A 102,879-nucleotide genomic window follows, 5' to 3' on the forward strand; every position below is an offset into this window, starting at 1 on the left:
TGGACCTCGGCAGCACCGATGCCAAGCTCGGCACCGTCGTCATCCAGGGCAGCGCGCAGCGCCAGGGTGTCATCGACTCCCAGGTCGGCACGACGGTTTCCAACAAGATGATCGAGGCCATCCCGCAGGCCACGCGCAACTTCCTGTCGGCCGCCGACTTCGCGCCGGGCGTGCGCTTCGACACCGATCCGAGCGGCAACACGCGTCTGCGCGGCGGGTCGCAAAACATTGACGCTGTAAACGTTTTCATCGACGGCGTCGGCCACAAGAACAACATCCTGCGTGGCGGCGTCAACGGCCAGGACACCAGCCAGGGCAACCCCTTCCCGCAGACGGCCATTGCCGAGTACCGGGTGCTGACGCAGAACTACAAGGCCGAGTTCGACCAGGTCTCCAGCGTCGCCATCACGGCCGTCACCAAGTCGGGTGGCAACGAGACCCATGGCAATGTCTACGTCAACCGCACCGGCAGCAACTGGACCTCGCTGAGCCCCATCCAGGAGCGCGACGAGGCGAACGGCATCCCGGCGCCGTCCAACCGCCAGATCGAGGGCGGCTTCAGCATCGGTGGCGCCATCAAGCCCGATGCCCTGCATTACTTCGTCGCCTATGACGGCAAGTCCATCGACAAGCCGCGCCAGCTGACGGCGATGAACCTGGACAAATACCCCACCAGCCCCGGCGTCGTGCCGTCCATCGTGGACCAGCAGGGCTCGTTCAAGGGCCAGTTCAAGGAGCACCTGCTGTTCGGCAAGCTGTCGGCCGAGATCGATGACCGCCAGCGCCTGGACCTGTCGACGACGCTGCGCAAGGAGACCAGCTACTCCGTCGACGGTGACCGTTATGCGCCCAGCACGGCCATCAACAACAACAACAACGAGTACCGCGTCGACCTGAGCCACGAGTACACCGGCGACCGCTGGCTCAACGAGGCCCGCATCGGCTGGGAAAGCGCCAAGTGGAACCCGCAATCCGACTCCACCGACCCGCAGATCCGCTACAAGTACTCGCCCACCAACAAGATCGACAACGTCCAGGACATCTTCTTCGTCGGCGGCTCGCCCAACGCCCAGGACCGGCGCCAGAAGGGCTTCTACCTGAAGGACGACCTCAGCTACACCGGCCTGGCCGGCCACGTCATCAAGGGTGGCGTGCAGTTCAAGGCCATGAAGTACGAGCTCAGCGGCACGGCCTTCCGCGTGCCCACCATCGACACGGTGCTGAACACCGCGACGGGCCAGGGCTATTACAACGGCCTGGCCTGCACGGGCACCAATGTCAGCAGCAGCGGCCTGTCCAGCGACCAGTGCAATATCCGCCTGGCCATCCCGTCCGTGTCGGTGAACTTCAAGAACAACCAGTACGGCCTCTATCTGCAGGACGACTGGAAGCTCAACAAGCAGGTGGAACTCAACCTGGGCATGCGCTGGGACTATGAGGACAACATGCTGAACAACAGCTATGTGACGCCGGCCGACCGCATCGCCGCGCTGAACGCGCTGGACGGCCGCACCGTCGACGGCATCACGGCGCCTCCCGGCCAGACCTACGCCCAGACCCTGGCCAAGGGCGGCATCAACATCGCCGACTACATCTCCACCGGCAGCTCGCGCAAACCCTTCAAGAGCGCCTTCGCACCGCGCCTGGGCGCGTCCTACGACGTCTTCAGCAACAAGGAAACGGTCATCTACGGCGGCTGGGGCCGCAGCTATGACCGCCGCATGGCCAACAACGCGCTGGACGAGCTGCAGAAGAACGCTGCGCCCAACGGCGAGATCTGGCTGATCCGCAACAAGTTCAAGATGCCTTTCGCCGACCAGATGAGCCTGGGCCTGCGCCAGGCGCTGGGCAGCTGGAACATGGATGTCGCGGTGTCCAACATCCACGCCAAGAACCAGTTCTTCTGGTCCAACGGCAACCGCGACCCCAACGGCGGTTTCGGCAATTCCAACAACGTCGACCCGCTGTGGGGCGGTGCGCCGCGCAACTACGGCACCATCGTGCTGGGCGACTTCAGCGGCGAGAACAAGGCCACCAGCATCTTCCTGTCGCTGGAGAAGCCCTACACCCCCGCCAGTGGCTGGAGCATGACGGTGGCCTACACCCACACCGACGCCAAGACCACCAACAACGAGTGGTCGGACGACATCTTCGACTGGACCTATGGCAAGGCCAACCACGGCTTCCATCCCAGCAAGGACGCCGAGAAGAACCGCCTCGTGGTGGGCGGCTTCTTCGACAAGCTGCCCTGGGGCATGCAGCTGTCCGGCAAGTTGACGCTGGGCGATGGCCAGCCGCGTCGCGTCGTGGACTGCCACAACGGCTTCACCGGCACGACGGGTTGCACGGCGGTGGCACGTGGCTCCGACAATTTCAGGCAGCTCGACATGGCCCTGGCCAAGAGCTTCAAGGTCTATGGTGGCGACCTGCAGATCCGCGCCGATGTGCTCAATCTCTTCAACACCGCCAACTGGGGCTATTACGACGACTGGGTCGGCGGTCCTTCCACCCCGCCCAAGAACGCCCTGGGCGGCGACAACGACCACTTCGACACCAAGACCGGCGTGCGCGGCACCATGCGCCAGTTCAAGCTGGGCGTGAGTTACACCTTCTGATCCCGTTGAAGTCCGGGGGTCGGCTGGGCTGAACGCAGGCTGGCTCCCACAATCACCCCCACCATGAGTTTGCTGACCCGACGCGCCGTCCTTGCACACGGCGCCGGCCTCGCGCTGGCCGCCAACCTGCCCAGCTGGGCCGAGGCGCCGGCGCCCGCTGCCGACCTCTTTCTCGCCGATCTCGAGCGCCGCACCTTCGACTTCTTCTGGGAGACGACCGACGCGAAGACGGGCCTGGCGCCCGACCGCTGGCCCACGCCATCCTTCGCCAGCATCGCCGCCGTCGGCTTCGCGCTCAGCGCCTATCCGGTGGGCGTGGCGCGCGGCTACATCACGCGGGCCCAGGCGCGCGAACGCACGCTGACCACGCTGCGCTTCTTCGCCGGCTTGCCGCAAGGGCCGGGCAAGACCGGCGTGGCCGGCCACAAGGGCTTTTTCTATCACTTCCTCGACATGAAGGAGGGCCTGCGCTTTGCCCAGTGCGAGCTGTCCACCGTCGACACCAGCCTGCTGCTGATGGGCGCCCTGCATGCCCAGAGCTTCTTTGACGGCGAGCAGGCCGACGAGGCCGCGATCCGCAAGCTGGTGGACGAGCTCTACGGCCGCGTCGACTGGGCCTGGGCCCAGGTGAGACCGCCGTCGATCAGCCACGGCTGGACGCCCGAGAAGGGCTTCATCCCCAGCGACTGGAAGGGCTACAACGAGGCCATGATGGTCTATCTGCTGGCACTCGGCTCGCCGACCAAGCCGGTCAATCCCGAGGCCTACGACGCCTGGCTCAGCACCTACGATGAGCACAGCTGGGGCGAGAGCCAGGGCCAGACGCTGCTGCGCTTTCCGCCGCTGTTCGGCCACCAGTTCACGCACTGCTGGGTCGACTTCCGCGGCATCCGCGACTCCTACATGCGCGCCAAGGGCCTGGACTATTTCGAGAACTCGCGCCGCGCCACCTATGTGCAGCGCGACTACGCCTCCGCCAATCCGCTGGGCTGGCAGGGCTACAGCGCCGAGATCTGGGGCATCAGCGCCAGCGACGGCCCGGCCGACATCAAGCTGGCCTACACGACGACCGCCGGCAAGACCGAGAAGCGCCGCTTCATCAGCTATGCCGGCCGCGGCATGGGCCTGTACGACGACGGCACGCTGGCGCCCTACGCGGCCGGCGGCTCCATCGCCTTCGCGCCCGAGATCGTCATCCCGGCGCTGGTGGCCATCAAGGAACGCTATCCGCACACCTTCGGCCGCTACGGCTTCTGGGATGCCTTCAACCCCAGCTTCAACTACCCCGACGTGCGCCTGACGCATGGCCGCATCGAGCCCGGCAAGGGCTGGGTGGACACCGACATGCTGGGCATCGACCAGGGCCCCCTGCTGGCGATGATGGGCAATCATCGCGGCGAGCTGATCTGGAGCGTCATGCGCAAGAACCCGCACTTGGTTCGAGGGCTGAAGAAAGCCGGCTTCACCGGAGGCTGGCTCGGTTGACCATGCGCCGCCGCAGTCTGCTCACCGCTGCCGGAGCCGTCGCGCTCGCGGGCTGCGCACGTGACGATGGCCCAACGACGCTGCGCTTCTGGGCCATGGGCCGCGAGAGCGAGGTCGTGGCCGAGCTGATGCCGGCCTTCGAGCGCGAGCACCCCGGCGTGCGCGTCAAGGTCGAGCAACTGCCGTGGACGGCCGCGCACGAGAAGCTGCTGACCGCCTTTGCGGGTGACGCCACGCCCGACCTGGCCCAGGTCGGCAACACCTGGCTGCCCGAGATGCAGGCCCTGGGCGCGCTGGAGCCGTTGGAGCCCTGGCTCGCGCGCACGCCCATGCTCGCGGCCGGCGACTACTTCGAAGGCATCTGGGCCACCAATGCGCCGAGCGGCCAGCGCGTCGGCCTGCCCTGGTATGTGGACACGCGTCTGATGTTCGTGCGCCAGGACCTGCTCGCGAAAGCCGGCATCCCGTCCATGCCGGTCAGCTGGGACGACTGGCGCGCCACGCTGGCCCGGCTGCGCGAACGCGGCATGGACAAACCCATGCTGCTGCCCACCAACGAATCCGCGCCGCTGCTGGCCCTGGCCCTGCAGCAGCCCGGAGAGGTGCTGCGCGACGGCGGCCGCTACGGCAACTTCTCGGGCGCGGGCTTTCGCAAGGCCCTGGCCTTCTACCTGGAGCGCTTCCAGCGCGGCGAGGCGCCCGGCGTCAGCGAGGTGCAGATCGGCAACCTCTGGCAGGAGTTTGGCCGCGGCAACTTCGCCTTCTACATGTCCGGCCCCTGGGACATCGGCGAGTTCAAGCGCCGCCTGCCGCCCGAACTCGCCAACGCCTGGATCACGGCCGAGCTGCCCGGGCCGGACGGCCCCGGGGCTTCCATCGCCGGCGGCGCCAGCCTGGTGATTTTCAAGCGCGCCCGCCACAAGCCCGAGGTCTGGGCCCTGATCAGCTATCTGAGCCGCCCTGACGTGCAGCTGGAGTTCTACCGCCTGACGGGCGACCTGCCGGCACGGCGCAGCGCCTGGGCCTTGCCGCTGAACGGCGCGACGCTGGCCGAGGACCGCCACGCCGCCGCCTTCCACCGCCAGTTGCAGCGCGTGCGCGCGGCGCCGGCCGTGCCGGAGTGGGAGCGCATCGAGAAGGAGATGCAGTTCGCCGCCACGCGCGCCGTGCACGGCGTGACCGACCTGGACACGACGGTGAAGAAGCTCGATGCCCTCGTCGACGGCATCCTGGAAAAGCGCCGCTGGATGCTGGACAAGGCCAGGGCATGAGGCACAGCGGTCGCGAATCCCTCGCCGCCTGGGCGTTTGCCGCCCCGGCGCTGGTCGTCATCGCGCTCTTCTTCGGCGTGCCCGTCTTCGCCGGCCTGGCCCTGAGCCTGACCGACTTCGACATCTATGCCCTGGCCGACTTGCGCAATCTGCGCTGGCAGGGCTGGGACAACTACGTCCATGTGCTGAGCCTGCCGCTGTTCTGGAAGGCCCTGGGCAACACCGTCTATTTCGTCGTGCTGGGCGTGCCGCTGTCCATCGGTGTGTCCCTCGCTGCCGCCGTGCTGCTGCAGAGCAAGCTGGTGCGCTTCAAGCCGCTGCTGCGCACCGCCTTGTTCGCGCCCGTGGTGACGACGCTGGTGGCCGTGGCCGTCATCTGGCGCTATCTCTTCCACGTCAAGTACGGCCTGGTCAACTACACGCTGCAATCCCTGGGCCTGGACCCGGTCGACTGGCTGGGCGACCCGCACTGGTCCATGCCCACCATCATCCTGTTCGCGGCCTGGAAGAATTTCGGCGGCAACATGATCATCTTCATCGCCGCCCTGCAGGCCGTGCCTCACGACCTGTACGAAGCCGCGCGGCTGGACGGCGCGCGCAGCTGGGCCCAGTTCCGCTACATCACGCTGGCCAGCATCGCGCCGACGCTGCTGATGGTCACCATCCTGACGACGGCCGGCTACTTCCAGCTCTTCGCCGAGCCCTATGTGATGACCCAGGGCGGGCCGCTGCAGAGCACGGTCAGCGTGCTCTACCTGATGTACGACGAGGGCTTCAAGTGGTGGAACCTGGGCCTGGCCTCGGCCGTGGCCTTCGTGCTCTTCGTCGTCATCGTCGCATTCAGCAAGGGGCTGATCGCCGTGCAGCGTCGGTTGACGGGGGAGGGCGCATGAAGGCCAAGCCCCTGCTCGTCAACGGCCTGCTGTGGGCCTTTGCTGCCCTGGCCGCCTTTCCGCTGGTGTGGATGGTCTGCGTGTCGCTGATGCCCGCCGGCACGGCCCAGAGCCTGCCGCCGCCGGTGATCCCGGCGCACCCCACCTTGGATCACTACCGCCAGCTGCTGGGCGACGGCGGCCTCAAGCGCGCCTTCGTCAACAGCCTGGGCCTGGCTATCGCCAGCACGCTGATCTCGGTTAGCTTCAACACGCTGGCGGGCTATTCCTTCGCCAAGCTGCGCTTCCGCCATCGCGAGCGGGTCTTCGGCCTGCTGATTGCGGCCCTGGTGATCCCTGGACAGGTCGCGATGTTGCCCCTGTTCCTGATGCTCAAGGGCATGGGCCTGGTGAACACCTGGATGGGCGTGCTCATCCCCAGCATGGCCGGCATCTTCGGCATCTTCCTCGTGCGCCAGTACGCGCGCGGCGTGCCTGACGAGCTGCTGGAGGCGGCGCGGCTGGACGGCGCCGGCGAGTGGCAGATCTTCTGGCGCATCGTGCTGCCGACCTTGAAGCCCGTGCTCGTCACGCTGGCCGTGTTCGCCTTCCTGGGCAGCTGGAACGACTTCATGTGGCCGCTCATCGTGCTGACCGACGGCGAGATGCACACCCTGCCGGTGGCGCTGGCGGCCTTGTCCCGTGAGCATGTGCAGGACAGTGAGCTGATGATGGCCGGGGCCGTCATCACGGTGCTGCCGGTGCTGGCCTTGTTCGTCGCCCTGCAGCGCTACTACATGCAGGGCTTGTTGATGGGAAGCGTGAAGTGAAGCAGCTGTTGGCCTGCATCGTCCTGCTGGTGGCTCAATGCGCCGGCGCCGTAATGCTGGATGACATGAAGGACGAGACGCGCTGGAAGGCCAGCGCCTCCGACCAAGTCAAGGCCAGCCTGCGCCGCGATGCCCGAGATGACAGCCTCTGCCTGGACTATGACTTTGCCGGTGTGTCGGGCTACGCCGTCATGCGCCGCGAACTGCCGCTGGACTGGCCGGCCGATTTCGCGCTGACCATCCAGCTCAAGGGCAAGGGCGGCCGCAACGATGTGCAGATCAAGTTCGTCGACGCCAGCGGCGACAACGTCTGGTGGATCAACCGCCCGGCCCTGGACCTGCCCGACACGGTGACCGAGATGCGCTTCAAGCGCCGCCATGTCACCTTCGCCTGGGGGCCGACCGAGGACCGCGTGCTGAAGAAGAGCCGGTTCGTCGAGTTCGTTGTCGTCGCCGGCCAGCGGGATGGCGGCGGGCCGGGCACGCTGTGCGTCGCCAGCCTGCGCCTGGACGCGCGCGCGCCGGCACCCAAGACCTGGCCCGAGCCGCGTCGCAAGCAGGGCGCCGGCGAGGTGACGCTGGATTACGGCAGCCTGCGTGAGTTCAACGGCCTGTGGTTCTCCAGCGGTGCGGCCTTGCGCGTCGAGGCGTCCGAGGACAACCGGCGCTGGAAGCCGCTGTCCACCCAGCCCGGTCGTGCCCTTTTTCTCGGCGAACAGGAATGGCGCTGGATTCGCCTGCGCTATGAAGGCAAGAAGCCGCCCGAGGTCGAGCTGCGTGACGCCGCCCAATGGCCGGATCGCAATGCCGCCGTCGCTGAATGGGCCAAGGCCCTGCCGCGGGGCGACCTGCCGCGTGCCTTCGTCGGCGAGCAGAACTACTGGACCGTCGTCGGTGTCGACGGCGGCGCCGAGCGCTCAGGCTTGGTCAGCGAAGACGGCGCCATCGAGCTGACCCGCGGCGGACCGAGCATCGAGCCGGTCGTGCGCCTCGCCGATGGCCGTCTCGTCACCTGGGCCCAGGTGAGAGCCGAGCACAGCCTGATCGAGAACGCTTTGCCTGTCGTGCAGTGGCGGCATGCGGACGTGGAGCTGCGTGTCGAGGCCGCGGCCGACGGTCCGGCCAAGGACCCCAAGCTGCTGGCCCGGTACACCTTGCGCAACCCGACCGCCAAGCCCCAACAGCTGTCACTGCTGCTGGCCCTGCGCCCCTGGCAGGTCAACCCGCCGCAGCAGTTCCTGTCGACGCAAGGTGGCATCAGTCCGCTGCCTTCTGTCCACTGGGCCGACGGCGCGCTGACCGCTCCGGGCCTGCGCGTCACGCCCCGCGAGACGCCCACCGAAGTCCGCGCCGCGACCTTCGGTGCCGGCCCCAGCCTGGCCACGTTGCTGCAGGCGCCGCCGCTCACGCATCTCGTCGATACCGAGAGCAGCCTGCCATCCGCCCTGATGCGCTTCGACGTCGAGCTGGCCGCTGGCGAGTCGCGCAGCTTCGGCTGGGTGACGGGCAGCGATGCCGCCACCCTCGACACCCGCATGGCCGTCGCCGCCGCGCAGTGGCGCGACCGCCTCGGCGTGCTGGAGCTCAATCTGCCGCCCCAGGCCCAGCCGGTCGCCGACACCATGCGCAGCGCACTCGCCCAGATGCTGATGTCGCGCGACGGCCCGGCCCTGCGGCCCGGTACGCGCTCTTATGCCCGCTCCTGGGTGCGCGATGGCGCCATGATGGTGGCCGGCCTGGTGCGCATGGGCGAGACCCAGGCCGCGCGCGAATTCGTCGACTGGTATGCCGGCCATGTTTTCGACTCCGGCAAGGTGCCGTGCTGCGTGGACCAGCGCGGCGCCGACCCCGTCGTCGAGAACGACAGCCAGGGCCAGTACCTGTTCGCCGTCGCCGAGCTGTGGCGGCATACCCAGGACCGCGCGCTGTTGCAGCGCCACTGGCCCCAGGTGCAGCGCGTCGTCGCGTGGATGGAGGCCCTGCGCCTGAGCGAGCGCAAGCCCGGCGCCGACCCGCGCTTCAAGGGTCTGATGCCGCCGTCCATCAGCCACGAGGGCTATAGCGACAAGCCGGCCTATGCCTATTGGGACGACTTCTGGGCCCTGCGCGGCTACAAGGATGCGGTGCAGATGGCCCAGGCCCTGGGGCAGACCGCCGACGCGGTGCGCTGGGCCGTGTCGCGCGACGAGTTCGAGGCCGACCTCAGCGCCTCGATCAGCGCCACGGCTCAGCACTACCAGCTCAAGCACATTGCCGGCGCCGCCGACCGCGGCGACTTCGATGCCACGTCGACGACCATGGCTCTCAACCCGGCCCAGGCCGAAGACAAGCTGCCGCCCGGTTTGCTGCGCGCCACCTTCGACCGCTATGTGACTGAGGCCTTGGCCCGCATCGACGGCAGCAAGCCCTGGCTGGACTACACGCCCTATGAGTGGCGCAATGTCAGCGCCCTGGTGAGGCTGGGTCGCGTTGACGATGCGCATCGGCTGCTGGCCTGGTTCATGGGCCACCAGGCCCCCATGGGCTGGAACCAGTGGGCCGAGGTGGTGCTGCCCGATGCGCGCAAGGTCCAGTTCCGTGGCGACATGCCGCATGCCTGGATCTCGTCCGACTTCCTGCGCTCGGCTCTCGACCTGTTGGCCTACGAACGCGAGACCACCGGCAGCCTGGTGCTGGCGGCCGGCATCCCGCAAGCCTGGCGCGCGGCCGGCGATATCGGCGTGACCGGCCTGTCCACGGCCTGGGGCCGGCTGGACTACCGGCTGCTGAGGCGCGCCGACGGCGGCTGGACCCTGCACATCGACCGCCGACCCGAGCGCCTGCCTGGCGAGCTGCGTCTGGCCTGGCCGGGTACGGCGCAGTTACCGCGCGCTAACGTCGAGACTCAAGCGCTGGAATGGCAGGGCCGTGAGTTGCCACTGCCGGCCAACGCCACCACCATCCAACTGGAGCCCACGCCATGACGATCTCCCGCCGCCAGCTGCTGTTGACGACGCCTGCGCTGCTGTCCGCCTGCGCCGCCATGCCACCCACGCCGCCCGCCGGCCTGGCTGCGGGCGAGCAACGCGCCTGGGAACTCGAAGGCCAGCGCTTCTGGATCTGGCTGCCGCGCGAGTACAGCCAGCGCACCGAGGCATGGCCGCTGGTGGTCTTCCTGCATGGCTCCGGCGAGCGCGGCACCGACCTGGAGAAGGTCAAGGTCCACGGTCCGCCCAAGCTGGTTGCCGCTGGCGCCGCCTGGCCGGCCATCCTCGTCAGCCCGCAGCTCGAAGACGGCTTGCGCTGGGACCCCGAGCGCCTGCACCGGCTGCTCGGCGCCCTGAAGGCCAGGCTCAATATCGACGCCCAACGCTGCACCGGCACTGGCCTGTCCCTGGGCGGCTTTGGCGTGTGGCACTGGGCGACGGCCTATCCGCGCGACCTCGCGGCCATCGCCCCGGTCTGCGGCTTTGGCGATCCGGCCAAGGTGGCGGCGATGCGCAGCGTGCCGGTGCGGGCCTATCACGGCGACCAGGACCAGGCCGTGCCGTTGGCGCCCCATGTCGCCTGCGTGGAAGCGCTGCGGGCGGCCGGCGGCAAGGCAAGCCTGACCATCTATCCCGGCGTCGGCCACGACTCGTGGACGCCGGCCTACAACGACCCCGAATTGCTGCCCTGGCTGCTGTCCCAACGCCAGACCTGAAGATGACTGCGCACCTGATCCGCAACGCCGCCGGCCTCGAAGCCGAGCTGCTGTCCCATGGCGCCCTGCGCCGGCTGCTGCTCGCGCCCGGGCTGATGCTCAACCTCTTCCCCGGCAACGAGCTGGAAGGCGGGCCGGCCAATGTCTGGCTGCGAAGGCGCGAATCGGCTGGCGCCTGGCGCATCACGCCGCTGCTCGGCCCGCTGTCTCCGCTCAGCGTGTTCGCGGACGAAGACGGCTTCGAGATGCGCGGGGAGTGGGAAGGCCTGGCCCTGCGGCTGTCGCTGCGCCTGGCCGCGGACGAGCCGGTGCTGTTCTGGCATCTGCAGGCCGCCAACCTCGGCGAGGCGCCTTGCGAGATTTCGCCCGTGCTGGTGCAGGACGTCGGCCTGGCCGACTACGGTGCGGTGCGCACCAACGAGTTCTACGTCAGCCACTACATCGATCTGCAGCCCTTGCAACACGCCAGCCACGGCACGCTGCTGGCTGTGCGCCAGAACCAGTCCCAGGGCGGCAAGCATCCCTGGCTGCTGGCCGGCTCGCTGCACCGTGCCGAGAGCTTTGCGACCGATGCCGGCCAGGTCTGGGGCCTTGCCGCCCGCGAAGGTGCGCTGCCGCCGGGGCTGTTGAACGACCTGCCGGGGCGACGCCTGCAGCATGAGCATGCGGTGGTTGCGTTGCAGGACGAGCCCCGCACGCTGGCGCCCGGCGAGCGGGTGGCGGCAGGCTTCTTCCTGGCGCTGCAAGCCCACCATCCCGAGGCCAGCAGTGCGGCCGATCTCGATCGCCTGGCGGCCCTGTTGGCCTTGGCTGAAGCCCAGCCCGCCAAGATGGTCGACGCGCCTGGCCTGGCACCGGCCGCCAGCCTGTTTGCCAGCGCGCCCATGCTGGCCAGCCGCGACCTCGGCGATGAAGACCTCGACGCCTGGCTGCCGGGCGAGCGCCGCCACGAGGAATGGCAGGGCGATCAGCGCCTGAGCTTCTTCAGCGGTGAGGCCAGCCATATCGTGTTGCGGGCCAAGGAGCTGATCGTGCAGCGGCCGCACGGCCACATCCTGCGCAGCGGAGAGCACCTGGTGCCCGACGAGGGCGCGCTGACCTCCACCTGCTGGATGGGCGGCGTCTTCCATTCCATGCTGACCCAGGGCCACGTCAGCATCAACCGCCTGCTGTCCACCCAGCGCAGCCTGCTCGGCCTGTTCGGCACGGCCGGCCTGCGCCTGTTCGTGCAGCCCCAGCTCAGCGACTGGCAACTGCTTGGCCTGCCCTCGGCCTTCGAGATGCAGCCGCAGCGTTGCCGCTGGATCTATGCCTTCGACGCCGGCGTCATCGAGGTCGTCGCGTCGGCCGGCGCAGCGCCGGAGGCGATGGAGCTCAGCCTGCGCCTGCTCAAGGGCCGCGCGCTGCGGCTGCGGGCCAGCCTCAACCTGGCCGTCGGCGGCGATGACGGTGCCGCGACGCTCAAGCCGGTGTGGGAGCACAGCGGCGAGCGGCTGCGCATCACGCCCCCGGAAGGCAGCGAGCTGGCGGAGCGCTTCCCTGGTGGCGGCCTGGTCATCGAAGCGCCGGGCGTTGCCATCGTCGGCGATGACGGCCGGCTGTACAACGACGGTGTCAGCCGTGGTGATCCCATCGTCTGCCTCGACTTCGCGGCCGCCACGGCTTTCACGATGACGCTGCGCGGTGAGCTGCTGGAGGCCGCACCGCCCTCGGCCGAGCCGCTGACGCTGCCGCAATGGCAGCACCCAGCACTGGCCCAGCTCCGCGACATCCTGCCCTGGTATGCCCACAACGCGCTGGTGCACTATCTGTCGCCGCGCGGCCTGGAGCAGTACTCGGGCGGCGGTTGGGGCACGCGCGACGTCTGCCAGGGGCCGTTGGAGATGCTGCTGGCCCTGGGCCGCACAGAACCCGTGCGCGACCTGCTGCTGCGCGTCTTCGCCAACCAGAATCCCGACGGCGACTGGCCGCAGTGGTTCATGTTCTTCGAGCGCGAGGCCAAGATCCGTGCTGGCGATTCGCATGGCGACATCGTCTTCTGGCCGCTGCTCGGCCTGGCCCAGTACCTGATCGCCAGCGGCGATGCCGGCCTGCTGGACGAAGTGGTGCCTTTCCATGGCGGCGAGCCGGCTACGCTGGCCGCGCATGTGGAGCAAGCCCTGGCCCTGATCCGCCAGCGCGTCGTGCCCGGCACCGGCCTGGCTGCCTACTGGCATGGCGACTGGAACGATTCGCTCCAGCCCGCCGACCCGGCGCTGCGCGAGCGCCTGTGCAGCGCCTGGACCGTGACTCTGCATCACCAGATGCTGCACACCCTGGCCACGGCCTTCAGCCAGCTTGGGCGCTCCGACCAGGCGACGGCGCTGGCGGCCGAGGCCATGGGCGTGCGCGCCGAATTTCAGCGCCTGCTGGTGCAGGACAACGTCGTGGCCGGCTATGCGCTTTTCCCCGAGCAGGGCGAACGCGAGCTTTGGATCCACCCGCAGGACACCCGCACCGGCCTGCGCTACAGCCTGCTGCCGATGATGCATGCCGTCATCGACGAGCTGTTCACGCCCGAGCAGGCGGCGACCCAGGCCGCGTTGATCGAGCAGCATCTGAAGGGCCCCGATGGCGCTCGGCTGTTCGACGCGCCCCTGCCTTACCTTGGCGGGCCGTCGACGCTGTTCCAGCGTGCCGAGACCAGCAGCTTCTTCGGTCGCGAGATCGGCATCATGTATATGCATGCCCATCTGCGCTACGCCCAGATGCTGGCCCATCTCGGCCACGCCGAGGCCTTCCTGAAGGCGCTGATGCTGGCCCACCCGATCGCGCTGACCGACCGCGTGCCCAGCGCCAGCAGGCGCCAGGCCAATTGCTATTACTCCAGCTCCGACGCCGCTTTCCCCGATCGCTATGTCGCCCAGGCCGAATATGGCCGCGCGCTGGCCGGCGAGGTGGCCCTGGACGGCGGCTGGCGCATCTATTCCAGCGGTCCGGGCATTGCGCTGGGTCTGGTCATCCACTCACTGCTGGGCCTGAGGCTGGAGCAGGGCGCCCTGGTCGTCGACCCCGTCATGCCGGCGGTGCTGGATGGGCTGACCGTGCAGCTGGTGCTGGCCGATCTGCGCTTCGAGCTGAGCTACCGCGTCGGCCCGCGTGGCCATGGCGTCGAGCGCGTGCGGGACGAGTCGGGTCAGGAGTTGGCCGCCACACGCCGGCCGCATGCCTATCGGCTGGGGGCTCTGGCGCTGACGCGGCCGGCGCCTGGCGGAGTGCATCGCTGGACTATCGAGCTGGGCTGAATGAAGGATTGCTTGTCGCAGTGGCGGCGTCTCTGGGGGGCGGCCGGTCAGCCTTTTACGCACCAAGGTCAGCCATCAGCCCCTTCTTGACGCTGGCGCCATGAGGCTGCGGTGGCGCCATTGACGTCGATCTTCTTTTGCCCCGGCCTTCGAGGCTGTCGAGTCGCGGGCCTCAACGTGCCAGGAAGTTGAGAGCCCTGGGCACGAAGTCGGCATGATTTTGGAATACGCCGCCGTGGCCTGCATCGGGGTAGATGACCAGGGTGCTGTTCGGCAGCCGCCTCGCCAGGTCGTGCGAGTTGGGGGTTGGCACCATTCTGTCGGTGTCGCCGTTGATGATCAGCACCGGCTGCTGGATGACGGAGAGGTCGGCCGGCTGCTTCTGCCCCCACGCGCTGAGTGCCTGAAGCTGCGCGACGTAGGCGCCCACGGCGATCTCCTTGTCGCGGTTTTGTGACCGTTCCGACAGGCGTGCCAGGAATGCCTTGCCAGCCTGGATACCGTTCGGGCTGCGGGTGAAGAAGAGGTACTGCTTGGGGTCCTGGCCGGTGAACAAACCGCGCAGCAGGTCGTAGTTCGCAACGCCCGCCACGTCGCTGATGCCTTCTCCACCGGCCGGGCCCGTGCCGGCCAGGATCATCCGGCGCACCATCAACGGTTCTTTCAGCACGATCTCCTGCGCGATCATGCCGCCCATCGAGAAGCCGAAGAGGTCGACCTGGTTGAAGCCTGCCGCCTTGATGAAGGCGATGGCGTCGGCCGCCATCTGTTCCATTGAATTCGAGGGCCGTCCCGTGGACGCACCGACGCCGCGGTTGTCGAACAGGATCACGTGATGCCTTGCCGCGATGCCATCGACGACCCGGGGGTCCCAGTTGTCCAGCACGGCGGCCAGGTGATTCAGAAAGACAACTGGTATGCCGCCATGCTGCTTGCCAAGTTCCCGGTAGGCGAAATCAACGCCGCCCGCCGACAGGGTTTGTGTCGGCACATCGGCCCAATCGACACCTGTTGCGGCGGTCGCCGGGGCGACCGGCGTTTTGGCAGACACCTGCGCTGATGCAAGAGTGGACAACGAGGCTGTGGTCAAGGCCAAGACGATGCGACGGACAAGTTTGTGCATGTTGTTTCCGTGTAGCGGGCGTCTATCGCATCTGCACGACGACCTTGCCCTTGGCACGTCCGAGGGCGAGATAGTCCAGCGCTTCCTTCGCTTGCCCGAAAGGAAACACCCTGTCGATGACCGGGCGGATGCGCTGCGTCTCCAGGAGAGAGCCGATCTGGGCGAGTTGATCGCCGTCGGGGCGGGCGAATAGGAAGGCGTAGTCGACATCCTGCTTCTTGGCCATTCGCATGATCTTTCGGCTCATCAACGCGAACACGGCCGTCAGCACGAAATTGAGCCGGCGTGCGCGTGCGAAGGCGACGTCCAGCGGCCCGACCAGCGAGACGAGCTTGCCGCGCGGCTTCAAGATGCCGACGGCCTTCTCGATCGCGTCGCCCCTGACGGTGCCCAGCACCATGTCGTAGCCGCGCAGCACGGTCTCGAACTCGTGCTTCCTGTAGTCAACCACCTCATCGGCGCCCAGGCTGCGCACCAAGTCCACATTGCCGGTGCTGGTGGTCGTGCCGACCTTGGCGCCCAGCCACTTGGCCAACTGGATGGCGAACGTGCCGATGCCGCCCGAGCCGGCCGGGATGAAGACCTTCTGCCCCGCACGCAGATTGCCCCTCTCCCTCAGTGCCTGCCAGGAGGTCAGCCCGACCATCGGAATCGACGCAGCCTGCACGAAGTCCAGGTTGGCCGGTTTCGGTGCGGCGGCGCTCTCGGGCACAACCGCGAACTCGGCGATCGAGCCCGTGCCCTGGTCGAAGATGTTGGCGAAGACCGCATCGCCCGGCTTGAAGCGTGTCACCTGGCTGCCGACCTCGGCGACCACACCGGCCAGATCGCTGCCCAGCGTGGCCGGCAGCTGGAATTTCACGACGGCCTTGAAGAGGCCGGTTGGAATCATGTTGTCGATCGGGTTCACGCTGGCTGCGTGCACTTCGACCAGCAGTTCATCGGGCTTGAGCGTCGGACGCGGGACCTCGGCGAACCCGATTTCGGGAGACTTGCCATAGCGTTTGAAGGTCAGTGCTTTCATTGGGGTTCGCTGGGTTTCGGGGTGGGGCTCGCCGCAAGCCGGCAAGTTGGATCACCTTAATAATGATGCTCATCATCTTTAAAGTCAAGATATTGATGATGATTGACATCAATGTATAGTCAGCACCCTTCAGACTGCGTAAAACCACACACCGGGCCGAGATGAAAGTCACCAAGGCACAGGCAGAGGCCAATCGAGCCCTCATCGTCGAGACGGCCTCCCAGCTGTTCAGGGAGCGCGGCTTCGATGGGATCGGGGTGGCCGATCTGATGGCGGCGGCGGGCTTCACCCATGGCGGCTTCTACAAGCACTTCGGCTCCAAGGTCGATCTGATGGCGGAGTCGACGGCTTGCGGCATGGCGCAGACCACCGTGTTGTCCGAAGGCCTGGACGCGCCGACGTTTGTGCGCCACTACCTTTCTCGCGAGCATCGGGACGAGCGCGCCACCGGCTGCACGATGGCCGCGCTCGGCGGCGACGCAGCGCGCCAGCCGGAGTCGGTGCGCGCTGCGTTTGCGGAGGGTGTCGAGCGCCTGTTGGTGGCGCTGAGCCCGCCGCACGGCGACCCGGACGCCGCTGCCGCCAAGCAGGATCGAGCCAGGCTGCTCGATGGGCTGGCGCATGCGGTAGGCGCTCTGGTCATGTCGCGGGCCTGCCCGGACGATTCAACCTTGGCCGATGAATTCCTGGGGGTGGCCCGGGATGCGATCCTCGAATCGCTGCAGTCCCGGCAAGCGGCTGCAACCAAGACGCGCCGGCAAGGTGCTGGCTGATCAGGCAGTGCCTTGCACGCCATGTGAGCACGCCGGCCGCGATAAGTTGTCGCAGGCATTGCTTCCCCACCGGGGCACCTACTCGGCGTCCCCCTCAGCTCATGCGGCCAAGTCGACCAGCACGAAGTGCTTGCGTACCGGCTCCAGCACTTCGAATTCACCCTCGAAGCCCGGCGGGATGACGCCGCCCTGGCCGGGGCCGATGTCCACCGCCCCGTCGGGCCCGTGCAGGCGCACGCGGCCTTCGAGAACATGGAAATACTCCTGGCGTCCGGCCGGGAAGGCGATGCGCCAGCGCCCGACCTCGCAGGCCCAGATGCCGGCGCTCATGGGGCCATCCTCGTGCAGGGTCCAGGTTTGGCGCCGCGGCGCGCCGCTGACACGGCGGTCCTCGCGCGGCTGATCGTGCGCGGGGTCCAGGCCGTCGGTCGAGTCGACCAGCACGATCTTCTTCATCCGTTCATCCGCATGGGAATGGTGACCGGCCCGTCGTTGATCAGATGGACCTGCATGTCGGCGCCGAACTCGCCGTTCGCCACGACGGGATGCTGCTGGCGCGCAAACGCCAGCGTGTGCTCGTAGAGCTTGCGGCCGAGTTCTGAAGGCGCAGCGCCGGTGAAGCTGGGGCGGTTGCCGCCGTTGGTGTCGGCCGCCAGCGTGAACTGGCTGACGATCAGCAGGCCCCCGCCCACGTCCTGCAGGCTGCGGTTCATCTTGCCGGCCTCGTCGCTGAAGACGCGCAGCTTCAGCACCTTGGCGACCAGCTTCTCGGCGATGGCTTCGCTGTCCGTCGGTTCGGCGCAGACCAGCATCAGGAAGCCTTGGCCAATCTGGCCGACAACGGCGCCGCCGACCTCCACGCGCGCTTCGCGCACCCGTTGCAATACTGCGATCAAACCAGGCCCTCCTCGTCCATGTTGTGGGCCTCGACATCCATGGGCAGCAGCTGGATGCTGCAACGCAGGCCCGGCACGGCACTCATCAGCGCCTGTTCGAGGTCAACGCGCAGCGCGGCGGCCCGACCCAGCGTCCAGCTGGCCGGCATGTGCATGTGGAGGTCGACGAAGCGGCGCTGGCCGGCCACGCGGCTGGCGATGTGGTCGAAGCGGATGGCGTGGGGATGCCTGAAGTCCTCCAGCACGGCCTGCACCTTGGCCAGGGACTCGGCATCCAGGGCCTCGTCCATCAGGCCGCCGGTGGACTCGCGCATCAGGTGCACGCCTTCGCGCAGGATGTTGAGCGCGACGATGACGGCCAGCAGCGGGTCCAGCCATTGCAGGCCGGTGGCCATGACGCCGAGCAGGCCGACGACGACGCCGGCCGAGGTCCAGACGTCGGTGATGAGGTGGCGGGCATCGCCTTCCAGGGCCACCGAGCGCACCTCGCGGGCCTTGCGCAGCATGGCCCAGGCCATCCAGCCGTTGAGGGCCGAGCTGACGACCGCCAGGGCCACGCCGACGCCGATGGACTCCAGCGGCTGCGGGTGGCGCCAGCGGTCCGCCGCGCCCCACAGGATGCCCAGGCCCGCCGCGATGATGAGGATGCCCTCGAAGCCGCTGGAAAAGTATTCGGCCTTGTGGTGGCCGTAGGGATGGTTGTCGTCGGCCGGCTGGGCGGCCAGCGTCACCATGGCCAGGGCGAAGACGGCACCGGCGAGGTTGACGAGGGACTCCAGCGCGTCGGCGGCCAGGCTGACCGAGCCCGTCCACCACCAGGCGGCCGTCTTCAGCGCGATAGTCACGATGGCCGTCGCGACCGACAGCTTGAGATAGGCACTGGCTTGCATGACGGCATTGTCGGCGGGCCCGTGGCGGCCCCGCAGAATGCGCGCCATGATGAACAAAGCTTTCATGAGCCGCCTGCTTGCCTGGCTGGTGCTGGCCTGGCCCTTGGCCGCATCGGCCGTGGACCTGAAGCCCGACACGCAAGGGCGCATCGACTTCGACAGCTTCACGCCCAAGACCATGTTCGATCTGGCGCGCGAGCGTCGCCAGAACTGGGCGGCACAGCGTGTCTGGGGCGAGCTGAGCCTGCCCAAGGCGGCGGCTGGCGACAAGCTGCCGGCAGTCGTGCTGATGCATGGCAGCGGCGGTGTGGAGGCCAGCATGTCGCAATGGGTCGAGGCCCTGAACGACATCGGCGTGGCCAGCTTCGTCGTCCATGTCTTCGAGCCGCGCGGCGTCAAGCGCACGGCCGAGAACCAGACGCTGGTGCCGTATTCGGCTGACCTGATGGACGCCTTCCAGGCGCTGATGCTGCTGGCCAGCCACCCGCGCATCGATGCTTCCCGAATCGGCATCATGGGCTTCTCCCGCGGCGGAAGCGTGGCCTTCCAGACCGCCATCGAGCCCCTGCGCCGCGCCGTCGTGAAGAGCGATCTCGGCTTCGCCCTGCACATTCCGGTCTATGCAGGTTGCAACCAGGTCTACTGGTCGCCACAGCTGAGGAAGGCACCGCTGCTGAATCTGGTCGGCGCCGAAGATGACTACGCCACGGCGCGGCCCTGCGAGCAACTGGCCGAGCGCTATGCCGAGGCAGGCATGCCGGTGCGCAGCATCCGGTACGCCGGCGCGAACCACTCCTGGGACGCCATGTACCAGCCCTTCCTGCTGGAGGGGGCCACTTCGGCGGCGCCCTGCGGCGTGCTGCGCTGGGATATCGAGCCGTGGACGATCACGGCCGAGCGCAGCGGCGCAACGGTCGACCCGGCTCGGCTCGGCGAGTTCTTCGGCAGCTGCGTCACGCGGGGCGTGCATGTCGGGCGCAACGAGTTCGCCTTCCGGCAATCGCGGGCGGATGTGAAGGCCTTTGTGCGGCAGGTGTTCTACGGCGACAAATGAGGCTTTGATGGGGGAGAGGGTCTTGGCGGCTTCCCTAGAATCCGCCCGCTGCTTTCCGGAGTCCGCCGCATGACCACCACCCACACCACCGACGTCTCGCACATCGCCCCGCGCGAGAAGGCCGAGATCCTGTCCCAGGCCCTGCCCTACATCCGCAAGTTCCACGGCAAGACCATCGTCATCAAATACGGCGGCAATGCCATGACCGACCCCGAGCTGCAGCAGGACTTCGCCGAGGACGTGGTGCTGCTCAAGCTCGTCGGCCTGAACCCGGTGGTGGTGCATGGCGGCGGCCCGCAGATCGAGGACGCGCTGAACAAGCTGGGCAAGAAGGGCCACTTCATCCAGGGCATGCGCGTGACCGACGCCGAGACCATGGGCGTCGTCGAGTGGGTGCTGGCCGGTGAGGTGCAGCAGGACATCGTCGGGCTCATCAATGCCGCCGGCGGCAAGGCCGTGGGCCTGACGGGCCGTGACGGCGGCATGATCCGCGCCAAGCAGTTGAAGATCCTGGACAAGGACGATCCCAGCAAGGAACACGACATCGGCCAGGTCGGCGACATCGTCTCCATCGACCCCAGCGTCGTGAAGGCCCTGCAGGACGACCAGTTCATCCCCGTCGTCAGCCCCATCGGCTTTGGCGAGAGCAACGAGAGCTACAACATCAACGCCGACGTCGTCGCCGCCAAGCTGGCCACCGTGCTGCAGGCCGAGAAGCTGTTGATGCTGACCAATATCCGCGGCGTGCTGGACAAGCAGGGCGAGCTGTTGACCGAGCTGACACCGCGCCGCATCGACGAGCTGGTCGAGGACGGCACCATCAGCGGCGGCATGATCCCCAAGATCGCCGGCGCCATCGACGCGGCCAAGAGCGGCGTCAATGCCGTCCACATCATCGACGGGCGCGTGCCGCATGCGATGTTGCTGGAAGTGCTGACAGACCAAGCCTACGGGACGATGATCAGCTCACGATGAGTCGACGTCCCAAGATCTGGCTGTTCGACCTCGACGACACGCTGCACAACGCTTCGCACCGCGCCTTCGCCGAGCTGAACACCTCCATGTCGGCCTACATGGTCACCTACCTCGGCCTGACCGAGGAGGAGGCGGCTGTGCTGCGCACCCTGTACTGGCAGCGGTATGGCGCGACGCTGACCGGGCTGCAGCGCCACCACGGCGTCAAACCGGCTCATTTCCTGGCCGAGACGCACAGGCTGCCCGGGCTGGAGGCGCATCTGCACGGCCATGGCCATGACCTGTCGGCGCTGCGCCGCCTGCCGGGGCGCAAGCTGCTGATGACCAATGCACCGCGCAGTTATGCCGAACGCGTGCTGGCGGTGCTGGGCCTGAGCGACGTCTTCGAGCGGCTGATATGCGTCGAGGACATGATCCTCTTCGGCCACGCCCGTCCCAAGCCCGATGCGCGCATGTTCCGTGTCGTGCTGGCGCGGCTCAAGCTCAGGCCCGAGCAGTGCATCCTCGTCGAGGACACCCTGATCCACCAGAAATCGGCCCGCAGCTTGGGGCTGCGCACGGTCTGGATGCAGCGCTGGCTGCGCAAGGCCGCCGATGGCCGGCGCCTGCAGCACCGTCCCGCCTATGTCGACCGACGGGTGCGTTCCCTGGCTGCCCTTTTGCGCCACCCCCTGTAATGAAGGAAGACGCGCATGGCTGAGGTGGAATCTTCGTCGGACAATGCGGTTTCCGCGCCTTGAAGAGTCCCACAGAGCCCATGACCCCGTTTTCGGTCCTGATCGTCGAAGACCAAGCCCGCTTCCGCGAGGCTTTCACGCATGCCCTCGGCAGCGTGCCCGACATCGAGCTGCTGGGCATCGCGCCCGATCTGCCCCAGGGCCGGCGCATGTTCGACCAGCTGCAGCCCGACGTGCTGCTCGTCGATCTGGACCTGCCCGGTGGTAGCGGTATCGAGCTCATCCGCCATGCCGCCCAGACCCGGCCGCAGTGCGAGGTCATGGTGATTTCCGTGTTCGGTGACGAGCAGCATGTCGTCGCCAGCATCGAGGCCGGCGCCACCGGCTATCTGCTCAAGGACAGCCTGGCCCTGGACCTGCCCGGCCAGCTGCGCAGCCTGCGTGCCGGCGGCAGCCCCATCAGCCCCGTCATCGCTCGCCGCCTGCTCGTGCGCCTGGCGCCCGGCAGCCAGGGATCGTCGGGCCCGTCGCCCGAGGCCATGGCCGCGACCATGGCCGACGAGGAAGTCGTCGCCCTGTCGGAACAGGAGTCCCGCGTGCTGCACCTGGCGGCCAAGGGCTTCACGTTTGATGAGATCGCCCAGTTCATGCAGGTGTCGCCGCATACGGTGATGACCTATGTCAAGCGGGTCTACCGCAAGCTGCACGTCCGTTCGAAGGTGGAAGCCATCTACGAAGCGCGCCGCCTGGGCTGGCTCCGCGATTAGCATCGCCGGCATGGACGCCGACCAGCCCGCCGCCGACAACCCCAGTTCCACTCCCAGGAAGCGCCCCAAGCCCGGCGAGCGCCGCACCCAGATCCTGCAGGTGCTGGCCGGCATGCTGGAGCAGCCGGGGGCCGACCGCATCACCACCGCCGCGCTGGCGGCCAAGCTGGACGTCAGCGAGGCGGCCCTGTACCGGCACTTCGCCAGCAAGGCGCAGATGTTCGAGGCGCTGATCGAGTTCATCGAGACCAGCGTCTTCGGCCTGGTCAACCAGATCGCCGACAACCCCAACCCGCTGCCCCCGCCCAGCAAGGCGGCCCGCATCGCCAGCGTCATCCTGCAGTTTGGCGAGAAGAACCCCGGCATGACGCGGGTGATGGTGGGCGATGCCCTGGTCTACGAGAACGAGCGGCTGGTGGCGCGCATGAACCAGTTCTTCGACCGCATCGAGTCTTCGCTGCGCCAGGTGCTGCGCGCCGCGGCCGAGGCCCAGGGCTCGATGACGCCGACCGTGCAGGCCAATGCCCAGGCTTCGGTCTGGGCCAGCTTCATCATCGGGCGGCTGCAGCGCTATGCCCGTTCGGGCTTCAAGCGCATGCCGACGGAGCAGCTGGAAGCCTCGCTCAAGAGCATCGGCTAACTACACTGGCGGCATGTCCGCCGCCTTGGAATCCCTTCTCGCCCGCGCCGAGGGTCTGCTGACCCGGCTCGAGGCCGTTCTTCCCCATGCTGCCACGCCGCCCGACTGGGCTGCGTCCACCGCCTTCCGCGCGCGCCGGCGGCACGGCGCGCTGTGCCTGGAGCCGGTGCGCTCGGTCAGCCGTATCTCCCTGTCAGACCTGAAGGAAGTCGAGCCGCAGAAGGAAAGATTGCTGCGCAATACCGCCCAGTTCGTCGCCGGCAAGCCGGCCAACAACGTGCTGCTGACGGGCGCCAAGGGCACCGGCAAGAGCTCGCTGATCAAGGCGGTGCTGAACCAGTTCTCGGCCCAGGGCCTGCGCCTCATCGAGATCGACAAGGCCGACCTGGTCGACCTGCCGGATGTCGTCGAACAGGTCGCGGCCCGCGCTGAGCGCTTCGTGGTTTTCTGCGACGACTTGAGCTTCGACGAAGGCGAGGCCAGCTACAAGGCGCTGAAGAGCGTGCTTGACGGCTCGGTCGCTGCGGCCAGCGACAACGTGCTGATCTACGCCACCAGCAACCGCCGCCACCTGCTGCCCGAGAAGATGGTGGACAACCTCTCCGGCACCCATGGCGAGCATGGCGAGATCCACCCCGGTGAGGCGGTGGAGGAAAAGATCTCCCTGTCCGAGCGCTTCGGCCTGTGGATCAGTTTTTATCCCTTCAGCCAGAACGAATACCTGGCCATCGTGGCCCAGTGGCTGCGGCATTTCGGGCTGGACGAGGCCGCCATCGAGGGCGCGCGTCAGCAGGCTTTGATCTGGGCGCTGGAGCGCGGTTCGCGTTCGGGCCGCGTGGCCTTCCAGTTCGCACGCGACATGGCGGGAAGGGCCGAATGACGGAAAGAAAGATCACCGAGGTCGCCGTCGGCGTCCTCGTCGCGCCCGATGGCCAGTTCCTGCTGACCTCGCGCCCCGAGGGCAAGGTCTACGCCGGTTACTGGGAGTTCCCGGGCGGCAAGGTCGAGGCCGGCGAAACCGTCGAGCAGGCCCTGGCACGCGAGCTGAAGGAAGAGATCGGCATCGAGATCGGTGCCGCCCACCCGTGGAAGACGGAGATCTTCGACTATCCCCATGCGCTGGTGCGGTTGAACTTCTGCAAGGTGTTCGAGTGGACGGGCGAGTTCCAGATGCTGGAGAACCAGCAGATGGCCTGGGCCAGCCTGCCGGTGCAGGTCAAGCCGGTGCTGCCCGGCACCATCCCCGTGCTGAACTGGTTTGCCGAGGAGCGCAAGCATGTCGGCCCCACTCACCTAGACTGAAACCATGAGCAGCTGGTTGGACGAAGTGAAATGGGATGACAAGGGCCTGGTACCCGTCATCGCCCAGGAACAGGGCACGGGCGACGTGCTGATGTTCGCGTGGATGAACCGCGAAGCCCTGGCCCTGACGGCCGAGCGGGGCCAGGCGGTCTATTTCAGCCGATCGCGCCACAAGCTCTGGCACAAGGGCGAGGAGAGCGGCCATTTCCAGCAGGTGCATGCCATCCGCATGGACTGCGACAACGACGTCGTGCTGCTGACCATCACCCAGCTCGGCCATGAGCCCGGCATCGCCTGCCACACCGGGCGCCACAGCTGCTTCTTCCAGAAGCTGGAGAACGGAGTCTGGAGCGCCACCGAGCCGGTGCTGAAAGACCCGAGCAAGATCTATGAGTGACGACATCCTCCGCCGCATCGGCGAAGTCATCGAATCCCGAAAGCCTGGAAATGGCGCCGACCCGACCACCAGCTATGTCGCCAAGCTCTTCGACAAGGGCCTGGACAGCATCCTGAAGAAGGTCGGCGAGGAAGCCACCGAGACGGTGATGGCGGCCAAGGACGGTGACGCCCAGAAAGTGGTCTACGAGGTCGCCGACCTGTGGTTCCACAGCATGGTGGCCCTGGCCCATTTCGGGCTCCGACCCGAGGACGTGCTCAGGGAACTCGCGCGTCGCGAGGGCCTCTCGGGCCTGGAAGAATTCGCTTCCCGCACTCCGAAAGCCAACCCATGAGCGACAGCCCCACGATGCTGGAGACGGACATCCCGGCCGAGAAGCTGGCCAGCCTCAAGCAACTGACCCTGGCGATCTACATCCTTTATGCCCTGGGCCCCTTCACGGGCCTGTCGGGCATTGCGGCCCTCATCATCAACTACATCAAGCGCGAGGACACCGAGGGCACGATCTACGCGAGCCATTTCAGCTGGCAGATCCGCACTTTCTGGTGGAGCTTGGTCTGGGCCATTGTGGGCTTCCTGACCGCGATGGTGTTTGTGGGCTTCCTGATCCTCGCCATCGACGGCATCTGGGTCATGTACCGCCTCATCAAGGGCTTTCTGAACTGGAACGACAACAAGCCCATGCGGGTTTGAAGGAGCCTCCCATGAATCAAGACCCGAACTGCCTGTTCTGCAAGATCGTCGCCGGCCAGATCCCGAGCAAGAAGGCCTACGAGGACGAAGACGTCCTGGCCTTCCATGACATCCACCCCTGGGCGCCCGTCCACGTCCTCATCATCCCCAAGCGCCACATCGCCTCCATGGCCGACGTGACCGAGGCCGAGGCCGCGCTGCTGGGCAAGATGACGGCCCTGGGGCCGAAACTGATGAAGGAACTGGGCGTCAGCAACGGTTTCCGGCATGTCATCAACACCGGTCATGATGGCGGCCAGGAGGTGTATCACCTGCATCTGCATGTGATGGGCGGACCTCGGCCGTGGTTGAAAGGCTAGGTTGTGACCAAACCTAAGGTCTGAGCACCATCGCACCGGAAGGCGCTCGGCCTCGAAATGACCCCTGAACCTAGGGGCATCCCTCACCTAGAATTTGAGCCAGTCCTCAAGGAGTCAACATCATGGGTTCATTCAGTATTTGGCACTGGCTGATCGTCCTCGTCGTCGTCATCGCCATCTTCGGCACCAAGAAGCTGCGCAATGTCGGGGGCGACCTCGGCGCCGCGGTCAAGGGTTTCAAGGACGGCATGAAGGACGGCACGGCCGGCGACGAGCCGGGCAAGCCCCAGCAGCAGGTCACCGCGGCCAAGGTCAACGATCCCAACACGGTCGACGTCGACGCCAAGACCAAGTCCTAAGTGCTTGACTTCGGTTTTGACAAGATCGCGCTGATCGGCGCGGTGGCGTTGATCGTCATCGGCCCCGAGAAGCTGCCGCGCGTCGCGCGCACGGTCGGCACCTTGCTGGGCAAGGCGCAGCGCTATGTCGCGGACGTGAAGGCCGAGGTCAACCGTTCCATCGAGCTGGAAGAGCTTCAGAAGATGAAGAACCAGTTCCAGACCGCGGTGCAGGACGTCGAGCAGAGCGTGCGCCAGGAGGTCGACTCGGCGACCCAGGCCCTGAACCAGACCTGGAGCGACGTGACCAGCGACTCGTCGTCCTACGAGGCGGCGTCGGGCGTTGCGCTGCCGCCGCCCGAGTACCGCCATCCGAAGAAGAACTGGCGGCTCAAGCGCGGGGCCACGCCGATGTGGTTCAAGCAGAAGGCCGGCGTGCGCCGCCACACCCAGTCCGGTGCGGCCCGCGTGGCGCGCTTTCGCCCCCCCGGTATCCGCTGATGAGCTCCTTCCAGAACCCCAACCACGACGAGCTGGCCGGCACCGAGCAGCCCTTCGTTGCCCACCTGATGGAGCTGCGCGACCGGCTGCTGCGCGCCATCATCGCCATCGCCGTCTGCTTTGGCGTGCTGTGCCTCTACCCTGGTCCGGGCCAGCTCTACGACTGGCTGGCCGCGCCGCTGGTCGCGCATCTGCCCGAGGGCACCAAGATGATCGCGACCAATGTCATCGCGCCTTTCTTCGTGCCCATCAAGATCACCATGCTGGCCGGCTTCCTGCTGGCCCTGCCGGTGGTGCTCTACCAGGCCTGGGCCTTCGTCGCGCCGGGCCTGTATTCGCATGAGAAGCGCCTGGTGGTGCCGCTGGTGGTCAGCAGCACGCTGCTGTTCTTCGCTGGCATGGCCTTCTGCTATTTCTTCGTCTTCGGCCAGGTCTTCAAGTTCATCCAGAGCTTTGCGCCCAAGAGCATCACGGCGGCGCCTGACATCGAGGCCTATCTCGGCTTCGTGATGAACATGTTCATCGCCTTCGGCGCGGCTTTCGAGGTGCCGGTCATCGTCGTCGTGCTGGCGCGCATCGGCATCGTGTCGGTCGAGAAGCTGCGCGAATGGCGCGGCTACTTCATCGTCGTCGCCTTCGTCGTCGCGGCCGTCATCACGCCGCCCGACATCGTCTCCCAGCTGGCTCTGGCCATCCCGATGTGCCTGCTCTACGAGGTGGGCCTGTTCGCGGCAAGCTATGTCGCGCGCTCGGCCAAGGCCGCCGAGCCCGCTGAGCCGCCAGCCGATCAGTCGTCCTGATCCTTGGGCGGCCGTGGCCGCTGCGCCACCGCGAGCTGGAAGCTCATCGCCTTGCCGGCACGCTGCACGGCGACCTCAACCTGGCTTTGCGGTTTCAGGGCCGCCACGCTAGCCAGCAGCTCGGCCGGCGTCGCCACCGCATGGGCGCCGACCCGGGTCAGCACATCGCCCGGCCTGATGCCGGCCTTGGCCGCCGGCGCATCGTTGACGACGCCGCCGATCAGCACGCCGCGGATGGGCGTCTTGGCATCTCCCAGCTTCAGCGCCTCGGCCAGTTCGGGCGTCAGCTCGCGCGTTTGCACACCGATCCAGCCGCGCGCGACGACGCCGTCCTGCAGCAGCGCGGACGCCACCTGGCGAGCCACATCGACGGGAATGGCAAAGCCGATGCCGAGCGACCCGCCGCTGCGCGAGAAGATGGCCGTGTTGATGCCCACCAGCCGGCCATCACCGTCCACCAGGGCGCCGCCGGAATTGCCGGGGTTGATGGCCGCATCGGTCTGGATGAAGTTCTCGAAGGTGTTGATGCCGAGCTGGCTGCGGCCCAGCGCCGACACGATGCCCGAGGTGACGGTCTGGCCGACATTGAAGGGGTTGCCGATGGCCAGCACCGCGTCGCCGACCTGCAGGTTGGCGGCCTCGCCCAGGGGAATGACGGGCAGGCCGTCCAGTTCGATCTTCAGCACGGCGAGGTCGGTCTCGGGGTCGGTGCCGATCAGCCTGGCCTGGGCCTGGCGGCCGTCGCTGAGCATGACCTCGATGTCCGACGCGCCCTCGACGACATGGTTGTTGGTCAGCAGCACGCCGTCGGCCGAGATGATGACGCCCGAGCCCAGGCCCAGCTGAGGGTTGCCGCGCGGCTGGCGCGGCGCGAAGGGAAAGCCGAACAGCTGCTCGTGGGCGCGGCTGGCGCGGGATGGCGCCTTGCTGGCGGTGATGCTGACGACGGCCGGCGCCGCAACGCGGGCGGCCTGGGCGAAGCCGGCGCGTACCACGGACGCGGGCGGCGCGGCGGGCAGGGCGATCTGACGCGCGGTGGCGGCGATGGGGGCGTCATGCAGGCGGGCCGTCTGCAGCCATTGCGGCTTCAGCGTCGCGACGACGAAGACGGCGGCCAGGGCCACCGTGACCGCCTGCGCGAAAATCAGCCAGAGCCGCTTCAACACCCCAACATCCTTCTCAAGCCATGACCGATCGCACCGCGCTGGAACGTCGACTGAACGAACTGCTCGAGCCCGCGCGCTTCAAGGATTATGGGCCGAACGGTCTGCAGGTCGAGGGCAAGGAGACCGTGGGTCATCTCGTCTGCGGGGTCACTGCCAGCCTAGCGCTGATCGATGCCGCCATCGCCGCCAAGGCCGATGCCATCCTCGTCCACCACGGCCTGTTCTGGCGCGGCCAGGACGGCCGCATCACCGGCTGGATGAAGCAGCGCCTGGCGCGCCTGATCCAGCACGACATCAACCTCTTCGCCTACCACCTGCCGCTGGATGCGCACCCGCTTCTCGGCAACAACGCCCAGCTCGGTGCGCAGTTCGGCTGGGCGGCGGACAAGCGTTTTGGCGAGCAGGACCTGGGCTTCAGCGCCGCTGTCGAAACCACCGACCTGGCATCACTGGCTGAAAAACTGCGCGAGACGCTGGGCCGCGAAGTGGCGGTGGTGCCTGGCGACGGCCGCTCGCTGCGCCGCGTGGCCTGGTGCACCGGCGGTGCCCAGGGCTATTTCGAATCGGCCATCGCGGCCGGCGCCGATGTCTTCATCACCGGCGAGATCTCCGAGCCCCAGGCCCATTACGCGCGCGAGACGGGCGTCGCCTTCATCGCGGCCGGCCACCATGCGACCGAGCGCTATGGCGTGCAGGGCGTGGGTGCCCAGGTCGCCCAGGACCTGGGCCTGAGCTGGCAATTCATCGACGTCGACAACCCAGCCTAGGCCGCCTGGCCCAAGGCGTAGTCGATGGCGGCGCGCACGGCGGCCACCTGGGCCGCATTGCATTGTTCGGGCGTGGCACGCGGGCTGTCGGGATAGACCTCGGTCGTCGTCGTGAAGCGCGCCCCGGTGATGGCAGCGCACAGGTGGCGGCTGCGCACGCCGAAGCTGATGACGCCGGGCGACTGCAGGGGGCAGCCGATGATCTGGCCCTGGGCGTCGGGCTCGGCGATGTGCGTCACCCGGGCCACCGCGTCGATGACGGCGCGCTGGAAGGCCGGCTGGGGCGCTTCGGCGTCATCGACCAGGTAGAAGCCGTCGGGGATCTCGCCCGGCTCGAACACCTCACCATCGCGGGCCGCCAGGGCCGGGCGGAATTCCGATTCGTCGGTGTCGGTCGTCTCGTGCAGGTCGATGTGCATCAGCACGCGGCCTTGCAAGCCAGCCAGCAGCGCGACCAGGGCGGTCGATTCGCCGACCGGGCTGCCCTCGCGGAAGTTGCGGTTGGGGTCCAGCGCATTGAAGTTCCAGCGCTGCCCGCGCTCGTAGGCCCAGGGGCTGACGCAGGGCACCACCAGCAGGTTGGCGCGGCCGGCGGCCTCGTGCCCATGGTCGCGGAGGAACTGCAGGGCACCCTGAACACCGCTGGTCTCGTAGCCATGCACGCCGCCGGTGACGACGAAGACCGGCAGGTCGTCGCGCCAGCCGCGGCTGCGAATGGCCAGCAGCGGGAAGCGTTCGCCCTCGTAGGTCACTGCGCCGTACTCGCTGACGTCGAAGTCCCGCTTCAGCGCGTCGATGGTCGTCAGCACGTCGTCGGCGTAGCTGCGCTGCCTGACGACCTGGGCGCGCCATGCCGCAGTCTCGGCCGGGCCCCAGGCCTGTCCCGGTGTACCTATGGCGTAGCTCATGGGCGGGCCTTTTCGGAAGTGATCCACGCATTGATGCGCTGCTCCAACAGCGGCAGCGGCATGGCGCCCTGGTCGATGACGGCCATGTGGAAGCGGCGCTGGTCGAATTTGGACCCGAGGGCCTGCTCGGAGCGGGCGCGCAGCTCCTTGATCTTCAGCTCACCCATCATGTAGCTCAGGGCCTGGCCGGGCTGGGACAGGTAGCGGTCGACCTCGGCCGTCATGAAGGTGCTGTCGTGGCCGGTCTGCTCGATCATGTAGGCGATGGCCTTGTCGCGGCTCCAGCCCAGGGCGTGCAGGCCGGTGTCGGTGACGAGGCGGGCGGCGCGGAACATCTGCGCCTGCAGGTGGCCGAAGCGCGTGTAGGGATCGCGGTAGAGGCCGATCTGCGGGCCCAGGGTCTCGGCATACAGGGCCCAGCCTTCGCTGAAGACCGAGTACTGCGACTGACGGCGGAAGTTGGGCAGCTCGCCCAGCTCGACCTGGCGGGAGATCTGCAGGTGGTGGCCGGGCACGGTCTCGTGGGCCACCAGGGTCTCCATGGCCCATTTGGGGCGGCGCTTGAAGGAGATGGCGTTGGCGTTGAACCAGCCCGGCGTCGTGCCGTCCAGGGACGGGCCGTTGTAGTTGTCGGCCGCGCCTTCGCCGGTATAGGGCGGCATGCCGCGGATGCCATAGGGCGAGCGCGGCAGCTGGGCGAAGAGCTTGGGCAGCTCGGGGTCGATGCGCTTGGCGATGGCGCGGTAGCCGTCCAGCAGTTCCTCGGCGCTCTGGTTGAAGAACTTGGGGTCGCTGTAGAGGAATTTCTTGAAGGCGGCGAGATCGCCGTCGAAGCCGGCCTCGGCCTTGACCTTTTCCATCTCGGCGCGGATGCGGGCAGCCTCGCGCAGACCCGTCGTGTGGATGTCGCCCGCGGCCAGTTGCAGCGTCACATGGCGCAGGATCAGGGCCTCGTAGACCTTGTCACCGCCTGGGTAGCTGGACAGCGAGCCGCTGTCCGGCGCTTTCGGCATCAGCTCGTCCTTCATGACGGCCAGCAGCTTGCGCTGGGCCGGGTAGAAGACGTCGCGCAGGGCTGCCTGGCCCTGGGCCTGGTAATGGGCCTTGACGCTGGCATCCACCGTCATGCGGGCAAAGGGCTCGTAGACCGGGCTCTTGGTGACGTCCTCGGGCAACTGGCCCTCGACCTGGGCGATGGCGCGGGCCAGCACCGGCTTGGACGTGACCCAGCCCAGGGCCAGGCCCTGGCGCAGGATGGCGATCTCCTGGTCGACCCGGGCCGGGTAGGCGGCCAGGCGGGTCAGCCACTGCTTGACCTGGGTCTCGTTGTTGACCGGCACATTGCGTGCAAAGCCGGCCAGGGCCGACTGGGCACCGTACAGCGTGCCCAGCGTCAGCGTGCGCCAGCCGGCGAAGCCCTGCATGGCCACTTCCTGCTGGTAGCGGTTGAAGAAGAGGGCCAGGGACACGTGGTCGGTGTCGTTGAGCAGGCCGGCGTCCACCGTGCGGGCGCGGGCCAGCATGTCGCGGGCGAAGGCATCGCGGGCGGCCAGGCCGGCGGCGGAGCGGTCGCTGAGCTTGTCGTTGAAGCGCAGGTCGCCGCGCAGCGTGGCCCATTCCGGCGCGGCCTGGGCCTCGGCCTCCCAGGCTTCGTCGAACAGGGCCATCAGGGCCCGGTGGGACTTGGCGGCGCCATCGACCATGGTGGTGGCGGCGGGCTTGGCGGGAGCCGACTGGGCGGCGGCGGGGGCGGTCAGGTGCAGGCCGGCGATCAGGGCTGCAACGAGGGTAGGTCGCAAGGGAATCTCCACATCGTGTATGGGCAGCGGGCAGTCTGCCAGCGTGGCCCCGGGCGTGATGAAAGAATGACGCATGACTCCGGATAACTCCCTAGGCGCCCCCCTCGTCATCAGCATGGGAGATGCCTGCGGCATCGGCCCCGAGATCATCGCGAAGCTGTGGCGGCAGGACACGCCGCGCGACGCCCTCATCGTGGGCGATGTGGCGGTGCTGAGGCGAGCCGTCGCGGCCATCGGTGGTGGTCTGGCTGTCGCCGAGCTGCGCACACCTGACGAGTTAGGGCGAGTGCCACCGCAATGCCTGCCGGTCTGGCAACCCGAGGGCCTGCCTGCAGGCCTGGTGGATGCGCCGGTCGGCCAGGTCGATGCCCGCGCGGGCGCGGCGGCGGCCCTGTGCATCGAAGCCGCCGTGGGCCTGATCAAGGCGGGCCGGGCGGGCGGCCTGGTCACGGCGCCCATCCACAAGGAAGCCCTGCATGCGGCAGGCTCGCCTTTTCCAGGCCACACCGAGATGCTGCAGGCCCTCGCGGGCGGCGCACCGGTGCGCATGATGCTGGCCAACGAAGAGCTGCGCACGGTACTGGTCACCATCCATTGCTCGCTGCGGGAGGCCATAGCCCGCGTGACCCGGGACAGCGTGCTGGAGACGCTGCGCATCACCGGCGCGGCCTTGCGGCGCATGGGTTTTGCCGCGCCGCGCATCGCCGTGGCCGGACTCAACCCGCATGCCGGCGAGGGCGGCCTGTTCGGCGACGAGGAGATCCACCACATCGCGCCGGCCATCGCCGATGCCCGCGCCGAGGGCTGGGACGCCAGCGGCCCCTATGCACCCGACACCATCTTCATGCGAGCCCGCCGCGGCGAGTTCGACGTCGTCGTCGCCATGGTGCACGACCATGGCCTGATTCCGGTCAAGTACCTGGGCGTGGAGGAGGGCGTCAACGTGACCCTGGGCCTGCCCTTTGTGCGCACCAGCCCCGACCACGGCACGGCCTTCGACATTGCGGGCCGGGGCGTGGCCGATCCCGCCAGCCTCGCGGCCGCCTTGACGATGGCCCGACGGCTAGTAGCATCCGCTCAATCGTGAAGGCAGGCCTGGGAGGCCCCATGAAGAGACGCTGCAAGCAGGGGCTGGGCGTGGCCCTGGTTCTGGGTGCGACGGCCTGCCTGGCGCAGAGCCAGTTCGCAGGCCCCAACCCCGGTCAGCCCCAGTCTCGCGGTGAGCTCAAGCAAGGCGCCCGCCAGGAAGTCCGCGCCGCCTTCGATGCACGCTTCGACGCCGAAGGCCGCGCCGTCGAACTGCGCCGTCATGACGAGGCCGAGTACCCGGCGTCATTCTGGGCGGCGCTGGAATCCCGCCTGGCTGGCCTGAAGGTCCCACCGGCCCGGGATGCGAACGGCCGCCCGGCGGCCCTGCGCACCGGCCTGACCGTGACGGTGGCCGTGACCCGCGGCGCGCAGGACCTGCAGTTGCGCATTACCAACCTGGACGTCAGTCCGCTGGTGCTCAAGCGGGGTTATGCCGGCTTTCCCACCGACATCGGCCTGAGCACGGGGTGGACCGGAGAAGTCGACGCGGAGTGCGTGGTGGGCCTGGACGGCCACTGCGGCTCGGTGCACGTCAAGAGCCTGCCCGGCGTGCCCGCCTCGGTGCTGCGCTGGGCCAGCGCGACGCTGGCGCAGTGGGAGTTTCAGCCGCCCGAACTCAACGGCCAGGCCTTTGAGGCGCCGGCGCGCCAGCACTTCCAGCTGGGCAGCGCGGACGACATGCCCATGGACTTTCGTCAGCGCGGCAGCGGCAACATGAAGTTCCGCTGGGACGTCAAGACTTTCTAGCGACCGCCACCCAGGGCCGCGAGCTGGGCGCGGGCGCGGGCCGTCGCGCGTTCCAGCAGCAGGGCAGGTTCGTAGGCCCGCATGCGGTCGGCCTCGCAGAGCTTTCTGAGCATGCGGGCCGTCATCGTCACCGTCTCCTGGTGGCGGTTGCCATGCGTGAAGATGAAGAAGCTGCGGCCGGCGCTGACGTGGGCCAGGCGCACCTTCTGCCATTGCTCGCCGGTGTGCATCTGGTAGGCGAAGCCCAGTTGCAGGTTGTCCATCAGCACGGCGCCGCCGCTGGGCTCGGGAGCGCTTTCGGCGGCCGGCAGCCCGTCGATCGAGATGTCCACGGCCTGCAGCGGCTCTGCCGCGGCGACGGCGTCGTTGCCTGACAGGTCCAGGTCCAGCTCGCCGTTCCAGTCGACGCTGGCTTCCTCGACGAGGCCCAGGCTCTTGGCCTCCGCCGGCGTCAGGCGCTGGCTGGCATCGAGATCACCGGGCAGGCTTTCGCCGGCCATGGGCTTGGCAAGGTCGGCCTCGGCCGGAGGCGCGACGCCGAAGATCTGGTCCAGCTGCTTGACGAGCAGGTTGGTGTCCAGGGCGCTGGGCGCCTGACCCTTCAGCGATTCGGCATGGGCGGGCAGCAGCACGCCGAAGAAATCCTTGCGCGGGCCGTCGGGCCAGCGGATCAGATCCATGCCCTCGTTGAGGGTGCGCATCAGATTGGGCAGCTCGCGCAGGAAGTCGGCGCGGGCCGCCGTGCCACCCTTGGGCTGCACGCTCATGACCAGGGTGCGGCCGAGGGTACGCAGGCGCAGGGCCCGCTCCGGCGCACCTTCGCGCGAGGCCAGCACGATGGCCTGGCTCCACACCTGCGCCAGGAAGGTGCGCAGGAAGTCGTGCATCGGCACCCGCGCCAGCTGCTGCTGCAGCTGGAGGGAGTAGCGCTGCTGCAGGCGCAGGTCGGTTTCGCGGCGCTCGACGACGGCGGCAGCGTCGCCGGCGGCCTTCAGCGTGTTGCGCGTCTGCTCGGCGATGAAGGCTTCGAGGTCGTCCAGCTTGGCCGTGTAGACGTCCATGCGGTCGAAGTCGCCCTGGGCCACGTCCTGCACGAGATCGCGCACATGGGACAGGAAGGAGCGGCCCGGGTCGTCGCTGAAGTCGTCGAAGGCGCAGGCGAGCGACGCCATGCGATTGACGAAGGCGCGCACCGGGTGGCGTCGCGAGGAGAAGAAGGTCTCGTCGCCCAGGGCCACGCGCAGCACCGGCAGCTGCAGGCGGGCGAGCAGGCGCGCCATCTGCGGCGGCACCTTGGGGTCGGACAGGATCTGGTCGAACAGGCTGCTGACGACGTCGATGACCATGTGGTCCAGCCGGCCCGTGGCGAGCTGGCGCAGCTCGTCGCGGTGCTGGTGGATCAGATTCGTCGGCAACGGCATCTGGCCCCAGACGCTGCTGCTTTCGCCGCTGAGGGTGTCCAGGCCCATGCGGCCGGACTGCCCCTGGCTGTCGTAGGCGGGCTCGTAGGGGGCGGGCGCCTGGGCCAGCCGGCGCAGCAGATCCATCATCTGCGGGTCCACGCGACCGAGGCCACCGCCACCGCCGCGCCCGCCGAAACCGCCGCCCAGCCCACCGAAGCCCGTGTTGCCGAAGCCCGTGTTGCGGCCGCTGCTGGAGCTCAGGCCACCGTGGCCCGAGCCGCCGTAGCCGCTGCGGGTGGACATGGCGCCGTGACCGGAGTCGAGGTCTCCCGGCTGGGTGGCGCCGCCCAGGCCGCCGAGGCGAGAGGCTGCGCCGTCGGGGGTCGCCCTGACGCGCAGATCCTGGGGGCGCAGGCCGCGCGAGCGCAGCAGCTCGGCAATGTCCGCGTAGCAGGCACGCATCTCCTGGGCCAGCGCGCGGGTCAGCTCGTCGGTCAGGGTCTGGCGGGTGAGGGGGTCGTCGGTGATGGCCTGGATGGCGTCCAGCAGGCCCTGGCCGATGAGTTCGGGGCGCAGGGGGTTGCGCTCCCCGACTTGGATGCTGGCGACGTAGGACTCGACCTCGCGCAGCTCCCATTCGCAGTGATGGCCGATGGCCAGGCCGATGCGATCCGCGGCGACCAGGTTGTTGACCTGGTCGTCATCCATCAGGGAAAGCTCGTCCCATGCTTTCTTCTTGGCTTCGGGGGCCGCCTGGGGCGAGGCGGTGTCGGACTGCTCGGCCGCGACCTGCTTGCGCAAACTCTGCACAAACTTCTGCGAGAAGGTGCCTTGTTGCTGGCGGAAGACGAACTGAGCCGCCAGCAGGGCGTCGCGACGCTTGATCTGCCCGGCAGACAGCGCCGACAGTCCCAGACCTTCCGCGCAGCGCTCGGCCGCCTGCTCACCCGCCAGACGGATGCGGGTCAGCGAGGCTTCCAGGTGCGGATTCAGGCGTATCTCAGGCGCGTTCATCGACAAATTGACACGAGCGGCTTCCAAAGTATCGCGCCTGCAACAAGCGCAGGTTTTCAGCCGGTCGCGAAATCCGTGGCAAAAAAAAGCCCGGTAACCATTGCTTACCGGGCGGCGGAGCGGAGTGAGAGCTTAGCGCTTCAGCGAATCCCGGATCTCGCGCAGCAATTGAATATCTTCGGGGGTGGGCGGCGGCGTGGCCGGTGCGGGTGCCGCTTCGGGTTCACGCTTGAGGCGGTTGATCTGCTGGATCATCAGGAAAATGATCAGGGCCAGGATGATGAAGTTCAGCGACACCGTCAGGAAGCTGCCGTAGGCGAGCACGGCGCCGGTTTTCTTGGCTTCAGCCAGCGTCGTGGCCGTCTGGCCGGCCAGCGGGATGAAGTAGTTGCTGAAATCCAGGCCGCCGAAGATCTTGCTGACGACCGGCATGATGACGTCACCGACCAGGGAGTCGACGATCTTGCCGAAGGCGCCGCCGATGATCACGCCGACCGCGAGGTCGACGACATTGCCTTTGACGGCGAATTCCTTGAATTCGGAAAAGAAACTCATGCGTGGGCTCCTTGGGCGATGGCATGGGGGGGATGGGCTGGGGCCGATGTTGGCGGCAAGTCAATGGACCCAGAAGCCGGGTAAACCTCGGGTCGCCAGTCCCGTGCAAGCCCGGGAGCGGCAGTGAGCGTCCGCTAGAATCCTGAGTTGCCCCTGATCAGAAGTCTCTTTAGAGGACCCTCATGAGTGACCAGCAAGTGGACCAAGGCAAGCGGACCTGGTTGATTGCAACCGGTTGCGCCGGCGCCGCCGGTGGCATCGCGACTGCCGTGCCCTTCGTCAGCACTTTCGCGCCCAGCGAGCGCGCCAAGGCCGCCGGCGCCCCCGTCGAGGCTGACATCTCCGGTATCAAGCCCGGCGAGAAGCTCACTGTCGAATGGCGCGGCAAGCCGGTCTGGATCGTGCGCCGCACGCCGGAGCAGCTCGCGGGCCTGAAGAAGAACGACGCCCAGCTGGCCGACCCGAATTCCGAACGCAAGGCTTTCCCGCTGCCGGAAGGCGTCAACAAGGAAACCCGTGCGATCAAGGACGAATTCCTGGTCGTCGTGGGTATCTGCTCGCACCTGGGCTGCTCGCCGAGCGACAAGTTCGTCTCCGGCCCCCAGCCGTCGCTGCCCGACGACTGGAACGGCGGCTTCCTGTGCCCCTGCCACGGTTCGACCTTCGACATGGCTGGCCGCGTCTTCAAAAATAAGCCCGCGCCGGACAACCTCGAGGTGCCGCCGTACATGTTCCTGTCCGACAGCCGTGTGCTGATCGGCGAGAGCAAGAAGGCCTAAACAGGAAACACGGGACGAGACATGGCTGAATTCAAAGAAGCTCCCGCAGGCGCCTCGGTTGGCGTGAAGACCATGACCTGGCTGGAGAACCGGTTCCCGACCGCGTTCGACGCCTACAAGGTCCACATGTCGGAGTACTACGCGCCGAAGAACTTCAACTGGTGGTACATCTTCGGTTCGCTGGCCCTGCTGGTGCTGGTGATCCAGATCGTCACCGGCATCTTCCTGGTGATGCACTACAAGCCGGACGCAGGTCTGGCCTTCGCGTCGGTCGAGTACATCATGCGTGATGTGCCCTGGGGCTGGCTGATCCGCTACATGCACAGCACCGGCGCCTCGGCCTTCTTCGTGGTTGTCTACCTGCACATGTTCCGTGGCCTGATCTACGGCAGCTACCGCAAGCCGCGCGAGCTGGTCTGGATCTTCGGCTGCGCGATCTTCCTGTGCCTGATGGCAGAAGCCTTCATGGGCTATCTGCTGCCTTGGGGCCAGATGTCCTACTGGGGCGCCCAGGTCATCGTGAACCTGTTCGCTGCCGTGCCCTTCGTCGGCCCGGACCTGGCCCTGATGATCCGCGGCGACTATGTCGTCGGCGACGCCACCCTGAACCGCTTCTTCAGCTTCCACGTCATCGCCGTGCCGCTGGTGCTGCTGGGCCTGGTGGTGGCCCACCTGCTGGCCCTGCACGATGTCGGTTCCAACAACCCCGACGGCGTCGAGATCAAGAAGGGCCCCAAGGACGCGCAAGGCCGCCCGCTGGACGGCGTGCCCTTCCACCCGTTCTACACGGTGCACGACCTCTACGGCGTCTGCCTGTTCCTGATGGTCTTCACCGCCATCATCTTCTTCGCGCCTGAAATGGGTGGCTACTTCCTGGAGTACAACAACTTCATCCCGGCCGACCCGCTGAAGACGCCGCCGCACATCGCACCGGTCTGGTACTTCACGCCGTTCTACTCGATGCTGCGCGCCACGACCGACACCATGGTCAACGTGCTGGTGGGCGTCATCGGCGTCGCCGCCATCGTGAGCTTCCTGAAGGGCAAGTTCGGCGGCGCGGCCAAGGTGGCGCTGCTGGTGGCTGCCGCGGTGCTGATCTTCCTGCTCAAGGTCTTCGACGCCAAGTTCTGGGGCGTGGTCGTCATGGGTGGCGCGGTCATCATCCTGTTCTTCCTGCCCTGGCTGGACCACAGCCCGGTCAAGTCGATCCGCTACCGCCCCGACTGGCACAAGTACATGTACGCCGTGTTTGTCGTGTTCTTCCTGGTCCTGGGCTATCTGGGCATCCAGCCGCCGAGCGACATGGGCACCCTGGTGGCTCAGGCCGGCACGCTGTTCTACTTCGGCTTCTTCCTGCTGATGCCGTGGTGGAGCCGCCTGGGAAGCCCGAAGCCGGTGCCCGACCGTGTGACCTTCCACGCCCATTGAGCCGCGGAGCAAGAACACCAATGAAAAAGCTGATCGCCCTCCTGCTGGCCTCCCTGGGCCTGGTCGGTGCCGCCCAGGCCAACACCGGTGGCATCGAATGGGACAAGTTCCCCAAGGAAAAGATGTCGGACATGGCGGCGCTGCAAAGCGGCGCCAAGCTGTTCGTCAACTACTGCCTGAACTGCCACTCGGCCGCCTACATGCGCTACAACCGCATGCGCGACATCGGCCTGTCCGAAGCCGACATCAAGAGCAACCTGCTGTTCGCGGCCGACAAGGTCGGTGAGACCATGAAGGCCAGCATCGACCCCAAGGATGCCAAGGCCTGGTTCGGCGCCAACCCGCCCGACCTGTCGGTCATCGCCCGCTCGCGCGCCGACGGCGCCAAGGGTTCAGGTGCCGACTATCTCTACACCTATATGCGGAACTTCTACCGCGACGACACCAAGGCCACGGGTTGGAACAACCTGGCCTTCCCCAGCGTCGCGATGCCGCATGTGATGTGGGAGCTGCAAGGCCAGCGCGCCGCCAAGTTCGAGGAAGTCGCCGACCCGCACGACCACGAGAAGAAGGTGCACGTCTTCGCCGGCTACCAGCAACTGACGCCCGGCACGCTGACCGAGCGCCAGTACGACGAAGCCGTGGCCGACCTGGTCGCCTACCTGCAGTGGATGGGCGAGCCGGCACAGGGCCAGCGCTTCCAGCTCGGCGTCATCGTGCTGATCTTCCTGCTCTTCCTGACCGTGTTCGCCTGGCGCCTGAATGCCTCGTACTGGAAGGATGTGAAGTAACTGCCAAGTCCTGGCACCGCCTCAAAGCGGTGCCAAACACGCAGTGGGGAGGTCTTCTGGCCACCCACTGCGTTTGCTTTTTGCGCGGCGGACCGCCGCGTGTGTTTTGATTGACTGACCCCTCGGGAGCCCAAGCCATGATGGTCCTCTACTCCGGTACCACCGATCCCTACTCGCACCGCTGCCGCTTTGTGCTGTTCGAGAAAGGCATGGACTTCGAAATCCGTGACGTTGACCTGTTCGCGAAGCCTGAAGACATCGCCCTGATGAATCCGTACAACGAGGTGCCCATCCTCGTCGAGCGCGACCTCATCCTGTACGAATCGCACATCATCAACGAGTACATCGACGAGCGCTTCCCGCACCCGCAGCTGATGCCCGGTGACCCGGTGGCCCGTGCCCGCGTGCGCCTGTTCCTGCTGAACTTCGAAAAGGAGCTGTTCGCCCACGTGAACATCCTCGAAGGCCGCGGCACGACGACCAAGGCGACGGACAAGCAGCTGGAAAAGGCCCGTTCGCAGATCCGCGACCGCCTGACCCAGCTCGCCCCGATCTTCCTGAAGAACAAGTACATGCTGGGCGACGACTTCTCGATGCTCGACGTGGCCATCGCCCCGCTGCTGTGGCGCCTGGACTACTACGGCATCGACATGTCCAAGAACGCGCTGCCGCTGCTGAAGTACGCCGAGCGCATCTTCAGCCGCCCGGCCTACATCGAGGCGCTGACGCCCTCGGAAAAGGTGATGCGCCGCTGATGGACCAGACCCCCGCTTCCGGCGGCGCAGGTGGGGGGACTTCCACCCGCCCGTATCTGATCCGCGCCCTGCATGACTGGTGCACGGACAACGGCTTCACGCCCTATATCGCGGTCCATGTCGACCGTTCGGTGCAGGTGCCGATGGAGTACGTGTCCAACAACGAGATCGTGCTGAACATCGGTTTCGATGCGACCAGCGGGCTGGATCTGGGCAACGACCACATCCAGTTCAAGGCCCGCTTCGGCGGTGTCGCGCGCGAGATCATCGTGCCGGTGGACCATGTCGTCGCCATCTACGCCCGCGAGAACGGCCAGGGCATGGCCTTTCCGGCGCCCGAGCCTCTGGCCGAAGGTGCGCCGGTGCCGGCCGTGCCTGCGGCCGCCGAGCCGCGTCGCACGGGCCTGCGTCTGGCCAGCGAAACCAGCGACGACGAGGGCGACGACACGCCGCCCCCGCCCGATGCGCCGAGCGGCGGGCCACGGCCTTCGCTGAAGCGCGTCAAGTGACGGCTTAGAATCTTGGTCTTTCGCCGGCTTAGCTCAGTTGGTAGAGCAACCGCCTTGTAAGCGGTAGGTCATCAGTTCGAATCCGATAGCCGGCACCAAATGCAAACCCACTGTCTCGCGACAGTGGGTTTTGTCATTTCTGGATCAGCTTGACGCGGATCTGCCCCGGCAGGCCGGCCTGGGCCAGCAGGGCCTCCAGGCGCGGCAGCAGATGGCGCAGCTTGGCGGCGACGGCGGCGTTGGCCGCCAGCAGGCTCCAGCCCTCTTCGTCCAGCGGCCCGGGCTGCAGGCTGGCCAGCAGCGTGCCCGGCAGGGCGGGCGCGATGATGCGCAGCCGACGCCGCGACGCCTCCAGCCGCGCATTGAGCTGAGCCAGGCCCTCGTGGGCGCGCAGCGCCTCGGCCACCGGTGTCGGGGACGGGATGCTGGCGCGCACGCGCTTGGGAGCAAGGTAGCGGGGCGGGGTGGCCATGGCCGCAGTGTAGTCAGGCAGCGGGCTTGACCATGAGCCACTGCTAAACTGCGACGTTTTGCGCGGCCGGGCAAGTCCGTCTTGCAATGCCTCGCCGTGCCCCCAGATTCGCGCCTTTCACCGGTCGGCCAGCCCGTCCGGTGCCGCGCAGCTCCACATCCTCTGCAGCATGTTGCCCAAGCTTCTCACCTCGATTTTCGGTAGCCGCAACGAGCGTCTGCTGAAAGACTACCGCCGCACCGTGGCGAAGATCAACGCGCTGGAGCCGAAGTACGAGGCGCTGAGCGATGACGAACTGCGCGCCCAGACGGCGTCGTTCAAGCAGCGTATCGCCGCGGGTGAGACCGTGCACGACATCCTGCCCGAAGCCTTTGCCGTCTGCCGCGAAGGCAGCAAGCGGGCGCTGAAGATGCGCCACTTCGACGTGCAGCTGATCGGCGGCATGGTGCTCAACGACGGCAAGATCGCCGAAATGCGCACCGGCGAAGGCAAGACGCTGATGGCCACGCTGCCGGTCTACCTGAACGCGCTGACGGGCAAGGGCGTCCACGTCGTCACGGTGAACGACTACCTCGCGCGCCGCGACGCCGAATGGATGGGCAAGCTCTACAACTTCCTGGGCCTGTCGGTCGGCATCAACCTGCCGCAGGCGCCGCGCGAGGAGAAGCAGACGGCCTATGCCGCTGACGTCACCTACGGCACCAACAACGAGTACGGCTTCGACTACCTGCGCGACAACATGGTCTACGAGACGGCCGACCGCGTGCAGCGCGGCCTGGCCTACGCCATCGTCGACGAGGTGGACTCCATCCTCATCGACGAGGCGCGCACGCCGCTGATCATCTCGGGCCAGGCCGACGACCACACCGACGTCTATCTGCGCATCAATGCCGTCGTGCCCAAGCTGAAGAAGCAGATCGGCGAGCTGGACCCCCGCACCGGTGAGGGCGTCATCGAAGCCGGCGACTTCACGGTGGACGAGAAGTCGCACCAGATCCACCTGACCGAGGATGGCCATGAAGTGGCCGAGGCCCTGCTGGCCGAGGCCGGCCTGATCCCCGAGGGCGGCAGCCTCTATGACGCGGCCAACATCACGCTGCTGCATCACCTGAACGCAGCGCTGCGGGCCCACCACGTCTATCACAAGGACCAGAGCTACGTCGTGCAGAACGGCGAGGTCGTCATCGTCGACGAGTTCACCGGCCGGCTGATGAGCGGCCGCCGCTGGAGCGATGGCCTGCACCAGGCCGTCGAAGCCAAGGAAGGCGTGCAGATCCAGGCCGAGAACCAGACTCTGGCCTCCATCACCTTCCAGAACTACTTCCGCATGTACGGCAAGCTGTCCGGCATGACGGGCACGGCCGACACCGAGGCCTATGAGTTCCAGGAGATCTACGGCCTCGAGACCGTCGTCATCCCGCCGAACCGCCCGACCATCCGCAAGGACGAGCTGGACCTGGTCTACAAGACCGACAAGGAAAAGTACACGGCCGTCATCGAGGACATCCGCAGCTGCCACACGCGCGGCCAGCCGGTGCTGGTGGGCACGACGTCCATCGAGAACTCGGAACTGATCTCCAAGCTGCTCGACCAGGCCAAGCTGCCGCACAACGTGCTGAACGCCAAGCAGCACGAGAAGGAAGCGCAGATCGTCGCCCAGGCCGGCCGCCCGGGCGTCATCACCATCGCCACCAACATGGCCGGCCGCGGCACCGACATCGTGCTGGGCGGCAACGTCGAGAACCAGGTCAAGTTCCTGGAGGCCGACGAAGCCATTCCCGCCGACGAGAAGGCGCGCCGCATCCAGCAGCTCAAGGACGAGTGGCAGGGTCTGCACGACAAGGTGCGCGCCGAGGGCGGCCTGCGCATCATTGCGACCGAGCGCCACGAGAGCCGCCGCATCGACAACCAGCTGCGCGGCCGTGCCGGCCGCCAGGGCGACCCGGGCAGCTCGCGCTTCTACCTGTCGCTGGACGACCAGCTGATGCGCATCTTCGCCGGCGAGCGCGTGCGCGCCATCATGGACCGGCTCAAGATGCCCGAGGGCGAGGCCATCGAGGCGGGCATCGTCACGCGTTCCATCGAAGGCGCCCAGCGCAAGGTCGAGGCCCGCAACTTCGACATCCGCAAGCAGCTGCTCGAGTACGACGACGTCTCGAACGACCAGCGCAAGGTCATCTACCAGCAGCGCAACGACATCCTCGAGGCCGAGAGCCTGATCGCCCAGATCGCCTCCCTGCGTGAGTCCACGCTGACCGACGTGGTGCGCACCTACGTGCCCGCCGAAAGCGTCGAGGAGCAGTGGGACCTGGCCGGCCTGGAGCCGGTGTTGAAGGGCGAATGGCAGATCGAGCTGTCGCTGACCGAGCTGGTCAAGAAGAGCGACTCCATCACCGACGACGACATCGTCGAAGCCGTCACCAAGGCTGGCGACGAGCTCTTCCAGAGCAAGCTGGACCGCGTCGGCATCGAGCAGTTCAACCCCTTCATGCGCATGGTGCTGCTGCAAAGCATTGACCAGCGCTGGCGCGAGCATCTGGCTGCGCTGGACTATCTGCGCCAGGGCATCCACCTGCGTGGCTACGCCCAGAAGAACCCCAAGCAGGAATACAAGCGCGAGGCCTTCGAGCTGTTCTCGCAGCTGCTGGATCTGGTGAAGATGGAAGTCACCCGCACGCTGATGAACGTGCGCATCCAGAGCCAGGAAGAAGCCGACCAGGCCGCCGAGGCCATCGAGCGCCGCGCCGAGGCCGTGTCCAACGTGACCTACCAGCACCCCAACGAGGACGGCTCCATCAGCCAGGACGTCGACCCCGCCACCCTGCTGGCCGAGTACGGCCACATCGGCCGCAACGACCCCTGCCCCTGCGGGAGCGGCAAGAAATTCAAGCTCTGCCACGGCAAGCTGGCCTGATCGCCTGGCGCGACATCCGTCACGGGCCGGCTCTGCCGGCCCGTTTGCATTGGTTTGCAAGAAGCTGTCCGCGCCGTTTCGGCCCACCCAAGTGGGGGGAAAACCGTGCGTTTGAGCACAGAGAAGACCCCACGCCACCGGCATGGGGGGTGCTCGTCTGAGGCCAGCCCCCCTAGAGTGCAGTCCCAGATAGCCCTGAAACCGGGGTTAACCCGATAGAAAAGTCAGAAAGCCCGCAATGAAAGCCTTGTTCGCCGCCGCTGCAATCGTTCTCGCCACCTCCGCGTCGGCCGGCACGGTCATGGTCAGCAACACCACGCACAAGGACCCGACCGGCTTCGGCACCGCCTTCACCGACAACCACGTCTTCACCTTCACGCTGGACCAGAACACCTGGTTCAGCGGCCTGCTGAACACCAAGGGCGTGCTGACTACCACGCCCGCCGTGGACATCCGCTCCGTGACGCTGTCCAACCTGACCACCGGCGAAGTGCTGGACTGGTCGGAACTGATTGCCGTCTCCTGGACCACGACGCGCACCGGCCGCGAGCAGTGGGCCCTGTCCCCGCGCCAGCTGTCGGCCGGCACCTGGGACATGAGCGTCAGCGGCGTCAGCTACTCGAACAAGCAGGGCAACGGTTTCACCGCCAACCTGGAACTGCCTGAGCCGGGCAGCGTGGCGCTTGCCGCCGTTGCCATCCTCGGCGCCCTCGTTTCCTCCCGCCGCCGCAAGTCGGCCTGATTTCCGCGGCAAGCCACCAGGAAGACCATGAAGTACTCCTTCTCCACCATCGTCGCGGCTCTGCCCCTGATCGCCGGTGCGCAGGCCGCCATGGCCAGCGACGTGTCCATCGCCTGGCAGGGCAATGCCGCCCTGGCCGGCACGCAACTGCAGGCCTATGACAGCCGCCTCAGCGCCACCGAGGCCGTGTTCGACGACTACGCCATCCGCCTGAACTACAGCAACCTGACGAGCAATTCGAGCTTCGCTGCCTTCTGCATCGAGCCGCTCGAGGGCAATTCGACGCTGGCCGCCAACTACTCGGTGTCGTCGTTCAGCGGCGCCCAGGCGACCCATCTGTCGGCTCTCTACCAGGTCGCCTACGGCGCCTCGATGAACGCCACCCAGCAGGCCGCCTTCCAGCTGGCCGTCTGGGAGTTCACCCAGGAAACCACGACCTTCGGCACGCAGACGGGCTTCTTCCGCGCCACCGCGCCGGCCGCGGTGCTGAACCTGGCCGACAGCTATCTGAACAACGCGCTGAACTTCCATGGCCAGAGCAGCTACACGGTCTACAAGCTGAGCAGCGCTGACTATCAGGATCTGGTCATGGCCACGGCCGCCGTGCCGGAACCCGAGACCTATGCCCTCTTCCTGGGCGGCCTCGGCATCGTCGGCCTGCTGGCCCGCCGCCGCCTGCCGCGCTGATCTGCGCGCGCTTCGCTGAAAAGGCTCCTTCGGGAGCCTTTTTGTTTGGGTCGCCGTGATGGAACCGTCGCGTGGGTATCTGCTGGCGCCTGGCTACTTCAGCAGCGGGCGCAGCGCGCCGTCGAGGTTGTAGGTGTCGCGGCCGGCCACGTACTCGCGGGGATCGGAGGTTTTCTTCCACGCCGGGTACAGGTTGGAGCGGTTCTCGTGCACGTGCAGTTCCCAGGCCGCGCGCACGAAGCCACCGATGTAGCCGTACTTGTAGGCGTGCCCCGAGCCGGTGGCCGTGGAGTGGACGGTGCGCTGCTTGTTCTGCTCGATCACCTTGGCGGTCAGGCCGGTGGCGATGCGGCCCTCCTCGGTGTTGCCGGGGCGGGTGCCCGCCACCAGGCCGTAGTAATCCTCGGCGACGCGGCGGGCGGTGGTCTCGTCCTCGGTCTTCAGGAAGGCCACCACCGACGACAACAGCAGGGGCCTCGTCTTGGCCCAGCCTTTCAGGCGGGTCCACACCGTCGCATCGAAGCCGTGCCTGGCCATCAACTCGTCCAGCTTGGCCGAGTAGGCGCCGGGCACGGACACGCCGGCCAGGTCGGCCCGGGCCGCGTGGTATTTCGCCAGCGTCTCCACCGGCGTGCCGTTGAGGGCCAGGCGCACCAGCCACTGGTTGGTGGCGGCGTCGGCGCTGTTGATGGCGGCCAGCGCGCGCAGCACGGCGGCGGCCTTGTCCTGTCGCCCGTCGAAGTCGTTGGCGCGTTCCCGCACGTAGGCGCCGTGGCTGGCCCACGCGCCGGGCTCGGCGAGCTGCAGGTAGGCGGCCAGCGCGACCGAGGGCTTTTGCCTGGAGGCCTTGGCCTGGGCGGTCTCGTTGTCGCCCGCGCCTTCGAGCGCCTGCAGATACTCGAAAGCGTTGCTCCACTTGCCCTCGGGCTCGATCGACAACTCGGCGACGAACGTCTTGGCCAACTTTGCCGTGACCTTGGGTCTCTTCTGGTTGAAGCGGTTGGTGAGCTTCATTTCATCGGTGTCGGTCAGCCGCACCTCCTGCACCTGACGCAGCGCCTCGGTGGCGGCCGCCAGCTCCTTCAGCCGTCGCTCCAGCGCGGCCTGCGGGGCCTTGCGGTCCTGGGCCGCGTTCTCTTCGGCGGCGTCAATCATGTCGGCGCTCACCTCGCTGGCATCCTCCTCCTGCGTCTTGCACAGCCCCTCCAACTGGACGCGCCAGCCATTGGCCGCCTCCAGGGCCGCGTCTGCCAGGTCCTGCACGGCCTTCACGTCCACCGCGTCGGGCTCCACGTCGTCGAGCTTGAGCCGCACTGCCGAATCGGCCAGCGCCTTGTCCACGTCACGCCTGATCGCTGCGATCTCTTTGCCCACCTGCTCGGTCAGCGCCTTCAGCCGCTGGGCCAGCGCCTTGTGCTGCTTGGCCCGCACTTCAGGGTCATCCTCGGTTTTCTTGACGCTCGGCTCTCTCACCAGCGGGGCGTCGATGTCCTTGACGGTCTTGGCCTGTGTCTGCGACAGCTCCGGTTTTATCGCGGAGCTGCTGGTGGACTCCTTGCCGCCCCGCACCTTGCCCTTGGCCTGGCTCTCGTTGCTGTCGGCTTTGCCGCAGCAACTGTTCCAGGTGGTCACGATGATCCCGATGGCAATGGCGCCTGCCGTGGTGGCGGCAGCGACGCCCAATGTCGACATTTCCATGGTGAATCTCCTTCGGTGAACCGCTTCAGGCCAGCGAGCCCGCGGCAAGACGCGGATGGGTGCGAGCGGCGATGGCCTCGAGGGTCTCGCTTCGGCTTGGTGAGGGCGTCGATGCGGGCCTTCTGCCCGATCGGTCGGAGGGGGCCTGACAGCGAAGCGTCATCAAGTGCGCGAAACAGAGCTTCGAGCCCACCGACGTCACCCGTTCACCGCAAGGCTCCCACCCCAGGCCTGCGTAGAAATGGCCCTGATCGGCTGTCAAAAGGAACAAGCGTTCGACACCCATGCCGAAGGCCCGAGCCGCCGCCGCGTTGCACAACTGGCGCCCTATGCCCCGATGCCGCGAGGTGGACTCGACGAACACGCTCGACAGATAGAGCGCCTCCCCGGGCTCCAACGGATGCGCTGCCAAGACAAGGCTGGCCGTGCCGACGGGCGCGTTGCCGCTCGTAGCGACCAGAGCGAGGGGGGCGCGGTCCCGATGAAGCCGCTGTTCCAGCGCCTCGATAGCCGCCGTCGCCGGATGACCCGCCGGTGTGAACCACTCCTGCTGAAGCCAACCCGCCACCGTGCCGAGCAAGCCAGGGCAGTCGGCGAGCAGCCGGATCGGCAGCCGCTGGTGGCATCGGTCAGCGGCTGCCATTTCAGTGCGCGTAGGTGGGGTCACCGATGTGGACGATGGTCGCCTGCACCTCGGTGGCCGTCACGGCCACGTTGAATTCCAGCCTGCGCCGCCGCGACAGACGGACCGTGTGGTGATTGACGTATTCGTATTTGCCGAAATGGTCGTTCATCAGGTCGCGCAGCCGTGCCCTGAGCTCGGTGCCGTCGAGGCCGGCGAAGGCCTCGACCTTGTCCTGTTCTGCGTCTGTCAGCTCGTCGTCGGCGTCACGGTCCGGGTTCACGACGCGGAACGTGAGGCCGGTGTATTCATCGGTGCGCGCCCGAGGCAGCTTGGGCGGCTCAGGGTCTTCCTCCTCCGCTTCCACCTTGGCGGACTTGCCCTTCTTCACGTGCTCCTTGTCTTCGAGCCGCATGCGTTTGTCCATGCGCGCGAGCATGTCGATGGCCCATCGCATCTCGTCGAAGGCTTCCGTGCGGAAGTAGGCCTCCGCCGTCCTCGAGTTTTCGAGCAGCTTGTTGAACGCGTCATCCAGATCCGTGGACAACCTGTCGAACTTGGCCTCGTCCTCGCCGGCGTCCTCGTCGCTGCCGTACAGCTTGTTGAAATCCTTCCGGACCGGCGGCTCCGGGATATCCGCCGCGCGCCTTTGCAGCTTGGCGTAGTCGGTTTGCAGCGTTGCAAGCCCTTTTTCGTAGTGCTCGCGCGCGATCTTTGCTTGTGCCAGCAGGTCGGAAATCTTGTGCTTGAAGAACACCTTGTTGCTGACGTACCCGAGCAGCTTCTCATGCCGGCCGGTGATCATGTCCAGCGCCGAGGCCTTGTCCCGCATGTCCTTGAAGGCGGGTTCTAGCTCGTTCGCGAACTCGATGCGCTCGTCCAGGTCCTCATACTTGATCAGGTGGCGCTTGACGTCGCGAAGGCCTTGGCAGGCGGCTGCCAGTTTTTTCGCCGCGTCGGCGCCGAGGTGGCGCGCGTTGAGAATCTTCTTGGCCTGTGCGTGCGTCATCCCCTGCTGTGTCGCGGAGCCGCTGGCGGAACCCTTGCCGCCCTGCGCCTTGCCCTTGGCCAGACCCTCGTCGCGGTCGGCCTTGCCGCAGCACTTGTTCCAGGTGGTCACGATGATCCCGATGGCAATGACGCTCGCCGTGCCCGCGGCGACGCCCACTCCCAATGCCGACATTTCCATGGCGAGTCTCCTGGCGTGAACCGCTTCAGGCCAGCGCGGATTCGCGCAGCACGCTTTCGAGCGCCGTGAGCCCGCGGCCGATGTCCGTGCGGATGGCCAGAGACACGCCGAACGCGGCAGGTGACTGCTCGTCGAGCACCTTGATCATGGGGTCGGTGTCGATGTGGGAGCGGAACGCCTGGATGGCATCGATCGCCTTGCGGGCCGAGCGTTCGCGCTTCTCGCCGCTGCTGTCGGCCACTTCGATGACCGCCACGCTGACCGGCGTCTTGTGGTTGTCGGTGAGCGCGGGCATGCCGCGGTCGGCGATGTCCAGCAGGTCGGGGTTGCCGGACGACAGCATCTGGGCGCGCACCTTCGCAATGCGGGCGTCGACCGCCTCGACGGCCTCGCGCCAACTCGCCCGCGCGTCGGCCCAGCGCCGCTCGAAGCCGGCCGCGCCGCTGCCTGGCCCCTTGCCTGCCGACCGCGCCGGCGCCAGCAATGCCGACAACTCCGCCATCTTGCGCAGAGCCCCGGCCGCATCGCCGGTGCGCAGCAACTCCTGCACCGCCGCGGCACGGTCAAGCAGGTCGTCCTTGCGCGACGGGTCGGCAGCCACGACCTGCTTGATCTCCGGAATCAGCCGGCCCAGTGCGTCCTGCGCCTCGGCAAGACGCGGGCCGGATTGAGTGGCGATGGCCTCGAGGACCTCGCGGACGGCGGTGGGGTTGCCGGGCATGGTGGGGCTTCCTTCGTCAAACGGGGCGCGAGTCCTCGGGGCTCGCAGGGGGCGTGCGTTTTAGTGGGCACAGGGGCGCCCTGGTTCCCGGCACGGCTGGCGCGGCAGGCCGCCAGGTGTCATCAAGTTTGGGGACGGGTAGACGCGAATGGGTGCGGGTCGTGATTGCGCCTGGCTGTGTTGTTAGCAAGACTGCCCGCCTCACCCCAGGGAGACACCATGGCCACCTTGCTGAAAGCCAGCGTCACCACCACGCCGCCGCTCGCCGTGTCGCAGTTCTACACACCCGCCGGCGCCACGCCCGGCAACGTGGGGCTGTGCCTGTCGGGCGGAGGTACGCGCGCCGCCTGCGCGGGCATGGGGCAGCTGCGCGCCCTCAGCTACCTGCAGGCCAACGGGGCCAGCCTGCTGTCGCAGGTGAAGGCGCTGTCCACCGTATCCGGCGGCTCGTGGCTGGGCGTGCCCTACATCTACATGCCGGCCGGCGGCGCCAGCGACGCCACCTACCTGGGCCCCTACAACGCCAACCAGGGTGCGCTCACGGTCGCCCAGCTGGCCCAGCTGCCCGCCGGCAACGCGGGCAACCCGTTCACGTCGGACACCTTCTCCCTCGTGGCCATCGCCGGCACGGCGCTGCTGCTCTACAAGGTGATGCGCAAGGTGGACCCCACCAACCCCTTGCCCGCCCACATGCTGTGGCAGACGGTGATGGGGCTGAACATCCTGCTGCCCTATGGGCTGTACGCGCCGCGGGACAACCTGGAGCCCAGCGACCTGTTCTCGGCCACGGCGACCAGCTTCGCCGCCATCACCACCGCCAACCCCAGCCTCAAGACCACCATTGCGCACACATTTGCCAGCGGCAGCGGCTTTGCGCAGCGGCCTTTTCACCTCTGCAACATGGGCATGATGGTGAGCGTGAAGGGGCTGGCGCTGCCGCCCCTCGTGCCTGTGCAGGCCACGGGCTACCGCAGCGGCGTGGTGGGAGCGCCCAGCTACAACGGCGCCCCTGCGCTGGACGCCAACGGCCTGCCCGTGGGCGGCGGCGCGGTGGACTCCTTCGCGCTGCCCTCCAGCTTCGTCGTCGAAAGCGGCGGCACCGCAACCGTGCAGCAGGCCCGCCCCTGGGCGCTCACCGACATCATGGGCACCAGCAGCGCGGCATTTGCCGACGAGATCTGGACCACCATCGGCTACTGGGAGAAGCATCCGCTCGCCTTCATGGAATGGCTGGTGAAGGAGGGCGATGCGATCCTGAAGTGGATAGAGCACCTGCTCCCCGCGGACGCGCGCGGCGTCGCGCGCGCCATGCTCAGCCATGCCTCGGGTGCCGTGGCCGCAGCGGCTGCAGCAGCCGTCGAGGCCGAGAGCGCCTTCCCCATGGACCTCATCCCGCAATACCCCTCCTGGCCCGTTGGCGGTGCCGAAGCCAACTCAGGCAGCAACCTCAACAGCTATGCCGACGGCGGCAGCCTGGACAACAGCGGCCTGTGCAGCCTGCTGTCGTACAGCGACATCGACAGCGCCATCGTCTGCGTCAACTCCATGGTGCCGCTGGTGGCCGCGGCCTGCGGGGTGCCCACCGCCCCGGGCAGCGCCACGCCGTGGCTACCCGGCAGCCAGGTGCAGGTGGACGACGCCCTGCCGCCCCTGTTCGGCTACCAGCCCTACGACGACAAGCGCGGCTACCAGCCCTATGCCGGCACCGACCCCAACAAGGTCCTGCAGGGCAACCGCCCCTACGCGCAAAACCAGATCTTTGCCGCCAGCGACTTCGCCCCCTTCCTCGCCGCGCTCTGGGTGGCTGCCGGCAGCGCCTCCCCGGCATCAGCCCCGGCCGTGCTGTCGCAAAGCCTCACCGTGCTGGCCAACCCCTGGTTCGGCGTGCCCGCCCGCAGCGCCCCCACCACCATCGTGTGGGTTTACCTCAACTACGCCACCGACTGGGCGGCCCAGTTCGACAGCAACGCCGCCGTGCAACAGCTCATCGCCAGCGAACTCGCCAACAGCCGCTTCCCGAACTACAGCACCCTGGACACGCAGATCACCGCCACCCAGGTCAACCTGATGGCCCACCTGACGTCGTGGTCCGTCGTGACGGCGGAGCATGACGGGCAGGTGTTTTCCAGCCTCTTCAAGACCGGGGCTTGATGAAGGCATGACGAGGGAGTGCGCCGGGTGTTCAGTCCCGGCGTCAGATGGATCGTGCGACCGTGCAACTCTTGGACGGCGCTTGGGGTTTGCTTCATAGAATCTCCGCGCTTTCCCTTATCCCTTCGAGCGCGCCATGCCCGTCAATCTCACTGCCCCCGACCCCGCCTCCCTGTTGCCCGTGCCGGGCGTGCGCCTCGGCGTGACCATGGCCGGCGTGCGCAAGGCCAACCGGCGTGACCTCAGCGTCATCGCGCTGGACGAGGGCGCGGCCGTGGCCGGCGTCTTCACGACCAACCGCTTCTGCGCCGCGCCGGTGCAGCTCTGCCGCGAGCATCTGGCTGGCGGCTCGGCCATCCGCGCTCTCTTGATCAACACCGGCAATGCCAATGCCGGCACCGGCGCCGACGGCCTGGCCCGGGCGCGCCAGACCTGCCAGGCCCTGGCCGGTCTGATGGGCTGTGCGCCCGAGCAGATCCTGCCCTTCTCGACCGGCGTCATCATGGAGACCCTGCCGGTGGACCGCATCACCGCCGGCCTGCCGGCCGCCCTGGCCGCGCTGAAGGCCGACAACTGGGCCGAGGCCGCCGCCGGCATCATGACGACGGACACCCTGCCCAAGGCCGCCTCGCGCCGCATCACCCTCGGCGGCGTGCCGGTCACGCTGTCGGGCATCTCCAAGGGCGCCGGCATGATCCGTCCCAACATGGCCACCATGCTGGGCTTCGTCGCCACCGACGCCAACATCTCGCCGGCCCTGCTGCAGCCCCTGGTCAAGGAAGCCGCCGACGCCTCCTTCAACCGCATCACCATCGACGGTGACACCTCGACCAACGACTGCTTCATGCTGATCGCCAGCCGCCAGGCCAAGCATGCCGAGATCACGTCGCTGGACGGCGCCGACGCCAAGACCCTGCGTGAGGCCCTGATCGCCCTGGCCCAGGAACTGGCCCAGGCCATCGTGCGCGACGGCGAGGGCGCGACCAAGTTCATCGCCATCACCATCGAAGGCGGTCGTGACGAGGCCGAGTGCAAGCTGGCGGCCTATGCCATCGCCCACTCGCCCCTGGTCAAGACGGCCTTCTTCGCCAGCGACCCCAACCTGGGCCGCATCCTGGCCGCCGTCGGCTATGCCGGCATTGGCGACCTGGACCAGGGCCTGATCGACCTCGACCTGGACGATGTCGCCGTGGTGCGCCAGGGCGGCCGGCTGACGACCTACCGCGAGGAAGACGGCCAGCGCGTCATGAAGCAGTCCGAGATCACCATCCGCGTCGGCCTGAACCGCGGCTCGGCCAGCGCCACGGTGTGGACCTGCGACTTGAGCCACGACTACGTCAGCATCAACGCCGACTACCGGAGCTGAGTCCGGACCGAGGACAGGCCCTGCGGCCTGTCCGACGCCTGACGAAGGACCACCGGCCTGCCAGCCGGTGGGCATGATCCTTCGGGTTATTGCTGTCAGGGCTTCATCGCATGACGATCGGCGCCGCCCCGGGCGGCGCCGACAATCCGCGGCTTCACGGAACACCTCCCGGAACCCGCTCGATGAAGCTCACCTTGTCTGCCATCACCCTCGCAGCCGTCCTCGCCACCAGCGCCCAGGCCCAGGGTCTCAGCTACCCCAACACGCGCAAGGTCGACCAGGTCGACGCCTATCACGACACCGCCGTCGCCGACCCCTACCGCTGGCTGGAAGACGACAACGCCGCCGACACCAAGGCCTGGGTGGTCCAGCAGAACGAGGTCACGGACAAGTTCCTGGCCGCCATGCCGCAGCGCCTGCCGGCGCGCCGCATCTACACCGAGCTCTACAACTTCGAGCGTTTCGGCATCCCCTTCCACGAGGGCGACCGCTACTTCTGGACCCGCAATGACGGCCTGCAGCAGCAGAACGTCATCTACACGGCCAAGTCGCTGAGCGACACGCCCGCCGTCGCGCTGGACCCCAATGCCATGAGCAAGGACGGCACCGTGGCCCTCAGCGGCCTGGCGCCCTCGCGTGACGGCAAGCTGCTGGCCTATGGCATTGCCGGCGCCGGCTCCGACTGGCAGACCTGGAAGGTGCGCGACCTCGCCACCGGCCAGGACCTGGCCGACACCATCGAATGGGTCAAGTTCAGCAGCGCCTCCTGGACGGCCGACGGCAAGGGCTTCTTCTACGCCCGCTACGACGCGCCCAAGGAAGGCGAGAAGCTCAAGGGCGCCAACTACTTCCAGAAGCTCTACTACCACCGCCTGGGCACGCCGCAGAGCGAGGACGTCCTCGTCGCCGAGAACCGCGAAGACAAGGAATGGGGCTTCGGCACCGAGGTGTCGGACGACGGCCAGCTGCTGCTGATCAGCGTCTGGAAGAGCGCCGGCAGCAAGAACGGCCTGATGGTCCTGCCCCTGCCCAAGGGCGCCTTCGGCGGCGGCAAGCCCCAGCCCATCACGCTGGACTTCGACGCCCAGTACAGCCCCGTCGCGGCCGTGGGCGGCAAGCTCATCGTCAAGACCGACAAGGGCGCGCCGCGCGGCAAGCTCGTCGCCATCGACCTGAAGAACCCGGCCGCCGCCAACTGGAAGACCCTGGTGGCCGAAGGCCCGGATGCGATGACCGGCGCCTCCGCCGTTGGTGGCCGCTTCCTGCTCAGTTATCTGCATGACGCCGCCACCTTGGTGCGCGTGCACGGCGCCGACGGCAAGCAGCTCAGCGAGGTCAAGCTGCCCGGCGTCGGCACGGCCAGCGGCTTCGGCGGCCGCTGGAGCGACAAGGAAACCTTCTTCAGCTACACCAGCCTGACGACGCCGGCCGAGATCCACCGCTACGACGTCAAGAGCGGCAAGGTCAGCCTGTTCAAGAAGCCCAAGACGGCCTTCAACGCCGACGAGTTCGAGACCCGCCGCGAGTTCGTCACCAGCAAGGACGGCACCCGCTTCCCCATCTTCATCGCCGCCAAGAAGGGCCTGAAGCTGGACGGTACGAACCCGACCCTGCTCTACGGCTACGGCGGCTTCGACATCTCCATCACGCCCGGCTATGGCGTCACGGCTGCGACCTGGATGAAGATGGGCGGCGTGTATGTCATCGCCTCCATCCGCGGCGGCGGCGAATACGGCTCAGCCTGGCACGAGGCTGGCACCAAGCTGAAGAAGCAGAACGTCTTCGACGACTTCATCGCCGCCGGCGAATGGCTGGTCAAGAACAAGGTCGCCAGCCCGGCCACGCTGGCCATCAACGGCGGCAGCAATGGCGGCCTGCTGGTCGGCGCGGTCACCAACCAGCGCCCCGACCTGTTCGCCGCCGCCGTGCCCCAGGTCGGCGTGATGGACATGCTGCGCTACCAGAACTTCACCATCGGCTGGGCCTGGGCGACCGACTACGGCACCAGCAACGACAGCCCGGAGATGTTCAAGGCCCTGTACGCCTACTCGCCGGTGCACACCATCAAGAGCGGCGCCAAATACCCGGCCGTGCTGATCACGACGGGCGACCACGACGACCGCGTCGTGCCGGCCCACAGCTTCAAGTACGCCGCCACACTGCAGGCCGCCGACACGGGTCCGGCACCCAAGCTGATCCGCATCGAGACCAATGCCGGCCATGGCGCCGGCAAGCCGACCTCGAAGATCATCGAGGAGCGCAGCGACATCCTGGCCTTCATTGCCAACACGATGAAGCTGGAAGTCAAGTGATCCGCGACCTGGGTGTCGGCGATGTCGACGCCCTTGTTGATCTCTATCGGCACCTGAACGTCGGTGACGCGCCGCCTTCGCAAGAGGCGGTGCGCGCGGTTTTTGCGCATCCGGGGCTGCGCCATTTCGGGCTGTATGACGGTGAGCAACTGATCGCCAGCTGCAACCTCGCCGTCATCCCCAACCTCACGCGCGGCGGTAGCAGCTACGGCGTCATCGAGAACGTCGTGACCCACGCTGACCATCGCGGCCGGGGCCATGGCCAGGCTGTCATCCGGCATGCGATTGAGCAGGCCTGGACCATGGCCGCCTACAAAGTTGTCTTGACCACCAGCCGCAAGGACCCGGCGGTCTGGGCCTTCTACGAGCGCTGCGGCTTCGACAGTGGCGACAAGCGCGCCTTCGTCATCCGCCGTCAACCTTAGAAGTTCACGGCCTTGGTCTTGAGTCCGCGGGCCACCAGCGTCGCGTTGATCAGCTGAGCCTGTTCCCGGCTCGGGAAGGGCCAGACTGTCGCGCGCCATCCCTCCGGCGTCTGGATGACGTCGGCCTGCAGTGTGTTCGGGTCGCTGTGCACGCCCTTGAGGCCGTCCTGCATGCGCTTCAGCAGCGCCTCGGCCTCGGCCTTGCTGCCCGGAGGGCCGACGAGGGCGACGACGATCTTGTCCGGCGACTGGGCCATGCGGCTCAGGCGCGGGTCGGCCGGTTCGGACTTGCTGGCGGCCGATGCGGGCTCGGCCGTCTGCTTTTCTCCGGGCTTTTCAGCAGCCGTCTCCGCCGGTTTCTCCGAGCGCAAGATCGGCGGGCGCTTGATGCCGTCGCTGCGCTCGACGAGGCGGGGGCGGATGTCGGGTGGTGGCCCTTCTTCGCCCGTGGCTTCGCTGGCTGAGGCTTGGGGGGACGATGCGGCGCCCGATGCCGGTGCCGAGGCAGCTTCGGCGGCGGAGGCGGCCGGCATGAGGGACGAGGGTGAGGATGCCGGCGCCGATGCCGCTTCGGCCGGTGGGTGGACCGGCTCGGCCGCGCGTTTCGGCCATAGCATCCAGGCGCCGCCCGCGACCAGCAGCACCACGACGGCAGCCGCCGCGCCCAGGCGGATGGGATCCCACAGCCGACGTCCGGCGATTTCGGACGGGATGCCGCGGCCGGCCAGCACGCGGGTGCGGGCGCTGCCGACGTCGATGCCTGCCGTCATCAGATAGAGCTCGAAGGGCCAGCCGCCGTGGCTGCTGGCCAGGCTCTCGTCGATGACGATGACGCGCCAGGGCTTGCTCTCCGGCGTGGCGGGTGGCTCGGCAAAGCCGTGGGCCAGCGCGAAGCGCTCGACCTGGGATGGGCCCAGCCCGGGCAGGAATTTCTCGCTGAAGGCGCGCCACTGGGTGCGCGGGCGCCGGGCCAGGCGGCGCGGCAGTTCCTTCAGGCGTTGCAGCGCAGCCGCCCAGCGCGACAGCGGCGGCGAGCCGTGCAGTTCGTCGAAGGTGCTGACGACATCGGTCAGGACGGGCTCAACCACGCCGTCGGCCTGCGCCGACGCGCGCACAAAGGGCAGGGCCACGACACCGATGGTGTGCACATCGCCCACGGCGATGCGCCGCGCCAGCGGGTGGCGGTTGTGCCAGTCAACAATCTGTTCGGCCAGGCGCTCCATGACTCATCGATCTTCGCCGAGCCGCGGCGGATGCAACGCGGCGAAATGCGCGTTCATCCCGGTCTTTCATTCCGTATTTGCGGGATGAGCGCCGGGCCGCTCCCTAGCCGGCCCGCCTTGGGCGATGTGCTTGCGGCTCAATGCCGCAAACATCGCCGTCCCCTCGGGGGCTGAGGCCGGACACATGGCGCCCAGTGGGCGGCATGTGCCTGCCGAAGCTCTGCGGCCATTGGCCGCAGAGCGGTCCCGGCCAAGGTACTCCTTGGACGAGGGGCCGCGCTTCAGCCTAAATGTTTCAGCAGCCAGGCGTTCAGGTCCTCGATCTCCTCCATGCAGACGGAGTGCGGCATGGGGTAGTCGTGCCACTCCACGACGTATCCCAGTGCCTGCAGCGCGTCGCGGCTGGTCGTGCCGCGCACGGGAGCGACAACCGGATCCTGGGTACCGTGGGCCAGGAAGACAGGCAGTCCGGCATTGGCGCTCGAGCGCTCGGCTGCCGTCGTCGCCGCCAGCGGCACGTAGCCCGACAGCCCTGCCACGCCGCCCAGGCGCTCGGGATAGCGCAGCGCCGTCATCAGTGCCATCGCGCAGCCTTGGGAGAAGCCCATCAGCACGATGCGCCCCGCCGGGATGCCGCGCTGGCGCTCAGCGTCGATCAGCTCGGCAATCTGCCGCTGCGACTCGCGCAGCCCGGCCTCGTCCTCGCGTCTGACCAGGTCGGCGCCGAGGATGTCGTACCAGGCCCGCATCACATAGCCGCCGTTGATGGTGACGGGGCGCTCGGGGGCATGCGGCAGGATGAAGCGCACGGCGCCCAGGGAGCGCAGGTCCAGCTCGCCGCAGATGGGCACGAAGCCGTGGCCGCTGTCGCCCAGTCCGTGCAGCACGATGATCGTCGTGCCGGGGTTGGGGCCGGTCTCGATGACCTCAGTTTCAAGCATGGGGATTCCAATCCTGTTTCAGCAGTTCAAAGCGCTTGTCGCCATGGGCGTCCAGGCCCTCGTCGGTGGGTGTCCAGCCGGCCCGGCGGTAGAAGGCCTCGGCGCGGGAGTTGGGCATGGTGCCGAGGTCCAGCCGCTGGTGGCCCTGCTCGAACAGCCAGTTCACCATCACGTCGTGCAGCACTCGGCCATGGCCCTGGCCATGCAGCGGCGGGTCGACGAACATGGCCCAGATATGGCCGTCGCGGTTGTCGCCGATGGCGAAGCCCGCGATGCGACCGGGCTCCAGCTCGACGACCCAGCCGCGGCCGTAGTCCTCGAGGTAGGCATGCAGCTCGGCGTCGGAGATGCGGCCCGGGGTCAGCGTGTTTTCGGTGACGGCATAGCGCACGCGCCAGAGTTCGGCGGTGTCGTCGCGGGTGGCTTGTCTAAGGCGTGACATGGCGTCATTGTCGCGACAGTGGCGGGCTTGGTTGCCGTTCATGATCAAGGCCATGGGAAGCCTCTACCTCGTCCGCCACGGCCAGGCCAGCTTCGGCGCGGCCGACTATGACCAGCTCAGCCCCAAGGGCCATGAGCAATGCCGCCATCTTGGCGCCTACTGGCGCGAGCGCGGTCAGCGTTTTGATGCCGTCTTCACGGGCACCCTGAAGCGTCACGCCCAGTCCCTGGCCGGCATCGTCGAGGGCTATAGCGAGGATCTGCCCGCCGTGGCCCTGCCCGGCCTCAACGAGTACGACAGCGAGGCCGTCGTGCGTGCCATCCACCCCGAACCCCTGGGCAAGCCGACCGACCCGGAGATGGTCAAGCAGCATTTCCGCCTGCTGCGCCAGGGCCTGCTGGCCTGGATGGCCGGCGAGACGGCGCCGGTGGGCATGCCGACCCACGCCGACTTCGCCGCCGGTGTGGCCGATGCGCTGGCCCGCGTGCGGGCCGTGGGCGTGGGCAAGCAGGTGCTCATCGTGTCCAGCGGTGGCCCCATCTCTACCGCGGTGGGGCAGGTGCTGAACACGCCGCCCGAGACGGTCGTGGAGCTGAACCTGCGCATCCGCAACTCGGCCGTCACCGAGTTCGCGTTCAACCCCAAACGGCATCACTTGGTGACGTTCAACACCTTGCCGCATCTGGATTCGGCGGAAACGCGAGTGCACATCACGCACGCCTGAGACGTCGCCATCAACGGTCGGATGGCAGGTCAGTCTTGCCAGACGCGTTCGACGAGATCACCAATCTCGACAGGCGGCTGCCCTTGGGTGGCGTTCTTCCACTCCGGCGGCAGCGGCGCAGAGCGCCTGGACTGCCGACCGTCCCAGGTGGCCACCTTGAGCGCGAACACGACAGGACCTTGGGTCGCCTCGAACGGCTTGATGGCTCTGACTCGGGCGACGATCTGCTTTTGCATTTCGAGGTCGGTGAGCGTGTCGAAGTCCAGCCATACGTTGGATTTCAGGCCGGGTTTGACGGCGACCACGATGAAGCCCCCCACTGACTGTCTGGCGCCGCTGGCGACGACGGCCTCTCGCGAGGCGGCCTCGACGGCCTTGACGTAGTCGGCCATCGCGTCGACGTCCGTCACGCGGGCCTCCAGCACGGAACTCGGCTGAAGCAGCACGACATTGAAGTTGGTGAGCGGCCCCGCCGCGTAGGCCGCGGCGGCGGCAAGAAGCGCACCCATGGATGCAAGAAGTCGACGCATGAGACGCTGGTTCGAAAGTGCGGCAGGCGTGTTTGTACTGGATTTGGCTCTGCTGCCGGCGCATATACCGAGCGTGTCATGCGGCGCGCAGGGGCATCGGCCGATCTCGGACAATCGCGCAGATGTCCCCGCCGCTGTTCACATCCCTTATCACGCCGCCCCCCGCCGCCACGGCGCCTGCGCACGAGCGCTTTCTGCATCTCGTCCGTCTGGCGCTGGCCAGCGGCCAGTTCGGCAAGCTGCTGCTGTCTGGCCCGGTGGGGGATGACGAAGACGTCGAGCGTCTGACCGTGCGTGCGATTGAATTGCGCGGTGAGCCGGCGCTCACCTTCCTGTGGCGGCACCGCACCAAGGACGTCACCAAGAACCATGCACCCGAGGCCGGCCTGGCCGAGATTGGCACGCTGCTGGGCGCCCGCTTTCGCAATGCGCACCTGCACACGGCGAGCGAGGAAGTGCAGTTCGCCGTCAGCCGCAAGGGCCGCGAGACGCTGCGGGTGACACGCATCGACGGTGCCGAAGCACCGGTGCCGGCCGCCCATGACAAGGCCAAGCAGCGGCCGCTGGAGATGGCCCACCCGGTCTGGTCGGCCCTGGGCTTGACGCATCTGGTCAAGGGCGAGCCGGCGCTGGTGCCGGCCATGGCGCGCAAGTGGAAGCAGATCAACCGCTTCGTCGAGATCCTGTCCTCGGCCGTCGAAGAGGCAGGCCTGGCCGGCCCCGTGCGCGTGGCCGACTTCGGCTCGGGCAAGGGCTATCTGACCTTTGCCGTGCACGACTGGCTGCAGGCCCACGGCCTGCAGCCGCGGGTGACCGGCATCGAGCTGCGCGATGACATGGTGAAGCTGTGCAATGCCGTCATCGACGGCGAGCAGCTTGGCGGCATCCGCTTCGACCAGGGCGATGTCCGCACCCAGGCTGTCCAGCCCCTGGACGTGATGATCGCCCTGCATGCCTGCGACATCGCGACCGACCACGCCCTGCATGTCGGCCTGCAGTCGCGCGCCCGCATCATCATGAGCTCGCCCTGTTGCCACAAGGAACTGCGCCCGCAGATGACGCTGCCGGCTGTGCTGCGGCCGATGCTCCAGCACGGCATCCATCTGGGCCAGGAGGCCGAGATGGTGACCGACTCGCTGCGCGCCCTGCTGCTGGAGAGCCAGGGCTACCGCACCCAGGTCTTCGAGTTCATCGCGCTGGAGCACACCAGCAAGAACAAGATGATCCTCGCCGTGAAGGCCCACGGCGCCGCTGCCGAGGCCTTGGCCGCGCGCCGGCCCGAGCTGCTGGCGCAGATTGCCGAGATCAAGCGCTTCTACGGCCTGCGTGAGCAGCGGCTGGAGCAGCTGTTGGCTGAACCTTGAGTGAGAGAGCGCCCACCCCATGGCATCAGTCACCGTCGACCCCAACAACGTCCGCGAGTTCGCCGATGAGCAGAGCTTCTACGACTGGCTCGCGCGGCATCACGACAAGGCGGACGAGGTCTGGATCAAGATCCACAAGGTCAATTCGGGGCTGGCCTCCGTGACGCCCAAGCAGGCCATCGATGTGGTGCTTTGCTGGGGCTGGATCGACGGCTTGCGCAAGGGCCTGGATGAGCAGAGTTTTCTGCAGCGCTACACGCGGCGGCGCAGCAAGAGCGTGTGGAGCAAGATCAACGTCGCCAACGTGGCCCGTCTGATCCAGGAAGGCCGCATGACCGAGCACGGTCTCCGGGAAGTCGAGGCGGCCAAGGCGGACGGTCGCTGGGACCGCGCCTATGGCAGCGGCAAGGAGATGAAGATCCCCGACGATCTCCAGGCGGCCATCGACGCCGAGCCCAAGGCCAGCAAGATGCTGGCGGGCCTCAGCGCGCAGAACCGCTTTGCGCTCGCCTTTCGCGTCCACAACATGAAGACCGCGGCGGGCCGCGAGAAGAAGATCAAGGCCTTCGTCGACATGCTCAAGCGCGGCGAGACGATCTACCCACAGGGGAAGAAGTAGGTCCGGGCGCTAGCCCGTCGCATCCGCATTGGCCGCCCTGAGCGGGTCCGACACCTCCAGCCAGTCGAGGTCGTTCTCCAGCGTGTGGAAGGCGTCGTCGCCGATGTCGCCGGCGTCGCGCAAGGCGAACAGCACCTGGCGGGCCGCCTGCAGGGCGGCGCGGTAGCGGTCGTCGTATTCGGCGCCGAAGGAGGCGAAGGGGCTGCCGTCTTCATGCAGCGGCCTGCCGAGATGCAGCTTCAGGTTCTTGCGCACCAGGTTCACGGCGGCCGAACCGTCGGCGGGCAATTGGGCGAAGGCGGCCTCCAGCATGCGGTGGCGGGCGGCGTGCTCCTCGTGGGCGACGGGGTCGCCGTCGTGCAGGCTCAGCGCACGCAGCAGCGGCTTCAGCGTCAGGCCCTGGATCAGCAGCGTGCCCAGCACGACGAGGAAGGCCGTCAGCACGATGAGATCCCGGCCGGGGAAGCCTTCGGGCAGGGCCAGTGCCGCGGCCAGCGTGACGATGCCGCGCATGCCGGCCCAGGAGATCACCAGGCCGCTGCCCACGGTGGGCCTGAGCATGGGCCGTGGCGGGTTGAAGCCATGGCGGCGGTCGCGCCAGCGCACCACGGCGTTGAAGCTCATATGCCAGGCGATGCGCACGAGGATGACGGTCGCCAATACGGCACCGGCGACGACCAGGTATTGTTCGCGCGTCGGCGCCTCCAGCCCCATCAGGATGGGCCGCAGCTGCAGGCCGATGAAGATGAAGGCGAAGATGTTGAGCGCGAACACGACCGTCGCCCAGACGGCATTGGTCGGGGTGCGGATGCGCGGCGGGATGCGCTCCGGTGCCAGCCGGGCCAGCGTCATCGCGAAGCAGACCGTCGTCAGCACGCCCGACAGGCCGACATGCTCGGCCAGCTGCCAGACGCTGAAGGTGCCGATGAACTGCAGCACGATGTGCGTCGGGATGTGCTGCACGCGCTCGAACAGGCGCTGCGCGATGAAGCCCAGCACCGGCCCTGCGACCAGGCTGCCCAGCACGCCCAGCAGAAAGGTCGGCCCCACGGCCTGGATCGAGAAGCCGCCGGCCGCCACGGCGCCGACGGCCAGGCGATAGATCAGCAGGGCGCTGGCGTCGTTCAGCAGGCTCTCACCTTCGAGGATGCCCAGGATGCGCTGCGGTGGGCGCAAGGGGCGCAACACCGCAGTCGCCGCGACCGCATCGGGTGGCGCAACGATGGCACCCAGGGCGACGGCGGCGGCCCAGGGCAGGCCGGGCACGAGGGCATGCACCACGACGGCCACGGCCGCAGTCGTCAGGCCCACGGCGACGATGACCAGGCTGACCAGCGGCGCCCAGTTGTCCTTCAGGTCACGCAGCGAGGCGTCGTAGCCGGCGTCGACCAGGATGGGGGCGACGAACAGGGCCAGCACCAGGTCGGGCGGCAGGCTGAGGCTGGGTGCCCCCGGGATCAGCGCCAGCAGCGCACCGCCGATGGCCAGGAAGACCGGGTAGGGCGCACCGGTGCGCCGCGCGGCGGCGGCCAGCACGACGGCGGCCACGAAGAGGATCAGGATCTGCGCGAGTGCATGCACCGGCCGGAGTATGGCGGCCTCGTGTCCGCAGCGGAAGGCGCGTGAGCGCCCTCCCGGCTCAGCCGGCGCGGCGGCGCCTGGCGATCAGTGCCAGGCAGGCCGTTCCGGCCAGGATCATGGCCCAGCTGCCGGGCTCGGGCACCGGGGCGGGCGCGCCCCACTGGATGGTCTGGCCGTCGGTGGCCAGGCCGTTGCCGGCCGTGAAGCCGTAGTAGACCGGCTGGCCCACCAGACCCAGGGCCGCGAAGTCCACCTGGGCCTGCACGCTGAAGCTGCCCAGCTGCAGATTGGAGATGGTGCCGGTCAGCATGCCGGTGTTGTCGGCGTTGCCGGACGGGGCGTAGGCCAGCTCGCCCATGAAGGCGTAGTTGGCGTTGCGGATGCTGTCGCCCAGGCCGGTCTCGGTGAAGGCCAGCGGCGTGTTGCTGCCGCCGGCCAGGATCTGCACGCTGGGCGACACCGCCTCGCCGCTGAAGTGGAAGGTGTCCACCGCCAAGGCCACGCTGGCCGAGGACAGGCCGCCGTAGCCGAGGTCGGAGCCGCCGTTGCCGACGCCGGTCGAATCGGCCAGCACCAGGGTCAGGCCGTCGCCGCGCAGCTGGCTGGGATCGTTCTGGATGTTGAAGTAGAAGCGGAAGTTGAAGGCGGCGTTGAAGTCCAGGGCCAGGGACTGCGGCGCCCAGCCGGCGCCGGCCTGCCCGCCGGTGCCGGCCTGGGTCAGGTTCATGACGCTGTAGGTAAAGCCATTGCCGGGCGTGAAGCTCTGCGCCTGCGCGCTGCCGTACAGCGTCCAGCTCGGGAAGTCGGGGCTGTGGCTCTGGTCGGTCAGGTCCACGCCCTGCTGGGCCTGGGCGGCAAGAGCTGAGGCGGCAAGGGCGCCGCACAGCATCAAGCGGGCGAATTTCATGGGGACTCCTGGTGGTGGATGGCCGGGAGTCTTGAAGGCGACCGTTAGGCAAGCGTTAGCGGTGCGCGGGCCAGCGCCCCCGCAATCGCGGGGGCAGCACGGCGGGCGCAGAACGCCTCGCGCCGGCACCTATCATCCGCGGCCATGACGCTGGCCTTGACCAAGACACGAGCCCCGCGGCCGCGCCAGGGCCTGCTGCCTCGACCGGCGCTGCTGGCACGCGTGCGGGCTGCCCTGGACACGCAGCGCGTGCTGCTTGTGTGCGCGCCGGCGGGCTATGGCAAGACGGCGCTGTTGACCCAGGCACTGGCGGATCAGCCCGCTGGCCTGGCGCTGGCGTGGGTGTCGCTGGACGAGGGTGATGATCTTGGCCGCCTGCTGGACTGCCTGTTCGCAGCGCTGGAGCCGTTTGACCCGCCCTGGCGCACGGCGCCCGAAGGCCTGCGCGATGCGGCCCTGCGCGGTGGGCCCGAGCTGATCGCCGTGGCCGATGCCATGCTCAATGCGCTGGAGGCCTGCGAGGTGTCGCGGGGCTGCATCGTGCTGGACGATGTACACCACGTGGTGGACGCCGCGGCCCTGCAGTTCCTGGATCGCTGGCTGACGCGCATGGATTGGCGCTGGCGCCTGGTGCTGGCCGCACGCCACGAACCGCCGCTGCGGCTGGCGCGGCTGCGCGCGACCGGCGACCTGGCCGACATCGGTGCCGCCGACCTCGTGCTGGCCGAGGACGAGGCCGTGCAGCTGGCGCTTGCCGCCGGCCTCGACGAGCTGGCCGCCGCGGAGCTCTACCGTCGCTGCCAGGGTTGGGCCGCCGGGCTGCGGCTGGCGCTGGGCATGGGGCAGCGGGCGGCGCTGCCCGCGGCCATCGATCGCGCGACGTTCGACTACCTGGCCGCCGAGGTGCTTGACCGGCTCGATCCCGGCCTGCGCGACTTCCTGTTGCGCACCAGCGTGCTGCACGAGCTGGACGTGGCGCGCTGTCAGGCCCTCGGCGAGGACGCCCATGCGGCCGCCTGGCTGGCCGAGATGGAGAGGCTCTCCCTCTTCGTCACGGTGGTCGAGTTGGCGCCGCACACGCTGCGCCTGCACCAGCTCTTCCGCGACATGCTGCAGCAGCGCCTGCGCCAGCAACAGCCCGAGCTGCACCGCGATCTGCTGGAGCGCGCCGCCACGCTGGAGACCGACGCGCTGCGCCGCCAGAGCCTGCTGCTGGCAGCCGGCCGCCCCGAGCGGGCCGCCGAGCTGCTGCTGGCCGATGGCGGGCCGCTGATGAACCACCTGGGTGCCCAGGGCCTGCTCGAGCTGACCAAGCGCTTCGACCCGGCCTTCGCCGAGTCCAGCCCGGAACTCCACCGCGTCAAGGCCCTGGCGCTGTGGGTGCTGTGGGAGGCCCAGCAGGCCGAATGGCACCAGAGCCGCGCCGAGGCGCTGTTCGAGGCCCGCGGCGACGCGTCCGGCCTGCTCGCCGCACGCGGCCACCGCAGCATCCTGCTGATCGCGCAAGGCCGGCTGCCGGAGGCCGAGGTCCTGCTGCGCGACCTCGACCCCTTTGCCCTCAGCGGCGAGCTGCGCCGCATCACGCTGCTGGGCCGCACCTGGCACGCGATGGAAAGCTGCCGCTTCGATGCCGTCGCGCCACTGTTCGACGCCCTCGTCTGCGAACTGCTGAACGCGACCACGCTGGAGACCTGGTACATCTGCTCGCCGCCACCGCGCCAGATCAGCTGCGCCGGCATGTCACCGGTGGCCGACCGCTGGTACCGCGGCGCCATGCAGGTACTGGGCAACCGGACGCTGCCCTTCGGCGTCAACGCCCACACGGCCCAGGCCTGGAACCTGTTCTGGCAAGGGCAACTGGACGAATCCCGCGAGCTGCTGTCTCGTGCCGAAAGCGATGCGGCCTGGCTGGGTCGCATCGTCATTGCGCGCAACCAGGGCCAGGCCCTGCATGCCATGTTCGACCTGATCGCCGGCCGCCATGAGGAGGCCATGGCCCTGATGCGCCTGCGCCTGGCCGAGCAGGTGCCCGGTTACGGCGCCTGGGGCGCCTGGCATGCGCATTTCTCCATGGCGCGCATGGCGGCTGCTACTGCCAATCAGGAGGCGCTGAAAGAGGGCCTGGAGCGGCTGGTGCGCATCGGCGCCGACCTGCCTCATCTCGTCATGCCGCACCGGCCGCGGCCGCTGCTGGGCCTGCAGGCCCAACTGGCCGCGCTGCAGGGCCGGCGCGACGAAGCCATCGCTGCCTGGCGCGGTTTCCTGGCCGATGGTGAGAGTGGCGACCTGCTCGGCCAGCTCGCCGAGGCGCGCGTGCGCCTGGCCGCGGTGCTGCTGGAAGGCGGCGACCGTGCCGGCGCCGCCCAGGCGCTGGCGCCGGCGCTGGCCAGCCGCGAGCCCGGCGGCTTGCTGTGGGCCGTGCCGCGGATGCTGCAGATGGCCGCTGAAGACTGGCGTGGCCTGCTTGACGCGGCCAGCCTCGCTCGCCTGCGTGGCTGGGCCGAAGCCGTGCGGCCGGCCACGCGGCGGGTCGCCGAGACGGCCGAGACCTCCGTGGACGACCGACTCTCCCAGCGCGAGGCCGAGGTCATCGCCCAGATCGCCGCGGGTGCGAGCAACAAGCACATCGCCCGTGCCCTGGATCTCAGCCCGCACACCGTCAAGCGGCATGTGGCCAACATCCTCGACAAGCTTGTACTGAACTCACGCGGCGAAGCGGCCGCGTGGTGGCGGGACCGTCAAGCCTCCACCAGGCCCGGCGCGCTCGGCTGACCGACGGCCCGGCACAGCTTGGCCCAGGCGCTGTCGTTCAGCAGCGCGCGCGCTGAAGCCAGCACCGGGGCCTGGACCTGCGGCGGCAGTGCGCCAATGACCAGGGCGCGTTCGGCCGGCGTCAGCGCCGGGATCATCCAGCGCAGCGTCTCGCTCATCTCGCGCGGACCGACGCTGGCCATGATGCGGCCGTGCAGTTCGAGCAGCTCGGCGTCCGTGTAGGCCGCCCACAGGGCCTGGTTGTGGCGGCTTTCCTCCACGCCCATGTGCTCGAAATTGTGGGCCACGAAGGTCGAAAAACGCCGGTACAGGCGCTGGGCCGCAGGGGCCGCCGGCATGGCACGCAGCGCGGCCGACTCGGCGCGCAGGCCGGTGATGGCGTCCAGATGCTCCTCATGCTCGGCCTCGATGGCAGCGCTGGCGCCGGCGCGGCGGGCCTCGATGGCGGGATGCACGAATTCGTTCTCGCGCTCGACGTGATGCCGGGCGGCATCCAGCAGCGCGTCCAGCTGGGCCAGGCTGGTGGCCAGGTCCAGCGGATCGTCGACGTCCAGGCGGCTTAACTGCTGCAGCGTGTCGCTCATGAAGAGGCGCAGCGCCTTGTGGATGTGGGCATACAGGTCCAGGCGCGGTGCGGGGGGTGTCATGGGGGCTCCTTGAGGCCGGTGTGAAGGTGAACCGGATGGCCGGCAGTGTTCCGGCCGGCGCCGCGCCTGGCATCGCTCCGACGGGCCATGGGCCCGGAGCCAGGGCCATGGCCCGTCGCATGGCTCTTCGGGGCGATGTGTGCGCCAGGGCCGCTCGGCACAGTGACGTCACCCCCTGAACGGAGCCCCCGTCCGACCCAGGGCTCCCCCCACCTTTCACCTCAGGAAATCCCATGTCTGATCGATCCACGAACCGTCCCGGCGTCCGCAATCTGCTGCTGAGCGCTGCCCTGTCCGCCACTCTGGCCGCCTGTGGCGGGGGCGGTAGCAGCACCAGCCTGCCGGATCCTGCGCCCCAACCCCAACCCCAACCGCAGCCCCAGCCCGGTCCGGCTCCCGCGCCCGCTCCGGGCTTCAGCTTCACGCTGGACACCTCCAAGGCCATCGTCTGGCAGGGCCAGCAGGCGACGGTGGCCGTCGCCGTGCAGCGCGATGCCGGCTTCACCGACGCCATCCAATTCAGCGCCGACAGCCTGCCCACCGGCGCTACCGCGGCCGCCCTCAGCTTGGCAGCGGGCAGCAACACCGGCACGCTGACGCTGCAGGCCGCCATCACCGCCCCGCATTCGCTGCCGACCGCCGTCACCGTCAAGGGCACGGCCGGCACCGTCAACGCCAGCAAGCCGCTGACGGTGACCGTGCGCGGCGCGGCCGGTGACATCGACACCAGCTTCGGCGGCGGCACGCTGGTGACGCCCGGCGGCCTCACCGACGACTATGTGCGTGGCGTGGCGGTGCAGGCCGACGGCAAGGCTGTCGTGGCCGGCTTCGGCGTGACCACGGTGGCCAGCGGCACCGACTTCCTGCTGGTGCGCCACCTGCGCGACGGCGGCCTGGACGCCAGCTTCGGCACCGGTGGCAAGGTCAGCACCGCCTTCAACAACGGCAGCCGCAGCGACGAGGCGCAGGCCGTGGCCGTGCAGCCGGACGGCAAGATTCTCGTTGCCGGCAGCAGCGACCAGGGTGCCAGCGGCTACGACTTCGCCGTCGCGCGCTACAACGCCGACGGCACGCTGGACACCAGCTTCGGCAGCGGCGGCCGCGTGATCACCTCCTTCGGCAACGGCGCCGACAAGGCCTATGCGCTGCTGCTCCAGCCCGACGGCAAGATCGTGCTGGCCGGTGACAGCGACCAGGGCGCCAGCGGCAGCGATTTCGCGCTCGCCCGCTACAACGCCGACGGCAGCCTGGATGCCGGTTTCGGCGCGGGCGGCAAGGTGCTGACCGCCATCGGCAGCGGCAGCGCACGCGAGACTGTCTACGGCCTGGCCCTGCAGACCGTGGGCGGCGTCTCGCGCCTCGTCGCCGTGGGCGGCGAGGGCGACTTCATTGCCGCGGGCTACCGCGCCGACGGCACGCTGGACACGAGCTTCGGCAGTGGCGGCATCGTGCGCAGCCTGTTCGGCAGCGTCACCGGTGCAGCGCGCGGCGTCGTCGTCACGCCCGACAACCAGCTGGTGCTGGCCGGCCACCGCGACCACGACTTCGCCGCCGTGCGCCTGCTGCCCAACGGCGCGTTGGATGCCGCCTTCGGCACCGGCGGCCGGGCCGTCGTCGCTGTCAGCGCCAGCAACTGGGATGAGGCCACCGCCATCGTCCGCCAGGCCGACGGCCGCCTGCTGCTGGGCGGCTGGGTCTACACCGGCAACAGCTCCAGCGCCGACACGGTGCTGCTGCGCCTGAAGGCCGACGGCAGCGCCGACACCGCCTTCGGCCCCGGCGGCATTCGCACCACGGCCGTGGCGGCCGGCAGCAAGACCGACGCCGGTCGTGCCCTCGCCCTGCAGCCCGACGAGCGCGTGACGACGGTGCGCGTGCTGCAGGCTGGCGAAGCCAACGGCAGCGACCTCGACGTCGTGCTGATGCGCCACTGGCTGTGAAGCCCGAGTCCGCCGCGCCGATCCGCAACCTCTTTCGGAGTCTTCCATGTTCCTGACCTCACGCCTGCTGGCGCCGCTGGGCGCCGCCCTGTGGCTTCTCGCCGGCTGCGGCGGCGGTGGCGACAACGCCGCGCCGACCGCACCCTCCACCCCCTCCACGCCTTCAACCCCATCCACGCCTTCGCCTTCCCAACCCGGCGTCACGCTGACCGCGCTGGCGGGATCGGCGACGCACGCCACGCTGAGCTGGAGCGGCGGCAACCCCGGCAGCGTCTGGCGGCTGGAGCGGCGCAGCGGCGACGGCGGCGCCTATGCCGCTGTTGCCGAAGTCGACAGCGGCGCCGGCCTGTGGCTGGACAGCGGCCTGGCCGCAGATACGAGCTATGCCTACCGCCTCGTCCGCGCGGACGGCAGCGTGGCGTCTTCGGCCAGCGCGCGCACGGGCAGTGAAGCTGTGCTGACGACGGCCGCCCCGGCGGTGCTGGGCGCCGCCACGGCGCTGCCCTTCACGACCACCACCGCGCGCCTGAGCACGGCGGATGGCAGCCTGCAGTTGGAACTGCCCGCAGGCAGCTTCAGCCAGGCCGGCACGGCCTCGCTACAACCCATTGCCAACCCGTTGGCCGATGGCGTCGGTCCGGGCCTGAGCCTGAGCCTGCCGGAGCGTCCGGCCCGCACATTGGCGCTGTCCCTGCGCTATGGCGCGGATGAGAGCGCCGAAGAGGTCTCCCAGGACCGCATCGCGCTGCGCCAGTCCGACGGCAGCTGGTGGGTGCTGCCACTCGCCGCGCACGATGAGGCCCAGCGCCTGCTGCAGGTCAGCCTGCCGCCGGGCCTGTGGCCGGTCCAGCCCGGCGCCGCGGCTTTGCAGGCCCGGCCCGGTGCCGCAGGCGGAGCGCTGAAAGGCGAGTTTGTCCGCGTCAAGGCCCACAAGCTGGTGCCCGCCGCCGCCACGGTGCGCGTGCTCGGCAGCCAGCGCTTCGTACCGGTCAGCATCTACGCGGTGCGCGGCAGCGAGGGCTGCGAGAACGCCAGCGTGGGGGAACTGTGCTTGCCGACGCCGGTGGTGCGTGACGTCACCGTGCAGGTGCTCAACAGCAAGCCCGGATTCCAGCGCGAATGGACGCTGGAGGGCACCGCCACGCCGGCTGCCGCCCTCGGGACGCTGGCCGTCGAGCCCCAGGCCGGCGTGGTCTACACCGCCCCGGCCCAGGTGCCGGCGACCAATCCGCTGACGCTGCGCTTTCGCAGCATCAACAGCGCGAACGGCCAACGCCTGGTGCTGGCCGCCAAGGTGCGCGTCGCGGAAGATGCCTGGACGGGCTCGTTGCAGGCTGTCGTCGGCGACTTGCTGGCGGGCCACGAGTTCAAGCTCGACACGCGCTGGACCCTGGATGCGGCGCAGAGCACCACCACACGCCGGGTCTACCGTCCGAGCGGCGATGCCGAGCACATCTACACCATGCTCGACCCGGTCTGCACCCACAAGGTCTCGCCGACACGTGTGTCGCTGTCCCAGGCCGACACCACGGGCCAGCTCGTCGTTGACGAGTCCACCATCCCGGCCCGCTACACGCTGGACTTGAGCACGCGTTGGAACTCGACGCTGACCGTCAGCTGCCCGCGGGGCAGCACCAGCGCGCCCATGGTCGGCGGCCACGTCTGGTCCGCGCAGGGCGTCGTGGCTGGCGGCCGCATCCAGGGCTCGGACTCGGGCCTGGGTGAACGCAGCTGGTCGCTCGGGCGGCCGCAGTGATACCCGCTCACATCCTCACCTCGAGCGCCCGGCGCGGCGCGTTCCCTTTCTAGATCCCATTTCAGGAGTGCCTCATGTCTTTTCGTCTTACTCGGGCCTTGACCGCCCTGTCCCTGGCCTTGGCCGCGCTGCACGCCCACGCGGTGGTGGTGCAGGGCAGCAGCTTCGGCGCTACGGCACAGGCCGGCAGCGTCAAGGCCGGCGGCTGGTACCAGTCCACCGCTTCCGCCTCGCACGGCAGTGCCAGCGGCAACACCGAAGCCCACGCCTGGGGCGACTCGGAGTCCTTCAGCGTGCATGCGCTGGCCTGGACGTCCGAGAACCCGACGCTGCCGGTCTATTGCACCGTCTACACCTGCTCGTGGCAGACGAGCGCCTCGGTGTCGGTATGGGACACCGTCACCATCGTCCCCTCGGCGAACAGCACCGAGACGCTGGACTACCGGTTCAGCATCGACGGCTTCAGGAAGCGCGGCCCGTGGGCCTACGGCAGCGGCACCACGGCCACGAGCTCGTACTACATCGGCACCGCCGCCAACGGCTGGTACACGCCGAACACGCGCACGCTGGGCAACGGCAACATGGAGGTGAGCGGCAGCGTGCAGGCACGCAACGGCCAGCCCATCACGCTGTACGTGTTCGGCGAGCTGTCGGTGTCGGCGCACAGTGGCGCCGTGGCCGACTACAGCCACACCATGTCCTTCCACTGGGACCTGCCGCAAGGCTGGACCTACACGTCCGCCTCGGGGCACTTCTCGCCGGTGGCGGCGCCCGTGCCGGAGCCGAGCAGCCTGGGCCTGATGGCGGGCGGGCTGTTCGGCATCGCCGTGCTGCGCCGGCGGCGTGGCAAGGACCGGCGCTGACAGCCTTTGACGACCGGCCAGCAACACAGCAGGGTCGGTTTGACGATGTGCCGGCCCTCAACACCCAGGCCGGCTTCCAGCGCGAGTGGTCGTCGATGACGCCGTCGCGCCCCCTCATACCAGGAGATTTCCATGAAACGCTTTTCCGATACCTCTGCCCCGCTGAGCCTGGGCTCGGCCCTGGTCCTCGCCCTTGGCTTGGTGGCCGCCAGCGCACTCACCCTCCCTCTGGAGGCCCATGCCGCCGGATCTTCATGCGATGACCGCGCCGCGCTGCAACGCCAGCTCGATGATTTCGACACCCGCTGGAACGCCAGCGATGCCTGGGGTCTGACGGCCCAGTTCACCATGGACGGCAGCCTGGGCGCCGCCGGCGAATCCGGCCGGCAGGCCGTTTACCGGGAGCTGATCGAACGGCTGGGCCGCTCGCCCCTGCCGCGCAAGACCCGCCTGCTGAAGACGACGGTCGTTGGCGAGGCCTGCCTCGTAGACGTGCAAGTGCAGAGCGGCCACCGCAGCGAGGCCGGCCTGTTCCTGTTGGCGCCGGCGGCCGACGGCGGCATCGTGGCCGTGCGCTGAGGCGGGATCGAAAAAAAGGAAAGCCCCGCCTGGCGTGAGCCAGTCGGGGCGCAAAGAGCGCTTCACGCCGCCCGGGACACACCCCAAGGTGCGTAGGGCTGCGGCGTTCACACAGCGCAGGTGGCCGTCGACGGGCGACACCAGAGTGACGCGGGCGGGCCGGAAACTTGTGCTTTCATGGTCGCGGGCGGATCGCGATGTTCCGCCTCGCCAGGGGCCGCAGCGTTGCCGGGGGCCGTGCACTGGTGACGGGCTGAATCATCGGCGCAGCAGGCCGTGAACGAAACCGCGATCAGCCGGGGTCGGCAGGGCTTTTTTCAGCTTCAGTGAACATGGCCCTCGACGCGAGCCGGCATCACTTTGAGCTTCACGGCGGGTGCGCGCGGCTTCGGGTTGGCGGCGGTCGGCAGCTCGGCCCAGTTCCACTCGCCCTGGGTGCAGACCTGGCGCACGGCGAAGGCCAGCTCGCCCGGTTCGGCCGGCAGCGAGGCGCGCAGGATGAATTCGTCGTACCAGGCGTCGGGCAGATGGTTGGCCTCGCCCTGGGCCATCCAGCGCACCTCGGCCAGTTCCTCGGTGACAGGCTTACCGTGGCTGTCGTAGGGCGTCTTCAGCGGCCGCTGTTTCGTCGTCAGTGTCCAGCCGGGTTTGGGCATGGGCTTGGCGCCACGCAGGCCCTCGGGCAGGGTGACGACGATCTCCTTGGTGGCCGCGCCACCCTCGCAGCCGTGGCCGACCTTGAAGACGGCGCGGTAGCTGCTGCCGGCCGGGGCCTCGGGCTGGTCCAGGGTGATGTGAGCCTGGGCCGCGCCGGCAATGGCGAGCAGGCTGGCGGTGAGGTGGTTTTTCATAGATCGAATTTCAGCTCAGCCGAGTAGCTGCGTTGTGGGTAGGGGTGGAAGTTCCAGTACTGGTAGTTGTTCAGGTTGTCGATGCCGAAGGCGGCGCTCCACTGTCTGTCGATCTTCCACAGCAGCCGCACATCGGCCGTCGTGTATTTGCTCACGCCCATATAGGCAAAGCCGTTCACGTCGGCATTGTTCAGCGTGCGGTACTGGCGGCCGCTGTAGCGGGCGGCCAGGCTGGCGCTCCAGTGCTCGTCCAAACGCCAGGCCGCCAGCGCCGTGGCACGCCAGCGCGGGATGTTGGGCTGCCAACGCCCGATGGTGTCACCCGGCGTCACCACAAAACCGCTGTTGGCCTTGATCTTCGAATCCGTGTAGGTGGCGCTGGCCGACAGGTCCAGGCCCTTCAGCAGCCAGTCCGTAGCGGCCAGCGTCGCCTCCAGGCCGGTCGTGCCTATCCTGGCGATGTTCTGCACGCGGCTGATGTTCTTGTTGGCCACGGCGTCGAACAGGGTCTGCGAGTACAGCGAATCACGCGTGGTCTCGGCAAACAGCGTCAGCCGCGACTGCAGCGCGCCCCAGGCCTGCTCGGCGCTCAGTTCGGCCGTCCAGGACTTTTCGGGCTTCAGATGGGGGTCGTTGATGTACTGGGAGTTGGTTGTCGACGTGGCGCCATACAGCTCGGCGACCGTGGGCATGCGCACCGCTCGGCCGACGGAGGCCTTGAGCACGGTGTCGGCCGTGGCCTGCCAGGACAGGGCCGCCTTGGGCGACAGGAAGCTCTCGCGGCGCGTGGCATAGGACTGGCTGGACGTGGCCGAGAAGTCGGTGCGGCCGTCATGGGCGCGCCAGGCTTCAGCGCGCAGGCCGATGACCGCCTTCCAGTCTGGGGCCAGCAGCCAGGCATCTTGGGCATAAGCGGCCTGCAGCCGCGTGCGGCCCTGCACATTGGCGGCCAGGGCGCCCGCCGCGTCGGCGAGGTAGTTGCCGGCGATGTTGGACGTCAGGTAGTGCAGGTGATAGCTGTCCTGCTGCAGGCCCAAATCCACGACATGCGCCGTGCCCGTGGGCCGCCAGATGCCTTTCAAAGCCAGCGTGTTCCAGCCCGTGCCGCTGCCATCGGCCAGGGTGCCGGCGCCGCCCGTCTGTGCGCCGGGCTGCGGGTTGGTCGCGGCGTTCTGGCGCTTCGCGTCCTTGCGGTAGTCGTAGCGGCTGGCGGCGGCCTCCCAGTCCCATTCCCCGCCGCTGCGGCTCTTGATCGACAGGCCGTGCATCACGTGCAGCAACTGCTCGCGCGTCAGCGCGAAATCGCCGCCGGTCAGGGCCGTGAACTGCTGGCCGTCGATGACGATGGGGCCCGAGTAGACAGGCTTGCCGCCGGCATCTCGCAGATACGACTCGGACTTGCCGTCCGAGTCGTTGCGCCAGGCGCCCATCACATAGCTTGCGCGCAGCGTCGGGCTGAGGTCATAGGCCAGCTTGAGCTTGAGGTGATCCTGGCGCGTGCTGTAGGCCGTGCCGGCGCCCAGCATGTACCAGGGCAGGCCATTGCTGTTGGGCACCAGCACGGCGCCCGTTACCGGGGTGCCGTTGGTGGCTGCCGTGCCCGTGCTCGCCAGGCGGTTGGCAAAGGTCAGCGGCTGGCCGTCGCTGTCGGTGCGGTTGAGGTTGAGCCACCAGCTGAAGTCGCCTGAGCGGTCGCCCACCGAGGCACTGGCCTGCCAGGCGCGGTAGTTCGTCTTGGTGCCGTAGAGCTCGAAGGGTTGCGAGACATAGCCCAGCTTGGCATGGGCTTCGAACTTCGTCGGCATGCGCGTCTGGTAGTCGACGACCGCACCGACCGAGTTGCCCGGATACGCCGCCGAGAAGGGGCCATACATGACGTCGACGCGCTCGATCTCCTCGGGCGTCACCAGGCCCCAGCGCGGCGGGAAGCTCAGGCCGCCGACACCGTTGCCCAGGTAGTTGGACAGCAGCATGCCGTCGGCATAGACGGCCGAGCGCGCGCTGTTGCCGGTGCCCGAGGCGCGGCTGGACAGGATGGCGTGGTTGTAGTCGCCGATATAGCGCTTGCGCACCAGCAGGCTGGGCAGGTACTTCAGCGCGTCCTCGGCGTCGGTGGCGTTGATGCTGCGCTCGATGTCCTCGCGCGTGACGGTCTCGCGCGTGGTCGGGATGTTGGTGGGCAGGGAAGAAGGGGCAGCGCTTTGCACGCGCACCAGGTCGAGCTTGTTGCGGTTTGTCGGTTCGCTGGCTTGGGCGGCGACGGAGGGCGCGTCGTCGCAGTCGCATTCATCGCAGGCCAGGGCGGGCCACGAGAGCAGGGCGGCGCAGACGGCCGTGGCCGTGCGCGTGAGGGCGTGGGTGTTCATGACAGGGCATTGATCGGAGTCCGGCCGTCGCAGCTGCGACGGCATTCGCCGGGCTGGATCAGCCGCGGCGGCGCAGGAAGAGACTCAGATCAGCCCGGGTGGGGCACGTGCGCTGGCAGGGCGCCAGGCATGGGCGGTGACGGGCGCGGTCCAGAAGCGCTCGGGGGCTTCCAGCACCAGGTCGTCACGCAGTTGCAGCTCGGGCACTGCGGGGGGCTCGAGGAGGTCGACGGCGCCGAGGTGGCAGGCCGGGCAATGACCATGGGCCAGCAGGTCCAGCGCGGCCTCGATGGGCTTGGGCTTGACGGCCGTCGTTGACGCTGAGGGCGAACGGCAGATGTCCTGCCAGGCCGAGAAGTCGCCCCGCGCATGGGCCAGCGCTGCGCTGACGCCCGGCGCCAGCACGCCCAGCAGGAACACGGCGACGAACCACCACGCCGAGCGGCGGGCGGTGCGGGTCGTGATCGGGAGCCGGGTCATGGGGCCGCGATTCTAGGCGGCGAGCAAATCCGCCAGCGCACCGGCCACCACCTGGGTCGCACGCTTGAGGTCGACCAGCACCAGATGCTCGTCGGCCCGCTTGGCGTTGCTCTCCAGCACCGTGCGCGGCCCGGCGCCGTAGATGGCTGCAGGGATGCCATGGGCCGTGTACAGGCGCACATCGGTGTACAGCGGCGTGCCCGAGGTCGGGATGGGTTCGCCGAAGACTGCCTCGCCGTGCTTCTGCAGCGCGGCGACCAGGGGCGCGGCGCCGGGCAGGGGCTTCATGGAGTTGGCGAGCAGCAGGCGCTTGATGTCGAGCTGGATGCCGGGGCTTTGGGCCACCGTGTTCTCGATCAGGGCGCGCACCTCGGCTTCCACCGCGGCCGGGTCCTCCTCGGGAATCATGCGGCGGTCCAGCTTGAGGACGACCTTGCCCGGCACGACATTGGTGTTGCTGCCGCCTTCGATGCGGCCCACGTTCAGATAGGGGTGGGTGATGCCGGCCACCTCGGAGCGGCGCATCTTCAGCACGTCGTTGTGGGCGTACAGCGCCGTCAGCAGCTTCGTGGCCGCTTGCAGCGCGTCGATGCCGGTGCTCGGGTAGGCCGCATGCGAGGCCAGGCCGTGCAAGGTCACCTCCATCTGCAGGCAGCCGTTGTGGGCGGTGACGACCTGGTAGCTGAAGCCGGCGGCGATCAGGTAGTCGGGTTTCGTCAGGCCTTGGGCCAGCAGCCAGCCCGGGCCGAGTTCGCCACCGAACTCCTCGTCGTAGGTGAAATGCAGCTCGATGGCGCCCTTGAGCTTGAGTCCCGAGTTCTTCAACGCCAGCAGCGCGAAGGTGTAGGTCGCAAAGTCGCTCTTGCTGACGGCCGACGCGCGGCCATAGAGCTTGCCGTCGACGATCTCGGCGCCGTAGGGCTCATGCGCCCAGCCCTCGCCCGGTGGCACCACGTCGCCATGGGCGTTCAGGGCGATGATCGGGCCGCCTTCGCTGAAGCGGTGGCGAGCTATGAGGTTGGTGATGGACTGCATACCGGCGGCCTGCACATCAGCGGCCGGCACGGCGTGCTTCTCGACCTCGAAGCCGAGCCCGGCCAGCAACTCGGCCGTGCGGTCGGCATGCGGCGCGTTGTTGCCGGGCGGCGTGTCAGTGGGAATGCGGACGAGCTGCTGCAGGAAGCGGACCTCGTCGTCGAAGTGCGAAGCAATCCAGGTGTCGATGCTGTTCATGTTGAGGTATCGATGCGGTAATGGCAGACCGGGCATTCGCGCACGTCGAGCAGCCAGCTCAACCACCGGCCGATGGGATGTTGCGAGACGGCGTGCCAGAAGAGGCTCACGCCGCAGCTGGGGCAGCGCAGCGAGAACACCGCCAGCAGCAAGGACAAGCCAAGAAGCAGCGCGCCGGCTGCGCGCGCCATGGGGGAGGGCATCCAGAGCGCTGTTCCGCCCAGCGCGAGCAGGCCGCCAGCCAGCCACAGCCGGCCTCGCATGGCGCTGATCAGCGGCGGTGAGCTCGCAGTGTTCATGGGCCGGTCAGATCATCCAGCAGGCGAGCAAAGGCCTGGATGCTCAGCTCCGCATCGTCCACGGTCACCGACTCCAGCGGGTTGTGGCTGATACCGCCATTGCCGCCGCGAACGAACAGCATGGCCTGGGGCAGCAGTTCGTGGATCTTCATCGCGTCATGGCCGGCGCCCGAGGGCAGGCGGTGGATGGGCAAGCCCAGTTCGGTGACGGCGGCTTCCCAGCGCGACTGCCAGGTCGCGTCGCTCGGCGCTGCGTTGGCGGCCAACGTGGGCTGCAGCGTGAAGCTCAGGCCGCGGCGCTGGCAGATCTCGTCGAGCTTGGCACGCACATCGGCGTCCAGCGCATCGCGGGCTTCGTCCGTCGTTGCGCGCAGGTCCAGGCTGAAGCCGCAGCGGCCGGGGATGACATTGATGGAGCCCGAGGGTACTTCCAGCATGCCCACCGTGCCGACGACATCGGGCACGGCGGCGGCGCGCTCTTCGGTGAACAGGATGAGCTCGGCCACGCCGGCCGCAGCGTCGCGGCGCTGGCCCATGGGGGTGGTGCCGGCATGGCTGGCCAGGCCGATGATCTCGCCGGTGTAGCGGCGGCTGCCATTGATGCTGGTGACGATGCCCAGCGGCAGGTCCAGGCTGCCCAGCACCGGGCCTTGTTCGATGTGGACTTCGACAAAGCCGAGGTAGCGCGACGGGTCGCGCTTGCAGGTCGCGATGGCTTCCGCCGTGCCGGCCAGGCCCACCGCCTGCATGGCCTCGCGCAGCGTGGTACCCGCGGCGTCCTTGCTGTCCAGCCAAGCCGGGTCGAAGCCACCGATGACGGCGCTGGAGCCGAGGAAGTCAGCTGGGAAGCGCTGGCCCTCCTCTTCCGAGAACCCCACCACCTCCAGGCTGAACGGCAGACGCTTGCCCTGGCGATGCAGTTCGCGCACCACCAACATGGGCACAAAGATGCCCAGCCGCCCGTCGAAGCGGCCGGCGCGACGCACGGTGTCGTAGTGGCTGCCGGTCAGCAATGTCTTGTCGCCCGTGCCCTTGTAGACGCCGACGACATTGCCCACGGCATCGCGGCTCACTTCGTCGAAGCCACAGTCGCGCATCCACGCCATCAGCTGCTCGGCGACGGCGGTGTGGGCCGGCGTGGCGTAGGTGCAGGTCAGGAAGTCGTCTGTGTCGCTGTGCGCGGCCAGGGCCGCGGCCCAATCCCACAACTGCTCACCCAGCTCGGGCTTGACGCCGAACTTGTCGTTGAGCCGGATCTCGGCAATGCGGTGGATCTGGCGCAGGCATTCGGCCCGCTCCACATCCGGGTGGGCACGCAGGCGGCGCTCGAAGGTGGCGATGATTTCCTGGCGCGTGAAGCCGGTGCCACGCGGGCCGCGCACGGCCAGGATGAACGGGAAGCCGAAGCGGGCGTTGTAGTCGGCGTTGAGCTTTTGCAGCTTCGCGAATTCCTCGGGCGTGCAGGCCGTCAGTCCGGCCTTCTGCTGCTCGTTCGTCGACTCCGCCGTCAGCTCGCCCGCCACGGCCGCCTTGCCGGCCAGCTCGGGGTGAGCGCGGATCAGGCCGAGCTGGTCGTCGACCGTGGCCTCGCGCACCACGCGCGCCAGCGCCACTTTCAGCGCGGCCAGGGACTTGAAAGGACGGGCCGCCGCGGCGCGCTCGGCGATCCACGGCGAATGTTCGTAGGTACCGTCCAGCAGTGCGACGAAGTCCGCGGCGCTGGCGTTGTTGAGTTGATCGAGAGTCATCATTCCCAGACAAAGGCCGTTCGAGCGTCGAACGGGTGAACAGTTTTCCAATGCCGCGCAATGTCCAGACGCCGGCAGACCCAGACGCGGTCATGCGCCTCGATGTGGTCCAGGAACTTCTGCAGCGCGCGCATCCGACCCGGGCGGCCGAGCAGGCGGCAGTGCATGCCGATGCTCATCATCTTCGGCGCGTCGGCGCCCTCCGCATACAGCACGTCGAACGTGTCCTTCAAGTATTCGAAGAAGGGCTCGCTGTGGCTGAAGCCCTGGGGCAGGGCGAAGCGCATGTCGTTGCAATCCAGTGTGTAAGGCACGACGAGATGCGGCGCCAAGTCGCCATTGGTCTTGCGCACCTGCAGCCAGAAGGGCAGGTCGTCGCCGTAATAGTCGCTGTCGTACTCGAAGCCGCCGAAGTCGGCCACCAGGCGGCGGGTGTTGGGGCTATCGCGGCCGGTGTACCAGCCCAGGCCGTGCGGGTCGCGGCCCAGGGTCAGGCGCTTCAAGCTGGCCATGGCCTGGGCCAGGTGGGCGCGCTCGGTGTCCTCTTCCATGGCCTGGTAGTGGATCCAGCGCCAGCCGTGCGAGGCGATCTCGTGGTTGAGCTCGACAAAGGCCTGCGTGACATCCGGGTGGCGCTCCAAGGCCATGCCAACGCCGAAGACGGTCAGCGGCAGGGCGCGCTGCTCGAACTCCTTCAACAGCCGCCACACGCCGACGCGCGAGCCGTATTCATAGATGCCCTCCATGCTCAGATGCCGGGCCGGATAGCTGGCCGGGTTGAACATCTCGGACAGGAATTGCTCGCTGCCGGCGTCGCCGTGCAGCACCGAGTTCTCGCCGCCTTCCTCGTAGTTCAAAACGAACTGCACGGCCACCCGAGCGCCCCCCGGCCACTGCGCATGGGGTGGGTTCTCGCCGTAGCCGATCAAATCGCGGGGGTAGCGGGGTGAGCTCATCCCTACACTTTGCATCAATCAACGGAGATTCCATGGGCAAGCTCACAACACATGTGCTGGACACCGCCAACGGCTGCCCGGCCGCCGGCATGGCCGTGCGCCTCTACCGCTTCGACGCGGAAGGCCCCAAATGGCTGCGCAGCCTGCACCTGAACGCCGACGGCCGCGCCGACGGCCCGCTGCTGGAAGGGCCTGACTTCCTGGCCGGTCGCTACCGCCTGGTCTTCGAGGTGGCCAGCTATTTCAACGCCCGCGGCGCCAACCTGCCCCAGCCGGCCTTCCTGGACGAGGTGCCGCTGGACTTCGGCATCGCCGACGAGAACTCCCACTACCACGTGCCCCTGCTGGCATCGCCGTGGAGTTATTCGACCTACCGTGGAAGCTGAAAAGACGCCAAACCCCTCCAACCTGGGTCAAGACCTGGGTTATGGCCTGCTCACTGTCATCGAGGGCTTTGTGCACCTGGGTGTCTGGGGCAGCGCCGGCTTTGCCGTCGCCATGGGCAAGTTCATGCTGGGCGGTGCCCTGGCGGCGCTGGGCCTGGGCGTGTTCCTGCGTTTCAAGCGCCTGCGCATGAAGAGGAGGGCGCGGCGTGGCTGACAGCGTCCTCGTTTCCGTTTCCCGCACGACGGGCAGCGTTCCGCGCGAGGTGGGCGCCTGGATGGCAGTGACCGCCGACGGATTCACCGGCACGGTGGGGGGCGGCCATCTGGAGTTCGACGCCATTGCCCGCGCCCGCCGCGCGCTGGAAGGCGACGCACTGGAGGCCGAGGTGCGCTATCCGCTGGGCCCCAGTCTCGGCCAATGCTGCGGCGGCGTCGTCTGGCTGGCCTTCGAGCGCATCTCCGCGGATGAAGATCTCGCGACCCGCCTGCCGCGGCCGCCCCAGCGGCCCGTGGCCCTGTTCGGCGCCGGCCATGTTGGCGACGCCATCGCCCATATCGCCCGCGATCTGCCGCTGGACCTGCACTGGATCGACAGCCGCGAGGGCCAGTTCCCCGACGAGCCACCCGCCTATGGTTGGCGCCAGGAGGTCAGCAATCCCGCGGCCGACGCCGTCGACGATCTGGCGCCGGGCTCGGCCGTCCTCATCATGAGCCACAACCATGCCGAGGACTTCGACATCGTGGCCGCCTGCCTGAGGCGCCAGCGCGAGCGCGGCGACCTGGCCTTCATCGGCATGATCGGCAGCCGCACCAAGTGGGCGAGCTTCCGCCAGCGCCTGGAGGCGCGCGGCTTCCATCAGGACGATCTGGCGCGGGTCGTCTGCCCCATCGGCGTACCGGGCGTGGCGGGCAAGCAGCCCGCCGTCATCGCGGTGGCCGTGCTGGCGCAGATCCTGTCGTTGGTGCCGACGCCGGCGTCAGCGTGAGGCTGCGGCCAGGTTCGGCCTGGTAGCGGTTGCTGGGCGTGGCGATCTCGCGCTCATAGGCGGCCCAGGCCTGCTGGATCTCGCCGCTGGTGCGCAGGGCGCCTAGGGCCTTCTCCAGCGGCCCCACCCAGGCGGCGTGCGACTCGTGCACGCCATGGAAGAGCACCGAGCGGGCCAGCGGCGTGGGGATGCGGCACAGCGTGCCCTGGCGGGTGTCCACCGGCACCTCGGCCATCCAGGGCGTGGTCAGGGTGAGGGCGTAGTCGGCCGCGCCCGTGCTCAGGTTGAGGAAGGCGTCGCTGGGCGTGTTGGCGGCCAGCCGCGAGGCTTCCGGGATCAGGTTCTCGGCCGCGACCATGCCGCGCTGGTAGCTGACACGCACCTTGCCCAGCTCCTCGACCGCCAATGTGGCCGGGCAGGGCGGCCGGGCATAGGCGTAGACGAAGAGATTGAGCAGGGGCACGTCGACCTTGCGCACAAAGGGCGTCTGCTCGAAATAACCCCCGACGCGCATCGCGACGGCGTCGACGCGGCCGGTCTGAAGCTCCAGTTGGGTGCGGGGCAGCGGCCAGGGAACGAACTCCACCTGCAGGCCGATGGCGGCATAGGCCTTGCGCAGCAGGGCCTCGGCCGGCGGGAAGTAGGCGCGCTCGACATTGGTGGCGATGCGCACGGTGGCGGGCTCCTGGGCCTGGGCCGTCATGCCCGCACAGGCGGCGGCCAGGGCCACCAGCAGGCGGCGCGGCTTCCGGGAGGAACGGGCGGGCATGGCCGGATTGTGGGAGGCCCTTCTTGCGTGGCGATGACGTCGCGGCCCCACGACGTGAAGCTAGTCACGTCTGCATACACTCCTGGGCGCTGTCGCAGCGGTGTCGGGTCCGGCAGGGCCCGCGGACGCGACCCAAGAGGCTTCACAGCACCCGCCGTGGTGGAGCCGCGGAGATTCGCGACTTGGATATCTATCTGTTCGACTGGGCCAACCTGCTGATTCGCTGGTTGCACGTCATCACCGTCATCGCCTGGATCGGCGCCTCCTTCTACTTCGTCTGGCTGGACAACCACCTCGTCAAGCCGGGTGCCTCCGACCTCAAGGCCAAGGGCGTGGATGGCGAACTCTGGGCTGTGCACGGCGGCGGTTTCTACAACCCGCAGAAGTACATGGTGGCGCCGGGCAACCTGCCCCAGGACCTGCACTGGTTCTACTGGGAGAGCTACTGGACCTGGATGAGCGGTTTCGCCCTCTTCATCGTCCTCTATCTGTGCAACGCCAGCCAGATGCTGATCGACACGCGGGTCTACGCCTGGGGGGCACCCTGGCAGGCGGTGGCGGCGGCGCTGGGCTTCCTCGTCGTCGGCACGGCCGTCTACGACATCGCCTGCTCTGCGCTGGGCCGCACCAAGGACGGCAGCATCGGCAACGACGGCCGCGTGATGGCCGTCGTCGTGGTCTTCGTCGTGCTGGAGAGCTGGCTGGCCTGCCATCTGTTTGCCGGCCGGGCCGCCTTCCTCATCGTCGGCGCCACATTGGCGACCATGATGACGGCCAACGTCGCGCACTGGATCATCCCGGGGCAGAAGAAGGTCATCGCCCAGATGCGAGCCGGCCAGAAGCCCGACCCCATCTACGGCCAGCGCGGCAAGCAGCGCAGCGTCCACAACACCTATTTCGGCCTGCCGGTGCTGATCGCCATGCTCAGCAACCATTACGGCATGCTGCACCAGCACCCGCAGAACTGGATCGTGCTGTGTGTGCTGATGGCCGCGGGCGTGGCCATCCGCATCTTCTTCGTCAAGCGCCACAAGGGTGTCAACAGCTGGGGTGCCGTCGCGCTGGCCCTGGCCCTGTTGATAGCCCTCATCGTCTGGATGGCACCCAAGCCCCAGCCGGCCGTGGCGGCCGTGGCGTCTGTCACGCTGGAGCAGGTGCAGGCCGTCGTCGGCCAGCGCTGCGCGATGTGCCACACGGGGGAGGTGGCGCAGAAGGGCGTGCGTCTGGACAGCGCCGAGGGTCTAGCCGCCCACAAGGCCCAGATGCTGCAGCAGGTCGTCGTGCAGCGCGCCATGCCGCTGAACAACGCCACCGGCATGACCGATGAAGAGCGCGCCCTGATCGGCCGTTGGGCACAGCAACCATGACCCTCGACCCCCGCGCCCTGCTGCGACAGCTTTACGACGTCGCCGTCGCGCGCGCGCTGCCGGGCCGGGTGCTGGCGAGCCATCTGCCGCCGCCTCCCAAAGGCCGCACCCTGGTGCTGGGTGCCGGCAAGGCGGGCGGGTCCATGGTGCAGGCGCTGGAAGCCGCCTGGCCGGCCGACGCGCCGCTGTCGGGCCTGGTCATCACCCGCTATGGCCATGTGCCGGGCGGCTGGAAGCCAAGGCGCATCGAGCTGGTCGAGGCCGCCCACCCGGTGCCTGACGCCGCGGGCCTGGCCGCCAGCGAGCGCATGCTGGCCCTGGCTCGCGGGCTGACGGCCGACGACCTCGTCATCTGCCTGATCTCCGGCGGTGGCTCCGCGCTGATGAGTCTGCCCGCGCCGGGTCTCACGCTGGCCGACAAGCAGGCCGTCAACCGCGCCCTGCTGAACAGTGGCGCGGCCATTGGCGAGATGAACTGCGTGCGCAAGCATCTCTCCAGCGTCAAGGGCGGGCGGCTGGCCGCCACCTGCGCACCGGCGCGGGTGCTGACGCTGGCCATCAGCGATGTGCCGGGCGACGACCCGGCGGTGATCGCCTCCGGCCCGACGGTGGCCGACCCGACGAGCTGCGCCGACGCCCTGGCCATCTGCCGTCGTTATCGCATCCAGCTGCCCGACGCCGCCCGTGCCGGCCTGGAGTCCGGCGCCTTCGAGACGCCCAAGCCCGGCGACGCGCGCCTGGCCGGCCACGAGCTGGTCATGCTGGCCACGCCGCAGATGAGCCTGGAAGCGGCGGCGGCCTTCGCAAGGGAGCAGGGCATCGCTGCCCACATCCTCAGCGACGAGATCGAGGGCGAGTCGCGCGTCGTCGGTGGCCTGCATGCGGCGCTGGCCCGGGCGGTCGCGCGCCGTGGCGAGCCTTTTGCCAAACCTTGCGTCATCCTGTCCGGCGGCGAGACGACGGTGACGGTGGATGCGACCAAACCGTCCGGACAGGGCGGCCGCGCCACCGAGTTCCTGCTCGGCTGCGCCTTGGCCCTGCACTGCGAGCCGGGCGTCTTCGGCCTGGCGGCCGATACCGACGGCATCGATGGCGTCGGGCCTCATGCCGGCGCCCTGCTGACACCCACCAGCCTGGGCCGCGCCCGCGCCCTGGGCCTCAACCCGCAGGCCCTGCTGGATGCCCATGACAGCGCCAGCTTTTTCGCGCCGCTGGGCGACCTGCTGCAGCCCGGCCCCAGCTTCACCAATGTCAATGACTTCCGTGCATTGCTGATCGTTTAGGGCAGGTGAAGGGCGTGGCGCGGGCCAAATCTTGGGCCTAGACTGGGTCGACACCCATCGCCACGGAGGCCAGAAGATGAGCGCAGCAGCGGAACGTTTCTTCGTCAAGCACAACGCCCTGCCGACCATGCCCGAGGTGGCATCGCGGCTGCTGAAGAGCTTCGACGACGACAACGTCGGCCTGAGCCAGATCGCCGGCCTCATCGAGAAGGATTCGACGCTGACGGCCAAGGTGCTGCGCCTGGCCAACACGGCCCACTACAGCCCTTCCCACCAGATCTCCACCGTCATCGACGCGGCCCACGCCCTGGGCCTGGAGACGCTGCGCAACCTCGCCATGGCGGCTTGCCTCAGTGGCGCCTTCCCCAAGATCGAGGGCCTGGACCGCGCCACCTTCTGGCGCCACAGCGTGGCCACCGCCAACTACGCGCGCGTCCTCGCCCGTATGCTGGGTGCCGATGGGGCGACCACCGACACCGCTTATCTCGCCGGCCTGATGCTGCGCACCGGCCAGTTGCTGATGGCCATGGATGAGCCGCATCTGGTGGCCGACGTCGAAACCCATGCCGCCGAGCCCGGCAGCCGCTTCTCGCTGGAGGAGCACCGCTTCGGCTGCACCCATGCCGACGTGACGGCGTCGCTGGCGGCGCATTGGCATTTCCCGCATGCCATGGTGGAGGCTTTCAAGGATGCCAACACGCCGCTGGAGATCCGTCCCTTCTCGCTGATCGCCGCCATCCTGCATGTGGCCGAGGTGCTGGCCGATGCGTCCGAGCACCACGACGAGCCAGTGCATGCGCTGAAGGTGGCCGTGCCCGAGCTGATCGAGCATCTGCACCTGGACCTGGAGCTGCTGGCCGCCAAGATCGCTGCCGCGGGCGACCCGGCGGCGGAAGTGGAACAAATGCTGCACTGAGAGCGGCCTTCCGGCATAGCCGCACAATCGGGGCGGTATGCCGGGAGGATGTGGATGAGTTGGAAGTCGTGGCCAGCCCTGGTGCTGGCCTTGTCCCTGGGAGTGGCCGCCGCGCAGACGCCGGCCAAGCCTGCGGCCAAGCTTGCCACCGCCGCCCATCCCGCGGTACCCGCCGGCAGCGGCTACCGCTTCGGCCCTGTGCCCGCCTGGGTCAAGGCACTGCCGCCCGCCGAGGCCCGCCCTGCCGCAACCGTGGGCGCCAAGGCGCGCCGCGAGCCCCTGGTCGACGTGCAGGTGCAGCTGGCGCCCCGGTCGGCCACGGCCTCCTATATCCATCTGCAGCACGAAGCCCTGGACACCTCGACGCTGCGCGAGGTGTCCGAGCCGCAGATCAGCTTCAACCCGGCCTACCAGCAGCTCGTCATCCACCAGGCCGCCGTCATCCGCGACGGCCAGCGCCTGGACAGGCTCAAGGGCGTGCGCATCGAGCTGATGCGCCGTGAGCAGCAGCTGGAGCGCCAGCTCATCGACGGCGTGCGCACCGCCCTGGTGGTGCTCAGCGATGTGCGCGTCGGCGACGTCGTCGATCTGGCCTACACGCTGGAGGGCGAGAACCCCATCTTCGAAGGCCGCTACTCGGCGTTGTTGCAGCTGGCCTCGGACGCGCCGGTCGATCGCCTACATCTGCGCATCGAGGCGCCGCTGGAGCGCAAGCTGGTCGTCAAGGCGCTGGCGACCGATCTCGTGCCCGAGCGCTTCGAGGAGGGCGGCCGCCAGGTCATCCGCGTGCTGCGCGAGCGCGTACCGGCGGTGCCGGACGAGGCCGCCACGCCGCCCTGGTTCAAGGTCTACCCGGCCCTGCACGTCAGCGAATACGTCAACTGGGGCGAAGTGGACCAATGGGCGCAGCGGCTGTTCGCTGTCGAGCCGGCCTCGGCCGGCATCCTGGCCAAGGCGGCCGAGCTGAAGGGTTCAGTCGGTGCCAGCGGCACGCCCGAGCAGCAGGTGGCCGCGGCCCTGCGCTTCGTGCAGGACGAGGTGCGCTATTTCTCGGCCTCGCTGGGCGAGAGCTCGCACCGGCCCAAACCCGCGGCCCGCACCTTGTCAGAGCGCCTGGGCGACTGCAAGGACAAAACGCTGCTGCTGAACAGTCTGCTCGCCGCCATGGGCATCGAAGCCCAGCCGGCGCTGATCTCGATGGCGCGCAACCGCGGCATTGCCAGCTATCTGCCCTCGCATGACCAGTTCGACCATGTCATCAGCCGAGTGAGGCTGGGCGAGACGGTCTATTTCCTGGACCCGACGATGAATGGCCAGGGCCATTCCCTGGAGAAGCGTGGCTACTACCGTTATGGCGCGGCGCTGGTGGTGGGCCAGGGTGAGGCCGGGCCAGTGGCCGTCGTGCCGCCGGCCTTCGCCCAGGACTCCTTGAGCTTCCGCCAGGACTGGGACTTCAGCCAGCTGGCCCGCCCCGCGCAGTTGACGACGTCCTTCAAGGCGGTGGGCCTGGCTGCCGAACGTTGGCGCAGCAACTTGGCCACGGTGGGCCTGGAGCGCCTGGCAGAGTCCATCGGCGGCGCCTATGTGCGTCTGCTGCCGGGCCTGGCCAGCGTGGGCCAACCCGAGGTCAGCGATGACCGAGACAGCAACGAGTGGGTGCTCAAGCTGCATTTCGAACATCCCAGCATCGGGCGCTACCAGCGCGGCTGGCTGGACCTGGAGTTCCCGGCCGCCGAACTGGTCGACGCCCTGCCAGTGCCGCCCGAAGCCAGGCGCCGCCAACCCTTCCAGCTGGAAGGCACGCGCGTGGCCGAGCTGCGCCTGACGGTGACCGGCGCGCGTCCCTTCACGGCCCAGCCGCCGGCCCCGCTGCAGCTGACGGACAAGCATTTCGCCTTTTCCAGCCGTGTCGAGGTCAGCACTGCGACGGTCCAGTTCGTCAGCCGCGTGGAGCGCCGCACCGACGAGGTCCTGCCGGGCGATGTGGACAGCTACCGCGAGCGCGTCGGACGCGCCCGCCAGATGCTGTCCTCCCAGCACCTGCGCCTGAACCTGGTGGACCGCAAGGCCCTGGAGACGCCCTTCACGGAGATCGCGCTGCGCATGGCGCGCTTTCGCAATGGCAACCGGCCGGACGCGCTGTGGGAGCTGATGCTGGGCAGTGAGATCAACCGCCTCATCGACGCCGAGCTGTTGGGCCAGGTGGCGCCCACCAGCCGGCTGGCGGCCTGGGTTCGCGTCGAGCGCGCCCAGGCCCACAACCAGCTCGGTGACTTCGCGGCTGCGCTGGCGGATGCCGAGGCGGCCCTGGCCATACGCGCCGAGGGCGAAGAAGGCAGTGGAGCGCTGGAGGCCAAGGGCGCGGCGCTGATCGGCCTCGGCCGCCCGACCGAGGCCTTGATGGCCTTCAGCCAGCAAGCCCAGCTGGCCGGAGCCGGTGGCAGCTGGCTGGGCACGGCCCACTACATGCTGGGCGACTACGCTCGGGCTGAAACCGCGCTGCGTGACAGTGCGGCCAATGCCAGCGGCGAGACGCGCCAGTTCATGCTGCTGTGGCTGTACCTCGCCGCCGAGCACCAGGGCGGCCGCGGCAAGGCCGCCATCGCCGACGAACTGGCCGCGGCCGATGCCAGCAAATGGAGCGGCGCGCTGTTGAGCTATCTGGGCGGCAGCCTGGATCGCGAGGCCCTGCTCAAGCTGGCCCGTGAGAAGCCCGAGACCGAGAGGCTGCGCCTGGCCGAGGCCTATTTCTTCATCGGCCAGCAGCTGGCGGCTCAGGGCCGGCGCGGCGAGGCGCTGCCCTGGTTCGAGCGCACGCTGTCCACCCAGGCGGTGCCCTATCGCGAGTTCACGCTGGCGCAGTGGGAGCTCAAGCGCGGCGCGAACTAGAGGCAGCCGGCCTGCGGGGCAGTGCTGGGCGCGCCGTAGCTGAACTGGGCGAAGCGTGGCGGCTCGATGCCGGGTTGCAGCAGGAAGGCGTGGTGGAAGCTGGTCTCGCACAGGTCGGCCAGCTTGGGTCCGCCCAGGGCCGCGATGACGGCCGGCACCGTGTTGCTGTGACCGACCACGAGGACGACACCGGTCTGGGCGCGCACCGCGTCAGCCACCGCCGCCGCATGGGCGGCGCCGCGGGCTTCGACAACCTGGGGCGTCAGGCCCAGGGCCTTGGCCAGAGGCGCGGCCGTGTCGCGCGCGCGGCGCAGCGGCGTCGTCACGATCGCGTTCACGCGCAGGCCGGCCAGGGCCTGGGCCAGCGCCTGGGCGCGCTGCTCTCCAGCGGGTGTCAGGGCGGGGTCGCCGGCGGGCTCGGCGGCCCTTTCGGCATGGCGGACGAGGATGACAAGGTCGGGCATGGCGACGGCGGGCGAGGAGACAAGGGCGCCTGTCAGAAAGCAGGCAGCGAACAGGACGGACAAGGGCTTCATCGCGGGTTTCTAAGGGCGGGGCCCTGATTCTGCGCGGGGCGCCCAGTTACCATCCCGGCCCCATGCTGTCACCCTTTGCATCGCCCTATGGCTCTGCCGTTTGAACTCCAGGTCGGCTGGCGCTATGTACGCGCCGGCCGCGGCGGGCGGCGCAACCGCTTCATCAGCTTCATCTCCGGCGCGTCCATGGTGGGCATCGCGCTGGGCGTGATGGCGCTGATCGTCGTGCTGTCGGTCATGAACGGCTTCCAGAAGGAAGTGCGCGACCGCATGCTCAACGTCATCGCCCACGTCGAGCTGCTGGACGCCGGCGGCCAGGCCCTGCCGGACTGGCAGGCCACGGCGGCCAGGGCGCGCCAGAACCGCGAGGTTGTCGGCGCGGCGCCTTTCGTCGCCAGCCAGAGCCTGATCGCCCGCGGCGAGGACATGCGCGGCGCCGTCATCCGCGGCATCTCGCCGGCCGAGGAGGCCACGGTCACCGTGCTGGGCGCCCAGCTCAAGGACACGGCCTACGCCAAGCTGGTGCCTGGCGCCTGGAACATCGTGCTGGGCGCCGAACTGGCGCGCCAACTGGGTGTGGGCGAGGGCGACAAGATCACCATCGTCGCGCCGGGCGGCCAGGTCACGCCGGCTGGCGTCGTGCCGCGGTTGAAGAGCTTCAACGTCGTCGGCACCTTCAGCTCCGGCCATTACGAGTACGACTCCGGCCTGGCCGTCGTCCATGTCGATGACGCCGCCAAGCTGTTCCGCACCGGCGGCCCCACCGGCGTGCAGCTGAGGCTGCGCGATGTGCATGAAGCACGCCAGGTCGCCGCTGACCTGGCCGGCCAGATGGCCCCGGAGATCCGCGTGCGCGACTGGACCCGCTCCAACGCCGTGTGGTTTGACGCCGTGCAGATCGAGAAACGCATGATGAGCATCGTGCTGACGCTGATCGTCGCCGTCGCCGCCTTCAACCTGCTTTCGACGCTGATCATGACGGTGACCGACAAGCAGAGCGACATCGCCATCCTCAGGACCCTGGGCGCCAGCCCGCGTTCCATCATGGGCATCTTCATCGTGCAGGGCGCGGTGTCGGGTGTCATCGGCACGCTGGCGGGCGTGGTGGTGGGGCTGTTGATCGCCTTCAACATCGACGTCATCGTGCCGGCCATCGAGCATCTGCTGAACACCAGCTTCCTGCCCGGCAGCATCTATCTCATCAGCCAGATGCCCAGCGACCCGCAGTGGGCCGACATCACGCCCATCGTGCTGGTGGCCTTGTTCCTGTCGCTGATCTTCACCCTCTACCCGAGCTGGCGCGCCAGCCGCGTGCAGCCGGCGGAGGCGCTGCGCTATGAGTGAGCAGATTCTTCAGGCGACAGGTCTGACGCGCCGTTTCAGCGAAGGTGGCCTGGACGTCACGGTGCTGAAGGGCGTGGATCTGCATGTGGCGCGCGGCGAGACCGTGGCCATCATCGGCGCATCGGGCTCAGGCAAGTCCACCCTGCTGCACCTGTTGGGCGGGCTGGACACGCCGACGCAGGGCGGCGTCACGCTGATGGGCCGCGCCTTCGCGACCCTGGACGAAACCGAGCGCGGCCGCTGGCGCAACCAGCATCTGGGCTTTGTCTACCAGTTCCACCACCTGCTGCCCGAGTTCAGTGCGCTGGACAACGTGGCCATGCCGCTGCGCATCCGCGGCCAGGCTCCGGCCCAGGCACGCGAGACGGCCGCCGACATGCTGGCACGCGTCGGCCTGAAGGAACGCGTGCAGCATCGCCCCGCCGAGCTGTCGGGGGGTGAGCGCCAGCGCGTGGCCATCGCCCGCGCCCTCGTCACGCGTCCGGCCTGCGTGCTGGCCGACGAGCCCACCGGCAACCTCGACCGCGACACCTCCGACGCCGTCTTCGCGCTGATGCTGGAGCGTGCCCGCGAGCAGGGCACGGCCTTCGTTCTCGTCACCCACGACCGCGACCTTGCGGCGCGCTGCGACCGCCAGCTGCGTCTGGTGGCGGGGCAGTTCCAAACGACATGACTTACTCTGCACTGAAAAGACCCGCGCGGGCCGAGCGCTGGGCCGCTCCCGAGCCGGCCCGTATCCTCTCGGGGAATCGACAAACGTACCCGTTTGGCGAGAGGCAGACATGACTCCGCGCTTCATCCTCAAGCTCTCCTGTCCCGACCGCGCCGGCATCGTGCACGCCGTCACCGGCATGCTGCTGCAGCAGGGCGGCAATATCCTGACCTCGCACCAGCATGGCGACGCTGACCATGCGCGCTTCTTCATGCGCATCGAGTTCGAGGCCGCGGCCGAGGAAGCGGTGCTGCAGTCGGCCTTTCAGCCGCTGGCCGACGAGTTCGGCATGGACTGGGAGCTGGTCGCCCGCGCCCGCAAGACCCGCGTGCTGCTGCTGGTGTCCAAGCTCGGCCACTGCCTGAACGACCTGCTGTTCCGCGTGCAGACCGGGCATCTGCCCATCGAGATCCCGGCCATCGTCTCCAACCACCGCGATTTCTATCAGCTCGCGGCTTCGCACAACATTCCCTTCCACCACTTCCCGCTGCTGGGTGGCACCGAGGTGCAGAAAGCGGCCCAGGAGGCCAAGATCCTTGAGGTCGTCAACGACAACAAGATCGACCTGGTCGTGCTGGCCCGCTACATGCAGATCCTGTCGCCGGAGCTGTGCCGCGCGTTGAGCGGCCGGGCCATCAACATCCATCACAGCTTCTTGCCCAGCTTCAAGGGTGCCAAGCCCTATCACCAGGCCTATGAGCGGGGCGTGAAGCTGATCGGCGCGACGGCCCACTACGTGACCAGCGACCTCGATGAAGGTCCCATCATCGAGCAGGAGGTCGCCCGCATCGACCACAGCATGCCGCCGGAGCAGCTCGTCGGCATCGGCCGTGACATGGAATGCGTGGCGCTGGCGCGCGCCATCCAGTGGCATGCCGAACACCGGGTGCTGCTGAACGGCAACCGCACGGTGGTGTTCCGGTAAGGAGCGCGGCAGTGTGGATCGACACCCACTGCCACCTCGACGCGGCCGAGTTCGACGCCGACCGTGATGCGGTGGTGGCCCGTGCCCGTGCGGCCGGCGTCGGACAGATCGTCATTCCGGCCGTCGCCGCCAGCAACCTCGACACGGTGCGGATGCTGGCCATCCAGCATGATTTCGCCTACGCCTTGGGCATCCATCCGCTGTGCGTGATGAGCGCAGCCGAGGGCGATCTCGACCAGCTCGCCGAGGCGCTGGAGACCCATCGCGCCGACCCGCGACTGGTCGCCGTCGGCGAGATCGGCCTGGACTTCTTCGTCGACGGCCTGGACCCCGACGTCCAGCAGCATTTCTATGTCGAGCAGCTCAAGCTGGCCAAGCGCGCCGGCCTGCCAGTGCTGCTGCATGTTCGCCGCAGCGCCGACAAGCTGCTCGCCGGCCTGCGCCGCGTCGGCTTCACGCACGGCGGCATTGCCCACGCCTTCAACGGCAGCGAGCAGCAGGCGCAAGCCTTCATCGATCTCGGCTTCAGGCTCGGCTTTGGCGGCACGCTGACTTTCGATCGCTCGCTGCAGATCCGGCGCATCGCGGCCAGCGTGCCGGAAAGGGCCTTGGTCATGGAGACCGATGCGCCCGACATCCCGCCGCACTGGCTCTACAAGACGGCCGAGGAGCGAGAAGCCAGGCCGGGGCAGGCGCGCAACGAGTCGTCCGAATTGCCGCGGATTGCCGCGAGCCTGGCCGAACTGCGCGGCTGGACACTGGAGAAGACGGCGGCCGTCACCAGCGCCAATGCGCGCGCCGCGCTGCCGCGGTTGCGCTGATCGGGCTCAGCCAAAATTCAGCGACAACTCCACCCGGTCGCCCACGCGGAGCTGACCGGCGCCGCTGCCTCGCGCATAGATGCCGAATTGCACCGGCGCGCCGGGCGCCCGCTCGGCGCTGAGCCGGGTCAGGGCATCCAAGGCCGGTGGCTGGGGAATGCCGGTGGCCGGGTCGACGGTCGGCACGACGCAACGAACACAGGGCAAGGTGCGGCTCAGGGTCAGCGCGCCGATGCGGGCCTCGGTCAGGATGTCCTCGATGAAGGCAGGCAGGGCGTCGCTGTCGTCATCGGCGCGCAGCAGCAGATTGGGCCGGGCGCGCTGGGCGGGCCCGTTCAGCGGCTGGGCCATGGCCTCGGACCAGGCGCGCAACGAGCCGTCACCGACGAGGTGCAGGGCATTCAGGATGGGGCGACGCTGGGCTTCCAGGCTCAGGCGCACCAGGCGCAGGCGTTCGCCGGTCGTCGCGCGCAGCAGCGCGGCCGCGTCGTCGCCAGCGTCCCAGGCCTGCAGGGCGTCGAAGTCCTGGCGCTCACCGTTCCAGCCTCGCACGTCAACCGCGCTACCGGCGTTGGCGGCCACCTGCAGCACCCGGCCTTCCGCTTCCAGCTCCAGACCGCCAGCCAGCCAGCGTGCGTTGACCAGGGCCAGGCGGGGGTGGGCGCCCATCCAGGTCAGTTCGCCGCCGGCGTCGACGATGCCCCAGCCGCGGTCGCCTTCGGGCCAACCGTCAGCATCCAGGGTCAGCGTGTCGACGGCCTCGCCGGCGCAGGACTTCACGGGGTAGCGCCACAAGGCGGCGATGCGGGCGGTCAGGTCGGCCATGGCGCGTCGGAGGTGGTCAGCGGTTGCGGGGAGCGATGGGTGTTTCGGGTACCGGATAGCCGGCGGCGCCGAAGGTGGCGACGATAGCCTTGTGCACGTCGAAGTAGACCTGCCAGTAGTGGTCGGTGTGGCAGTAGGGCCTGACGCATAGCAGCGGCCCTTCGGGTGTGAACTGCAGGATCTCGAGGTCGGGTGCCGGCTTGGCCAGCACATTGGGGATTGCGGCGATGGCCGGGCGCAGGCGCTCGATGGCCTCCAGCGGGTCCACGCCGTTGGCGACCTTGGCCGTGCAATCCACGCGGCGGTGGGGCAGGGCGGAGAAGTTCTGGATCGCGCCGCTGAACACCGTGTTGTTGCCGACGATGGTGTGCACGTTGTCCGGCGTGTTGATGCTGGTGCCGAAGAGGCCGATCTCGGTCACCGTGCCGGTGACGCCGCCGGCCTGCACGAAGTCGCCGACCTTGAAAGGCCGCAGCACCTGCATGAAGACGCCGGCCGCGAAGTGCGTCAGCAGCCCGCCCCAGGCCGTGCCGATGGCCAGGCCGGCGCCGGCCAGCAGGGCGGCGAAGGAGGTGGTCTTGACGCCGAAGATGTCCAGGATGGCGAGGACCAGGACGATGTTCAGCAACACGCCCAGGATGGAGCGCAGATAGGCCGCCAGCGTCGAGTCGATGCGCCGGCCGCGCTCCAGCGCGCCGGTGAACAGGCGCAGCGCGAGTGAGATGAGCCACCGTCCGACCACCCAGGCCGCGATGGCTGCGAGTATCTTCAGGCCGAAGTCCACACCCTGAGTGCTGAGAAACTGCCAGACCGCTTCGGTATACATCGCTCGCTCCTCCCTTTGAAGACGCCCGAATCCTCGCAGCCGCCTGATGCGGCTGCCAATCCTGCAAACCCCGAGTCTGTGCTGCGCCTGGTGGGCCTGGCGCCGGTCTTTGATGCGCGGGCACGGTTGCTGGTGCTTGGCAGCTTTCCCGGCGCGGCGTCTCTGCAGGCGGCACAGTACTACGCCCATCCGCGCAATGCCTTCTGGCCCATCATGGGCGCGCTGCTGGGCGAGGCCGGGCTGGCGGGGTTGCCCTATGCCGAAAGATTGCAGGCGCTGCGCCGTCACCGCGTCGCGCTGTGGGACGCCGTGGCCGCCTGCCAGCGCGAGGGCAGCCTGGACACGGCCATCGAAGCCGCTGAGCCCAGCGACCTGCCCCACCTCGTGGCCCGCCTGCCCCATCTGCGGGCCATCGCCTGCAACGGCGCGCTGGCACACAAGCAGACCTTGCTGGCCCTCGGTGATCCGGGCATTCCAGTCCTGCGCCTGCCTTCCACCAGCCCGGCCCATGCCGGTCGCAGCCAGGCCGACAAGATCGCCGCTTGGCGAGCCGAACTGGCGCCCTATCTGGCCTAGGATGCCTTCATGAAAAGAAGTTTGCTGGCCGCGCTGGCGGCCTGGTCGGGCTGGGTTGCTGCTGCACCCATTTCGGCCGATCTGATCCTGCGCGACGCCACCGTGGTCGACGTGGCGGCAGGCCGCCTGGTCAAGGGCCAGGCCATCGTCACGCGTGGCGAGCGCATCCTGGCCGTGGTCGACGAGAAAAAGCTCGGCGACTACAAGGCCAGCCGAACCGTGAGCCTGAAGGGGCGCTATCTGATCCCCGGCCTGTGGGACAGCCATGTGCATTTTGGCGGTGGCGAGGCGTTGATCGAAGAGAACCGTCATCTGCTGCCGCTCTACCTGGCCCATGGCATCACGACGGTGCGGGACTGCGCCGGCGACCTCAGCGACACGGTGCTGCAGTGGCGCGATGACATTGCGAGCAAGAAGCTGCTGGGCCCGACCCTCTTTGTCTCCGGCGCCAAGCTGGAGGGCTACAAGCCGCTGTGGAAGGGCACGCAGGAGGTCGGCACGCCCGAAGAGGTGACGCAAGCGCTGGACAAGCTGCGCAACGAGCACGCCGACTTCGTCAAGATCACCGAGAACACGATGCGCGCCGATATCTACCTGGACGCGCTGCGCCAGGCCAAGGCGCGTGGCCTGCCGAGTTCGGCGCATCTGCATGGACAGGTGACGCTGGACCAGGCGTCCGAAGCAGGCCTGGGTACGCTTGAGCACCTGAACTATCTGCTGCGTGCTGCCACGCCGCGTGAGGCGGAGCTGACGGCACAAGTCGCGGCCGGCACGATCACGGCACGCTCGGCCGCCGAGCAAAGCCTGGTCAGCTATGACGAGGCGACGGCCCGGGCCGCCTTCAAGCGCCTGGCCGCACGTGGCACGGCCGTCGTGCCGACGCTGTCGGTCATTCGCATCACCGCCTATCTGGACCAGGACGATCATGCCAAGGACGACTATCTGAAGTACATCGGCCCCAAGCTGCGTCAGACCTACGACTGGCGCGTCAAGCGCGCGGCTCTGGACGGCCCGGATGCGATTGCCTACCGCCATGCCAGCTACGAGAAGACGGCCCGGCTGTTGCCGCTGCTGGCCGAGGCGGGTGTCGAGATCGTCGCCGGCACGGACGCGGGCTTCCTGAACAGCTTCGACTATCCCGGCCAGGCCCTGCACGACGAGATGGCGGTCTATGTGCGCTCGGGCCTCACGCCGACCCAGGCCTTGCGTTCGGCCGTCGTTGCCGGGCCGCGTTTCCTCGGCAAGCTGGAGCGCTATGGTGCACTGGCCGAAGGCAAGACGGCCGACATCGTCGTGTTGAAAGCCAACCCGCTGGAGGATATTGCGGCGACGCGGCAGATCGATGCCGTCATCACTCGCGGCCGGCTGCTGGACCGCCCGCGCCTGGACGCGATGCTGAAAGAAGTCAGTGACTGGGTGGCGCAGCAATGAAGTCCAAGCCGCAAACCTGGGGCCCGGCGACGCTGAGCGAGTTCGACGGCGTGCGCTTTCTGCATCTGGACTCCATCTGGGTGCAGGGTGCGATGCGCATCCGCAAGCCCGACCAGCTCGAGCTGGAATACGTCCAGCGCATGTGCGCCTGGATGCTGTGGCGCGATGCGGCCACGCTGGGTGAGGGCCATGCCGTGCAGCTGGGTCTGGGGGCGGCGGCGCTGACGCGCTTCTGCCAGGGCCAGTTGAAGATGCGCACGACGGCCGTCGAGATCAACCCCGAGGTCATCGCCGCCTGCCGGCAGTGGTTCCGGTTGCCGACCAACGATGCGCGCCTGAACGTCGTCAACGACGATGCGGCGCGCTGGGTCATGGACGACACCCATCTGCAGACCGTCGACGTGCTCAATGTCGACCTCTACGACCATGACGCGGCCGCTCCCGTGCTGGACGACGAGGCTTTCTATGCGGCTTGCCGCGGCGTGCTGGCCGATGGCGGTCTGATGACGGTCAACCTGTTCGGCCGCAGCGCCAGCTTTGCGCGCAGCGCGCTGCGCATCGCCCGGGTCTTTGGCTCGGACCAGGTCTGGAGCCTGGCGCCCACCAAGGAGGGCAACACCATCGTTGTCGCAGCCCGCGGGGTGCCGGTGCCGCACCGTGAAGTCCTTGAGCAGCGTGCCGCTAACATCGAATCACGCTTCAAGTTGCCGGCGCGCAAATGGCTTAGGCTGGTGCGGCCGCTGCCGATGAGCATCCTGAACGCCCTTTGAGAAGCTGAGCCCTCGATGTCGACGAAGTCCAAGCCCTTGGCCCCCGCCAAGACCGAAGGCCGCCTGGAGTGGCGCCAGTTGCTGCACTGGCTGATGGAGGACGGTCTCATCGACGAGGCTCAGGTGCAGCGTACGGAGCAGCGTTTTGCGGCGGGCGACAGCGCCCTGCATCCTCTCGTGCGCCTGGGCCATGCGGCGCTCGTGCGCCTGAGCACCGGCAAGGCGCTCGATGTGGATGCCCTGTCCGAATGGCTGGCGCTGCGCGCCCGCTTGCCCTATCTGCGCATCGATCCGCTGAAGGTCGACGTCGGCCGCGTTGGTGATGTGATGTCCGTCGGCTATGCCGAGGCCAAGCGCTGCCTGCCGGTGCAGTTCGGCCTGAACGAGGTGACGATTGCGACCTCGGAGCCTTTCGATACGGGTTGGGTGGCGCAGATCGAGTCGCATGTGCGCAAGCCCGTCAAGCTCGTCGTTGCCAATCCGCTGGACATCGTCCGCTACACGACCGAGTTCTTCACGCTGGCCCGGTCGGTGCGGGCCGCGGCCAAGGCCGGCGAGCAAAGCCAGGTGGCCAGCTTCGAGCAGCTCGTCGAGCTGGGCAAGAACAACAAGCAGCTGGATGCCAATGACCAGGGCGTCGTGCAGGTTGTGGACTGGCTGTGGCAATACGCCTTCGACCAGCGCGCCTCGGACATCCACCTGGAGCCGCGCCGCGAGATGGGCGTCATTCGCTTCCGTATCGACGGCGTGCTGCACACCGTCTACCAGTTGCCGCCCACTGTCATGGCGGCGATGACGTCGCGCATCAAGTTGCTGGGCCGCATGGACGTCGTCGAGAAACGCCGTCCGCTGGACGGACGCATCAAGACTCGCAACCCGGCCGGCGAAGAAGTCGAAATGCGGCTGTCGACGCTGCCGACGGCGTTTGGCGAGAAGATGGTCATGCGCATCTTCGACCCCGAGACGGCGGTCAAGGATCTGTCGTCCCTGGGCTTTGGCCAGCACGACTCGGACCGTTGGGAGAGCCTGGTCAAGCAGGCTCACGGCATCATCCTTGTGACGGGGCCGACGGGCAGCGGCAAGACCACGACGCTGTATTCCACGCTGAAGCGCCTGGCGACCGACGAGGTCAATGTCTGCACCATCGAAGACCCGATCGAGATGATCGAGCCGGCCTTCAATCAGACCCAGGTGCAGAGCGTGCTGGACTTCGGCTTTGCCGAGGGCCTGCGTGCGCTGATGCGTCAGGATCCGGACATCATCATGGTGGGCGAAATCCGCGACCTGGAGACGGCCGAGATGGCCATCCAGGCGGCGCTGACGGGGCATCTCGTCTTCAGCACCCTGCACACCAATGATTCGGTCTCTGCCATCACGCGCTTGCAGGACCTGGGCGTCCCCAGCTATCTGATCAGCGCCACCGTCATCGGCGTGCTGGCGCAGCGCCTGGTGCGGACGCTGTGCCCGCATTGCAAGCAACCCGACCCCATGGTCACGCGCGAGAGCCTCAACGATCTGGCGCGGCACTGGCGCCTGGGTGGCGGTGTGAAGCCCTACAAGCCCGTCGGCTGCCTCGAGTGCCGCAATACCGGCTTCCGTGGTCGCGCAGGTCTGTATGAATTGCTGACGGTGTCCGAAGGCGTCAAGGGCGCGATTGCTGACCTGACGGCCTTGCGTCGCCAGGCCATGCAGGAAGGGCTCCGGCCCTTGCGCCTAGCGGGCGCGATGAAAGTTGCCGAAGGTGCGACGACCGTAGAGGAAGTGCTGCGCGGCACGCCGGCCTGGGAAGGCTGAGCCGAGCGGCCTTACGTGTAATCCACAGTCGGGGAGGGATGACCCGACTGCCAGAATCGCCGGCAACAAAGATGCGCGCCCCGGTGCGCCGGAGGCGACAGGCAATGAAGATCAAAAGCCAGCGGGACTTCTGGTCCGGGCTGATGTTCCTGGTGGTGGGCGTGGCATTCGCGTGGGGCGCAACCGAATATTCCTTCGGCACCTCGGCTCGCCCAGGCCCGGGGTATTTCCCCTTCGGTCTTGGCATCCTGCTCGCACTGCTGGGTGGCCTCGTGCTGTTCAAGGCGCTGACGCTGGAATCGGAGGGCGGGGACCCGGTGGGTGCGATTGCCTGGCGGCCACTTTTGGTCATCGCCAGCGCCATTGCCTTTTTCGGTTTCGCATTGCCTCGCCTGGGCCTGGCTTGCACCTTGCCGGTTCTCATTGCGCTGTCGGCGCTGGCTGGCGACGAGTTTCGTTGGCGTGATGTGCTCATCAGCAGCGTCGTGCTGACTGTCGGCAGCTGGGCGCTGTTCATCCTTGGCCTGAAGCTGACCATTCCGCTCTGGCCCATCTATTTCAGCGGCTGAGGGCGCGACATGGACTTGCTGAATAACCTGGGTATCGGCTTCCAGACGGCGCTGAGCCTGCAGAACCTGCTGTATGCATTCTTCGGAGCGGTGCTCGGCACATTGATCGGTGTGCTGCCGGGACTTGGGCCGGTTGCCACCATCGCGATGCTGCTGCCGTCCATCTACACGCTGGATGCGACGCCCGCTCTCATCATGCTGGCCGGGATCTACTACGGCGCCCAGTACGGCGGCTCGACGACGGCCATCCTGATCAATGTGCCCGGCGAGTCCAGTTCCGTGGTGACCGCCATCGACGGTTATCAGATGGCGCGCCGTGGCCGCGCCGGCGCGGCGCTGGCGGCGGCCGGTCTGGGCAGCTTCTTCGCGGGCTGCGTCGGCACCATCATCATTGCGGCCTTCGCGCCGCCCCTGACCGAGCTGGCTTTCAAGTTTGGCTCGGCCGAATACTTTTCTTTGATGGTGCTGGGCCTGGTCGGCGCCGTGGTGCTCGCGTCGGGTTCGCTGATCAAGGCCATTTCCATGATCGTACTGGGCCTGCTGTTGGGGCAGGTCAATACCGATGTCATCACCGGCACGGCTCGCTTCTCGTTCGACATTCCGGAACTGACCGACGGTATCGGCTTCGTCGTCATCGCCATGGGTGTGTTCGGCTTCGGCGAGATCATTGCCAACCTGGGGCAGCCTGAAGAGCACCGCGAGGTCTTCACGAAGGAAGTGAAGGGCCTGTGGCCGACGAAGGAGGACTTCAAAGAGGCTTGGCCGTCGGTGGTGCGTGGCACGGCGCTGGGCTCCATCCTCGGCGTGTTGCCCGGCGGTGGCGCGCTGCTGGCCTCCTTCGCGTCCTATACGCTGGAGAAGAAGGTCGTCCGCAATCCCCGCGTGCCCTTCGGCAAGGGCGCCATCCAGGGCGTGGCTGGCCCCGAGAGCGCCAACAACGCCGGCGCGCAGACCTCCTTCATTCCGATGCTGACCCTGGGCATTCCGCCCAATGCCGTGATGGCGTTGATGGTCGGCGCGATGACAATCAAAGGTATCCAGCCGGGCCCGCAGGTCATGACGAGCAACCCGGAGCTCTTCTGGGGGCTGATAGCATCGATGTGGATCGGCAATCTGATGCTGATCGTGCTGAATCTTCCGTTGATCGGCATCTGGATCAAGTTGCTGACGGTGCCCTACCGCTTCCTGTTCCCGGCGATCGTGGTTTTCTGCTGTATCGGCACCTACTCGCTGAACAACAACAGCTTCGACGTCTATCTGACCTCGGCCTTCGCGCTGCTGGGCTACGTCTTCTACAAGCTGAGCTGTGAGCCGGCGCCTCTGCTGCTGGGGTTCATCCTTGGGCCCATGATGGAAGAGAACCTGCGCCGGGCTTTGCTGCTGGCCCGCGGTGACTGGAGCACCTTCCTCACTCGGCCGTTGTCGGCGGGCCTGTTGATCGCAGCGGCACTGATGATCATCGTGGTGATGCTTCCCTCTATAAAGAACAAGCGAGAAGAAGCCTTCCAGGAAGAAGCCTGACGGCGGAGGACGCTTGGAGAAGAAGGCCGGACAGCGCGAGCAGTCCGGCCTTCTGCCTTCCGGGACCAGACTGACAGGGCAGGCGGGAGGCAGACCACGCGAGCCTCAAAATAATTTGAGCCAAGGGCTTCCACGTACGGAAAAACCTGTGCTACAGTCGTGGGCTTCGCTGATCACAACGCAGCGCTTGTCGGGAACGGCAGCTAGCGGTGGAGTGGTTGGAGAAGACGGGTTCTGAGTTGACGCAAGTTGATTTGGAACCTGGGCGAGCTTGAAAGAGTCGCCGAGTGCTTCGAGAGGTTCTAAAAAGAATTTTTCAAAAGTACTTGACGGCGCTGCGAAAGCAGATCAAAATCTCGCCTCTTTGCTGCTGACGAATGAATCGGAAACGAATCAAACGAAAGCGACAAAGAAAGCAAGTTGTTGAGTATCGCGAAAAGAAATTTTCAAAAATACTTGACGACAAGCAAAAAAGCAGATTAGAATCTCGCTTCTTTGCTGCTGACAACTAAACGACGTCAGCGCCGCAGTTAAACGAAAGTTTGAATGCGATGT

General features: G+C 68.0%; 96 protein-coding genes and 1 tRNA gene (1 of these 97 cut by a window edge). 64 read left to right on the plus strand and 33 right to left on the minus strand.

Features of this window, described 5'->3' with window-relative positions:
- From ACS5PN_RS25460 to ACS5PN_RS25495, 8 genes are all read left to right on the plus strand, one after another.
- Positions 1 to 2,615, plus strand: partial view of a TonB-dependent receptor gene (locus tag ACS5PN_RS25460; protein ID WP_439466824.1) — the 3' portion only. The gene continues 313 nt to the left of window position 1, outside the view; 2,615 of the gene's 2,928 nt are visible here — the last part of the coding sequence; its start codon lies beyond the left edge, outside the window; it ends in the stop codon at positions 2,613 to 2,615.
- A gap of 63 nt (positions 2,616 to 2,678) precedes the next feature.
- Positions 2,679 to 4,100, plus strand: a complete 1,422-nt coding sequence (locus ACS5PN_RS25465) for a glucoamylase family protein (protein ID WP_439466825.1) — start codon at positions 2,679 to 2,681, stop codon at positions 4,098 to 4,100.
- Positions 4,101 to 4,102: 2 nt separating this feature from the next.
- Positions 4,103 to 5,371 carry a sugar ABC transporter substrate-binding protein gene (locus ACS5PN_RS25470; RefSeq protein ID WP_439466826.1) on the plus strand — a complete coding sequence of 423 codons (1,269 nt, stop codon included), beginning with the start codon at positions 4,103 to 4,105 and terminating at the stop codon, positions 5,369 to 5,371.
- Positions 5,368 to 6,264, plus strand: coding sequence for a carbohydrate ABC transporter permease (locus ACS5PN_RS25475; protein WP_439466827.1), 897 nt, complete (start codon positions 5,368 to 5,370; stop codon positions 6,262 to 6,264). Before ACS5PN_RS25470 ends, ACS5PN_RS25475 begins: the two co-directional genes overlap by 4 nt.
- A complete protein-coding gene (locus ACS5PN_RS25480) occupies positions 6,261 to 7,073 on the plus strand; it encodes a carbohydrate ABC transporter permease (RefSeq protein WP_439466828.1) in 813 nt (270 codons plus the stop codon). Before ACS5PN_RS25475 ends, ACS5PN_RS25480 begins: the two co-directional genes overlap by 4 nt.
- Positions 7,070 to 10,036, plus strand: a complete 2,967-nt coding sequence (locus ACS5PN_RS25485; RefSeq protein ID WP_439466829.1) for a hypothetical protein — start codon at positions 7,070 to 7,072, stop codon at positions 10,034 to 10,036. Before ACS5PN_RS25480 ends, ACS5PN_RS25485 begins: the two co-directional genes overlap by 4 nt.
- A complete protein-coding gene (locus tag ACS5PN_RS25490; protein WP_439466830.1) occupies positions 10,033 to 10,755 on the plus strand; it encodes a dienelactone hydrolase family protein in 723 nt (240 codons plus the stop codon). The genes ACS5PN_RS25485 and ACS5PN_RS25490 overlap by 4 nt, the downstream gene beginning before the upstream one ends.
- Before the next feature lie 2 nt (positions 10,756 to 10,757).
- On the plus strand, positions 10,758 to 14,039 hold the full coding sequence (locus tag ACS5PN_RS25495) for a GH36-type glycosyl hydrolase domain-containing protein (RefSeq protein ID WP_439466831.1): 3,282 nt from the start codon (positions 10,758 to 10,760) through the stop codon (positions 14,037 to 14,039).
- 172 nt (positions 14,040 to 14,211) lie between these two features.
- Here ACS5PN_RS25495 and ACS5PN_RS25500 read toward each other — a convergent pair whose 3' ends face one another.
- Both ACS5PN_RS25500 and ACS5PN_RS25505 read right to left on the minus strand, forming a co-directional pair.
- Entirely contained in the window at positions 14,212 to 15,162 is a 951-nt protein-coding gene (locus ACS5PN_RS25500) for an alpha/beta fold hydrolase (RefSeq protein ID WP_439466832.1), read from the minus strand.
- 22 nt (positions 15,163 to 15,184) lie between these two features.
- Positions 15,185 to 16,186, minus strand: a complete 1,002-nt coding sequence (locus ACS5PN_RS25505) for an NADP-dependent oxidoreductase (protein WP_439466833.1) — start codon at positions 16,184 to 16,186, stop codon at positions 15,185 to 15,187.
- A 161-nt stretch (positions 16,187 to 16,347) separates the two neighbouring features.
- On the opposite strand from ACS5PN_RS25505, the gene ACS5PN_RS25510 reads away from it, so the two are divergent.
- Positions 16,348 to 16,959 (plus strand): TetR/AcrR family transcriptional regulator, encoded by a 612-nt coding sequence (locus ACS5PN_RS25510; protein ID WP_439466834.1) that lies wholly within the window; start codon positions 16,348 to 16,350, stop codon positions 16,957 to 16,959.
- 99 nt (positions 16,960 to 17,058) lie between these two features.
- Here ACS5PN_RS25510 and ACS5PN_RS25515 read toward each other — a convergent pair whose 3' ends face one another.
- The 3 genes from ACS5PN_RS25515 to ACS5PN_RS25525 are packed head-to-tail and all read right to left on the minus strand — an operon-like array spanning position 17,059 to position 18,745.
- On the minus strand, positions 17,059 to 17,415 hold the full coding sequence (locus tag ACS5PN_RS25515; protein WP_439466835.1) for a cupin domain-containing protein: 357 nt from the start codon (positions 17,413 to 17,415) through the stop codon (positions 17,059 to 17,061).
- On the minus strand, positions 17,412 to 17,855 hold the full coding sequence (gene dtd, locus ACS5PN_RS25520; RefSeq protein ID WP_439466836.1) for a D-aminoacyl-tRNA deacylase: 444 nt from the start codon (positions 17,853 to 17,855) through the stop codon (positions 17,412 to 17,414). The genes ACS5PN_RS25515 and dtd overlap by 4 nt, the downstream gene beginning before the upstream one ends.
- Positions 17,852 to 18,745 carry a cation diffusion facilitator family transporter gene (locus tag ACS5PN_RS25525; RefSeq protein ID WP_439466837.1) on the minus strand — a complete coding sequence of 298 codons (894 nt, stop codon included), beginning with the start codon at positions 18,743 to 18,745 and terminating at the stop codon, positions 17,852 to 17,854. Before ACS5PN_RS25525 ends, dtd begins: the two co-directional genes overlap by 4 nt.
- Before the next feature lie 46 nt (positions 18,746 to 18,791).
- On the opposite strand from ACS5PN_RS25525, the gene ACS5PN_RS25530 reads away from it, so the two are divergent.
- The 14 genes from ACS5PN_RS25530 (at position 18,792) to tatC (ending at position 27,248) form a co-directional block, all read left to right on the plus strand.
- Entirely contained in the window at positions 18,792 to 19,799 is a 1,008-nt protein-coding gene (locus ACS5PN_RS25530) for a dienelactone hydrolase family protein (protein ID WP_439466838.1), read from the plus strand.
- Between the two features lie 69 nt (positions 19,800 to 19,868).
- Complete coding sequence (gene argB / locus ACS5PN_RS25535; RefSeq protein WP_439466839.1) at positions 19,869 to 20,774, plus strand: acetylglutamate kinase; 906 nt, start codon at positions 19,869 to 19,871, stop codon at positions 20,772 to 20,774.
- Positions 20,771 to 21,451, plus strand: coding sequence for a pyrimidine 5'-nucleotidase (locus tag ACS5PN_RS25540; protein WP_439466840.1), 681 nt, complete (start codon positions 20,771 to 20,773; stop codon positions 21,449 to 21,451). Before argB ends, ACS5PN_RS25540 begins: the two co-directional genes overlap by 4 nt.
- A gap of 80 nt (positions 21,452 to 21,531) precedes the next feature.
- Positions 21,532 to 22,218, plus strand: coding sequence for a response regulator (locus ACS5PN_RS25545; RefSeq protein WP_439466841.1), 687 nt, complete (start codon positions 21,532 to 21,534; stop codon positions 22,216 to 22,218).
- A 10-nt stretch (positions 22,219 to 22,228) separates the two neighbouring features.
- Positions 22,229 to 22,858, plus strand: a complete 630-nt coding sequence (gene slmA, locus ACS5PN_RS25550; protein ID WP_439466842.1) for a nucleoid occlusion factor SlmA — start codon at positions 22,229 to 22,231, stop codon at positions 22,856 to 22,858.
- A 13-nt stretch (positions 22,859 to 22,871) separates the two neighbouring features.
- On the plus strand, positions 22,872 to 23,738 hold the full coding sequence (locus ACS5PN_RS25555) for an ATP-binding protein (protein ID WP_439466843.1): 867 nt from the start codon (positions 22,872 to 22,874) through the stop codon (positions 23,736 to 23,738).
- The gene (locus ACS5PN_RS25560; RefSeq protein WP_439466844.1) at positions 23,735 to 24,160 is read left to right on the plus strand and encodes an NUDIX domain-containing protein; all 426 of its coding nucleotides are present in this window, start codon (positions 23,735 to 23,737) and stop codon (positions 24,158 to 24,160) included. The genes ACS5PN_RS25555 and ACS5PN_RS25560 overlap by 4 nt, the downstream gene beginning before the upstream one ends.
- A gap of 4 nt (positions 24,161 to 24,164) precedes the next feature.
- A complete protein-coding gene (hisI, locus tag ACS5PN_RS25565; RefSeq protein WP_439466845.1) occupies positions 24,165 to 24,557 on the plus strand; it encodes a phosphoribosyl-AMP cyclohydrolase in 393 nt (130 codons plus the stop codon).
- Complete coding sequence (locus tag ACS5PN_RS25570; RefSeq protein WP_439466846.1) at positions 24,550 to 24,891, plus strand: phosphoribosyl-ATP diphosphatase; 342 nt, start codon at positions 24,550 to 24,552, stop codon at positions 24,889 to 24,891. Before hisI ends, ACS5PN_RS25570 begins: the two co-directional genes overlap by 8 nt.
- Positions 24,888 to 25,250, plus strand: a complete 363-nt coding sequence (locus ACS5PN_RS25575; protein WP_439466847.1) for a DUF4870 family protein — start codon at positions 24,888 to 24,890, stop codon at positions 25,248 to 25,250. The genes ACS5PN_RS25570 and ACS5PN_RS25575 overlap by 4 nt, the downstream gene beginning before the upstream one ends.
- Positions 25,251 to 25,261: 11 nt before the next feature.
- Positions 25,262 to 25,609 (plus strand): histidine triad nucleotide-binding protein, encoded by a 348-nt coding sequence (locus tag ACS5PN_RS25580; protein ID WP_439466848.1) that lies wholly within the window; start codon positions 25,262 to 25,264, stop codon positions 25,607 to 25,609.
- A 122-nt stretch (positions 25,610 to 25,731) separates the two neighbouring features.
- Positions 25,732 to 25,968, plus strand: coding sequence for a Sec-independent protein translocase subunit TatA (gene tatA / locus ACS5PN_RS25585; RefSeq protein ID WP_439466849.1), 237 nt, complete (start codon positions 25,732 to 25,734; stop codon positions 25,966 to 25,968).
- Positions 25,969 to 26,448, plus strand: a complete 480-nt coding sequence (gene tatB / locus ACS5PN_RS25590) for a Sec-independent protein translocase protein TatB (RefSeq protein ID WP_439466850.1) — start codon at positions 25,969 to 25,971, stop codon at positions 26,446 to 26,448.
- Positions 26,448 to 27,248: a twin-arginine translocase subunit TatC gene (tatC, locus tag ACS5PN_RS25595; RefSeq protein ID WP_439466851.1), complete on the plus strand. Its 801-nt coding sequence runs from the start codon at positions 26,448 to 26,450 to the stop codon at positions 27,246 to 27,248. Before tatB ends, tatC begins: the two co-directional genes overlap by 1 nt.
- Here tatC and ACS5PN_RS25600 read toward each other — a convergent pair.
- Positions 27,236 to 28,411: a S1C family serine protease gene (locus ACS5PN_RS25600; protein WP_439466852.1), complete on the minus strand. Its 1,176-nt coding sequence runs from the start codon at positions 28,409 to 28,411 to the stop codon at positions 27,236 to 27,238. The genes tatC and ACS5PN_RS25600 overlap by 13 nt on opposite strands.
- Before the next feature lie 23 nt (positions 28,412 to 28,434).
- On the opposite strand from ACS5PN_RS25600, the gene ACS5PN_RS25605 reads away from it, so the two are divergent.
- On the plus strand, positions 28,435 to 29,181 hold the full coding sequence (locus ACS5PN_RS25605; RefSeq protein WP_439466853.1) for a Nif3-like dinuclear metal center hexameric protein: 747 nt from the start codon (positions 28,435 to 28,437) through the stop codon (positions 29,179 to 29,181).
- Here ACS5PN_RS25605 and ACS5PN_RS25610 read toward each other — a convergent pair.
- On the minus strand, positions 29,178 to 30,089 hold the full coding sequence (locus ACS5PN_RS25610) for a M14 family metallopeptidase (RefSeq protein WP_439466854.1): 912 nt from the start codon (positions 30,087 to 30,089) through the stop codon (positions 29,178 to 29,180). The genes ACS5PN_RS25605 and ACS5PN_RS25610 overlap by 4 nt on opposite strands.
- On the minus strand, positions 30,086 to 31,888 hold the full coding sequence (locus tag ACS5PN_RS25615; RefSeq protein WP_439466855.1) for a DUF885 domain-containing protein: 1,803 nt from the start codon (positions 31,886 to 31,888) through the stop codon (positions 30,086 to 30,088). The genes ACS5PN_RS25610 and ACS5PN_RS25615 overlap by 4 nt, the downstream gene beginning before the upstream one ends.
- 73 nt (positions 31,889 to 31,961) lie before the next feature.
- Here ACS5PN_RS25615 and pdxA point away from each other — a divergent pair, with 73 nt between their 5' ends.
- Together pdxA and ACS5PN_RS25625 are read left to right on the plus strand one after the other, a co-directional pair.
- Positions 31,962 to 32,975 (plus strand): 4-hydroxythreonine-4-phosphate dehydrogenase PdxA, encoded by a 1,014-nt coding sequence (gene pdxA / locus ACS5PN_RS25620; protein ID WP_439466856.1) that lies wholly within the window; start codon positions 31,962 to 31,964, stop codon positions 32,973 to 32,975.
- Positions 32,976 to 32,995: 20 nt separating this feature from the next.
- The gene (locus ACS5PN_RS25625) at positions 32,996 to 33,724 is read left to right on the plus strand and encodes a hypothetical protein (RefSeq protein ID WP_439466857.1); all 729 of its coding nucleotides are present in this window, start codon (positions 32,996 to 32,998) and stop codon (positions 33,722 to 33,724) included.
- Here the strand turns inward: ACS5PN_RS25625 and ACS5PN_RS25630 are convergent.
- Entirely contained in the window at positions 33,721 to 36,141 is a 2,421-nt protein-coding gene (locus tag ACS5PN_RS25630; protein WP_439466858.1) for a DUF1631 family protein, read from the minus strand. The two genes, ACS5PN_RS25625 and ACS5PN_RS25630, sit on opposite strands and share 4 nt — an antisense overlap.
- A gap of 132 nt (positions 36,142 to 36,273) precedes the next feature.
- A complete protein-coding gene (mscL, locus tag ACS5PN_RS25635) occupies positions 36,274 to 36,696 on the minus strand; it encodes a large conductance mechanosensitive channel protein MscL (RefSeq protein WP_439466859.1) in 423 nt (140 codons plus the stop codon).
- Between the two features lie 182 nt (positions 36,697 to 36,878).
- Between mscL and petA the strand changes: the two genes are divergently transcribed.
- From petA to ACS5PN_RS25665, 6 genes are all read left to right on the plus strand, one after another.
- Positions 36,879 to 37,475: a ubiquinol-cytochrome c reductase iron-sulfur subunit gene (gene petA / locus ACS5PN_RS25640; protein WP_439466860.1), complete on the plus strand. Its 597-nt coding sequence runs from the start codon at positions 36,879 to 36,881 to the stop codon at positions 37,473 to 37,475.
- 21 nt (positions 37,476 to 37,496) lie between these two features.
- Positions 37,497 to 38,903, plus strand: a complete 1,407-nt coding sequence (locus tag ACS5PN_RS25645; RefSeq protein WP_439466861.1) for a cytochrome b — start codon at positions 37,497 to 37,499, stop codon at positions 38,901 to 38,903.
- Between the two features lie 20 nt (positions 38,904 to 38,923).
- On the plus strand, positions 38,924 to 39,694 hold the full coding sequence (locus ACS5PN_RS25650; RefSeq protein ID WP_439466862.1) for a cytochrome c1: 771 nt from the start codon (positions 38,924 to 38,926) through the stop codon (positions 39,692 to 39,694).
- 137 nt (positions 39,695 to 39,831) lie between these two features.
- Positions 39,832 to 40,449, plus strand: a complete 618-nt coding sequence (locus ACS5PN_RS25655; protein WP_056192820.1) for a glutathione S-transferase N-terminal domain-containing protein — start codon at positions 39,832 to 39,834, stop codon at positions 40,447 to 40,449.
- Positions 40,449 to 40,958 carry a ClpXP protease specificity-enhancing factor gene (locus tag ACS5PN_RS25660; protein ID WP_439466863.1) on the plus strand — a complete coding sequence of 170 codons (510 nt, stop codon included), beginning with the start codon at positions 40,449 to 40,451 and terminating at the stop codon, positions 40,956 to 40,958. The genes ACS5PN_RS25655 and ACS5PN_RS25660 overlap by 1 nt, the downstream gene beginning before the upstream one ends.
- Before the next feature lie 22 nt (positions 40,959 to 40,980).
- Positions 40,981 to 41,056, plus strand: a tRNA-Thr gene (locus tag ACS5PN_RS25665).
- A 35-nt stretch (positions 41,057 to 41,091) separates the two neighbouring features.
- On the opposite strand, the gene ACS5PN_RS25670 is transcribed toward ACS5PN_RS25665, so the two are convergent.
- Positions 41,092 to 41,430 carry a hypothetical protein gene (locus ACS5PN_RS25670; protein WP_439466864.1) on the minus strand — a complete coding sequence of 113 codons (339 nt, stop codon included), beginning with the start codon at positions 41,428 to 41,430 and terminating at the stop codon, positions 41,092 to 41,094.
- Between the two features lie 169 nt (positions 41,431 to 41,599).
- Here ACS5PN_RS25670 and secA point away from each other — a divergent pair, with 169 nt between their 5' ends.
- The 3 genes from secA (at position 41,600) to ACS5PN_RS25685 (ending at position 45,773) form a co-directional block, all read left to right on the plus strand.
- The gene (gene secA, locus ACS5PN_RS25675; protein ID WP_439466865.1) at positions 41,600 to 44,344 is read left to right on the plus strand and encodes a preprotein translocase subunit SecA; all 2,745 of its coding nucleotides are present in this window, start codon (positions 41,600 to 41,602) and stop codon (positions 44,342 to 44,344) included.
- A gap of 238 nt (positions 44,345 to 44,582) precedes the next feature.
- Positions 44,583 to 45,086, plus strand: a complete 504-nt coding sequence (locus ACS5PN_RS25680; RefSeq protein WP_439466866.1) for a hypothetical protein — start codon at positions 44,583 to 44,585, stop codon at positions 45,084 to 45,086.
- Between the two features lie 27 nt (positions 45,087 to 45,113).
- Positions 45,114 to 45,773, plus strand: coding sequence for a PEP-CTERM sorting domain-containing protein (locus ACS5PN_RS25685; RefSeq protein WP_439466867.1), 660 nt, complete (start codon positions 45,114 to 45,116; stop codon positions 45,771 to 45,773).
- A 93-nt stretch (positions 45,774 to 45,866) separates the two neighbouring features.
- Here ACS5PN_RS25685 and ACS5PN_RS25690 read toward each other — a convergent pair whose 3' ends face one another.
- Genes ACS5PN_RS25690 through ACS5PN_RS25705 form a run of 4 tightly spaced genes read right to left on the minus strand, consistent with a single transcriptional unit; the run spans position 45,867 to position 50,003 of the window.
- Complete coding sequence (locus tag ACS5PN_RS25690) at positions 45,867 to 47,471, minus strand: hypothetical protein (protein WP_439466868.1); 1,605 nt, start codon at positions 47,469 to 47,471, stop codon at positions 45,867 to 45,869.
- Between the two features lie 25 nt (positions 47,472 to 47,496).
- A complete protein-coding gene (locus ACS5PN_RS25695; RefSeq protein ID WP_439466869.1) occupies positions 47,497 to 48,114 on the minus strand; it encodes a GNAT family N-acetyltransferase in 618 nt (205 codons plus the stop codon).
- Position 48,115: 1 nt separating this feature from the next.
- Positions 48,116 to 49,282: a hypothetical protein gene (locus ACS5PN_RS25700; protein WP_439466870.1), complete on the minus strand. Its 1,167-nt coding sequence runs from the start codon at positions 49,280 to 49,282 to the stop codon at positions 48,116 to 48,118.
- A gap of 25 nt (positions 49,283 to 49,307) precedes the next feature.
- Positions 49,308 to 50,003 carry a hypothetical protein gene (locus tag ACS5PN_RS25705; RefSeq protein WP_439466871.1) on the minus strand — a complete coding sequence of 232 codons (696 nt, stop codon included), beginning with the start codon at positions 50,001 to 50,003 and terminating at the stop codon, positions 49,308 to 49,310.
- 219 nt (positions 50,004 to 50,222) lie between these two features.
- Between ACS5PN_RS25705 and ACS5PN_RS25710 the strand changes: the two genes are divergently transcribed.
- From ACS5PN_RS25710 to ACS5PN_RS25725, 4 genes are all read left to right on the plus strand, one after another.
- The gene (locus ACS5PN_RS25710) at positions 50,223 to 52,154 is read left to right on the plus strand and encodes a hypothetical protein (RefSeq protein ID WP_439466872.1); all 1,932 of its coding nucleotides are present in this window, start codon (positions 50,223 to 50,225) and stop codon (positions 52,152 to 52,154) included.
- Between the two features lie 136 nt (positions 52,155 to 52,290).
- Positions 52,291 to 53,520 carry a bifunctional glutamate N-acetyltransferase/amino-acid acetyltransferase ArgJ gene (gene argJ / locus ACS5PN_RS25715; RefSeq protein WP_439466873.1) on the plus strand — a complete coding sequence of 410 codons (1,230 nt, stop codon included), beginning with the start codon at positions 52,291 to 52,293 and terminating at the stop codon, positions 53,518 to 53,520.
- Positions 53,521 to 53,702: 182 nt separating this feature from the next.
- On the plus strand, positions 53,703 to 55,832 hold the full coding sequence (locus ACS5PN_RS25720; RefSeq protein WP_439466874.1) for a prolyl oligopeptidase family serine peptidase: 2,130 nt from the start codon (positions 53,703 to 53,705) through the stop codon (positions 55,830 to 55,832).
- Positions 55,829 to 56,257: a GNAT family N-acetyltransferase gene (locus tag ACS5PN_RS25725; RefSeq protein WP_439466875.1), complete on the plus strand. Its 429-nt coding sequence runs from the start codon at positions 55,829 to 55,831 to the stop codon at positions 56,255 to 56,257. The genes ACS5PN_RS25720 and ACS5PN_RS25725 overlap by 4 nt, the downstream gene beginning before the upstream one ends.
- Here ACS5PN_RS25725 and ACS5PN_RS25730 read toward each other — a convergent pair.
- From ACS5PN_RS25730 to ACS5PN_RS25740, 3 genes are all read right to left on the minus strand, one after another.
- On the minus strand, positions 56,254 to 57,480 hold the full coding sequence (locus tag ACS5PN_RS25730) for a hypothetical protein (protein ID WP_439466876.1): 1,227 nt from the start codon (positions 57,478 to 57,480) through the stop codon (positions 56,254 to 56,256). The genes ACS5PN_RS25725 and ACS5PN_RS25730 overlap by 4 nt on opposite strands.
- Before the next feature lie 281 nt (positions 57,481 to 57,761).
- Positions 57,762 to 58,421 (minus strand): alpha/beta hydrolase, encoded by a 660-nt coding sequence (locus ACS5PN_RS25735; RefSeq protein ID WP_439466877.1) that lies wholly within the window; start codon positions 58,419 to 58,421, stop codon positions 57,762 to 57,764.
- Positions 58,414 to 58,863 (minus strand): GNAT family N-acetyltransferase, encoded by a 450-nt coding sequence (locus ACS5PN_RS25740; RefSeq protein WP_439466878.1) that lies wholly within the window; start codon positions 58,861 to 58,863, stop codon positions 58,414 to 58,416. Before ACS5PN_RS25740 ends, ACS5PN_RS25735 begins: the two co-directional genes overlap by 8 nt.
- Positions 58,864 to 58,915: 52 nt before the next feature.
- Here ACS5PN_RS25740 and ACS5PN_RS25745 point away from each other — a divergent pair, with 52 nt between their 5' ends.
- Positions 58,916 to 59,587 (plus strand): histidine phosphatase family protein, encoded by a 672-nt coding sequence (locus tag ACS5PN_RS25745; RefSeq protein WP_439466879.1) that lies wholly within the window; start codon positions 58,916 to 58,918, stop codon positions 59,585 to 59,587.
- 29 nt (positions 59,588 to 59,616) lie between these two features.
- On the opposite strand, the gene ACS5PN_RS25750 is transcribed toward ACS5PN_RS25745, so the two are convergent.
- Complete coding sequence (locus ACS5PN_RS25750) at positions 59,617 to 60,096, minus strand: hypothetical protein (protein WP_439466880.1); 480 nt, start codon at positions 60,094 to 60,096, stop codon at positions 59,617 to 59,619.
- A gap of 143 nt (positions 60,097 to 60,239) precedes the next feature.
- Here ACS5PN_RS25750 and ACS5PN_RS25755 point away from each other — a divergent pair, with 143 nt between their 5' ends.
- Both ACS5PN_RS25755 and ACS5PN_RS25760 read left to right on the plus strand, forming a co-directional pair.
- Entirely contained in the window at positions 60,240 to 61,481 is a 1,242-nt protein-coding gene (locus ACS5PN_RS25755; RefSeq protein WP_439466881.1) for a class I SAM-dependent methyltransferase, read from the plus strand.
- A gap of 19 nt (positions 61,482 to 61,500) precedes the next feature.
- Positions 61,501 to 62,100, plus strand: a complete 600-nt coding sequence (locus ACS5PN_RS25760) for a YdeI/OmpD-associated family protein (RefSeq protein WP_439466882.1) — start codon at positions 61,501 to 61,503, stop codon at positions 62,098 to 62,100.
- Between the two features lie 9 nt (positions 62,101 to 62,109).
- Here the strand turns inward: ACS5PN_RS25760 and ACS5PN_RS25765 are convergent, their stop codons facing one another.
- Both ACS5PN_RS25765 and ACS5PN_RS25770 read right to left on the minus strand, forming a co-directional pair.
- Positions 62,110 to 63,681 (minus strand): cation:proton antiporter, encoded by a 1,572-nt coding sequence (locus ACS5PN_RS25765; RefSeq protein ID WP_439466883.1) that lies wholly within the window; start codon positions 63,679 to 63,681, stop codon positions 62,110 to 62,112.
- A 58-nt stretch (positions 63,682 to 63,739) separates the two neighbouring features.
- Positions 63,740 to 64,588 carry a PEP-CTERM sorting domain-containing protein gene (locus tag ACS5PN_RS25770; RefSeq protein WP_439466884.1) on the minus strand — a complete coding sequence of 283 codons (849 nt, stop codon included), beginning with the start codon at positions 64,586 to 64,588 and terminating at the stop codon, positions 63,740 to 63,742.
- Positions 64,589 to 64,732: 144 nt separating this feature from the next.
- On the opposite strand from ACS5PN_RS25770, the gene ACS5PN_RS25775 reads away from it, so the two are divergent.
- Positions 64,733 to 67,360: a LuxR C-terminal-related transcriptional regulator gene (locus tag ACS5PN_RS25775; RefSeq protein WP_439466885.1), complete on the plus strand. Its 2,628-nt coding sequence runs from the start codon at positions 64,733 to 64,735 to the stop codon at positions 67,358 to 67,360.
- Here the strand turns inward: ACS5PN_RS25775 and ACS5PN_RS25780 are convergent.
- Entirely contained in the window at positions 67,327 to 68,007 is a 681-nt protein-coding gene (locus tag ACS5PN_RS25780; protein WP_439466886.1) for a hemerythrin domain-containing protein, read from the minus strand. The two genes, ACS5PN_RS25775 and ACS5PN_RS25780, sit on opposite strands and share 34 nt — an antisense overlap.
- A 233-nt stretch (positions 68,008 to 68,240) precedes the next feature.
- On the opposite strand from ACS5PN_RS25780, the gene ACS5PN_RS25785 reads away from it, so the two are divergent.
- From ACS5PN_RS25785 to ACS5PN_RS25800, 4 genes are all read left to right on the plus strand, one after another.
- Complete coding sequence (locus tag ACS5PN_RS25785; RefSeq protein ID WP_439466887.1) at positions 68,241 to 69,947, plus strand: hypothetical protein; 1,707 nt, start codon at positions 68,241 to 68,243, stop codon at positions 69,945 to 69,947.
- 46 nt (positions 69,948 to 69,993) lie between these two features.
- On the plus strand, positions 69,994 to 71,703 hold the full coding sequence (locus ACS5PN_RS25790) for a hypothetical protein (protein WP_439466888.1): 1,710 nt from the start codon (positions 69,994 to 69,996) through the stop codon (positions 71,701 to 71,703).
- Positions 71,704 to 71,777: 74 nt separating this feature from the next.
- Positions 71,778 to 72,566, plus strand: a complete 789-nt coding sequence (locus tag ACS5PN_RS25795) for a PEP-CTERM sorting domain-containing protein (RefSeq protein ID WP_439466889.1) — start codon at positions 71,778 to 71,780, stop codon at positions 72,564 to 72,566.
- A gap of 132 nt (positions 72,567 to 72,698) precedes the next feature.
- Positions 72,699 to 73,145 (plus strand): hypothetical protein, encoded by a 447-nt coding sequence (locus ACS5PN_RS25800; protein WP_439466890.1) that lies wholly within the window; start codon positions 72,699 to 72,701, stop codon positions 73,143 to 73,145.
- A gap of 323 nt (positions 73,146 to 73,468) precedes the next feature.
- On the opposite strand, the gene ACS5PN_RS25805 is transcribed toward ACS5PN_RS25800, so the two are convergent.
- The 7 genes from ACS5PN_RS25805 to puuE form a co-directional block, all read right to left on the minus strand.
- Positions 73,469 to 73,996 carry a YcnI family copper-binding membrane protein gene (locus ACS5PN_RS25805; protein ID WP_439466891.1) on the minus strand — a complete coding sequence of 176 codons (528 nt, stop codon included), beginning with the start codon at positions 73,994 to 73,996 and terminating at the stop codon, positions 73,469 to 73,471.
- Complete coding sequence (locus ACS5PN_RS25810) at positions 73,993 to 76,362, minus strand: TonB-dependent receptor (protein WP_439466892.1); 2,370 nt, start codon at positions 76,360 to 76,362, stop codon at positions 73,993 to 73,995. Before ACS5PN_RS25810 ends, ACS5PN_RS25805 begins: the two co-directional genes overlap by 4 nt.
- Positions 76,363 to 76,446: 84 nt before the next feature.
- Positions 76,447 to 76,842, minus strand: coding sequence for a DUF2946 family protein (locus tag ACS5PN_RS25815; protein WP_439466893.1), 396 nt, complete (start codon positions 76,840 to 76,842; stop codon positions 76,447 to 76,449).
- A gap of 12 nt (positions 76,843 to 76,854) precedes the next feature.
- Positions 76,855 to 78,075, minus strand: coding sequence for an ArgE/DapE family deacylase (locus ACS5PN_RS25820; RefSeq protein ID WP_439466894.1), 1,221 nt, complete (start codon positions 78,073 to 78,075; stop codon positions 76,855 to 76,857).
- Entirely contained in the window at positions 78,072 to 78,374 is a 303-nt protein-coding gene (locus ACS5PN_RS25825) for a hypothetical protein (protein ID WP_439466895.1), read from the minus strand. The genes ACS5PN_RS25820 and ACS5PN_RS25825 overlap by 4 nt, the downstream gene beginning before the upstream one ends.
- Entirely contained in the window at positions 78,371 to 80,125 is a 1,755-nt protein-coding gene (uraD, locus tag ACS5PN_RS25830) for a 2-oxo-4-hydroxy-4-carboxy-5-ureidoimidazoline decarboxylase (protein WP_439466896.1), read from the minus strand. Before uraD ends, ACS5PN_RS25825 begins: the two co-directional genes overlap by 4 nt.
- Positions 80,122 to 81,078: an allantoinase PuuE gene (gene puuE, locus ACS5PN_RS25835; RefSeq protein WP_439466897.1), complete on the minus strand. Its 957-nt coding sequence runs from the start codon at positions 81,076 to 81,078 to the stop codon at positions 80,122 to 80,124. Before puuE ends, uraD begins: the two co-directional genes overlap by 4 nt.
- A gap of 32 nt (positions 81,079 to 81,110) precedes the next feature.
- Between puuE and uraH the strand changes: the two genes are divergently transcribed.
- From uraH to xdhC, 3 genes are read left to right on the plus strand one after another with little or no spacing between them, the layout of a single operon-like run.
- The gene (gene uraH, locus ACS5PN_RS25840) at positions 81,111 to 81,464 is read left to right on the plus strand and encodes a hydroxyisourate hydrolase (protein WP_439466898.1); all 354 of its coding nucleotides are present in this window, start codon (positions 81,111 to 81,113) and stop codon (positions 81,462 to 81,464) included.
- Positions 81,454 to 81,678, plus strand: a complete 225-nt coding sequence (locus tag ACS5PN_RS25845) for a hypothetical protein (RefSeq protein WP_439466899.1) — start codon at positions 81,454 to 81,456, stop codon at positions 81,676 to 81,678. The genes uraH and ACS5PN_RS25845 overlap by 11 nt, the downstream gene beginning before the upstream one ends.
- Positions 81,671 to 82,450 carry a xanthine dehydrogenase accessory protein XdhC gene (xdhC, locus tag ACS5PN_RS25850; RefSeq protein ID WP_439466900.1) on the plus strand — a complete coding sequence of 260 codons (780 nt, stop codon included), beginning with the start codon at positions 81,671 to 81,673 and terminating at the stop codon, positions 82,448 to 82,450. The genes ACS5PN_RS25845 and xdhC overlap by 8 nt, the downstream gene beginning before the upstream one ends.
- On the opposite strand, the gene ACS5PN_RS25855 is transcribed toward xdhC, so the two are convergent.
- Positions 82,389 to 83,219 carry a substrate-binding periplasmic protein gene (locus ACS5PN_RS25855; protein WP_439466901.1) on the minus strand — a complete coding sequence of 277 codons (831 nt, stop codon included), beginning with the start codon at positions 83,217 to 83,219 and terminating at the stop codon, positions 82,389 to 82,391. The genes xdhC and ACS5PN_RS25855 overlap by 62 nt on opposite strands.
- Before the next feature lie 182 nt (positions 83,220 to 83,401).
- Here ACS5PN_RS25855 and ACS5PN_RS25860 point away from each other — a divergent pair, with 182 nt between their 5' ends.
- From ACS5PN_RS25860 to ACS5PN_RS25875, 4 genes are all read left to right on the plus strand, one after another.
- A complete protein-coding gene (locus tag ACS5PN_RS25860; protein WP_439466902.1) occupies positions 83,402 to 84,586 on the plus strand; it encodes a urate hydroxylase PuuD in 1,185 nt (394 codons plus the stop codon).
- A complete protein-coding gene (locus ACS5PN_RS25865; protein ID WP_439466903.1) occupies positions 84,583 to 85,869 on the plus strand; it encodes a glycerate kinase type-2 family protein in 1,287 nt (428 codons plus the stop codon). The genes ACS5PN_RS25860 and ACS5PN_RS25865 overlap by 4 nt, the downstream gene beginning before the upstream one ends.
- A 76-nt stretch (positions 85,870 to 85,945) precedes the next feature.
- Positions 85,946 to 86,785, plus strand: coding sequence for an HDOD domain-containing protein (locus ACS5PN_RS25870; RefSeq protein WP_439466904.1), 840 nt, complete (start codon positions 85,946 to 85,948; stop codon positions 86,783 to 86,785).
- A gap of 54 nt (positions 86,786 to 86,839) precedes the next feature.
- Positions 86,840 to 89,674, plus strand: coding sequence for a DUF3857 domain-containing protein (locus ACS5PN_RS25875; protein WP_439466905.1), 2,835 nt, complete (start codon positions 86,840 to 86,842; stop codon positions 89,672 to 89,674).
- Here the strand turns inward: ACS5PN_RS25875 and ACS5PN_RS25880 are convergent.
- Positions 89,671 to 90,210, minus strand: coding sequence for a histidine phosphatase family protein (locus tag ACS5PN_RS25880; protein ID WP_439466906.1), 540 nt, complete (start codon positions 90,208 to 90,210; stop codon positions 89,671 to 89,673). The genes ACS5PN_RS25875 and ACS5PN_RS25880 overlap by 4 nt on opposite strands.
- 87 nt (positions 90,211 to 90,297) lie before the next feature.
- Here ACS5PN_RS25880 and ACS5PN_RS25885 point away from each other — a divergent pair, with 87 nt between their 5' ends.
- From ACS5PN_RS25885 to ACS5PN_RS25900, 4 genes are all read left to right on the plus strand, one after another.
- Positions 90,298 to 91,554, plus strand: a complete 1,257-nt coding sequence (locus tag ACS5PN_RS25885) for a lipoprotein-releasing ABC transporter permease subunit (RefSeq protein ID WP_439466907.1) — start codon at positions 90,298 to 90,300, stop codon at positions 91,552 to 91,554.
- Positions 91,547 to 92,227 (plus strand): lipoprotein-releasing ABC transporter ATP-binding protein LolD, encoded by a 681-nt coding sequence (lolD, locus tag ACS5PN_RS25890; RefSeq protein ID WP_439466908.1) that lies wholly within the window; start codon positions 91,547 to 91,549, stop codon positions 92,225 to 92,227. The genes ACS5PN_RS25885 and lolD overlap by 8 nt, the downstream gene beginning before the upstream one ends.
- Before the next feature lie 109 nt (positions 92,228 to 92,336).
- The gene (gene purU, locus ACS5PN_RS25895) at positions 92,337 to 93,191 is read left to right on the plus strand and encodes a formyltetrahydrofolate deformylase (RefSeq protein ID WP_439466909.1); all 855 of its coding nucleotides are present in this window, start codon (positions 92,337 to 92,339) and stop codon (positions 93,189 to 93,191) included.
- 11 nt (positions 93,192 to 93,202) lie between these two features.
- On the plus strand, positions 93,203 to 94,012 hold the full coding sequence (locus ACS5PN_RS25900) for a TatD family hydrolase (protein ID WP_439466910.1): 810 nt from the start codon (positions 93,203 to 93,205) through the stop codon (positions 94,010 to 94,012).
- 6 nt (positions 94,013 to 94,018) lie between these two features.
- Here the strand turns inward: ACS5PN_RS25900 and ACS5PN_RS25905 are convergent, their stop codons facing one another.
- Positions 94,019 to 94,837: an MOSC domain-containing protein gene (locus ACS5PN_RS25905; protein ID WP_439466911.1), complete on the minus strand. Its 819-nt coding sequence runs from the start codon at positions 94,835 to 94,837 to the stop codon at positions 94,019 to 94,021.
- A gap of 16 nt (positions 94,838 to 94,853) precedes the next feature.
- On the minus strand, positions 94,854 to 95,663 hold the full coding sequence (locus tag ACS5PN_RS25910; protein ID WP_439466912.1) for a mechanosensitive ion channel family protein: 810 nt from the start codon (positions 95,661 to 95,663) through the stop codon (positions 94,854 to 94,856).
- A 15-nt stretch (positions 95,664 to 95,678) separates the two neighbouring features.
- Between ACS5PN_RS25910 and ACS5PN_RS25915 the strand changes: the two genes are divergently transcribed.
- The 6 genes from ACS5PN_RS25915 to ACS5PN_RS25940 all read left to right on the plus strand — a co-directional run bounded on the left by ACS5PN_RS25915 (position 95,679) and on the right by ACS5PN_RS25940 (position 102,324).
- Positions 95,679 to 96,239 carry a DNA-deoxyinosine glycosylase gene (locus ACS5PN_RS25915; RefSeq protein WP_439466913.1) on the plus strand — a complete coding sequence of 187 codons (561 nt, stop codon included), beginning with the start codon at positions 95,679 to 95,681 and terminating at the stop codon, positions 96,237 to 96,239.
- A 9-nt stretch (positions 96,240 to 96,248) separates the two neighbouring features.
- Complete coding sequence (locus tag ACS5PN_RS25920) at positions 96,249 to 97,670, plus strand: amidohydrolase family protein (protein WP_439466914.1); 1,422 nt, start codon at positions 96,249 to 96,251, stop codon at positions 97,668 to 97,670.
- A complete protein-coding gene (locus ACS5PN_RS25925) occupies positions 97,667 to 98,440 on the plus strand; it encodes a spermidine synthase (RefSeq protein WP_439466915.1) in 774 nt (257 codons plus the stop codon). The genes ACS5PN_RS25920 and ACS5PN_RS25925 overlap by 4 nt, the downstream gene beginning before the upstream one ends.
- A 15-nt stretch (positions 98,441 to 98,455) precedes the next feature.
- Positions 98,456 to 100,234: a GspE/PulE family protein gene (locus tag ACS5PN_RS25930; protein WP_439466916.1), complete on the plus strand. Its 1,779-nt coding sequence runs from the start codon at positions 98,456 to 98,458 to the stop codon at positions 100,232 to 100,234.
- Between the two features lie 104 nt (positions 100,235 to 100,338).
- Positions 100,339 to 100,803 (plus strand): tripartite tricarboxylate transporter TctB family protein, encoded by a 465-nt coding sequence (locus ACS5PN_RS25935; protein ID WP_439466917.1) that lies wholly within the window; start codon positions 100,339 to 100,341, stop codon positions 100,801 to 100,803.
- 9 nt (positions 100,804 to 100,812) lie between these two features.
- Positions 100,813 to 102,324, plus strand: a complete 1,512-nt coding sequence (locus ACS5PN_RS25940; protein ID WP_439466918.1) for a tripartite tricarboxylate transporter permease — start codon at positions 100,813 to 100,815, stop codon at positions 102,322 to 102,324.
- Positions 102,325 to 102,879: the final 555 nt, after the last annotated feature.

The organism is Roseateles sp. NT4 (genome assembly GCF_051857475.1).
In the GTDB taxonomy this organism is placed as follows: domain Bacteria; phylum Pseudomonadota; class Gammaproteobacteria; order Burkholderiales; family Burkholderiaceae_C; genus Pelomonas.

Coding starts and splice junctions, on each gene's coding strand:
- ACS5PN_RS25570 (WP_439466846.1), top strand. CDS start 24,550: ATGAGTGACGACATCCTCCGCCGCATCGGCGAAGTCATCGAATCCCGA.
- ACS5PN_RS25800 (WP_439466890.1), top strand. CDS start 72,699: ATGAAACGCTTTTCCGATACCTCTGCCCCGCTGAGCCTGGGCTCGGCC.
- ACS5PN_RS25940 (WP_439466918.1), top strand. CDS start 100,813: ATGGACTTGCTGAATAACCTGGGTATCGGCTTCCAGACGGCGCTGAGC.
- ACS5PN_RS25625 (WP_439466857.1), top strand. CDS start 32,996: ATGAAGAGACGCTGCAAGCAGGGGCTGGGCGTGGCCCTGGTTCTGGGT.
- ACS5PN_RS25505 (WP_439466833.1), bottom strand. CDS start 16,186: ATGAAAGCACTGACCTTCAAACGCTATGGCAAGTCTCCCGAAATCGGG.
- ACS5PN_RS25735 (WP_439466877.1), bottom strand. CDS start 58,421: ATGCTTGAAACTGAGGTCATCGAGACCGGCCCCAACCCCGGCACGACG.
- argJ (WP_439466873.1), top strand. CDS start 52,291: ATGCCCGTCAATCTCACTGCCCCCGACCCCGCCTCCCTGTTGCCCGTG.
- ACS5PN_RS25760 (WP_439466882.1), top strand. CDS start 61,501: ATGGCATCAGTCACCGTCGACCCCAACAACGTCCGCGAGTTCGCCGAT.
- ACS5PN_RS25790 (WP_439466888.1), top strand. CDS start 69,994: ATGTTCCTGACCTCACGCCTGCTGGCGCCGCTGGGCGCCGCCCTGTGG.
- ACS5PN_RS25650 (WP_439466862.1), top strand. CDS start 38,924: ATGAAAAAGCTGATCGCCCTCCTGCTGGCCTCCCTGGGCCTGGTCGGT.
- ACS5PN_RS25875 (WP_439466905.1), top strand. CDS start 86,840: ATGAGTTGGAAGTCGTGGCCAGCCCTGGTGCTGGCCTTGTCCCTGGGA.
- ACS5PN_RS25465 (WP_439466825.1), top strand. CDS start 2,679: ATGAGTTTGCTGACCCGACGCGCCGTCCTTGCACACGGCGCCGGCCTC.
- ACS5PN_RS25745 (WP_439466879.1), top strand. CDS start 58,916: ATGGGAAGCCTCTACCTCGTCCGCCACGGCCAGGCCAGCTTCGGCGCG.
- uraH (WP_439466898.1), top strand. CDS start 81,111: ATGGGCAAGCTCACAACACATGTGCTGGACACCGCCAACGGCTGCCCG.
- ACS5PN_RS25470 (WP_439466826.1), top strand. CDS start 4,103: ATGCGCCGCCGCAGTCTGCTCACCGCTGCCGGAGCCGTCGCGCTCGCG.
- ACS5PN_RS25630 (WP_439466858.1), bottom strand. CDS start 36,141: ATGAACGCGCCTGAGATACGCCTGAATCCGCACCTGGAAGCCTCGCTG.
- ACS5PN_RS25880 (WP_439466906.1), bottom strand. CDS start 90,210: ATGAAGCCCTTGTCCGTCCTGTTCGCTGCCTGCTTTCTGACAGGCGCC.
- ACS5PN_RS25740 (WP_439466878.1), bottom strand. CDS start 58,863: ATGTCACGCCTTAGACAAGCCACCCGCGACGACACCGCCGAACTCTGG.
- ACS5PN_RS25820 (WP_439466894.1), bottom strand. CDS start 78,075: ATGAACAGCATCGACACCTGGATTGCTTCGCACTTCGACGACGAGGTC.
- ACS5PN_RS25610 (WP_439466854.1), bottom strand. CDS start 30,089: ATGAGCTACGCCATAGGTACACCGGGACAGGCCTGGGGCCCGGCCGAG.
- ACS5PN_RS25500 (WP_439466832.1), bottom strand. CDS start 15,162: ATGCACAAACTTGTCCGTCGCATCGTCTTGGCCTTGACCACAGCCTCG.
- ACS5PN_RS25530 (WP_439466838.1), top strand. CDS start 18,792: ATGATGAACAAAGCTTTCATGAGCCGCCTGCTTGCCTGGCTGGTGCTG.
- ACS5PN_RS25670 (WP_439466864.1), bottom strand. CDS start 41,430: ATGGCCACCCCGCCCCGCTACCTTGCTCCCAAGCGCGTGCGCGCCAGC.
- ACS5PN_RS25560 (WP_439466844.1), top strand. CDS start 23,735: ATGACGGAAAGAAAGATCACCGAGGTCGCCGTCGGCGTCCTCGTCGCG.
- ACS5PN_RS25490 (WP_439466830.1), top strand. CDS start 10,033: ATGACGATCTCCCGCCGCCAGCTGCTGTTGACGACGCCTGCGCTGCTG.
- ACS5PN_RS25775 (WP_439466885.1), top strand. CDS start 64,733: ATGACGCTGGCCTTGACCAAGACACGAGCCCCGCGGCCGCGCCAGGGC.
- purU (WP_439466909.1), top strand. CDS start 92,337: ATGACTCCGCGCTTCATCCTCAAGCTCTCCTGTCCCGACCGCGCCGGC.
- ACS5PN_RS25750 (WP_439466880.1), bottom strand. CDS start 60,096: ATGGGTGCGCTTCTTGCCGCCGCCGCGGCCTACGCGGCGGGGCCGCTC.
- ACS5PN_RS25605 (WP_439466853.1), top strand. CDS start 28,435: ATGACCGATCGCACCGCGCTGGAACGTCGACTGAACGAACTGCTCGAG.
- ACS5PN_RS25575 (WP_439466847.1), top strand. CDS start 24,888: ATGAGCGACAGCCCCACGATGCTGGAGACGGACATCCCGGCCGAGAAG.
- ACS5PN_RS25920 (WP_439466914.1), top strand. CDS start 96,249: ATGAAAAGAAGTTTGCTGGCCGCGCTGGCGGCCTGGTCGGGCTGGGTT.
- slmA (WP_439466842.1), top strand. CDS start 22,229: ATGGACGCCGACCAGCCCGCCGCCGACAACCCCAGTTCCACTCCCAGG.
- pdxA (WP_439466856.1), top strand. CDS start 31,962: ATGACTCCGGATAACTCCCTAGGCGCCCCCCTCGTCATCAGCATGGGA.
- ACS5PN_RS25705 (WP_439466871.1), bottom strand. CDS start 50,003: ATGCCCGGCAACCCCACCGCCGTCCGCGAGGTCCTCGAGGCCATCGCC.
- ACS5PN_RS25925 (WP_439466915.1), top strand. CDS start 97,667: ATGAAGTCCAAGCCGCAAACCTGGGGCCCGGCGACGCTGAGCGAGTTC.
- secA (WP_439466865.1), top strand. CDS start 41,600: ATGTTGCCCAAGCTTCTCACCTCGATTTTCGGTAGCCGCAACGAGCGT.
- ACS5PN_RS25795 (WP_439466889.1), top strand. CDS start 71,778: ATGTCTTTTCGTCTTACTCGGGCCTTGACCGCCCTGTCCCTGGCCTTG.
- ACS5PN_RS25770 (WP_439466884.1), bottom strand. CDS start 64,588: ATGAAATTCGCCCGCTTGATGCTGTGCGGCGCCCTTGCCGCCTCAGCT.
- ACS5PN_RS25475 (WP_439466827.1), top strand. CDS start 5,368: ATGAGGCACAGCGGTCGCGAATCCCTCGCCGCCTGGGCGTTTGCCGCC.
- ACS5PN_RS25780 (WP_439466886.1), bottom strand. CDS start 68,007: ATGACACCCCCCGCACCGCGCCTGGACCTGTATGCCCACATCCACAAG.
- ACS5PN_RS25935 (WP_439466917.1), top strand. CDS start 100,339: ATGAAGATCAAAAGCCAGCGGGACTTCTGGTCCGGGCTGATGTTCCTG.
- ACS5PN_RS25885 (WP_439466907.1), top strand. CDS start 90,298: ATGGCTCTGCCGTTTGAACTCCAGGTCGGCTGGCGCTATGTACGCGCC.
- ACS5PN_RS25515 (WP_439466835.1), bottom strand. CDS start 17,415: ATGAAGAAGATCGTGCTGGTCGACTCGACCGACGGCCTGGACCCCGCG.
- ACS5PN_RS25910 (WP_439466912.1), bottom strand. CDS start 95,663: ATGTATACCGAAGCGGTCTGGCAGTTTCTCAGCACTCAGGGTGTGGAC.
- ACS5PN_RS25655 (WP_056192820.1), top strand. CDS start 39,832: ATGATGGTCCTCTACTCCGGTACCACCGATCCCTACTCGCACCGCTGC.
- ACS5PN_RS25685 (WP_439466867.1), top strand. CDS start 45,114: ATGAAGTACTCCTTCTCCACCATCGTCGCGGCTCTGCCCCTGATCGCC.
- ACS5PN_RS25645 (WP_439466861.1), top strand. CDS start 37,497: ATGGCTGAATTCAAAGAAGCTCCCGCAGGCGCCTCGGTTGGCGTGAAG.
- ACS5PN_RS25680 (WP_439466866.1), top strand. CDS start 44,583: ATGAAAGCCTTGTTCGCCGCCGCTGCAATCGTTCTCGCCACCTCCGCG.
- puuE (WP_439466897.1), bottom strand. CDS start 81,078: ATGAGCTCACCCCGCTACCCCCGCGATTTGATCGGCTACGGCGAGAAC.
- tatA (WP_439466849.1), top strand. CDS start 25,732: ATGGGTTCATTCAGTATTTGGCACTGGCTGATCGTCCTCGTCGTCGTC.
- ACS5PN_RS25690 (WP_439466868.1), bottom strand. CDS start 47,471: ATGGAAATGTCGACATTGGGCGTCGCTGCCGCCACCACGGCAGGCGCC.
- ACS5PN_RS25495 (WP_439466831.1), top strand. CDS start 10,758: ATGACTGCGCACCTGATCCGCAACGCCGCCGGCCTCGAAGCCGAGCTG.
- ACS5PN_RS25825 (WP_439466895.1), bottom strand. CDS start 78,374: ATGAACACTGCGAGCTCACCGCCGCTGATCAGCGCCATGCGAGGCCGG.
- ACS5PN_RS25580 (WP_439466848.1), top strand. CDS start 25,262: ATGAATCAAGACCCGAACTGCCTGTTCTGCAAGATCGTCGCCGGCCAG.
- ACS5PN_RS25660 (WP_439466863.1), top strand. CDS start 40,449: ATGGACCAGACCCCCGCTTCCGGCGGCGCAGGTGGGGGGACTTCCACC.
- ACS5PN_RS25545 (WP_439466841.1), top strand. CDS start 21,532: ATGACCCCGTTTTCGGTCCTGATCGTCGAAGACCAAGCCCGCTTCCGC.
- mscL (WP_439466859.1), bottom strand. CDS start 36,696: ATGAGTTTCTTTTCCGAATTCAAGGAATTCGCCGTCAAAGGCAATGTC.
- argB (WP_439466839.1), top strand. CDS start 19,869: ATGACCACCACCCACACCACCGACGTCTCGCACATCGCCCCGCGCGAG.
- petA (WP_439466860.1), top strand. CDS start 36,879: ATGAGTGACCAGCAAGTGGACCAAGGCAAGCGGACCTGGTTGATTGCA.
- ACS5PN_RS25555 (WP_439466843.1), top strand. CDS start 22,872: ATGTCCGCCGCCTTGGAATCCCTTCTCGCCCGCGCCGAGGGTCTGCTG.
- ACS5PN_RS25540 (WP_439466840.1), top strand. CDS start 20,771: ATGAGTCGACGTCCCAAGATCTGGCTGTTCGACCTCGACGACACGCTG.
- ACS5PN_RS25810 (WP_439466892.1), bottom strand. CDS start 76,362: ATGAACACCCACGCCCTCACGCGCACGGCCACGGCCGTCTGCGCCGCC.
- ACS5PN_RS25755 (WP_439466881.1), top strand. CDS start 60,240: ATGTCCCCGCCGCTGTTCACATCCCTTATCACGCCGCCCCCCGCCGCC.
- ACS5PN_RS25510 (WP_439466834.1), top strand. CDS start 16,348: ATGAAAGTCACCAAGGCACAGGCAGAGGCCAATCGAGCCCTCATCGTC.
- ACS5PN_RS25930 (WP_439466916.1), top strand. CDS start 98,456: ATGTCGACGAAGTCCAAGCCCTTGGCCCCCGCCAAGACCGAAGGCCGC.
- ACS5PN_RS25785 (WP_439466887.1), top strand. CDS start 68,241: ATGTCTGATCGATCCACGAACCGTCCCGGCGTCCGCAATCTGCTGCTG.
- ACS5PN_RS25865 (WP_439466903.1), top strand. CDS start 84,583: ATGACCCTCGACCCCCGCGCCCTGCTGCGACAGCTTTACGACGTCGCC.
- ACS5PN_RS25870 (WP_439466904.1), top strand. CDS start 85,946: ATGAGCGCAGCAGCGGAACGTTTCTTCGTCAAGCACAACGCCCTGCCG.
- uraD (WP_439466896.1), bottom strand. CDS start 80,125: ATGATGACTCTCGATCAACTCAACAACGCCAGCGCCGCGGACTTCGTC.
- ACS5PN_RS25525 (WP_439466837.1), bottom strand. CDS start 18,745: ATGCAAGCCAGTGCCTATCTCAAGCTGTCGGTCGCGACGGCCATCGTG.
- ACS5PN_RS25480 (WP_439466828.1), top strand. CDS start 6,261: ATGAAGGCCAAGCCCCTGCTCGTCAACGGCCTGCTGTGGGCCTTTGCT.
- ACS5PN_RS25855 (WP_439466901.1), bottom strand. CDS start 83,219: ATGCCCGCCCGTTCCTCCCGGAAGCCGCGCCGCCTGCTGGTGGCCCTG.
- ACS5PN_RS25730 (WP_439466876.1), bottom strand. CDS start 57,480: ATGGAGCGCCTGGCCGAACAGATTGTTGACTGGCACAACCGCCACCCG.
- ACS5PN_RS25700 (WP_439466870.1), bottom strand. CDS start 49,282: ATGGAAATGTCGGCATTGGGAGTGGGCGTCGCCGCGGGCACGGCGAGC.
- tatC (WP_439466851.1), top strand. CDS start 26,448: ATGAGCTCCTTCCAGAACCCCAACCACGACGAGCTGGCCGGCACCGAG.
- ACS5PN_RS25805 (WP_439466891.1), bottom strand. CDS start 73,996: ATGAAAAACCACCTCACCGCCAGCCTGCTCGCCATTGCCGGCGCGGCC.
- lolD (WP_439466908.1), top strand. CDS start 91,547: ATGAGTGAGCAGATTCTTCAGGCGACAGGTCTGACGCGCCGTTTCAGC.
- ACS5PN_RS25695 (WP_439466869.1), bottom strand. CDS start 48,114: ATGGCAGCCGCTGACCGATGCCACCAGCGGCTGCCGATCCGGCTGCTC.
- ACS5PN_RS25710 (WP_439466872.1), top strand. CDS start 50,223: ATGGCCACCTTGCTGAAAGCCAGCGTCACCACCACGCCGCCGCTCGCC.
- ACS5PN_RS25720 (WP_439466874.1), top strand. CDS start 53,703: ATGAAGCTCACCTTGTCTGCCATCACCCTCGCAGCCGTCCTCGCCACC.
- ACS5PN_RS25815 (WP_439466893.1), bottom strand. CDS start 76,842: ATGACCCGGCTCCCGATCACGACCCGCACCGCCCGCCGCTCGGCGTGG.
- hisI (WP_439466845.1), top strand. CDS start 24,165: ATGAGCAGCTGGTTGGACGAAGTGAAATGGGATGACAAGGGCCTGGTA.
- ACS5PN_RS25905 (WP_439466911.1), bottom strand. CDS start 94,837: ATGGCCGACCTGACCGCCCGCATCGCCGCCTTGTGGCGCTACCCCGTG.